111 protein-coding genes, 2 tRNA genes and 1 other RNA gene (2 of these 114 cut by a window edge) are annotated in these 112,421 nt (G+C 59.9%); 74 read left to right on the forward strand and 40 right to left on the reverse strand.

Annotation, left to right across the window (positions count from 1 at the left end; genetic code table 11):
- Together ENGE1_RS08235 and ENGE1_RS08240 are read left to right on the forward strand one after the other, a co-directional pair.
- Positions 1-1,366, forward strand: partial view of a type I secretion system permease/ATPase gene (locus ENGE1_RS08235; protein ID WP_043084656.1) — the 3' portion only. 815 nt of this gene lie to the left of the window's left edge; the window shows 1,366 of its 2,181 coding nt (coding positions 816-2,181); its start codon lies off the left edge, out of view; the stop codon is at positions 1,364-1,366.
- Positions 1,363-2,538: an HlyD family type I secretion periplasmic adaptor subunit gene (locus tag ENGE1_RS08240; protein ID WP_043084655.1), complete on the forward strand. Its 1,176-nt coding sequence runs from the start codon at positions 1,363-1,365 to the stop codon at positions 2,536-2,538. The genes ENGE1_RS08235 and ENGE1_RS08240 overlap by 4 nt, the downstream gene beginning before the upstream one ends.
- Before the next feature lie 33 nt (positions 2,539-2,571).
- On the opposite strand, the gene ENGE1_RS08245 is transcribed toward ENGE1_RS08240, so the two are convergent.
- Positions 2,572-3,429, reverse strand: coding sequence for a hypothetical protein (locus tag ENGE1_RS08245; protein ID WP_045290814.1), 858 nt, complete (start codon positions 3,427-3,429; stop codon positions 2,572-2,574).
- 443 nt (positions 3,430-3,872) lie between these two features.
- Between ENGE1_RS08245 and ENGE1_RS08250 the strand changes: the two genes are divergently transcribed.
- Positions 3,873-4,475, forward strand: coding sequence for a hypothetical protein (locus tag ENGE1_RS08250; protein WP_064360605.1), 603 nt, complete (start codon positions 3,873-3,875; stop codon positions 4,473-4,475).
- Between the two features lie 125 nt (positions 4,476-4,600).
- Here the strand turns inward: ENGE1_RS08250 and ENGE1_RS08255 are convergent, their stop codons facing one another.
- Together ENGE1_RS08255 and ENGE1_RS08260 are read right to left on the reverse strand one after the other, a co-directional pair.
- Positions 4,601-5,335 (reverse strand): MerR family transcriptional regulator, encoded by a 735-nt coding sequence (locus ENGE1_RS08255; RefSeq protein WP_045290812.1) that lies wholly within the window; start codon positions 5,333-5,335, stop codon positions 4,601-4,603.
- A 232-nt stretch (positions 5,336-5,567) separates the two neighbouring features.
- Positions 5,568-6,788 carry a diguanylate phosphodiesterase gene (locus ENGE1_RS08260; protein WP_045290811.1) on the reverse strand — a complete coding sequence of 407 codons (1,221 nt, stop codon included), beginning with the start codon at positions 6,786-6,788 and terminating at the stop codon, positions 5,568-5,570.
- A 317-nt stretch (positions 6,789-7,105) separates the two neighbouring features.
- Here ENGE1_RS08260 and ycgZ point away from each other — a divergent pair, with 317 nt between their 5' ends.
- From ycgZ to ENGE1_RS08275, 3 genes are all read left to right on the forward strand, one after another.
- Positions 7,106-7,345 carry a regulatory protein YcgZ gene (gene ycgZ / locus ENGE1_RS08265; RefSeq protein ID WP_043084649.1) on the forward strand — a complete coding sequence of 80 codons (240 nt, stop codon included), beginning with the start codon at positions 7,106-7,108 and terminating at the stop codon, positions 7,343-7,345.
- 100 nt (positions 7,346-7,445) lie between these two features.
- Entirely contained in the window at positions 7,446-7,781 is a 336-nt protein-coding gene (locus ENGE1_RS08270) for a hypothetical protein (protein ID WP_053075643.1), read from the forward strand.
- A gap of 36 nt (positions 7,782-7,817) precedes the next feature.
- Positions 7,818-8,096, forward strand: coding sequence for a biofilm development regulator YmgB/AriR family protein (locus ENGE1_RS08275; RefSeq protein ID WP_043084647.1), 279 nt, complete (start codon positions 7,818-7,820; stop codon positions 8,094-8,096).
- A 49-nt stretch (positions 8,097-8,145) separates the two neighbouring features.
- Here ENGE1_RS08275 and ENGE1_RS08280 read toward each other — a convergent pair whose 3' ends face one another.
- Positions 8,146-8,535, reverse strand: a complete 390-nt coding sequence (locus tag ENGE1_RS08280; RefSeq protein ID WP_043084646.1) for a VOC family protein — start codon at positions 8,533-8,535, stop codon at positions 8,146-8,148.
- 121 nt (positions 8,536-8,656) lie between these two features.
- Between ENGE1_RS08280 and agp the strand changes: the two genes are divergently transcribed.
- On the forward strand, positions 8,657-9,892 hold the full coding sequence (agp, locus tag ENGE1_RS08285) for a bifunctional glucose-1-phosphatase/inositol phosphatase (protein WP_043084645.1): 1,236 nt from the start codon (positions 8,657-8,659) through the stop codon (positions 9,890-9,892).
- Positions 9,893-9,928: 36 nt separating this feature from the next.
- Here the strand turns inward: agp and ENGE1_RS08290 are convergent, their stop codons facing one another.
- Entirely contained in the window at positions 9,929-10,156 is a 228-nt protein-coding gene (locus tag ENGE1_RS08290) for a YccJ family protein (protein ID WP_043084644.1), read from the reverse strand.
- A gap of 20 nt (positions 10,157-10,176) precedes the next feature.
- The gene (gene wrbA, locus ENGE1_RS08295; protein WP_045290805.1) at positions 10,177-10,782 is read right to left on the reverse strand and encodes an NAD(P)H:quinone oxidoreductase; all 606 of its coding nucleotides are present in this window, start codon (positions 10,780-10,782) and stop codon (positions 10,177-10,179) included.
- A gap of 397 nt (positions 10,783-11,179) precedes the next feature.
- Here wrbA and ENGE1_RS08305 point away from each other — a divergent pair, with 397 nt between their 5' ends.
- On the forward strand, positions 11,180-11,353 hold the full coding sequence (locus ENGE1_RS08305) for a con-10 family general stress protein (RefSeq protein WP_043084640.1): 174 nt from the start codon (positions 11,180-11,182) through the stop codon (positions 11,351-11,353).
- A gap of 107 nt (positions 11,354-11,460) precedes the next feature.
- The gene (locus ENGE1_RS08310) at positions 11,461-12,375 is read left to right on the forward strand and encodes a DMT family transporter (RefSeq protein WP_048252434.1); all 915 of its coding nucleotides are present in this window, start codon (positions 11,461-11,463) and stop codon (positions 12,373-12,375) included.
- 66 nt (positions 12,376-12,441) lie between these two features.
- Here the strand turns inward: ENGE1_RS08310 and rutG are convergent, their stop codons facing one another.
- Genes rutG through rutA form a run of 7 tightly spaced genes read right to left on the reverse strand, consistent with a single transcriptional unit; the run spans position 12,442 to position 17,851 of the window.
- Positions 12,442-13,761, reverse strand: coding sequence for a pyrimidine utilization transport protein G (rutG, locus tag ENGE1_RS08315; protein ID WP_048252435.1), 1,320 nt, complete (start codon positions 13,759-13,761; stop codon positions 12,442-12,444).
- A gap of 18 nt (positions 13,762-13,779) precedes the next feature.
- The gene (gene rutF / locus ENGE1_RS08320) at positions 13,780-14,274 is read right to left on the reverse strand and encodes an NADH-dependent FMN reductase RutF (RefSeq protein WP_043084635.1); all 495 of its coding nucleotides are present in this window, start codon (positions 14,272-14,274) and stop codon (positions 13,780-13,782) included.
- Between the two features lie 9 nt (positions 14,275-14,283).
- Positions 14,284-14,874, reverse strand: coding sequence for a malonic semialdehyde reductase (locus tag ENGE1_RS08325; protein WP_048252436.1), 591 nt, complete (start codon positions 14,872-14,874; stop codon positions 14,284-14,286).
- Positions 14,871-15,674 (reverse strand): pyrimidine utilization protein D, encoded by an 804-nt coding sequence (gene rutD / locus ENGE1_RS08330; protein ID WP_048252437.1) that lies wholly within the window; start codon positions 15,672-15,674, stop codon positions 14,871-14,873. Before rutD ends, ENGE1_RS08325 begins: the two co-directional genes overlap by 4 nt.
- Positions 15,671-16,063, reverse strand: coding sequence for a pyrimidine utilization protein C (gene rutC / locus ENGE1_RS08335; RefSeq protein WP_048252438.1), 393 nt, complete (start codon positions 16,061-16,063; stop codon positions 15,671-15,673). The genes rutD and rutC overlap by 4 nt, the downstream gene beginning before the upstream one ends.
- Positions 16,056-16,757, reverse strand: coding sequence for a pyrimidine utilization protein B (rutB, locus tag ENGE1_RS08340; protein WP_045290795.1), 702 nt, complete (start codon positions 16,755-16,757; stop codon positions 16,056-16,058). Before rutB ends, rutC begins: the two co-directional genes overlap by 8 nt.
- Positions 16,757-17,851: a pyrimidine utilization protein A gene (rutA, locus tag ENGE1_RS08345; RefSeq protein ID WP_043086655.1), complete on the reverse strand. Its 1,095-nt coding sequence runs from the start codon at positions 17,849-17,851 to the stop codon at positions 16,757-16,759. The genes rutB and rutA overlap by 1 nt, the downstream gene beginning before the upstream one ends.
- A gap of 277 nt (positions 17,852-18,128) precedes the next feature.
- On the opposite strand from rutA, the gene rutR reads away from it, so the two are divergent.
- A complete protein-coding gene (gene rutR, locus ENGE1_RS08350; RefSeq protein WP_048252439.1) occupies positions 18,129-18,767 on the forward strand; it encodes an HTH-type transcriptional regulator RutR in 639 nt (212 codons plus the stop codon).
- Here the strand turns inward: rutR and ENGE1_RS08355 are convergent.
- Entirely contained in the window at positions 18,764-19,156 is a 393-nt protein-coding gene (locus ENGE1_RS08355; RefSeq protein ID WP_043084624.1) for a lysozyme inhibitor LprI family protein, read from the reverse strand. The two genes, rutR and ENGE1_RS08355, sit on opposite strands and share 4 nt — an antisense overlap.
- Positions 19,157-19,368: 212 nt before the next feature.
- Positions 19,369-23,331, reverse strand: a complete 3,963-nt coding sequence (putA, locus tag ENGE1_RS08360; RefSeq protein ID WP_048252440.1) for a trifunctional transcriptional regulator/proline dehydrogenase/L-glutamate gamma-semialdehyde dehydrogenase — start codon at positions 23,329-23,331, stop codon at positions 19,369-19,371.
- 397 nt (positions 23,332-23,728) lie between these two features.
- Between putA and putP the strand changes: the two genes are divergently transcribed.
- The 5 genes from putP (at position 23,729) to phoH (ending at position 30,044) form a co-directional block, all read left to right on the forward strand.
- A complete protein-coding gene (putP, locus tag ENGE1_RS08365; RefSeq protein WP_071883404.1) occupies positions 23,729-25,237 on the forward strand; it encodes a sodium/proline symporter PutP in 1,509 nt (502 codons plus the stop codon).
- Positions 25,238-25,466: 229 nt separating this feature from the next.
- On the forward strand, positions 25,467-26,300 hold the full coding sequence (efeU, locus tag ENGE1_RS08370; protein ID WP_043084617.1) for an iron uptake transporter permease EfeU: 834 nt from the start codon (positions 25,467-25,469) through the stop codon (positions 26,298-26,300).
- Between the two features lie 40 nt (positions 26,301-26,340).
- Positions 26,341-27,468, forward strand: coding sequence for an iron uptake system protein EfeO (efeO, locus tag ENGE1_RS08375; protein WP_043086654.1), 1,128 nt, complete (start codon positions 26,341-26,343; stop codon positions 27,466-27,468).
- A gap of 4 nt (positions 27,469-27,472) precedes the next feature.
- Positions 27,473-28,756: an iron uptake transporter deferrochelatase/peroxidase subunit gene (gene efeB / locus ENGE1_RS08380; protein WP_048252441.1), complete on the forward strand. Its 1,284-nt coding sequence runs from the start codon at positions 27,473-27,475 to the stop codon at positions 28,754-28,756.
- A 499-nt stretch (positions 28,757-29,255) separates the two neighbouring features.
- Positions 29,256-30,044 (forward strand): phosphate starvation-inducible protein PhoH, encoded by a 789-nt coding sequence (gene phoH / locus ENGE1_RS08385; RefSeq protein WP_043084614.1) that lies wholly within the window; start codon positions 29,256-29,258, stop codon positions 30,042-30,044.
- Between the two features lie 61 nt (positions 30,045-30,105).
- Here phoH and ENGE1_RS08390 read toward each other — a convergent pair whose 3' ends face one another.
- Positions 30,106-31,206 carry an alkene reductase gene (locus ENGE1_RS08390; protein ID WP_048252442.1) on the reverse strand — a complete coding sequence of 367 codons (1,101 nt, stop codon included), beginning with the start codon at positions 31,204-31,206 and terminating at the stop codon, positions 30,106-30,108.
- A 415-nt stretch (positions 31,207-31,621) separates the two neighbouring features.
- Between ENGE1_RS08390 and ENGE1_RS26875 the strand changes: the two genes are divergently transcribed.
- Both ENGE1_RS26875 and ENGE1_RS08395 read left to right on the forward strand, forming a co-directional pair.
- The gene (locus tag ENGE1_RS26875; RefSeq protein WP_225823384.1) at positions 31,622-32,914 is read left to right on the forward strand and encodes a phospholipase; all 1,293 of its coding nucleotides are present in this window, start codon (positions 31,622-31,624) and stop codon (positions 32,912-32,914) included.
- A complete protein-coding gene (locus tag ENGE1_RS08395) occupies positions 32,911-33,660 on the forward strand; it encodes an ankyrin repeat domain-containing protein (protein ID WP_073971311.1) in 750 nt (249 codons plus the stop codon). The genes ENGE1_RS26875 and ENGE1_RS08395 overlap by 4 nt, the downstream gene beginning before the upstream one ends.
- 123 nt (positions 33,661-33,783) lie before the next feature.
- Here the strand turns inward: ENGE1_RS08395 and ENGE1_RS08400 are convergent.
- Positions 33,784-33,917: non-coding RNA, RtT sRNA (locus ENGE1_RS08400), on the reverse strand.
- A 47-nt stretch (positions 33,918-33,964) separates the two neighbouring features.
- Positions 33,965-34,052 (reverse strand) — tRNA-Ser (locus tag ENGE1_RS08405).
- Positions 34,053-34,257: 205 nt separating this feature from the next.
- On the opposite strand from ENGE1_RS08405, the gene ENGE1_RS08410 reads away from it, so the two are divergent.
- From ENGE1_RS08410 to ENGE1_RS08420, 3 genes are all read left to right on the forward strand, one after another.
- Positions 34,258-34,944, forward strand: coding sequence for a transporter substrate-binding domain-containing protein (locus ENGE1_RS08410; protein WP_045291271.1), 687 nt, complete (start codon positions 34,258-34,260; stop codon positions 34,942-34,944).
- A gap of 142 nt (positions 34,945-35,086) precedes the next feature.
- Positions 35,087-36,031: a hypothetical protein gene (locus ENGE1_RS08415; protein WP_048252445.1), complete on the forward strand. Its 945-nt coding sequence runs from the start codon at positions 35,087-35,089 to the stop codon at positions 36,029-36,031.
- Positions 36,028-36,309 carry a hypothetical protein gene (locus ENGE1_RS08420; RefSeq protein WP_045291268.1) on the forward strand — a complete coding sequence of 94 codons (282 nt, stop codon included), beginning with the start codon at positions 36,028-36,030 and terminating at the stop codon, positions 36,307-36,309. Before ENGE1_RS08415 ends, ENGE1_RS08420 begins: the two co-directional genes overlap by 4 nt.
- A 702-nt stretch (positions 36,310-37,011) precedes the next feature.
- Here the strand turns inward: ENGE1_RS08420 and ENGE1_RS08425 are convergent.
- Positions 37,012-37,099 (reverse strand) — tRNA-Ser (locus ENGE1_RS08425).
- 223 nt (positions 37,100-37,322) lie between these two features.
- Here ENGE1_RS08425 and ghrA point away from each other — a divergent pair.
- From ghrA to ENGE1_RS08450, 5 genes are all read left to right on the forward strand, one after another.
- Positions 37,323-38,261, forward strand: a complete 939-nt coding sequence (ghrA, locus tag ENGE1_RS08430; protein WP_045291266.1) for a glyoxylate/hydroxypyruvate reductase GhrA — start codon at positions 37,323-37,325, stop codon at positions 38,259-38,261.
- Positions 38,262-38,332: 71 nt separating this feature from the next.
- Positions 38,333-39,070 (forward strand): phosphatase, encoded by a 738-nt coding sequence (locus tag ENGE1_RS08435; protein ID WP_045291264.1) that lies wholly within the window; start codon positions 38,333-38,335, stop codon positions 39,068-39,070.
- 16 nt (positions 39,071-39,086) lie between these two features.
- Entirely contained in the window at positions 39,087-39,641 is a 555-nt protein-coding gene (locus ENGE1_RS08440; RefSeq protein ID WP_045291262.1) for a TorD/DmsD family molecular chaperone, read from the forward strand.
- Between the two features lie 101 nt (positions 39,642-39,742).
- Positions 39,743-40,231 carry a DUF1097 domain-containing protein gene (locus ENGE1_RS08445; RefSeq protein ID WP_122984335.1) on the forward strand — a complete coding sequence of 163 codons (489 nt, stop codon included), beginning with the start codon at positions 39,743-39,745 and terminating at the stop codon, positions 40,229-40,231.
- A gap of 206 nt (positions 40,232-40,437) precedes the next feature.
- The gene (locus ENGE1_RS08450) at positions 40,438-41,868 is read left to right on the forward strand and encodes a phospholipase D family protein (RefSeq protein WP_045291258.1); all 1,431 of its coding nucleotides are present in this window, start codon (positions 40,438-40,440) and stop codon (positions 41,866-41,868) included.
- Positions 41,869-41,891: 23 nt separating this feature from the next.
- Here the strand turns inward: ENGE1_RS08450 and mdoC are convergent, their stop codons facing one another.
- Positions 41,892-43,043, reverse strand: coding sequence for a glucans biosynthesis protein MdoC (gene mdoC, locus ENGE1_RS08455; RefSeq protein ID WP_048252447.1), 1,152 nt, complete (start codon positions 43,041-43,043; stop codon positions 41,892-41,894).
- A 269-nt stretch (positions 43,044-43,312) separates the two neighbouring features.
- On the opposite strand from mdoC, the gene mdoG reads away from it, so the two are divergent.
- The 3 genes from mdoG (at position 43,313) to ENGE1_RS08470 (ending at position 47,660) form a co-directional block, all read left to right on the forward strand.
- A complete protein-coding gene (mdoG, locus tag ENGE1_RS08460) occupies positions 43,313-44,848 on the forward strand; it encodes a glucans biosynthesis protein MdoG (RefSeq protein WP_043084599.1) in 1,536 nt (511 codons plus the stop codon).
- On the forward strand, positions 44,841-47,369 hold the full coding sequence (gene mdoH / locus ENGE1_RS08465) for a glucans biosynthesis glucosyltransferase MdoH (RefSeq protein WP_043084597.1): 2,529 nt from the start codon (positions 44,841-44,843) through the stop codon (positions 47,367-47,369). The genes mdoG and mdoH overlap by 8 nt, the downstream gene beginning before the upstream one ends.
- A gap of 63 nt (positions 47,370-47,432) precedes the next feature.
- Positions 47,433-47,660 (forward strand): YceK/YidQ family lipoprotein, encoded by a 228-nt coding sequence (locus tag ENGE1_RS08470; protein WP_043084596.1) that lies wholly within the window; start codon positions 47,433-47,435, stop codon positions 47,658-47,660.
- Here the strand turns inward: ENGE1_RS08470 and ENGE1_RS08475 are convergent, their stop codons facing one another.
- The 3 genes from ENGE1_RS08475 to ENGE1_RS08485 form a co-directional block, all read right to left on the reverse strand.
- Positions 47,661-48,035, reverse strand: a complete 375-nt coding sequence (locus ENGE1_RS08475; RefSeq protein WP_045291285.1) for a MysB family protein — start codon at positions 48,033-48,035, stop codon at positions 47,661-47,663.
- Between the two features lie 112 nt (positions 48,036-48,147).
- Positions 48,148-49,359, reverse strand: a complete 1,212-nt coding sequence (gene mdtG, locus ENGE1_RS08480) for a multidrug efflux MFS transporter MdtG (protein WP_048252449.1) — start codon at positions 49,357-49,359, stop codon at positions 48,148-48,150.
- Between the two features lie 134 nt (positions 49,360-49,493).
- A complete protein-coding gene (locus tag ENGE1_RS08485; RefSeq protein ID WP_043086648.1) occupies positions 49,494-50,417 on the reverse strand; it encodes a Kdo(2)-lipid IV(A) acyltransferase in 924 nt (307 codons plus the stop codon).
- A gap of 203 nt (positions 50,418-50,620) precedes the next feature.
- Here ENGE1_RS08485 and trhO point away from each other — a divergent pair, with 203 nt between their 5' ends.
- Positions 50,621-51,673, forward strand: coding sequence for an oxygen-dependent tRNA uridine(34) hydroxylase TrhO (gene trhO, locus ENGE1_RS08490; protein ID WP_048252450.1), 1,053 nt, complete (start codon positions 50,621-50,623; stop codon positions 51,671-51,673).
- A 59-nt stretch (positions 51,674-51,732) separates the two neighbouring features.
- Here trhO and solA read toward each other — a convergent pair whose 3' ends face one another.
- The 5 genes from solA to ENGE1_RS08515 all read right to left on the reverse strand — a co-directional run bounded on the left by solA (position 51,733) and on the right by ENGE1_RS08515 (position 55,590).
- A complete protein-coding gene (gene solA / locus ENGE1_RS08495) occupies positions 51,733-52,851 on the reverse strand; it encodes an N-methyl-L-tryptophan oxidase (protein WP_048252451.1) in 1,119 nt (372 codons plus the stop codon).
- A gap of 117 nt (positions 52,852-52,968) precedes the next feature.
- Positions 52,969-53,226 (reverse strand): biofilm formation regulator BssS, encoded by a 258-nt coding sequence (gene bssS, locus ENGE1_RS08500; RefSeq protein WP_045291249.1) that lies wholly within the window; start codon positions 53,224-53,226, stop codon positions 52,969-52,971.
- 305 nt (positions 53,227-53,531) lie between these two features.
- Positions 53,532-53,777: a DNA damage-inducible protein I gene (dinI, locus tag ENGE1_RS08505; protein ID WP_043084588.1), complete on the reverse strand. Its 246-nt coding sequence runs from the start codon at positions 53,775-53,777 to the stop codon at positions 53,532-53,534.
- Between the two features lie 75 nt (positions 53,778-53,852).
- The gene (gene pyrC / locus ENGE1_RS08510) at positions 53,853-54,899 is read right to left on the reverse strand and encodes a dihydroorotase (RefSeq protein WP_048252452.1); all 1,047 of its coding nucleotides are present in this window, start codon (positions 54,897-54,899) and stop codon (positions 53,853-53,855) included.
- A 130-nt stretch (positions 54,900-55,029) separates the two neighbouring features.
- Positions 55,030-55,590 (reverse strand): lipoprotein, encoded by a 561-nt coding sequence (locus ENGE1_RS08515; protein WP_043084585.1) that lies wholly within the window; start codon positions 55,588-55,590, stop codon positions 55,030-55,032.
- Between the two features lie 281 nt (positions 55,591-55,871).
- On the opposite strand from ENGE1_RS08515, the gene rimJ reads away from it, so the two are divergent.
- The 5 genes from rimJ (at position 55,872) to ENGE1_RS08545 (ending at position 60,215) form a co-directional block, all read left to right on the forward strand.
- Positions 55,872-56,456, forward strand: a complete 585-nt coding sequence (gene rimJ / locus ENGE1_RS08520) for a ribosomal protein S5-alanine N-acetyltransferase (RefSeq protein ID WP_043084583.1) — start codon at positions 55,872-55,874, stop codon at positions 56,454-56,456.
- A 10-nt stretch (positions 56,457-56,466) separates the two neighbouring features.
- A complete protein-coding gene (locus ENGE1_RS08525; RefSeq protein ID WP_043084582.1) occupies positions 56,467-57,117 on the forward strand; it encodes a YceH family protein in 651 nt (216 codons plus the stop codon).
- A gap of 1 nt (position 57,118) precedes the next feature.
- Positions 57,119-58,045 (forward strand): Gfo/Idh/MocA family protein, encoded by a 927-nt coding sequence (locus ENGE1_RS08530; protein ID WP_048252453.1) that lies wholly within the window; start codon positions 57,119-57,121, stop codon positions 58,043-58,045.
- A 101-nt stretch (positions 58,046-58,146) separates the two neighbouring features.
- Entirely contained in the window at positions 58,147-59,682 is a 1,536-nt protein-coding gene (gene murJ, locus ENGE1_RS08535) for a murein biosynthesis integral membrane protein MurJ (RefSeq protein ID WP_043084580.1), read from the forward strand.
- Positions 59,683-59,969: 287 nt separating this feature from the next.
- A complete protein-coding gene (locus ENGE1_RS08545; protein ID WP_043084578.1) occupies positions 59,970-60,215 on the forward strand; it encodes a DUF2543 family protein in 246 nt (81 codons plus the stop codon).
- On the opposite strand, the gene ENGE1_RS26885 is transcribed toward ENGE1_RS08545, so the two are convergent.
- From ENGE1_RS26885 to flgA, 4 genes are all read right to left on the reverse strand, one after another.
- Positions 60,216-60,386: a DUF2938 family protein gene (locus ENGE1_RS26885; protein WP_080964489.1), complete on the reverse strand. Its 171-nt coding sequence runs from the start codon at positions 60,384-60,386 to the stop codon at positions 60,216-60,218.
- A 120-nt stretch (positions 60,387-60,506) separates the two neighbouring features.
- Positions 60,507-60,920 carry a flagellar export chaperone FlgN gene (gene flgN / locus ENGE1_RS08550; protein WP_048252454.1) on the reverse strand — a complete coding sequence of 138 codons (414 nt, stop codon included), beginning with the start codon at positions 60,918-60,920 and terminating at the stop codon, positions 60,507-60,509.
- A 3-nt stretch (positions 60,921-60,923) separates the two neighbouring features.
- Entirely contained in the window at positions 60,924-61,217 is a 294-nt protein-coding gene (gene flgM / locus ENGE1_RS08555; protein WP_043084576.1) for a flagellar biosynthesis anti-sigma factor FlgM, read from the reverse strand.
- A 73-nt stretch (positions 61,218-61,290) separates the two neighbouring features.
- Positions 61,291-61,947, reverse strand: a complete 657-nt coding sequence (gene flgA / locus ENGE1_RS08560; RefSeq protein WP_043084575.1) for a flagellar basal body P-ring formation chaperone FlgA — start codon at positions 61,945-61,947, stop codon at positions 61,291-61,293.
- A 154-nt stretch (positions 61,948-62,101) separates the two neighbouring features.
- Here flgA and flgB point away from each other — a divergent pair, with 154 nt between their 5' ends.
- The 11 genes from flgB to flgL all read left to right on the forward strand — a co-directional run bounded on the left by flgB (position 62,102) and on the right by flgL (position 71,970).
- Positions 62,102-62,515, forward strand: a complete 414-nt coding sequence (gene flgB, locus ENGE1_RS08565; protein WP_043086647.1) for a flagellar basal body rod protein FlgB — start codon at positions 62,102-62,104, stop codon at positions 62,513-62,515.
- Between the two features lie 3 nt (positions 62,516-62,518).
- Entirely contained in the window at positions 62,519-62,923 is a 405-nt protein-coding gene (gene flgC, locus ENGE1_RS08570) for a flagellar basal body rod protein FlgC (protein WP_043084573.1), read from the forward strand.
- Positions 62,924-62,934: 11 nt separating this feature from the next.
- Positions 62,935-63,621 (forward strand): flagellar hook assembly protein FlgD, encoded by a 687-nt coding sequence (flgD, locus tag ENGE1_RS08575; RefSeq protein ID WP_048252455.1) that lies wholly within the window; start codon positions 62,935-62,937, stop codon positions 63,619-63,621.
- A gap of 14 nt (positions 63,622-63,635) precedes the next feature.
- On the forward strand, positions 63,636-64,886 hold the full coding sequence (gene flgE, locus ENGE1_RS08580) for a flagellar hook protein FlgE (protein ID WP_048252456.1): 1,251 nt from the start codon (positions 63,636-63,638) through the stop codon (positions 64,884-64,886).
- Between the two features lie 18 nt (positions 64,887-64,904).
- Positions 64,905-65,663: a flagellar basal body rod protein FlgF gene (locus ENGE1_RS08585; protein ID WP_043084568.1), complete on the forward strand. Its 759-nt coding sequence runs from the start codon at positions 64,905-64,907 to the stop codon at positions 65,661-65,663.
- 30 nt (positions 65,664-65,693) lie between these two features.
- A complete protein-coding gene (gene flgG / locus ENGE1_RS08590; protein ID WP_043084565.1) occupies positions 65,694-66,476 on the forward strand; it encodes a flagellar basal-body rod protein FlgG in 783 nt (260 codons plus the stop codon).
- 54 nt (positions 66,477-66,530) lie between these two features.
- Positions 66,531-67,229, forward strand: coding sequence for a flagellar basal body L-ring protein FlgH (locus ENGE1_RS08595; protein ID WP_043084562.1), 699 nt, complete (start codon positions 66,531-66,533; stop codon positions 67,227-67,229).
- A gap of 11 nt (positions 67,230-67,240) precedes the next feature.
- Positions 67,241-68,338: a flagellar basal body P-ring protein FlgI gene (locus ENGE1_RS08600; protein ID WP_043084561.1), complete on the forward strand. Its 1,098-nt coding sequence runs from the start codon at positions 67,241-67,243 to the stop codon at positions 68,336-68,338.
- Positions 68,338-69,291, forward strand: coding sequence for a flagellar assembly peptidoglycan hydrolase FlgJ (gene flgJ, locus ENGE1_RS08605; RefSeq protein ID WP_048252458.1), 954 nt, complete (start codon positions 68,338-68,340; stop codon positions 69,289-69,291). The genes ENGE1_RS08600 and flgJ overlap by 1 nt, the downstream gene beginning before the upstream one ends.
- A gap of 72 nt (positions 69,292-69,363) precedes the next feature.
- Positions 69,364-71,007, forward strand: coding sequence for a flagellar hook-associated protein FlgK (gene flgK, locus ENGE1_RS08610; protein WP_048252459.1), 1,644 nt, complete (start codon positions 69,364-69,366; stop codon positions 71,005-71,007).
- A 12-nt stretch (positions 71,008-71,019) separates the two neighbouring features.
- Positions 71,020-71,970 (forward strand): flagellar hook-associated protein FlgL, encoded by a 951-nt coding sequence (gene flgL / locus ENGE1_RS08615; RefSeq protein WP_043084556.1) that lies wholly within the window; start codon positions 71,020-71,022, stop codon positions 71,968-71,970.
- Between the two features lie 136 nt (positions 71,971-72,106).
- Here flgL and rne read toward each other — a convergent pair whose 3' ends face one another.
- Positions 72,107-75,412: a ribonuclease E gene (gene rne, locus ENGE1_RS08620; RefSeq protein ID WP_064360606.1), complete on the reverse strand. Its 3,306-nt coding sequence runs from the start codon at positions 75,410-75,412 to the stop codon at positions 72,107-72,109.
- Positions 75,413-76,102: 690 nt separating this feature from the next.
- Here rne and rluC point away from each other — a divergent pair.
- Complete coding sequence (gene rluC / locus ENGE1_RS08625; protein ID WP_048252462.1) at positions 76,103-77,056, forward strand: 23S rRNA pseudouridine(955/2504/2580) synthase RluC; 954 nt, start codon at positions 76,103-76,105, stop codon at positions 77,054-77,056.
- A 57-nt stretch (positions 77,057-77,113) separates the two neighbouring features.
- Here the strand turns inward: rluC and ENGE1_RS08630 are convergent, their stop codons facing one another.
- Positions 77,114-78,241: a porin gene (locus ENGE1_RS08630; RefSeq protein ID WP_162268887.1), complete on the reverse strand. Its 1,128-nt coding sequence runs from the start codon at positions 78,239-78,241 to the stop codon at positions 77,114-77,116.
- A gap of 440 nt (positions 78,242-78,681) precedes the next feature.
- On the reverse strand, positions 78,682-79,266 hold the full coding sequence (locus ENGE1_RS08635) for a Maf family protein (protein ID WP_043084551.1): 585 nt from the start codon (positions 79,264-79,266) through the stop codon (positions 78,682-78,684).
- 141 nt (positions 79,267-79,407) lie between these two features.
- Between ENGE1_RS08635 and yceD the strand changes: the two genes are divergently transcribed.
- The 22 genes from yceD to ENGE1_RS08740 all read left to right on the forward strand — a co-directional run bounded on the left by yceD (position 79,408) and on the right by ENGE1_RS08740 (position 98,164).
- Positions 79,408-79,929 carry a 23S rRNA accumulation protein YceD gene (yceD, locus tag ENGE1_RS08640; protein WP_045288390.1) on the forward strand — a complete coding sequence of 174 codons (522 nt, stop codon included), beginning with the start codon at positions 79,408-79,410 and terminating at the stop codon, positions 79,927-79,929.
- 16 nt (positions 79,930-79,945) lie between these two features.
- Positions 79,946-80,119, forward strand: coding sequence for a 50S ribosomal protein L32 (gene rpmF / locus ENGE1_RS26890; RefSeq protein ID WP_000290724.1), 174 nt, complete (start codon positions 79,946-79,948; stop codon positions 80,117-80,119).
- Between the two features lie 76 nt (positions 80,120-80,195).
- Positions 80,196-81,230, forward strand: coding sequence for a phosphate acyltransferase PlsX (gene plsX, locus ENGE1_RS08645; RefSeq protein WP_086497933.1), 1,035 nt, complete (start codon positions 80,196-80,198; stop codon positions 81,228-81,230).
- A 6-nt stretch (positions 81,231-81,236) separates the two neighbouring features.
- Positions 81,237-82,190, forward strand: coding sequence for a beta-ketoacyl-ACP synthase III (locus ENGE1_RS08650; RefSeq protein WP_043084549.1), 954 nt, complete (start codon positions 81,237-81,239; stop codon positions 82,188-82,190).
- 14 nt (positions 82,191-82,204) lie between these two features.
- Positions 82,205-83,134 carry an ACP S-malonyltransferase gene (gene fabD, locus ENGE1_RS08655; RefSeq protein WP_043084546.1) on the forward strand — a complete coding sequence of 310 codons (930 nt, stop codon included), beginning with the start codon at positions 82,205-82,207 and terminating at the stop codon, positions 83,132-83,134.
- A 19-nt stretch (positions 83,135-83,153) separates the two neighbouring features.
- On the forward strand, positions 83,154-83,888 hold the full coding sequence (gene fabG, locus ENGE1_RS08660) for a 3-oxoacyl-ACP reductase FabG (RefSeq protein WP_043084543.1): 735 nt from the start codon (positions 83,154-83,156) through the stop codon (positions 83,886-83,888).
- A gap of 210 nt (positions 83,889-84,098) precedes the next feature.
- Positions 84,099-84,335, forward strand: coding sequence for an acyl carrier protein (acpP, locus tag ENGE1_RS08665; RefSeq protein WP_000103754.1), 237 nt, complete (start codon positions 84,099-84,101; stop codon positions 84,333-84,335).
- A gap of 90 nt (positions 84,336-84,425) precedes the next feature.
- Entirely contained in the window at positions 84,426-85,667 is a 1,242-nt protein-coding gene (gene fabF / locus ENGE1_RS08670) for a beta-ketoacyl-ACP synthase II (RefSeq protein WP_045288393.1), read from the forward strand.
- 113 nt (positions 85,668-85,780) lie between these two features.
- Positions 85,781-86,596 (forward strand): aminodeoxychorismate lyase, encoded by an 816-nt coding sequence (pabC, locus tag ENGE1_RS08675; RefSeq protein WP_048252465.1) that lies wholly within the window; start codon positions 85,781-85,783, stop codon positions 86,594-86,596.
- On the forward strand, positions 86,593-87,615 hold the full coding sequence (gene yceG / locus ENGE1_RS08680) for a cell division protein YceG (protein WP_043084534.1): 1,023 nt from the start codon (positions 86,593-86,595) through the stop codon (positions 87,613-87,615). Before pabC ends, yceG begins: the two co-directional genes overlap by 4 nt.
- On the forward strand, positions 87,605-88,246 hold the full coding sequence (tmk, locus tag ENGE1_RS08685) for a dTMP kinase (protein ID WP_048252466.1): 642 nt from the start codon (positions 87,605-87,607) through the stop codon (positions 88,244-88,246). Before yceG ends, tmk begins: the two co-directional genes overlap by 11 nt.
- A complete protein-coding gene (gene holB, locus ENGE1_RS08690; RefSeq protein WP_048252467.1) occupies positions 88,243-89,247 on the forward strand; it encodes a DNA polymerase III subunit delta' in 1,005 nt (334 codons plus the stop codon). The genes tmk and holB overlap by 4 nt, the downstream gene beginning before the upstream one ends.
- Before the next feature lie 10 nt (positions 89,248-89,257).
- Positions 89,258-90,052, forward strand: a complete 795-nt coding sequence (locus ENGE1_RS08695) for a metal-dependent hydrolase (protein ID WP_048252470.1) — start codon at positions 89,258-89,260, stop codon at positions 90,050-90,052.
- Positions 90,053-90,352: 300 nt separating this feature from the next.
- Positions 90,353-91,786: a PTS glucose transporter subunit IIBC gene (gene ptsG, locus ENGE1_RS08700; RefSeq protein ID WP_043084526.1), complete on the forward strand. Its 1,434-nt coding sequence runs from the start codon at positions 90,353-90,355 to the stop codon at positions 91,784-91,786.
- A gap of 315 nt (positions 91,787-92,101) precedes the next feature.
- On the forward strand, positions 92,102-92,458 hold the full coding sequence (gene hinT / locus ENGE1_RS08705) for a purine nucleoside phosphoramidase (RefSeq protein WP_043084524.1): 357 nt from the start codon (positions 92,102-92,104) through the stop codon (positions 92,456-92,458).
- A 3-nt stretch (positions 92,459-92,461) separates the two neighbouring features.
- Positions 92,462-92,836 carry a YcfL family protein gene (locus tag ENGE1_RS08710; protein ID WP_043084522.1) on the forward strand — a complete coding sequence of 125 codons (375 nt, stop codon included), beginning with the start codon at positions 92,462-92,464 and terminating at the stop codon, positions 92,834-92,836.
- 22 nt (positions 92,837-92,858) lie between these two features.
- The gene (gene lpoB, locus ENGE1_RS08715; RefSeq protein WP_162268888.1) at positions 92,859-93,476 is read left to right on the forward strand and encodes a penicillin-binding protein activator LpoB; all 618 of its coding nucleotides are present in this window, start codon (positions 92,859-92,861) and stop codon (positions 93,474-93,476) included.
- Positions 93,457-94,281 (forward strand): thiamine kinase, encoded by an 825-nt coding sequence (thiK, locus tag ENGE1_RS08720; protein ID WP_048252474.1) that lies wholly within the window; start codon positions 93,457-93,459, stop codon positions 94,279-94,281. Before lpoB ends, thiK begins: the two co-directional genes overlap by 20 nt.
- A gap of 7 nt (positions 94,282-94,288) precedes the next feature.
- Positions 94,289-95,314, forward strand: a complete 1,026-nt coding sequence (gene nagZ, locus ENGE1_RS08725; RefSeq protein ID WP_043086644.1) for a beta-N-acetylhexosaminidase — start codon at positions 94,289-94,291, stop codon at positions 95,312-95,314.
- A 38-nt stretch (positions 95,315-95,352) separates the two neighbouring features.
- Positions 95,353-95,895, forward strand: coding sequence for an alpha/beta hydrolase YcfP (gene ycfP / locus ENGE1_RS08730; RefSeq protein WP_048252475.1), 543 nt, complete (start codon positions 95,353-95,355; stop codon positions 95,893-95,895).
- Positions 95,896-96,128: 233 nt separating this feature from the next.
- Positions 96,129-97,433, forward strand: coding sequence for an NAD(P)/FAD-dependent oxidoreductase (locus ENGE1_RS08735; protein WP_043084512.1), 1,305 nt, complete (start codon positions 96,129-96,131; stop codon positions 97,431-97,433).
- 194 nt (positions 97,434-97,627) lie between these two features.
- Positions 97,628-98,164 (forward strand): glycine zipper 2TM domain-containing protein, encoded by a 537-nt coding sequence (locus ENGE1_RS08740; protein WP_043084510.1) that lies wholly within the window; start codon positions 97,628-97,630, stop codon positions 98,162-98,164.
- Positions 98,165-98,202: 38 nt separating this feature from the next.
- Here ENGE1_RS08740 and ENGE1_RS08745 read toward each other — a convergent pair whose 3' ends face one another.
- Positions 98,203-100,101 (reverse strand): methyl-accepting chemotaxis protein, encoded by a 1,899-nt coding sequence (locus ENGE1_RS08745; protein ID WP_048252476.1) that lies wholly within the window; start codon positions 100,099-100,101, stop codon positions 98,203-98,205.
- 93 nt (positions 100,102-100,194) lie between these two features.
- Positions 100,195-100,830, reverse strand: coding sequence for a TetR/AcrR family transcriptional regulator (locus ENGE1_RS08750; protein WP_043084507.1), 636 nt, complete (start codon positions 100,828-100,830; stop codon positions 100,195-100,197).
- A 354-nt stretch (positions 100,831-101,184) separates the two neighbouring features.
- Between ENGE1_RS08750 and bhsA the strand changes: the two genes are divergently transcribed.
- Positions 101,185-101,442, forward strand: coding sequence for a multiple stress resistance protein BhsA (bhsA, locus tag ENGE1_RS08755; RefSeq protein WP_043084505.1), 258 nt, complete (start codon positions 101,185-101,187; stop codon positions 101,440-101,442).
- 87 nt (positions 101,443-101,529) lie between these two features.
- Here bhsA and ldtC read toward each other — a convergent pair whose 3' ends face one another.
- Complete coding sequence (gene ldtC, locus ENGE1_RS08760; protein WP_048252477.1) at positions 101,530-102,486, reverse strand: L,D-transpeptidase LdtC; 957 nt, start codon at positions 102,484-102,486, stop codon at positions 101,530-101,532.
- A 120-nt stretch (positions 102,487-102,606) separates the two neighbouring features.
- The gene (gene mfd, locus ENGE1_RS08765) at positions 102,607-106,053 is read right to left on the reverse strand and encodes a transcription-repair coupling factor (protein WP_045288407.1); all 3,447 of its coding nucleotides are present in this window, start codon (positions 106,051-106,053) and stop codon (positions 102,607-102,609) included.
- 191 nt (positions 106,054-106,244) lie between these two features.
- Here mfd and lolC point away from each other — a divergent pair, with 191 nt between their 5' ends.
- The 5 genes from lolC (at position 106,245) to cobB (ending at position 111,249) form a co-directional block, all read left to right on the forward strand.
- A complete protein-coding gene (gene lolC / locus ENGE1_RS08770) occupies positions 106,245-107,444 on the forward strand; it encodes a lipoprotein-releasing ABC transporter permease subunit LolC (protein WP_043084500.1) in 1,200 nt (399 codons plus the stop codon).
- Positions 107,437-108,138 (forward strand): lipoprotein-releasing ABC transporter ATP-binding protein LolD, encoded by a 702-nt coding sequence (gene lolD, locus ENGE1_RS08775; protein ID WP_045288409.1) that lies wholly within the window; start codon positions 107,437-107,439, stop codon positions 108,136-108,138. The genes lolC and lolD overlap by 8 nt, the downstream gene beginning before the upstream one ends.
- On the forward strand, positions 108,138-109,382 hold the full coding sequence (gene lolE, locus ENGE1_RS08780) for a lipoprotein-releasing ABC transporter permease subunit LolE (protein WP_043084497.1): 1,245 nt from the start codon (positions 108,138-108,140) through the stop codon (positions 109,380-109,382). The genes lolD and lolE overlap by 1 nt, the downstream gene beginning before the upstream one ends.
- Positions 109,383-109,501: 119 nt before the next feature.
- On the forward strand, positions 109,502-110,413 hold the full coding sequence (gene nagK, locus ENGE1_RS08785) for an N-acetylglucosamine kinase (RefSeq protein ID WP_048252478.1): 912 nt from the start codon (positions 109,502-109,504) through the stop codon (positions 110,411-110,413).
- A gap of 14 nt (positions 110,414-110,427) precedes the next feature.
- Complete coding sequence (cobB, locus tag ENGE1_RS08790) at positions 110,428-111,249, forward strand: Sir2 family NAD+-dependent deacetylase (RefSeq protein ID WP_048252479.1); 822 nt, start codon at positions 110,428-110,430, stop codon at positions 111,247-111,249.
- 59 nt (positions 111,250-111,308) lie between these two features.
- On the opposite strand, the gene ENGE1_RS08795 is transcribed toward cobB, so the two are convergent.
- Positions 111,309-112,421: the 3' portion of a hypothetical protein gene (locus ENGE1_RS08795; RefSeq protein ID WP_048252481.1), read on the reverse strand. 105 nt of this gene lie beyond the right edge of the window; only the last 1,113 of its 1,218 coding nucleotides appear in the window; its start codon lies beyond the right edge, outside the window; the stop codon is at positions 111,309-111,311.

Here is a 112,421-nt window from a genome sequence, read left to right on the forward strand (position 1 = left end):
TATCGCCGCGATTTCCGATCTGCCTTTCTTCCTGCTCTTTGTCTTTATCCTCTGGATGATCGGCGGCCCGCTGGTGCTGGTGGTGCTGCTGGCGGTGCCGCTGCTGCTGATCCCCGGCCTGCTGGTCCAGCGGCCGCTGGGGGAGCTCTCCAGCGAAGGGATGCGCGAGTCGGCTATCCGCAACGCGACGCTGGTGGAAGTGGTGCAGGGGCTTGAAGATATCAAGCTGATGCGCGCCGAGCAGCGCTTTCAGAACCAGTGGAATAACTGTAACGATGTGGCGGCGACCGTCGGCATGAAGCAGCGCTGGCTGACCGGCCTGCTGATGACCTGGACGCAGGAGGTGCAGTCGATAGTCTACGCCGTGGTGCTGCTGGTGGGCTGCTATCTGGTTATCGCCGGTGACCTGACCACCGGCGCGCTGGTCGGTACTTCTATTCTTGCGTCGCGTACCATTGCGCCGCTGTCGCAGATCTCCGGCGTGCTTTCCCGCTGGCAGTCGGCGAAAGTCGCCCGTAAAGGCCTCGACGACCTGATGCAGAAGCCTATCGACGATCCGCTGCACGGCAAGCGGGTGCACAAGGCGCAGCTGCGCGGTAATTACCACCTCGAAAACGTCAGTTTTTACTACGACGAAGAGGAGAAAATCAACGTACTGACGCTGCCGAAGCTAACTATTCGCGCCGGGGAGCGCATCGCCATTCTCGGGCGGAACGGTTCCGGGAAAAGTACGCTGCTGCAGCTGCTGGCGGGGATGCAGGATCCGCAGCAGGGGGCTATCCAGCTTGATGATATTACGCTGAGCCACCTTGACCCGGCGGATCTGCGGCGCGATATGCAGCTGCTCAGCCAGCAGGCGCGGCTGTTTTTTGGCTCCGTGCGCGACAACATCCTGATGGGCAATCCGCTCGCCAGCGATGAAGAGATCCAACAGGCGCTGACCATCAGCGGCGCGCTGGAGTTCGTGCGCAAGCAGAAAGTCGGACTTAACTATCTGATAACCGAGGGCGGGGCCGGGCTCTCCGGCGGGCAGCGCCAGTCTCTGCTGCTGGCCCGCGCGCTGCTGACCTCGCCCAATATCCTGCTGCTGGATGAGCCCACGGCGTGGCTTGATGAGGTCAGCGAGAAGCAGTTTATTCACCACCTTAATCAGTGGCTGGGCAAACAGAGAACGCTCATCGTGGCAACCCACCGGCTGCCAATTCTCGAACTCGTCGACAGAATCATCGTCCTGGAAGGCGGCAAGATCGTTATGGACGGCCCGAAAGAGAAGATCCTGGGCGAGCACGGCATGGCGCCGCCGCAGGTGGCGCAGCGCACGGTCAAAATGCAGCCGGCAACCAATAAGACGGTGGGAACAGTATGAGTGACTTTACGCGATTCAACAGCCGGCTGCGTGAGCCGGCGCTGCCGCCTTCTATGCTGGTTGCCTGGAGCCTCTCGGCGATGCTGGCAGCCTTTCTTATCTGGGCCAGCCTGTTTAGCCTCGATGAGGTGACGACCGGCAGCGGCAAGGTGATCCCTTCCTCCCACGAGCAGGTGATCCAGTCGCTGGAAGGGGGGATCATCTACAAACTGATGGTGCACGAAGGGGATATCGTCGAGCGCGGCCAGCAGCTGGCCCAGCTGGACAGAACCAAAACCGAGTCCGGCGTGCTGGAGAGCGCGTCCCGGCTGAATGCGGCCCTGGCGACCGCCGCAAGACTCAACGCCGAAGTGAACGGCGCTGAACTGCATTTTCCCGAAGAGCTGGACGACTCGCCGGAACTGGTGCGCCAGGAAACGGCGCTCTATAAGTCCCGCCGCGAGAGCCTGGAGAAAGGGCTGGCGGGCTTACGTCAGGGCGTGGCGCTGGTGCAAAGAGAGCTGTCGATGACGCTTCCGCTGGTCAAGCAGGGGGCGGCGAGTAATGTCGAAGTGCTCCGCCTGCAGCGGCAGAAGAATGAGCTGGAGAATAAAATCACTGAAATGCAGAACGACTACTACGTTCGCTCCCGCGAAGAGCTGTCGAAGGCCAATGCCGAAATCGAAGCCCAGCGCTCGGTGATGAGGGGCCGCGAAGACTCCCTGACCCGGCTAACCTTTGTCGCGCCCGTTCGCGGCATCGTCAAGGATATTGAAGTGACCACCGTCGGCGGCGTTATTCCGCCCAACGGCAAGCTGATGACCCTCGTCCCGCTGGACGATCAGATGCTGATCGAAGCCAAAATTTCGCCTCGCGACGTCGCCTTTATCCATCCGGGGCAAAAGGCGCTGGTCAAGATAACCGCCTACGACTACTCCATTTACGGCGGTCTTGAGGGCGAGGTCACGATGATCTCACCGGATACGCTGCAGGATGAGGTCAAGCGGGATGTTTACTACTATCGCGTTTACATTCGCACCAACAGTAACCACCTGGTCAATAAGCAGCACAAGGAGTTTCCCATTTTCCCCGGCATGATCGCCACCGTCGACATTAAAACCGGCAGTAAAACGGTGCTCGACTATCTGCTTAAGCCGCTCAATAAAGCCAAAGAGGCGCTGCGCGAGCGATAGGCTGAGGCCGGGCGACGCGCGTCGCCCGGCCTGCTATTTCGGACTGCGGGGATGGATATTGAGATAGTGGGTGGTATAGGCAAGATAAAGACCGACGTAGTTCTCTATCAGTTGCATAAACGCGGGGAAGATATCGAGCAGGCCGTCCTTTCGCTCCCTCAGATAACCCGCATTCTCCGCCGCCTTGATCATTCTGCTGACGTGGATGCGCGAAACAAAAAACTCTTTCGCCAGCGCGCTGGCGGAGTACTCAATGACCGCGCCCCGCGTACCGCGCTGGGCAACGGCCTGCAGATAGAGATGCAGGGCAATCATCCGACCGCCGTCTTTGTCAATAAACAGACTAATTTCGGGATATATTTTACTGAAGGTGACGCCGCGAAAAAGATACTCGGCGGCGCGGCGAAAAAAGCCGTGGCGCATATTTTCATTATCCAGCAGGTCTAAATTTATATTGTAGGCAGGATACAATATGCCAACGGGGCGAAAGGCCCCGGCCATATAGCGCTTCAGCTCATCCAGCCCTTTTTGCGTCGGCGCGATCAGCACTTTACGGCGGTCATCGCTGCTGCGCCAGGTGGTAATTCGACCGCTGGTTTTTAGCAGCGTTACCAGGGCAATCACGCTATTGGGGCTGGCTATTTTATAGCGGGCGCACAGGGTTTTTATTTCAGAAACGCACGATGCCTGGTTGCCAAACACGAAGCAGCATATTGACAGGACGATGTTAAATCGCGACTCCTGCAAAATGGTTTTATAAAACAGCGGCTGCTGCTTGTAGATCTTATCATTAATAGCGTAGTGCTCCTTAATGGCTTGTAAGAAGTTTTCATTACCTTTAATGATGTCCCTTCTGCGCAGCAGCGCTTCGGGCGAAATAGTGCTGTCCATAGTAAGCCTACGTAAAACGTATTGTGAGTTGTGATGGTGGTCACTTCTATGTCTCTCGGTGACTTCTGTAATTATACATCGTCCGGCAACGTCTGTGGTCGGTACAGGTAAGAAAAATCTTTAGCTATTATCGTATTAGCGTAGGTGAAGGTGTGCCGCCATAAACAGTGTAAATAATATTTTCGTGCTTAATTTATTTTAAGTGGAAATAAACTCAATATTGTACAGATGATAAAAGCCAGACCCTGAGGGTAAATAATCGCCGCAGGAAAATGTAAGATATTATTTTTTTTGAAATTGGGATATGGTGATACACCGCCGCCTTTGTTATTGTGAGCGCGCTCTTATCTGAGTCTTCATTTAATATGGCGGTGGTGCGTTAAATCTGACGCGTTAGCAATAACATGATCTTACACATAAATTAACCTATTACAGGAGGTGATATGGTCTGGGGCATGAAGGACGGCGGACGGCAGCATAAATATTATGCCATTATTTCCGCCTGCAGCTATACCTGGGTGGGTATGTCAAATTTATTGAGTCAGCGTGGAATATACCCAATTAGGGTTATGCATGCCACTGAAGAATTAAGTGGCGAGGAGCAGGAAATAATTGACGAGGGTGAGCAAACGCAGCTGATAGTATTTTTACAGGGCGACCTGTGCACTATCCTGCTGTCGCTAAAAAAGCTCATTTTGTGGCTCGAACATTCCTCCGCGCGCAGCGACGTGACTATTTTCAGCAGGCTACCGGCCTGCTGGTTATACGGGACCCTGCATTCACTGCTGAGGAACAAAAATAAGCTCCGCAATGTGCGGTTCGGCAGTTCGTCAGATCCCTGCCAGAGCCTGACGTACGGCCATTACCCCTTGATTGAGTTTGCCGCAAGAGAGGACGCCGGGCCGGGTTTTTGCTGCGCTAACGGTCTCTCCTTCAGGGAGCTGAATGCTGTCCTGCACTACTCCAGGGGCAGTCGGTTAAGTCGCAGTCTCTGCACACCGGCCTGGCGGGAAAAACGATCTACACCCATCGTCAGCACGGGCTAAAAAAGCTGCTGGGCGTGCAGCAGTGGCTCAATGATGCTGCGGTAACAAGAGAGATGAACCGCCGCAGACACGAATGCGGTCAGCACGCGGTGGCGGTGAGCGCCTCCCGATAGGGGAGGGCGCGCTCAACTATTGTGGAAGTTAATCGTATAACCCTGTTCCCGCCAGTGCTTTAGCTGCTCCTGCTGATGCGGGGTAGGGGTTTTGCCGGTCCATAGCATGATCTGCTGCCCGGGGAAAAACTCCGGGTGCGGGGCATCAAGAGGGTCCGCCAGTACGTCAATATGCCAGCCCTGGCGCGAAAGCCGCCATGCCTCAAGCCACAGGCGGGTGGGATCGTCTGTTTCCCAGCCGATCAGCAACGCCTCTTTGCCCGGCTCTCTGCGGGCGGCGGCGAGGCAGGTGGCGATAAACTCAATCAGCACGCCGTCGAGCAGGCTGCACATTGCCCGGGCGGTGTTCTGATCGAGGCTAAGCCGCTGGCGCACCGGGAGAAATACGTTGTCGATAAGCGCATCGGGCGTATTTTCCCGCGCCAGCGCTTTGATTTTGCTGCGCAGCCCCGCGGAGCGTACCTGCCGCAGTACGGTTAGCAGTGAATCCTGTATCGTCGACCAGCTCTGATCGAGGACCACGCTTTCGCTACCCTCGAGCAGCGCTTTTACCTTACCGACAGGTATACCGTTTTTAATCCAGCGCTTGATCTCTTCAATACGCTGAATATCCTCTTCATCAAACTGGCGGTGTCCCCCCTCGCTGCGCTGTGGCTTGAGCAGACCATAGCGCCGCTGCCACGCCCGAAGCGTAACCGGGTTAATGCCGCATCGCTCGGCGACATCACCAATACTGTAAAAGGCCATACTCCCTCTCTCTGAAGCCTGTACATCCGGATGTACGTTTATTGCGTTCCGTAATTTGTACAATACCTTTTTTATTGTACAAATGAATAGAGGTATGTCAAAGGTCGTTTATCGTATTGATAAACTCTGCTTTATTGCGGTTTAAAAAGTGAGAGGGGGATAATAAAGAGAAAATACTATACAAAAAGCGGAGATAGGGCCTGCGCGGGAGCGCGCAGGCCGGGTCTGGACGTTAAAAAATCGTCTTTTTCTCAGGCCAGAGGATTTCCGCCACCCCTTCCGGGCGCGGCGCGGCGAACAGATTGCCCTGGAAGGCGCTGATTCCCGCGGACTCAAGCCACATCCACTCTTCGGCCTTCTCGACGCCTACGGCCGTGACGGCGATTTCAAGCGATGTACAGCATTTGATAATCGCCAGAATGATGGCCTGCCGCGGCCCGCTTTTGTGGACATCCTGAATCAGGGCGCGGTTGATTTTGATCTTATCCGGCTGAAACTGCGACAGCAGCAGCAGCCCGGCAAAGCCGGCGCCGAAATGCTCGATGGCGACGCTTATCCCCGCCGCCTTGAGGTCACGGATGGCGCGCGTAAACTCCTCCAGCCTGGAGAGGACTTCGCTCTCGGTGAACTCGATGGTTACCTGCTCCGGCACCAGGCCGTTGCGCGCGATCTCCTCCAGCAGAAAGCTGACTGCGCCCGGGATCTTCACCAGCGTCATCGGCCGAAGATTGATCGCCAGCGTCTGCTCCTTCAGCCCGAGGCGTCCGGCCAGGGCAAAGGCGGCCTGTTTGCTGCGCAAATCGGCTTCATAGAGCGCATCGCCTGCAAGGGAAGCAAAATAGTCCAGCGGCGCGCTGCCGTCCTGCGTTCTCAGCAGGGCCTCAAGGGAAACCACCTGGCGCGCAAGGGGATCGACAATAGGCTGAAAAGCGAAGCTAAACTCGCCCGACGGCTTCTCAACCTGCAGCGGCGCGGGCTGAACTTCCTCGTCCGGGACAAAATCCCAGCTGTCGGCAGGCGGAATTTCAAAGTAATTCTCCTTTTCCCTTGCCTCGACAAAAGTGCGGAAGAACTGCAGCGCGCGGTCATCGTATTTTAGCTGGTAGCGGGTGGTTCCTTTATCAAGTACGGTCTGCAGAACGTGATCCTGTTCATATTCACGCAGATCGAAGAGTTCCATTCCTGTTTTCCCGAAGCGGCGGGCCGGCGCATAATCGCACAGCAGCTCTACGAGGTTGTAATGTCTTTCGTCCTGACAGATGTGGCGGTAAATCGTCTTGACGTTTTCCTCCGGTCCTTCAAGCAGCTGAAAGAAGTGTTTGCCGTTAAACAGCAGGATGCCGGTGACATCTGCTTCGCTGTTTTTGGCGCTGGCCATGGCAACCATCTCCTCGACAGCTTGTAAGGTTACGCCTTCGCAAATGTGGCTGCGATACAGGATGGTAGTAAGCATGATAAAACCTGGTTCGGTGAATGAGCGACAACAATAGCAGAATGCGTAAAAAAAACCTCTATAAAACAACAATTAATTCACATGTTGATTTCATTTCGACAGCTTTAAGACCTGCTTGTATCGACTCTGTGCATAAGTGTTTATTGTGATGTACAGTTTTTGATGCCTCACCGCTTTATTAAATTATTGTATCTCCGTTGTTAGCACTTTTTGATCAAATTAATATGAAAAACTTGTACACATTTTTGTGCAAGTGTTTTATGGTTGTATAACATTAGTTAAGGACACGGAAATTACTGTACATCCAGGAGATGATAATGCGGCAGAATGGTTACTTTCCCGATACAGCAGGCGCGATTGCCCTCTATTTTTCAGAGAAAGCCGTGCCTTCACAGCAGGAAACGCTGGGGCAGATTGTCGTTGAGATTTTGAGGGACGGCAAAACGCTGAACCGCAAGATGCTCTGCACCAAACTGCTGGGGCGTCTTGAGAAGGCGCACGATGCTGAACAAGAGAATCACTACCATCAGCTTCTCGGAATGCTTTTCGAGCGCTGATAGAACCAAGCTCTTCTGCCGGTAACGCCGGCGGAGCATCCTGAGGGAGGGCCACGCGGAGATCAGGGATGGAGCACGCCCTCAGGGCGAATGGCTCCGGATGATGAGCAATGCGGTAATCAGAGATGCACTTATGAATAAAAGTGAAAGAGAAAACCTGAATGATGAGCTTATTGGCGAGGCGGTGCTTTTTTTACTGAAATCAAAAGGTCCGATCACCACCCAAAGCTTGTTAACAGCACTCAGAGCGATGGAGAGCAGCGAGCGCGATCCGCTGCGCCGCCAGGCGCTGGCCAGCATCGTTGCTGAAATCAGCGACATTGCCGTAGGGAGCGGAGGCAATGCTGACAGAGACAGCCACTTCGGCAGCAGAAAAAATGGTTTTCCCCGGTTTGACGTCAGCGCGTCGCACGCCGGTGGAAAGAAAATGCACTGACACTGCGGTCAATAACCCTCTATACGGCGAATAATAATGATACAGATGACTCAACACCATCCCGATATCTACGCGTCACTGACTGATACCGTACTCGGCGAGCATTTCCGCACTGCGGGCGACAGGCTGGCCGAAGAATCCGCAATTCTTGCCGCGGCGATTGGCAGTATCATGGCCAGCGAAGGCCACATTACCAATAAAGGGCTCATTTTGTGGTTGATTAAAACGCTCGAAACCACCGATGATGCGACGACCGCCGACGCCATCCGCCGCACGCTGGAGATCGTCGTTGCCCACACCATGGACGATATCTGACGCGCGCATGTCAAAGATGAAAACGAGGCCCCGCTGTTGACGGGGTTTTTTATTTTGTACGATAGAGGCTTCCCTCTCCCCGCCTTGCACGCCCCCAAATCTCCTCATCGCTGAGCGTTGTTTCAATCAGCTCCACCGGCGCGCCGCTGTCGTTGATGACGGCGACGAAATAGCCGTCAATAGGTTCATACGGCCCGAGAATCACCTCTTCACCTTCAATGGCGGCCTTGAGATCGCTGACCTTGAGCGCCACGTGGGGCACCGTTTTCAGCAGCGGGTGCAGCGGCGAGTCCGGCGTGAAGCGGTGCCACTGGATACGAAACTTGCCCGGATTATCCTCCGTATACATCCCCGCCTTTTCGCTGTAGCTGCCCGTCGTTTTATCATCGTCGAGCGGAATGCCGATATGGTGAAAAGTGTACTCAATCCCGGGTTTCATTGCGTCTGCTCTCTGCTCATACTCACTGTGTGCGGCTCAGTTTATCATATTGCGCGATGGCGCCCGGTATATGACGCAGGATCTGTCACACTATCAGGACGAAAAACGATGAGGACAAAGGATGAAAAGAGCAGCGATAGCGGCGGTTATTTTGAGTGCACTGTGCGCGGGCGCCTCGGCGCAAACGGCCCCGGACGGCTATACCCTGGAACAGGTACTTATCATGAGCCGCCACAACCTGCGGGCGCCGCTGGCCAATAACGGCAGCGTTCTTGAACAGTCAACGCCCCGCGCCTGGCCGCAGTGGGATGTGCCGGGCGGACAGCTGACCACTAAAGGCGGCGTGCTGGAAGTCTATATGGGTCACTATATGCGCGAATGGCTGGCGCAGCAGGGGATGGTCACCACCGGCGAGTGTCCGCCGGCGGACAGCGTCTACGCCTACGCCAACAGCCTGCAGCGTACGGTTGCCACCGCTCAGTACTTTATTACCGGCGCCTTTCCGGGCTGCGATGTTCCGGTTCATCATCAGCCGGAGATGGGCACCATGGACCCGACCTTTAATCCGGTGGTGACCGATAACTCCGCCGCCTTCAGCCGGGCGGCGGTCAGCGCGATGGCCGCCGGGCGGGCGAAGCTGCATCTTGGCGACAGCTATCGTCTGCTGGAGGAGCTGGTTGACTACCGGGCCTCGCCGGCCTGCAAAGAGAAGAAAATCTGTTCCCTGAGCGAGGCAAAGGACAGCTTCAGCGCGGACTATCAGAAAGAGCCCGGCGTGTCCGGCCCGCTGAAGGTGGGCAACTCGCTGGTGGACGCATTTACCCTGCAATATTACGAAGGCTTCGCGCCTGACCAGGTTGCCTGGGGCGGCATTAAGACCGATCGGCAGTGGCGGGTGCTGTCCAAGCTGAAAAACGGCTATCAGGATAGCCTGTTCACCTCGCCGGAGGTGGCGCGCAACGTGGCCGCGCCGCTGGTGAAGTATATTGATAACGCGCTGGTCACCGAACAGGCGAAGGCGCCGAAAATTACCCTGCTGGTTGGGCACGACTCCAACATTGCCTCCCTGCTGATGGCGCTCGATTTCAAACCCTACCGGCTGCACGATCAGTATGAGCGCACGCCGATCGGCGGCAAAATTGTCTTCGAGCGCTGGCGGGACGGCGGCGGCAACCGCGATCTGATGAAGATCGAGTATGTCTACCAGAGCACGAAGCAGCTGCGCGACGCCGCGCCCCTGACGCTCGATGCGCCCCCGCAGCGGGTAACTCTGGAGCTTAAGGGCTGCCCGACCGACAGCAACGGCTTCTGCCCGATTGATAAGTTTAATGCGGTGATGAATACGGCGGCAAAATAGCGGGAAAACGCCCCCGCTGGCTGCGGGGGCGTGGTATCAGACGTTTTTACGCTCGATGGTTTGTTCACCCCAGAAGAGGGCGTCTTTATCGGTTTTGCTGAAGGCCAGGCTCAGCACTTCATCGCTGCCTTCTTCCCAAATCTGCTCGGCAAGTTTCTCGTCGAAGTCTGCCACTTCAAAAATGGCCTCGGCGATCTCCGGCGAGGTATTGCGCAGGCTTGCCCATTCGCCGACGCGATGGGCTTTGGATTCTTGTGTCGACATAACGCGCCTCCGGTAACGTATTAACCTTTAAGCTTAGCCGCAAGGCCTGCCACGTATTCGCCCTGATAGCGGGCAATGGAGAGCTCTTCCGGGCTCGGCTGGCGCGAGCCGTCGCCGCCGGCAATGGTGGTGGCGCCGTAAGGCGTACCGCCGCGGACCTGGGTGGTGTCAAACAGCTCCTGCGCCGCGTAGCCGATCGGCACGATGACCATCCCGTGGTGGGCGAGGGTGGTCCAGGTGGAGGTGATGGTCTGCTCCTGGCCGCCGCCGGTGCCGGTGGAGCTGAAGACGCTGGCTATTTTGCCGTACAGCGCGCCGGATGCCCACAGGCCGCCGGTCTGGTCGAGGAAGGTGCGCATCTGGCCGGCCATGTTACCGAAGCGGGTCGGCGTGCCGAAAATAATGGCGTCGTAGTTCGCCAGCTCCTGTGGGGTCGCGACTTCCGCATTTTGCGCCTTACCGCCGACTTCGGCGAAGCGCTCCGCGTTCATGGTTTCCGGCACGCGCTTGATGGTGACTTCGACGTTGTCCACTTTTTCGGCGCCTTCGGCAACCGCGCGGGCCATCGTCTCGATGTGTCCGTACATGGAATAATAAAGCACCAGGACTTTTGTTGTCGCACTCATAGTTCTGTCTCCTTTTAACACTATGTTTTAAAAACCGCTTCACACAGTGTTAGCCAGGACTCGGTGAAGGTCAACCGAACGGTGAAATAACGCCTGGCAAGCAGGGGTGCCGCCGCGAGACCCGCGTGCCGGAGCCGGAAGGGCACCTGACCCCTCCCTGCAGCGGCTAAGCGTTGCAAAATGACACACTTTATCACTGCTGTTTTCACATGCGATAAGAACGCCTTATGACCGGCAGGCAAACGCAGCGCCGCCGCGTGCCCCAACCCTGTTGCAGGATGTAACGCGCCGCCCGCCCCGGCGCCCGCAGCCGCTATTCTTAAAGTCTGCGCCTGCCGCCGCGCGGCGGCGCAGTTCACGTAATGCAGCATGATGTCCTGATAACGGGAGGTCCGTAATGGCAAACCATCGCGGCGGTACCGGCAATTTTGCCGAAGATCGCACAAGAGCATCAGAAGCAGGTCGTAAAGGCGGGAAGATGAGCGGAGGAAACTTTAAAAACGATCCTCAGCGCGCCTCAGAAGCGGGTAAAAAGGGCGGCAAGAACAGCCACGGCAGCCGCAGCGGCTAGCCGCCCCTCCGCAGCCCCGGCCGCCGGTTCTCCGGCGGCCTTCGTTTGCGCTTGTCAGCGCCGCGCTGAGCCTGCACACTTGTGGGCTTATTCACTCTGGCGGTGCTATGTCTTTATTTTCACGTTACTCCCTTGCCGTTAAGCCTCAGGAAGCGCTGCTGATCCTGATAACCCTGTTCTGGGGCGGCACTTTCCTCGCCGTACAGTATGCGGTCACCATGAGCGGCCCGCTGTTCTTCGTCGGGCTGCGCTTCGCCACCGCCACCCTGGCGCTCGGCCTGCTGTCGTGGCGAAAGATGGCCGGGCTGACCCTGGCGGAATTCAGGGCGGGCGTCGCGATAGGCGTCTCTATCGCACTGGGCTACAGTCTGCAGACCTGGGGACTGCAGTCTATCTCCAGCAGCAAATCGGCCTTTATCACCGCCATGTACGTGCCGCTGGTGCCGCTGCTGCAGTGGGTCTGTCTGCGGCGGCTGCCGGGGCTGATGTCGTGGATAGGCATTGCGCTGGCCTTTGGCGGCCTGATCCTGCTCGCCGGGCCGCAGGGCAATACGCTGACGCCCGGCACCGGCGAACTGCTGACCCTGGCGGCGGCGCTGGCCACGGCGGCGGAGATCATTCTGATCGGTGCCTGGGCCGGTAACGTGGACGTGCGTCGGGTGACGGTGGTGCAGCTTGGGACCGCCTCGCTGATTGCCTTTACGCTAATGGGGCCCGCGGGCGAAAGCGTTCCTGTCTTTACGCCGGGTCTGCTCACCGTTGCCGTTGGCCTGGGCGTCTTCAGCGCCATTATCCAGCTCACCATGAACTGGGCCCAGCGCAGCATCTCGCCGACCCGGGCGACGGTTATCTACACCGGGGAGCCGGTGTGGGCGGGCGTTTTTGGCCGCATCGCCGGCGAGCGGCTGCCGGGCCTGGCGCTGCTCGGCGCTATGCTTATCGTGGCGGGCGTGCTGGTGAGCGAGCTGAAGCTAAAGCGTAAAAAGGCGCCGCGCGCGGCGCCGTATGAACGATCTTCGTAGCCCCGCGCAGGCGAAGCGCCCGGCCTTTGCGTCACTCTCCGCCGGGTGGCGCTGCGCTTACCCGGCCTACGCGCCCGGCGGCGTCTGAACATCCGCCAGCGTAATCTCTGCGGTGCGCCGGTTAAGCAGCGCGTTGAGCAGGATCGCGCCGAAGGTCGCCGTGCCGATACCGCCGAGGGTGAAGCCGCCCAGGTGCAGGGCGAAATCACCGGCGCCCAGCACCAGCGTCACGGCGACCATAATCAGGTTGCCGTTGTGGCTGAGATCCACCCGGTGCTGCACCCACACTCTGGCGCCCGCCACCGCAATCAGCCCGAACACCACGATGGACGCCCCGCCGATAACCGGGCCGGGAATGGTGTGGATCAGCGCGCCGAACTTCGGTGAAAAGCCGAGCAGGATAGCTATCCCGGCGGCGGCGGCAAACACCAGCGTCGAATAGACTTTGGTCACCGCCATTACGCCGATATTCTCCGCGTAGGTCGTCACGCCGCTGCCGCCGACCGAGCCGGAAAGCATGGTCGCCAGCCCGTCGCCGACGAAGGCGCGGCCAATGTACGGATCCATGTTGCGCCCGGTCATCCCGGCGACGGCCTTCAGGTGACCGAGGTTTTCGGCGACCAGGATCACCGCCACCGGCGCGATCAGCATCACCGCCTGGCCGCTGAAGGTCGGCGAGGTCATCTGCGGCAGGCCGAACCACGCCGCCTGGTCGAGCAGGCTGAAATCAATCGGCTTGCCGAGCCCCAGTACGTTGGTCAGCACCGCGTAGAGCAGGCAGGCGGCGATCAGGCCCATCAGGATCAGCAGGCGCTGGATCATGCCGCGGGTAAATACCGCCACCAGGCCGATGCACAGCACGGTCAGCACCGCCATCCAGCCCTCGAACGGCGTCGCGGAGACGCTGCGAATAGCGATAGGCGCCAGATTCAGCCCGATGGCCATCACCACCGCGCCGGTGACCGCCGGCGGCATCAGCCGCTCTATCCAGCGGGTGCCGAGCTTCATCACCACCAGCCCTATCAGGGTGTAGACCAGGCCGCAGGCGATAATGCCGCCGAGGGCGACGCTGAGGTGCGGGTTCAGCCCCTGGCCGCCGAAGCCGGTCACGGCGATCACCACGCCGACAAACGCCGCGCTGGAGCCGAGATAGCTCGGCACCCGGCCGCCGGTCACCAGGAAGAACAGCAGGGTGCCGATGCCGGACATCAGCACCGACAGATTGGGATCGAGCCCCATCAGCAGCGGCATCAGCACCGTGGCGCCGAACATTGCCACCGCGTGCTGGATGCCCATCACCAGCGTCTGCCCGGCGGGCAGGCGCTCATCGGGCGCGACGATACTGCTGCGGGTCAACTGCCAGCGGGGAAAGTCAAAGCGGGCCATAGGCGACTCCTTACAAGGTTAACAGGCTGGACGCAGCAGGGCGTGATAGCGGCGATCGAACCACACCAGCCCCTGCGGCTCGGCCTGGCGGGCGATGGCCACCACTTCACAAAACAGAATGTCGTGGGTGCCGACGCTGACCACCTGGCTTATGCGGCAGTCGAAGCTGACCAGCGCCTCCTCCAGCCGCGGGCAGCCGGTGGCCCCGGTCTGCCAGCGGCCGACGGCGAAGCGGTCATCCATCGCCGTTTTGCCGCCGAACAGATTGGAGAGCGGTTCCTGCCCGGCGGCCAGGGTATTGACGCACAGGCTCTGGTGCTGGCTGAACACCGGCCAGACCGAGGCGCTGCGGTTAAGGCACACCAGCAGAGTCGGCGGCGCGTCGGTGACGCTGCACACCGCGCTGGCGGTAAAGCCCGCCCGTCCGGCGGGCCCGGCGGTGGTGACGACGCTGACCGCCGAACTGACGCAGGCCATGGCGTCGCGAAACTGCTGTTTATCCGCATGGGTCATCTGCGCTCCTTATGCCAGCCGGCAGGCGTCGTTGAGGTCGAGGCGGGGCAGGCGGGGATAGAGCGCCTGCGGGTCGCCGTAGCCGATATTGATAAGCAGGTTGCTGCGCCAGCCGCTGTCGGCAAAAAACGCCGCGTCCACCTGCTCCTGGTCGAAGCCGGACATTGGGCCGGTATCGAGCCCCAGCGAGCGGCAGGCGAAGATCAGGTACGCCGCCTGCAGGCTGCTGTTGCGAAAGGCGGTTTCCTGGGCGAGCTGCGAGCTGGAGGTGAACCAGCTGCGGGCGTCACCGTGGGGAAACAGCGTCGGCAGCCGATCGTAAAACTGCGGATCCCAGGCGACGATGGCGGTTACCGGCGCGGTCAGGGTCTTTTGCAGATTGCCGCTGGAGAGCGCCGGGCGCAGCCGCGCTTTACCCTCCGCCGAGCGGATAAAGACAAAGCGCGCCGGGCTGCAGTTGGCGGATGTCGGCCCCATCTTCAGCAGATCGTACAGCGCGCGCAGGGTTTCGTCGCTCACCGGCTTGTCCAGCCAGCCGCTGTGGGTTCTCGCGCCGGTAAAAAGGGTTTCCAATGCGGCAGCGGAAATCGCCTCACTCATACACTCTCCTTTTCAGCAAACAGATGCGCCGTCATGCCGTCCAGCAGCAGCGCGTTAAAGATGTCAGGTTCCGTAACGTTGCAGGCGTGGCCGCCGCTCGCCATCACCGCCAGCGTGCTGTCCGGCAGGGCGCGGTGAAGCGTGGTCGAGCAGGCGGAGGGCACCAGCAGGTCGTCGCGGGCGGCGATAACCAGCGCCGGACAGGCCAGCGCCTGCGCCCGCGTCGTAAAGTCCGCGCCCTTCAGCGCCGCCAGCCGGCGGCGCAGGTTATGCTCGCCCTGAAAGTGACTAAGGCCCAGCGCCTCTTCGGCCTCCAGGCGCGGCATCTGCTCCGCCATCCAGTCGGCGGGATAGAGAAACAGCGGCTGCGCTTCGACCCAGGCCTCGGCGCCGCCCGCCGCCAGCAGGCGCTCGCGCACCGCGAAGCAGCGGCGGGTGTGCGGGCTGAGGCTCAGCCAGCCGTTGACCAGTACCAGGCCGCTGACGGCTTCGGGAAAATCGAGGGCCATCTGCAGGCCGATCAGCGCCCCCAGCGCGTGGCCGATAATCGCGACGCGGCCGAAGCCCGCCTGCGCCAGGGCGTCGCGCAGCTCGCGGGCCATCATCGCCATGCTGTAGTCGTCCGCAAGCGTCGCCGGGTTGCTGCCGGTACCGCGCTGGTCCCAGAACAGCACCTGATAGCGCGTCTTAAGGACGGCCAGCTGCGGCAGCCAGTAGCCGCCGGTGCCGCCCAGGCCGGAAACCATCACCACGACCGGCGCCCCGGCATATGGCGCCGGGTGTTTTTGCAGCCCGCTCATGCCGGCTTACCGACGTGGGCCACGGTGGCTATCTCCACCAGCGCCTCGGGCTTTACCAGACCGCACTGGATGCAGAAGCGCGCGGGCTTATCGCCGGGAAAAAATTCGGCGTAGACCTCGTTAATCGCGGCGTAGTTTTTCCAGTCGGTGATAAAGATGCTGTTGAAAGTCACGTCCGCCATCGTGCCGCCCGCCGTTTCGATAACGCGCCGGATAGTCTCCAGCACGTGGCGGGTTTGCGCCTTTGGGTCGCCGGGATAAACCACGTTATTGTCGCTGTCGAAGGGCAGCGTACCGGAGACGTACACCACGCCGTCGGCCAGGGTACCGGGCACGAAAGGGGCAATAGGCGTTGACGTTCCCGCCGGAATAATCACCTGCTTAGGCATACTGTTTCTCCTGATGAGCGGCGGTCGCGCTAAGGGTCTGGCAGAAGGTATCAACGTCGCTGACCCAGCCAAAAAACGTTTCGATATTGAACAGCGCCGCCTGCTGGGCGAAGGCCGGGCCCGCCTGATGGGTGGCGTCCTCCAGCACGATGCCGAAGTATTCGAGGAAGAAGCCGTCCCGCAGGGTGGATTCGACGCAGACGTTGGTGGCAATGCCGGTAAACACCAGGTGGCGGATGCCGCGGCTGCGCAATATGCTGTCCAGCGGCGTATTGAAGAAGCCGCTGTAGCGCGGTTTCGGCAGCACGATATCGCCGGGCTGCGGCTTAAGCGCGTCCACCAGCTGATAATCCCAGCCGCCCTTCGCCAGCAGCGTGCCCGCAAGCTCCGGGCGCCTGCGCATGGTTTTCAGCGCGTTGGACTTGTGGTAGTTCGGCGAGCCGGGGCCGCCTGCCTCAACGTACTGCGGATCCCAGCCGTTCTGGAACCAGATAATGGTCATTCCGGCATCGCGGGCGGCCTTCACCGCGACGTTGATGCGCTCGATCACCGGGCGCGTGGCCGAGACGTCAAACCCGGCGAGATCGAGATAGCCCCCCTCGCTGGCATAGGCATTTTGCATATCAACGACGATTAGCGCGCTCTGCGCCGGGCTGAAGTCAATGGCTTCCGGTCGTGCGGGCAGGGTTAACATCAGGCGACCTCCTTCTCGGTCAGGGCGGGTAAATGGGCGCGGCAGCGCATCAGGGGCTGAATACGCTCGCCGAAGGTTTCGATCCCGGCGAGGAAATCGTCAAAGGTCAGCAGCACGCCTTCGGCGCCGGGGACGGCGGCCACCTCGTCGAGCATCTTCGCGACGCTGGCGTAAGACCCCACCAGGGTGCCCATATTGATATTCACCGCCGAGGTGGGGTCCGCCATCTGGCGTACGTTGGTGTCGCTGCCGGAGCGGGTATCCTTCTGGCTTTGCTCGGTGAGCCAGGCCAGCGCCTCATCGTCGGCGCCGGCCTTGTAGTGCTCCCATTTGGCGCGGGCCGCCTCGTCGGTCTCATCGGCGATGACCATAAACAGCACGTAGGAACCGACGTGACGGCCGGTTTTGTCCGCCGCCGCTTTCATCCGCGCAGCGGTGGGCGCAAAGGCGGCGGGGGTATTGACGCCTTTGCCAAAGCAGAAGTTGTAGTCGGCGTGCTGCGCCGAAAAGGCCATGCCAGCGTCGCTCTGCCCGGCGCAGATCACCTTCATCGGCCGCGAAGGCTGCGGGCTGACCCGGCAATCGTTCATGGTGAAGAAGTCGCCCTTGAAGTCGCTTTTGCCGGTGCCCCACAGATCGCGCAGCACCTGCACGTACTCGGTGAGGTAGTCATAGCGGCGGGAGAAGTAGTCGTCCCCCGGCCAGAGGCCCATCTGCTCGTACTCCGGCTTCTGCCAGCCGGTCACCAGATTGACGCCGAAGCGGCCGCCGGAGATGGAGTCAATTGTCGAAGCCATGCGCGCCACGATGGCGGGCGGCAGGGTCAGGGTGGCGGCGGTGGCGTAGATCTCAATTTTTGAGGTCACGGCGGCAAGGCCCGCCATCAGGGTGAAGGACTCCATATTGTGGTCCCAGAATTCGGTCTTGCCGCCGAAGCCGCGCAGTTTGATCATCGACAGCGCAAAGTCGAAGTGGTAGTGCTCCGCCTTCTGTACGATGGCCTTATTCAGTTCAAACGTTGGCATGTACTGCGGCGCGTGGGTGGAGATAAGCCAGCCGTTGTTGCCAATGGGCACGAATACACCAATTTTCATCATGAACACCTCTCTGAAGTCGGGAACCGGGCGCGGCGCTGCCTCCTGCATCTCCTCTCCGCCTCGCAGCAGGAGTTCAGCAAGATGAGTGCCAGTTTTAAAATTGCCAATGTTATTAAATGGTTAATTATGAGTTACGTAAAAAGCACCGAAAAAGTGGACTAAACGGTCAAATTGCGTGCACAAAAAACAGGCAGCGCTGTGCCAAAGCGGTGCGCGGGGTGTGAAGGCGGCGGGCTTTTGCTATGATTTGGACGATAAATGAAGGAGAGGTCGCATGGCACAGGCAGCCACGAGAAAAACCGGCAAGCGCACCCTGGCGGTCAACGCCAAGAAAGAGGCCATTCTGAATGCCGCGCTGAAGACGTTTTCGCAGTACGGCATTCACGGCAGCCGGATTGAGCAGGTCGCTGACCTGGCGGGCGTATCGAAAACCAATCTGCTGTACTACTATCCGTCGAAGGAGGCGCTCTACGTCGCGGTAATGCGCAATATCCTCGACATCTGGCTGACGCCGCTGCGCGCCTTTCGCGAAGACTTCGCCCCGCTGGTGGCGATCCGCGAATATATTCGCCTCAAGCTTGAGGTCTCCAGGGATCATCCCGAAGCTTCGCGGCTGTTCTGCCTGGAGATGCTGCAGGGCGCGCCGCTGCTGATGGCCGAACTGACCGGTGACTTAAAGCAGCTGGTGGCCGAGAAGTCGGCGATCATCACCGGCTGGGTCGAGGCGGGGCGGCTGGCGGAGGTTGACCCCCACCACCTGATCTTTATGATCTGGGCCGCCACCCAGCACTACGCCGACTTTGCCACCCAGGTGGAAGCGGTGACCGGCAAAACGCTGCAGGACGTGGCGTTCTTTCAGGAGACCGTCGATAACGTCCAGCGGATGATCATCGAAGGCATCCGCCTGCGTTAGCCGGCGGGCGGCAGAGGGCAGCTCAGGTCGCCCTCTTCGCAGTTGAGCAGCGACTCCAGCCAGGCGGTGCGCTCGACGGTTTTCTCCGTCAGGCACTGGCTGCGGATCATCGGCTGGACGCTGCCGCCTTCGGTGCCGGAGGCGACCAGGGCGCAGTCGGCGTCGCGCAGGGCAATCCACTTCTGCTGAGCGGTTTTCACCCGCGCTTTGGTCTCACCGGTCGCCCGCTGCAGCACGGTCGCGTAGGTGTCATTAAGCTTTTTATCGGCGGCCTGGTACTCTCCGGCGGCGCACTCGTTCATTGCCAACTGCGTGGCTGCATTCCCGCAATCCTCAGCCAGCGCGCCGGCGCTCAGCAGCAGACCGACCGTTAATATGATTCCTCTCATCACTCTTCTCCTTCGCGTTGCGGACATAAAAAAGGCTCCGTTTCCGGAGCCTTCTCACAGGTGCATTAACTGGCCAGGCGTCCGGTGGCGCTGCGCTTACCAGCCTACGGAGCAAATGCGTAGGCCGGTGCAAGCGAAGCGCCGCCCGGCAAAGGGCTGCACACAGGGCAAAAATTAAGGCTCCGTTTCCGGAGCCTTAATTAACCACAGCCTTAGCCGATTGTCATCAGGCTGGCGTTGCCGCCCGCCGCCGCGGTGTTCACGCTCAGCGAACGCTCGTGGTAGAGGCGCTCCAGCAGCAGATTGGTCTCGCCGCGGGCAAAGCCCTGCACTGAAACAATCGCTCCGTCGCGGGCCGCCACCTGCTGGCACAGTTCGCGCAGCTGGTCGGAGTCGCCGTGGTAGATAACCGCGTCGAACTGCGCGCCGACGATCTGCTCGCGTCCGGCGAAGCGAATGCGCTCGCTGACCGCCGTCGGCAGCTGTTTCGCCAGGCCGCGCTGCAGCCCGTCTTCCGGCCACAGCACCTCGCAGCCCGCGGCGGTCGACGCCGCCAGCTGGATCAGCGCGTCCTCTTCGTTATCGGCGAGGCACAGCACCCGCTCGCGCGGCACCAGCGTCCAGGTGTTGCGCTCCCCGGTCGGACCCGGCAGCACGCGCTGGGTGCCGGCCTGAGCCAGTTCGCCGTAGCGATCGCACAGCGCCTGCAGCGCAGGGCGCTTGATGGCCCAGGCGCGCAGGGCGGTCAGCGGCTGCTCCAGCACGCTCTTAAGCTGGCTGTCCACCGGATAGTGGGCATCCTGGCGATTGAGCGTGGTGAGCAGCGCGTCTTCCGGACGGCTGGCCAGCAGGCGGTAGAGGTACATCGGACCGCCCGCTTTCGGGCCGGTGCCGGAGAGGCCTTCGCCGCCGAACGGCTGCACGCCGACCACGGCGCCAACCATGTTGCGGTTAACGTACAGGTTGCCGACGTGGGCGCTGCCGGTGACCTGGGCGATGGTCTCATCGATGCGGGTGTGCACCCCAAGCGTCAGGCCGTAGCCGGAGGCGTTGATCTGCTCTACCAGCGCGCCCAGCTTGTTGCGGTTGTAGCGCACCACGTGCAGTACCGGACCAAACACCTCTTTCTCCAACTCGTCGAAGCTCTCAAGCTCGATCAGCGTCGGCGGCACGAAGGTGCCCTGGGCCCACTCGCGGCGATCCTCGCTGTTCTCGCGCACTGCCTGGAACACGCTGCGGCCTTTGCCGCGCAGGGCCTGAATGTGGCGCTCGATATTCTGCTTCGCCTCGGCGTCGATCACCGGGCCGATATCGGTAGTCATCCGGCCCGGGTTGCCCATCCGGCATTCGGCCATCGCCCCTTTGAGCATTTTTAGCGTATGGTCGGCAACGTCGTCCTGCAGGCAGAGCACGCGCAGGGCGGAGCAGCGCTGTCCGGCGCTGTCGAAGGCCGAGGCCACCACGTCAACCACCACCTGCTCGGTCAGCGCCGAGGAGTCGACGATCATCGCGTTCATGCCGCCGGTTTCGGCGATCAGCGGCGTCGGGCGGCCCTGCGGATCGAGGCGGCTGGCGATATTGCGCTGCAGCAGGCTGGCCACCTCGGTGGAGCCGGTGAACATCACGCCGCGCACCCGGTCGTCGCCGGTCAGCTGCGCGCCGACGGTTTCGCCGCGGCCCGGCAGGAGCTGAACCACGCCCGGCGGCACGCCCGCCTCCAGCAGGATGTTAATGCCCTGGGCGGCGATCAGCGGCGTCTGCTCGGCGGGCTTCGCCAGCACGCTGTTGCCGGCGGCAAGGGCGGCGGCAATCTGGCCGGTGAAGATCGCCAGCGGGAAGTTCCACGGGCTGATGCACACCACCGGGCCGAGCGGGCGGTGGGTTTCGTTATCGAAGTCGTCGCGCACCTGGCCGGCGTAGTAGTGGAGGAAGTCCACCGCCTCGCGCACCTCGGCGATGGCGTTGGCGAAGGTTTTCCCCGCCTCGCGCACCAGAATGCCCATCAGCTGCTGCATCTGATCTTCCATCAGCATCGCGGCGCGCTCAAGAATAGCGGCGCGCTCCTGCGGCGGGGTGGCGAACCAGATAGGCGCGCTGTTAACCGCGTTCTCCAGCGCCTGCTCTACTTCGTTCTCCGTCGCGTCGCGCACGTAGCCGACGATATCTTTCGGCTCCGCCGGGTTAACTACCGGCGCCATTTCACCGTCGTCCACCGGCTGCTCCAGCACCGGCTTCGCGCGCCACTGCTGCTGGGCGTTGGTCAGCAGGGAGGAGGAGAGGGAGGCCAGGCGGTGTTCGTTGGCCAGGTCCAGACCGGCGGAGTTGACGCGGCCGCTGCCGTACAGCTCGCGCGGCAGCGGGATCTTCGGATGCGGCAGGCCGGGCTGGCCCTCCTGGCGCGCCAGCTCTTCCACGGCGCACACCGGATCGGCCACCAGTTCGTCCAGCGGCAGGCTGGTGTCGGCGATGCGGTTAACGAAGGAGGTGTTGGCCCCGTTCTCCAGCAGGCGGCGCACCAGATAGGCGAGCAGGGTTTCGTGGGTGCCCACCGGGGCGTAGATACGGCAGGGGCGGTTGAGCTTGCCGTCGGAAACTTTGCCGACCACCTGGTCATACAGCGGTTCGCCCATGCCGTGCAGGCACTGGAACTCGTACTGGCCCGGATAGTAGTTCTGCCCGGCCAGCTGGTAAATCGCCGCCAGGGTGTGGGCGTTGTGGGTAGCGAACTGCGGATAAATCAGGTTCGGCGCCGCCAGCAGCTTTTTAGCGCAGGCGAGGTAGGAGACGTCGGTATAAACCTTGCGGGTGTAGACCGGATAGCCTTCCAGGCCATCCATCTGGGCGCGTTTGATTTCGCTGTCCCAGTAGGCGCCCTTCACCAGGCGGATCATCAGGCGGCGGCGGCTGCGGCCCGCCAGATCCACCAGATAGTCAATGACGAACGGGCAGCGCTTCTGGTAGGCCTGGATCACGAAGCCGATGCCGTTCCAGCCCGCCAGCTCCGGCTCGAAGCAGAGTTTTTCCAGCAGATCGAGGGAGATCTCCAGCCGGTCCGCCTCTTCGGCGTCAATATTGATGCCGATATCGTAGGAGCGGGCCAGCAGAGTGAGGGACTTCAGGCGCGGATAGAGCTCGTCCATCACCCGATCGTACTGGGCGCGGCTGTAGCGCGGGTGCAGGGCGGAGAGCTTAATCGAGATCCCCGGCCCTTCATAAATGCCGCGGCCGTTGGACGCTTTGCCGATGGCGTGGATCGCCTGCTGGTAGGAGACCATATAGGCCTGCGCGTCGGCGGCGGTCAGCGCCGCTTCGCCCAGCATATCGTAGGAGTAGCGGAAGCCTTTTTCCTCCAGCTTGCGGGCGTTAGCCAGCGCTTCGGCGATGGTTTCGCCGGTGACGAACTGCTCGCCCATCAGGCGCATCGCCATATCCACGCCTTTGCGGATCAGCGGCTCGCCGCTCTTGCCGATGATGCGGTTCAGGGAGCGCGAGAGATTAGCTTCATTATGGGTCGAGACCAGGCGGCCGGTGAACAGCAGGCCCCAGGTGGCGGCGTTAACGAACAGCGACGGGCTGCGGCCGATGTGCGACTGCCAGTTGCCGTTGCTGATCTTATCGCGGATCAGCGCATCGCGGGTGCCCTTATCGGGAATGCGTAGCAGCGCTTCCGCCAGGCACATCAGGGCCACGCCCTCCTGGGAGGAGAGGGAGAACTCCTGCAGCAGGCTCTGCACCATCCCGGCGCGGCCGGAGGCGTTCTTCTGGTTGCGCAGCTTTTCCGCCAGCTGGTAGGCCAGCTTGTGCGCTTGATCGGCCATCGGCTGCGGCAGGCGGGCCTGCTCCAGCAGCATCGGCACGGCGTCCGTTTCCGGACGGCGCCAGGCGGCGGTGATCGCCGAGCGGGTTACCGACTGCGGCAAAATCTGTTCGGCGAAGTCGAGGAACGGCTGGTGCGGCTCTTCCGTCGGCAGGGCGCCTTCTTCGCTCTCGTTGGCGGCACCCGCCAGCAGGGCCGGGATCTCCGGCAGCGTTTCGTCGTTTTCGAGCTTTTCAAGATAGTTAAAAATGGCCTGCTTGATCAGCCAGTGCGGCGTGCGGTCGATGCGCGTGGCGGCGCTCTTAATCCGTTCCCGGGTGGCGTCGTCAAGCTTAACGCCCATGGTGGTTGTCCCCATGTCTTGCTCCTGTTGTTCTGCTGTTGCTTATCTGGACGCTAAGGACTATCCGCTATGTTGCAACTTTGTGCAACCTTGTTAAGTGTGACCTCGCCAGCAATCATACAAAACGATTGCTTGTTAAAGAGCTTTAACAATAAAAGCGGTGCTGATATTTACCAAAGTTTCCAGTATTCATGCGCCATATAACACTTTTGGCAGGTGCAACCGGTAAAAATGTGAGCGAGTGCAACCTATAGGAAAATGCTCTGGTTTATGGGGTGTAATATGTGTGAATGAGGTGTTAAATCGTTTGTGAATAGATTTGGCATACGGCAGGATAGCTGTCCGCCGATACCAGGCACCTCATTACCCCGTTCCGGTAATGAACTAATAGAACGACTCTGGAGAGACTTTGATGGCCGTTAGCACACCGATGTTGGTGACCTTCTGCGTGTATATTTTTGCCATGCTACTGATAGGCTTTATCGCATGGCGCTCTACGCGCAACTTTGATGACTACATTCTGGGCGGGCGCAGCCTGGGCCCGTTCGTTACCGCACTCTCAGCGGGCGCTTCCGATATGAGCGGCTGGCTGCTGATGGGCCTGCCGGGCGCTATCTTTATTTCCGGGATCTCGGAAAGCTGGATCGCCATCGGCCTGACTCTCGGGGCGTGGATCAACTGGAAGCTGGTGGCCGGGCGCCTGCGCGTGCACACCGAGGCGAACAACAACGCCCTGACCCTGCCGGACTACTTCACCAGCCGCTTTGAAGATAAGAGCCGCATTCTGCGCATTATCTCGGCGGTGGTTATTCTGCTGTTCTTTACTATCTACTGCGCCTCCGGCATCGTGGCGGGCGCGCGCCTGTTTGAAAGCACCTTCGGCATGAGCTATGAAACGGCGCTGTGGGCCGGGGCTGCGGCAACCATTCTCTATACCTTCATCGGCGGCTTCCTCGCGGTGAGCTGGACCGACACCGTGCAGGCCAGCCTGATGATCTTCGCCCTGATCCTGACGCCGGTTATCGTTATCATTACCGTCGGCGGCTTCGGCGATTCGCTGGAAGTTATCAAGCAAAAGAGCATCGAGAACATTGATATGCTTAAGGGCCTGAACTTCGTCGCCATCATCTCCCTGATGGGCTGGGGCCTGGGCTACTTCGGCCAGCCGCATATCCTGGCGCGCTTTATGGCCGCTGATTCGCACCATAGCCTGACCCAGGCGCGCCGCATCAGTATTACGTGGATGATCCTCTGCCTCGCCGGCACCGTGGCGGTGGGCTTCTTCGGCATCGCCTACTTTCAGGAGAACCCGTCGCAGGCCGGGGCGGTTAACCAGAACGCCGAGCGCGTCTTTATTGAGCTGACGCAGATCCTGTTCAACCCGTGGATCGCCGGTATTCTGCTGTCGGCCATTCTGGCGGCGGTGATGTCCACACTGAGCTGCCAATTGCTGGTCTGCTCCAGCGCCATTACCGAAGACTTGTATAAAGCCTTCCTGCGTAAGAACGCCGGGCAGAAAGAGCTGGTGTGGGTCGGCCGCTTTATGGTGCTGCTGGTGGCGCTGATCGCCATTCTGATGGCCGCCAACCCGGAAAACCGCGTACTGGGCCTGGTGAGCTACGCCTGGGCCGGCTTCGGCGCGGCGTTTGGTCCGGTGGTCCTGTTCTCGGTCATGTGGTCGCGGATGACCCGCAACGGCGCCCTGGCCGGGATGGTCATCGGCGCGGTCACCGTGCTGGTGTGGAAACAGTTCGGCTGGCTGGGCCTGTACGAAATCATTCCGGGCTTTATCTTCGGCAGCATCGGTATCGTGGTCTTCAGCCTGCTGGATAAAGCCCCGTCTGCCTCTATGCAGAAGCGCTTTGCCGAGGCTGATGCCCACTATCATTCGGCGCCGCCGTCGCGCCTGCAGGCAGAGTAATCTCTTCGCCTGATGTACATGAAGCCCGCGCCAGCGGGCTTTTTTCTTTCCCGCAGCCATCGCCGCCGCGAACGGCGCCAGCGGTCAATGGCCGCACCTTATTGCGCTGCCGTTTATCATTAGCCACACATTTTACTTGTGTTTCTTTTTGCCGTAATGATAATCGCTATCAGTGCTATTTACATAACTTTGCGTCCGTTGACTGCAGAACACGCTGAAGGTGTCGGCTATGTTTGTTCCTTTTCTGATTATGCTCCGCGAGGGGCTTGAGGCGGCGCTGATCGTCAGCCTGATTGCCAGCTACCTGAAGCGCACCGGGCGCGGGCGCTGGCTTGGCGCGATGTGGATTGGCGTTTTCCTTGCCGCCGGTCTCTGCCTCGGCCTCGGCATTTTTATCAACGAAACCACCGGCGAATTTCCGCAGAAGCAGCAGGAGCTGTTCGAGGGCATCGTGGCGGTAATTGCGGTGATTATCCTCACCTGGATGGTGTTCTGGATGCGCAAAGTGTCGCGCAACGTCAGGCAGCAGCTGGAGGAGGCGGTCGAAGGGGCGCTGCAGAAAAGCGGCGGCCAGGGCTGGGCGCTGGTGCTGATGGTGTTCTTCGCGGTGGCCCGCGAGGGGCTGGAGTCGGTCTTCTTCCTGCTGGCGGCCTTCCAGCAGGATCTCGGCATCTGGCCGCCGCTGGGGGCGATGCTCGGGCTGGCGACGGCGGTGGTGCTCGGTTTCATGATCTACTGGGGCGGCGTAAAGCTCAATCTCGGCGCCTTCTTTAAGTGGACCAGCCTGTTCATTCTGCTGGTGGCCGCGGGCCTCGCCGCCGGGGCCATTCGCGCCTTCCACGAGGCCGGCCTGTGGAACGCCTTCCAGCAGGTGGCCTTTGACTTCAGCAATACGCTATCGACCCACACGCTGTTCGGCACGCTGCTGGAGGGGATCTTCGGCTATCAGGAGAGCCCGACGGTCAGCGAAGTGGCGGTGTGGCTGCTGTACCTTATTCCGGCGCTGGTGCTGTTCGCGCTGCCGCCGCGCGCCGGGGCGGCAGCGTCCCGCAGCGCGCCCTGATGCCTTTATAGTTACAACATACTTATACAAAGGATGCGTCATAATGATTAACTTCCACCGTAGTGCGCTTACGCTTAGCCTCGCCGCGCTGTTTGCTTCCGCCTCATACGCCCACGCCGCCGACGTTCCGCAGGTCAAGGTGACGGTGACCGACAAGCAGTGCGAACCGATGAACCTTACGGTCAACGCCGGTAAAACGCAGTTCATCATCCAGAACCACAGCCAGAAGGCGCTGGAGTGGGAGATCCTCAAGGGCGTGATGGTCGTGGAGGAGCGGGAAAACATCGCCCCCGGTTTTACCCAGAAGCTGACCGCCAACCTGCAGCCGGGCGAGTATGAGATGACCTGCGGCCTGCTGACCAACCCGAAAGGCAAGCTGACGGTGAAGGGCGAAGCCACGGCGGACGCCGCCAAAGCCGACGCCGTACTGGCGCTGGGGGAGGCGATTACTCAGTATAAGGCCTACGTGATGGCAGAAACCGCCGAGCTGGTGAAAGGCACTCAGGCCTTTACCGACGCGGTGAAGGCCGGCGACATTGAGAAAGCCAAAGCGCTGTACGCGCCGACCCGCCGGCACTACGAGCGCATCGAGCCGATTGCCGAGCTGTTCTCCGATCTCGACGGCAGTATCGACGCCCGCGAAGACGACTACGAGAAGAAAGCGGAAGATCCGAAATTCACCGGTTTCCACCGCCTGGAGAAGGCGCTGTTCGGCGACAATACCACCCAAGGGATGGATAAGTACGCCACCCGGCTGAACGCCGACGTGCAGGAGCTGCAGAAGCGCATCGGCGAGCTGGCCTTCCCGCCGTCAAAAGTGGTGGGCGGCGCCGCTGACCTGATTGAAGAAGTGGCCTCCAGCAAGATCAGCGGTGAAGAAGACCGCTACAGCCACACCGACCTGTGGGATTTCCAGGCCAACGTCGACGGCGCGCAGAAAATCGTCAATCTGCTGCGTCCGCAGCTGCAGAAGGACAACGCCGCCCTGCTGGCGAAAGTCGATGCCAACTTTAAGAAAGTCGATACCATCCTGGCTAAATACAAGACCAAAGAGGGTTACGAAACGTACGACAAGCTGACCGACGGCGATCGCAAGGCGCTGAAAGGGCCGATCACTACGCTGGCGGAAGATCTGGCCCAGCTGCGCGGGATCCTCGGACTGGACTAAGGCAATGGCAGAGAATAAAAGGCCCGAGGCGGCGGAACCCGCCCGCCGACGGCTGCTGAAAAGTATGGGCGCCCTCGGCGGCGCCCTGGCGCTCACCGGCGGCTGTCCGGTGGCCCACGGCGCACCGGCGCAGAGCGCGCCGGGAACCCTCTCTCCGGATGCGCGGATGGAGAAGCAGCCCTTTCACGGCCTCCATCAGGCCGGGGTACTGACGCCCCAGCAGGCGGCAATGATGATCGTGGCTTTCGACGTACTGGCCGCAGATAAAGCCGATCTTGAGCGGCTGTTTCGCCTGCTCACCGATCGCATCCGCTTTCTGACCAGCGGCGGTCCGATCCCCGACACGCCCAATCCGCGCCTGCCGCCGATTGACTCCGGCATTCTCGGCGAATTTATCGCCCCGGACAATCTGACGGTAACCGTTTCGCTCGGGCACTCGCTGTTTGACGCACGCTTTGGCCTGGCGGCGCAGATGCCGAAAAAGCTGCAGCGGATGACGCGCTTCCCCAACGACGCCCTGGACGCCGACCTGTGCCACGGCGATCTGCTGCTGCAGATCTGCGCCAACACCCAGGATACGGTGATCCACGCCCTGCGGGACATTATTAAGCACTCGCCCGATCTGCTCAGCGTGCGCTGGAAGCGGGAAGGGTTTATCTCCAACCACGCGGCCCGCAGCAGAGGCAAGGAGACGCCGATCAACCTGCTGGGCTTCAGGGACGGCACGGCGAACCCCGACAGCAGCAACGCGGCGCTGATGGACAAGATAATCTGGGTGACGAAAGAGCAGGGCGAACCGGCGTGGGCGGTTGGCGGCACCTATCAGGCCGCGCGCATCATTCAGTTCCGGGTGGAGTTCTGGGACCGCACGCCACTCAAGGAGCAGCAGACCATCTTTGGCCGCGAGAAGCTCTCCGGCGCGCCGCTGGGGATGCAGCATGAGCACGACGTGCCGGACTATACCCGCGATCCCGACGGCGAGGTGATTGCCCTCGACAGCCACATCCGGCTGGCGAACCCGCGCACGCCGGAAACCGAGGCCAACCTGATGATGCGCCGGGGCTACAGCTACTCGCTGGGGGTCAGCAACTCGGGCCAGCTCGATATGGGCCTGCTGTTTGTCTGCTATCAGCACGATCTGGAGAAGGGGTTTCTGACGGTGCAGAAGCGTCTCAACGGCGAGGCGCTGGAGGAGTACATCAAGCCCATCGGCGGCGGCTACTTCTTCGTGCTGCCCGGCGTGCCTGATGACAAGCACTATCTCGGGCAGCCGCTGCTGGAGGCCTGAGCAGCGCCCCGCCCGCACGGGCGGGGCGTCATTAATTTTTAATATTGGTAGTCTGTTGAAATCGTTATGTAATATTGGATGCGTAATCTGCCCCCGCACCATTCTTGCGGGAAAATATTATTCAAGTAAAAATAATGTTGCATTAATGATAATTTTTGATGTACTTAATACATGAGCGGCAGTTCCCGGCAGTGATAGCTCACTTAGGAGATCGCGGATGGTAGGGTCCTGTACTGGACAAAAACGTAAACACAACCGCACGACCCGGCGCGGAGGTCCCACCTCCGGCAGCGATATCCCCACCGCTCAATTTCCCCTTTCCATTTCCACAGCAGATGATTCTCTCTACGATGTGATACGCGTCGGGCATCGTCGCGTCTTCGCATCATTTCGACAGGCAAGCAATGGCTTACAAGGAAGCCAAACCTCAGGCGTTAGTGTTCATCAGCGTGCCGTGGCCGGCGCGCATCATGTTGACCAACAACTCAAGGTGCTATCAATGGGAAGACAGAAAGCAGTGATCAAAGCGCGTCGTGAAGCAAAACGTGTGCTGAGACGGGATTCGCGCAGCTATAAACAGCGCGAAGAAGAGTCGGTCACCTCGCTTGTGCAGATGAGCGGCGTGGAAGCCATTGGCATGGCGCGGGACAGCCGCGATACCTCGCCAATCGCAGCGCGCAATGAGGCTCAGGCGCACTACCTGAATGCTATCGAGAGTAAACAGCTGATTTTTGCCACGGGCGAAGCCGGGTGCGGTAAGACCTGGATTAGCGCGGCAAAAGCGGCTGAGGCGCTGATCCATAAGGATGTGGACAGAATCATCGTCACCCGTCCGGTCCTGCAGGCCGATGAAGATCTCGGCTTCCTGCCCGGCGACATCTCCGAAAAGTTCGCGCCCTATTTCAGACCGGTCTATGACGTGCTGGTCAGAAGGCTGGGGGCCTCTTTTATGCAGTACTGTCTGCGCCCGGAGATTGGGAAAGTCGAAATCGCGCCGTTCGCCTATATGCGCGGACGCACCTTTGAAAATGCGGTGGTGATTCTGGACGAGGCCCAGAACGTGACCGCAGCGCAAATGAAAATGTTCCTCACCCGCCTCGGGGAAAACGTGACGGTCATCGTTAACGGCGACATCACTCAGTGCGACCTGCCCCGCGGCGTACAGTCCGGGCTCAGCGATGCGCTCGCACGTTTTGAGGAGGATGAGATGGTCGGCATCGTGCGCTTTACCAGCGACGATTGCGTCCGCTCGGCCCTCTGTCAGCGAACCCTGCACGCCTACAATTAGCGCGGCAGCACCATCAATAAAAGGCCCGGATAGCGTATCCGGGCCTTTTCATTGTGGGGCGTCAGCCCTGCCAGGGCGCGTAGTCGGTATAACCTTTCGCATCGCCGCCGTAGAGCGTCAGACGGGCGTCGGGATCGAACGCCTGCAGCGGCCAGTCGTTGCGCAGGCGGGTGGCGAGATCGGGGTTGGTGATGTAGGGCGTGCCGAAGGCGAACAGGTCGGCATAGCCTTTATCCAGCATCGCCTGCGCCATTTCACAGGTCAGCTTACCGGCGACCATCACCGTATGCGGATAGATCTCGCGCACCCGGCGGCGGAAGCTCTCCGGCACCTCGACGTAGCGCGAAATACGCTCGGAGAAGTGCACGTAGGCCAGCTTCATTGGCGCGATGGCCGCCAGGGCCTTCAGCACCACCTCTTCGATTTCGGCATCTTCAGCGGCGAAGCCTTCCATAATGTGCGGCGACAGGCGCACCGCGACCCTGTCGCCGCCGATTTCATCGCTCACCGCCTGCAGAGTTTCGACCAGAAAGCGAATGCGGTTCTGCTGGCTGCCGCCGTACTGGTCGCTGCGCTGATTGCTGGCCGGGCGCAGGAAGCTGTCAAACAGATAGCCGTGGGCGGCGTGGATCTCCACGCCGTCGAATCCGGCCTCAACCGCGTTGCGCGCCGCCTGCACGAAGTCGGCGATGGTCTGGTCGATATCCGCCTGAGTCATTGCGCGCGGCGTCTCCGTTTCCACCATCCCGAAGCCGCCTTCCGGCAGGGGGCCGAAGACCTTATCCGGATCCTTACACGCCGAGGCCGACAGCGGCTGCTGGCCGCTGATGCTCGAATGGCTGCGGCGCCCGACGTGCCAGAGCTGAATAAAGATTTTGCTGCCGCCGGCGTGGACCGCCTGCGTGACTTTTTTCCAGCCCTCGATGTGCTCCGCCGTGTAGATACCCGGCGTCATCGAATAGCCGCGCGCAACCGCAGAAACCGGCGCGCCCTCGGTAATAATCAGCCCGGCATCGGCGCGCTGCTGATAGTAGGTAGCCATCATCGCATTCGGTACATCGCCCGGCTGCGAGGTGCGCGAGCGGGTCATCGGCGCCATGGCGATGCGGTTGCTCAACGGCGTTGAGCCTAAGGTAAAAGCGTCAAATAAGCTGTGGGACATTGCGGTTCTCCCGGTGTTTTGAATTGCGGTCAGGATAGCGGGCGGGATTGTTGGGATTAAGTAGGGGAATGGGGAAGGATTTTTGCGGGAATGGCAATAATTGGAACACTGAACTGAATAGACATCAGACAATCATACGTGGTAGCGAGCTACTATCTTTGCGGGTATGTTTATTGGATGTTAATGTTTATGTGGCGGTTAGCAGGCTCGAATCTTTCGTCAGGTAAGGGAATTGGGGCATGTTTTCTAATTTAAAACTACTACACATTTTCGGAGACAATCTATCTCCGGATGAATTTGCCAGCATTTTACGGCCATCGACGGCTATTCAGTCAGTCTCCCGACTCAGTAACAGCGAGTTACTCTCTCTTTTTCCGGGCTTAGCGGTAGTAGCAGAATCGTGCAGCAATCTGGTATGAATCATAATCAGACAGGATTTAACCTGCAGTGGCTCGTGCAGCGTGGATTAAGTTCAGGTGATATCGTTGCCATTGACACAACACCGGGAAAAATTCTGACAACGGGGTCCTTTTACGTAAATGAAGAGGGCCATCTCAGACCCCTGGGGCTTCAGGACACTGGCTTCCATTATGAAAGGATAATGGGACGTTATGAGGAGATGGTAAAATCTTATGGACGACGTGCTCGCCCAACTGTGTTTCCGGTTCAGGTTACAGGTTCTAAAAAATCATTAATGGCAGAACAATCCTCCCAAGGGCAACAGACCACAACCCGTAAAGTACAAAAACCTTTAACCAAGGCTGAACGCTGGCAGGAGCGTAAATATTTAATTGGTAGAGGTGAGCGAAGTGTCTATCCAGATGCGCAAACTGCTGCCAGACGGCTGTCTGAGAATAACGTGGCAGTGGAGAAAGCCAAGCTGGCGGAGAATGTTTATAAAACAAAAAATCCCTTGCTCGATACGCCGGAGGTACCGGAAGGATGGAGGGATATTAGTAATGATGAGGCAGCGCTGAGAAAGCTTCACCTTACTCCCAAACTATTAGCGGACAATGATACCGCTCCTGATTTCTTAGCGCGTGTGTACCAACCAGACTCATCTGTTTTTGGCAAGGATCTAAGTACAACCGTTGTGTTTCGAGGTTCAAGAGCGCCCGAGTTTAGCGAAGATATGATTACTACTGCAAAAAAAGTAGTTCTAAAAGGTGACCTATCTGGTATAAAAAATGTTAAGGATTGGAACAATAATGGTGCACAGGGATTAGGATTTAAATCTGATTATTACAAACGGGCTGTTGAAATCGGTAAAGCTTTAAAATATAGCTCAAACGTAGATATTTCAGGTCATTCTTTAGGCGGTGGAATGGCCTCCGCTGCGTCGATTGCCAGTGGAAAACCCGCCTGGACTTTTAATGCGGCTGGTTTAAGTTCAGGAACTGTAGAAAAATATGGTGGAAACATCATAGGTAGTGAGAGAGACATACATGCCTATAGAGTACAAGGCGAAATGTTAACTAAATTACAGGAAGTCCATTTCTGGGATGATCTTAAGAGTGTAAATTATTACGTTCCTGCTTTGTTTCCAAAGGAAGAAATATCATTGTTTTCTCCAGATGCAATAGGTACCAAATACACACTGCCCGGAGGAGTTGGCTCAATGCTAGACCGGAATGGAATTGATCAAGCCATATCGTGTATTGAGAATCAAAAGGATGATGATATTGCAACTATCAGGAGCAGGATGTGAAGAAATTAATCATACTATTCATTATGTTATTTTCTGCGTTACCAATGCAAGGGTGCGAAAAAAAGATGAATTATGAAGCTAAAAATTATTTCAAAGGAAAGAATTTAGAAGTGGCAAAAATTATAAGTGACGGAGATAGAAATCTTTTGAAAAAAGAGATTTCAGCGATGAGTAAGATGGAACTGAATCTTAAAGCTAAAGAAGATATGACACTTCTATTTTGGGCTATTTTAAACTCTATGGATGATAATGCGACACCTGAAAGACTTAATATCATTACCGATTTAGTTAAAGCAGGTGCAGATCCGCTTCAGCCTCGTGATAAAGGTAAATCAAGCCCTGCTGAATTTGTAATGAAAGCCAGTCGCGGCGTCTGGAACAGAGCAATGCTCGATGGTGGATTAAATCCCAACGCAAAAGATCGTACATACAATGAGCCGATTGTTTTTGAGAGTCGCTATGCGCCCAATAATGATTCGTTAAAAGTAATGCTTGACTATGGAGTAGACAAAAATATCAAAAATAGTCTTGGTCAGACACTTTTGATGAGTGCATTTTTGAGTTCATCATTTGAGCAAGTGAAATTATTATTGGAGAAGGGTGCTGAACCTAATCCTGTCGATGATAGTGGTCTCTCAATGATAACCATTGTTAATAGGGAGATAAAGGATAGTAAAGAAGGTAGTGAATATAATAGTGAGTGCAAGGTGATTTTAGCTTTGATGAAGGAGCATGGAGCTGGATGATTATTATTTTGATGGGGGGATATTCTTTGAAGTTGTCGAACTCCGGTCGGGGGTTCTCATCCCCCCCTGTGGGGCGCTACATACAAAAAAGAGTCCGCACGTGAATGCGAACTCTTCTAAAGATGGCGGTGAGGGGGGATTGACTCGCTGCGCTCGCCCTCCGGGCAGTCCGTTCGCAGGCTCAGGGTCTGTCCAACTGGCTGCGCCAGTTGTCGAACCCCGGTCGGGGGTTCTCATCCCCCCTGGCTGGGCGCTATATATAAAGAAAGAGCCTGCATGTTAATGCAGGCTCTTTCTTTGAAGATGGCGGTGAGGGGGGGATTCGAACCCCCGATACGTTGCCGTATACACACTTTCCAGGCGTGCTCCTTCAGCCACTCGGACACCTCACCATATTGTATTGCCAACCGACTCTCGCCGGTCAACGGGGCGCTACTATAGGGAGTTGGTTGAAAACGGTCAAGAATAATTTATCCATCGCTGATTGTTCGCTCACGCAGTGAGCACTCTGGCAATTTCAGCCTAAATCGCGTACAAATTTTTTATCATCCACTACATCGGCGCCCGCAGCGCCGGGTATATAAAGAGGAAATGCTCATGTCTGAAGCCCGCTGTTCCACCGCGCTGCGCTTTGCAATCAACCTCGGCAATCCCGTACTCGCTTTTATTTCCCCTTCCGGCGAGCCGGAGGGCATCTCCGTTGCCCTCGCCAGGCGTATTGCACAGGCGCTGGGAGCCGAAGCGCAGTTTACTACCTATCCCACGGCTGGGGCAGTGGTGGCCGCCGCGCAGGCGGGGGAGTGGGATATCGCCTTTCTGGCACGCGACCCCGAGCGGGCGCAGACCCTGCGCTTTACCGAAAGCTATATCACTATTCAGGGAACCATAATGGTGGCCGCCGGTGCCGGAGCTAAGTCGGTCACGCAGATGGATACGCAAGGGCTGACGATCAACGTTGGCAAGGGCGCAGCCTACGATCTGTGGCTGACGCGCAACTTTAGCCGCGCAGTGCTGCTGCGCCAGGCATCGTCCCAGGCGGCGATTGATGCTTTTCTCAACGGCGAGGGCGACGCGGTGGCGGGTATCCGCCAGCCGCTGGAGAAGGCCGCGCGGCAAAATGCCGGCTACCGGGTGCTGGAGGATAACTTCACGCAGATCGAGCAGGCGGTGTGCGTGCCGCTGGGGGATGAGCGGTATTTTGCGGAGATTGCCGGGTTGATAAACCAGCTGAAGGAGAGCGGTGAGGCTGAACGGATTATTAATGAAAATATGAACGATGGGTAGAGGTTAATGCTGAACTCGTCGGTAATCATGGGTATCACATGCTGGGCGTTCATATTTTTAAGACCAATCTCAGACGGCGGAGCATTTTTGCTACACACGGCAGAGTATATGATTAGGCTCTCACCACCGTGGATATTTGGCAATGAACGTAAATACGATGGATTTACAGGGAAAGCTGCAGGTCTCGATGACCAAAGCGGCTGCTTTGCTCCCGGCGAATGTAGGCCAACATCTACTGGCACTGATCACACCGCAGGCGTTAGCTACGATGGCAGGAATTGTTGTCATCTGGGCAGGCTCACATTTCTTTGGCATCGGTGAGATTGCGGATGTGATTTTGCTCATTGTAGGCTGGGTTGCCGTTGGTGGTGTTGCTGCTGAAGCAGGAAAGAAACTCTACGATTTTGCAATTAAAACACACAGTGCCAGAACGGAAGCTGACCTTGACGCGGCGGCGCATGACCTTGCTGATGCAATAACTCTTTTGGGTGTAGATACCGTTCTGGCGCTATTATTGCGTAAAAAACCCGGAGATACCTTTAAGACCCCATTTAAAGGTCGCGCTATGCCAAGGTATAGCAGCGACATTGCTGCAAGGATGAGTCTTCCGCGTAACGGTGGGTGGCGATATACGCCAAAGATAAAAATAACTAAACATCGGGATGTAGTTCAGGGTGGTACTAAACCTTGGGGAGATATTGAAGTTGGTCGTAATTATTACCCATCAGCAATGTCAAAAGAGGAAGCTTATACACAAATGCTCACCACTCTTTATCATGAGCAAGTACATATGACTATTGCCCCTAAATTTTATCTTCTCCGGGAGTTGAGGGTTTTCATACACCAGAGTGGATATAATAAGTCATTTATTCTACGTTACCTTGAGGAGTCTTTTGCTGAAACAATAGGATTATTAAGAGCCAAGGGAATGAGTCGAGATTATATCGTTGAAGGGTTTAAATTTCCATTAGGCAATACTTATGAAATCACTTTTACACTCTTGAGACATGAGGCGGCTGGAATCCTTTTAGGACCAGTTGTAGTAGGTGGTTTAATGTATAATGTCTGGGCAGGAGTTCAAAAGTGATTACGAGCGAAAAGGCTATTCAGATAGCGAAAGAGTATGCTGAAGAATATCAGCGGGGATGGGACCATGATCATCATGAGGCAACTAAAGTTAATTTGCAGGGTGAGCCTGTCTGGATGATCTCTACATCGGATATCAAGTATAACGAAGATTTACCGTGGTTAATGGAGCATTTTCCCAATCCTGTATATTACTATATTAGTATGGTTAGTGGCTTATGCATTGCTGTCGGGAATCGACGCAATGAAATATTTCCTGTGAAAAGGAAAGGTAGCTGATTAATTTCTCGATATGATTGTTGTTAATAATATTGCATTAACTCTCTTTCTTTATGATACATTGCCTTTTTTATATGTGGCTTATTATTAACGCCTATATTAAATGTCACTCATTGTGGTTTTAATTCTTATATTTAATTAATGGAGGAAGTTCATTTTAAAATAACTCTGGTATTTTGTATGGACAGCCCGCCTTCAAACCTGTGGCCTGTCCAACTGGCTGCGCCAGTTGTCGAACCCCGGTCGGGGGTTCTCATCCCGCCAGGTGGGACGCTACATGTTAACTCAGCATTGAAGGTAGCACCGGGGGGGATTGACTCGCTGCGCTCGCCGTTACTCGGCCCATCCCTGGGCCTCGCCCCTTCGGGGCCAACGCAAGCGTTGTTCAAAAATGCTCCGGGCATTTTTGTGCGGGCAGCCCGGCCTGCGGCCGGTCTGTCCAACTGGCTGCGCCAGTTGTCGAACCCCGGTCGGGGGTTCTCATCCCGCCAGGTGGGGCGCTACATGTTAACTCACCATTGAAGGAGGCACCGGGGGGGATTGACTCGCTGCGCTCGCCCTGCGGGCAGCCCGGCCTGCGGCCGGTCTGTCCAACTGGCTGCGCCAGTTGTCGAACCCCTGTCGGGGGTTCTCATCCCCCCCAGGTAGGGCGCTACATGCGAAAAAAAAGCCCGCATATAAATGCGAGCTTCTCTTCGAAGATGGCGGTGAGGGGGGGATTCGAACCCCCGATACGTTGCCGTATACACACTTTCCAGGCGTGCTCCTTCAGCCACTCGGACACCTCACCATATTGTCTTTCCGGTTGTTACCGGAACGGGCGCTAATGTAGGGAAAACCCGGACTGGCGTCAATCAACTTTTTGCCAAAATCGCGCGTTTAGCCAAACTTCCGCCAAACTGCGCTGGCAATAACCACTATTCGCTTTTTTTATCATCAGCTTATCCCCGCCGGCCCGATGAAATTTGCTATGCTGACAAACCGCACAACAACGAAAAAGACACGGAGCAATGATGGATATTCTCTTTTATCACCCGACCTTCGATAACGCCGCCTGGATCCGCGGGCTTGAAAAACAGATCCCCGGCGCCCGCGTGCGCGCGTGGACGCGCGGAGATGACCGGCCCGCTGACTATGCTCTGGTCTGGCATCCGCCGGTTGAGATGCTGCAGGGCAGGACGCTGAAGGCGGTCTTTGCCCTCGGCGCGGGCGTGGATTCCATCCTCAGCCGGCTGCAGGCGCATCCTGAAATGCTGGCAGAGAGCATTCCGCTGTTCCGCCTCGAAGATACCGGCATGGGCGAACAGATGCAGGAGTATGCGGTCAGCCAGGTGCTGCACTGGTTCCGCCGCTTTGATGATTATCAGGCGCAGAAGCTTGAGAAACGCTGGCAGCCGCTGGATGACTATACCCGCGAGGCGTTCACCGTTGGCATCATGGGGGCCGGAGTGCTCGGTAGTCAGGTCGCACAGAGCCTGCTGGCGTGGAGATTTCCGGTGCGGGTCTGGAGCCGCAGCCGCAAGGCGTGGCCGGGCGTGGACAGTTTTGCCGGGCAGGCGGAGCTGGGCGAGTTTCTCTCGCAGACCCGGGTGCTGATAAACCTGCTCCCCAATACGCCGGAAACCGCAGGCATTATTAACCGCGAGCTGCTGAGCCAGCTGCAGGAAAACGCCTACCTGCTTAACCTCGCCCGCGGCGTGCATGTTAATGAGGACGATCTTATCGCGGCGCTGGACGACGGCCAGCTGAAAGCCGCCATGCTCGATGTTTTCAGCCGCGAGCCGCTGCCGGAAACCAGCCCGCTGTGGCAGCATCCGCGGGTGTCCATAACGCCCCACGTCGCCGCCGTGACCCGGCCGCAGGAGGCGATTCGCTATATCGCCGACACCATTGGCAGGCTGGAGCGCGGCGAAGCCGCCGGCGGGCGCGTCGATCGCCGGCGCGGATACTGAGCCGCGCCGGGTGCTAATAAAGTCGCTGCAATTTTGCTATGCTGGCTCCTGATCAGAGAGAGGAGAAACCGATGTATCCCGTTGACCTGCATATGCATACCGTGGCGAGCACCCACGCCTACAGCACGCTGCACGACTATATTGCCGAAGCAAAGCGCAAAGGCATTAAGCTGTTTGCCATTACCGACCACGGTCCGGACATGGCCGACGCGCCGCACTACTGGCACTTCGTCAATATGCGCATCTGGCCGCGAATGGTTGACGGCGTCGGTATCCTGCGCGGCATCGAGGCCAACATCAAAAACACCCTCGGCGAGATAGACTGCACCGGGCCGATGCTGACCAGTCTGGACTTTATCATCGGCGGCTTTCACGAGCCGGTTTTCCCGCCGCAGGATGAGGCCACCCATACCGAAGCGATGATCGCCACGATTGCCAGCGGCAGCGTGCACATGATCTCCCACCCCGGAAATCCTAAATTTCCCATTAATATTGAGGCCGTCGCCCGCGCCGCCGCGCGGCACGACGTAGCCCTGGAGATCAATAACTCCTCTTTCGTCTCTTCAAGGCCCGGCAGCGAGGCCAACTGCACCGCTATTGCCGCCGCCGTCAAGGCGGCGGGGGGCTGGCTGGCGCTGGGGTCGGATTCCCACACCGCATTTACCCTTGGCGAATTCGGCGAATGCCGTAAAATCCTCGACGCGGTGGATTTCCCGGAAGAGAGAATACTCAACGTCACCCCGCGACGCTTTCTCAGCTTCCTGGAGTCGCGCGGGGCTGCGCCTATCGCCGAATTTGCTGAACTTTAACCCTGGATAACAATCAATGAACGAGTTTTCAATCCTCTGCCGCGTGCTGGGATCGCTTTACTACCGTCAGCCGCAGGATCCGCTGCTGGAACCGCTGTTTACCCTGATCCGCGAAGGCAAGCTGGCGGCCAGCTGGCCGCTGGAGCAGGATGAGCTGCTGGCCCGCCTGCAGAAGAGCTGCGACATGCAGGCGCTGGCGGCGGACTACAACGCCCTGTTCGTCGGTGAGGATGCCAGCGTGCCGCCGTACCGCAGCGCCTGGCAGGAGGATGCCGCAGAAGCCGAGGTGCGCAGCTTCCTGTCGTCGCGCGGCATGCCCCTCAGCGATACCCCCGCCGACCATATCGGCACGCTGCTGCTGGCCGCTTCCTGGCTTGAGGACAACGCGGGCGAAGGTGAAAGCGAAGCGCTGGAGACCCTGTTTGCCGACTATCTGCTGCCCTGGTGCGGTGCCTTCCTCGGCAAGGTCGAGGCCCACGCCACCAGCGCCTTCTGGCGCACAATGGCGCCCCTGACCCGCGACGCGCTTGCCGCGATGTGGGAAGAACTGCAGGAAGATACGGAAGAGTGATGTGATTTAAGTCACTAATAAAATGTAATAGGATTCCATATATTGCATTTAATGTGTCGGCGATCGCATTACCCCACCGCGCATCTGCTAAGATGCGCGGCATGAACACACTCCTTTCTCTCGCGCTGACTACCGGCCTTCTCTCCGCCATCTGGGGATGGGTTGCCGTGTCGCTTGGCCTGCTCAGTTGGGCCGGATTCCTCGGCTGCACCGCCTATTTTGCCTGCCCGCAGGGCGGCCTGCGGGGGCTTTCCGTCTCCGCTGCCACCGTAATGAGCGGCGTGGCCTGGGCGCTTATCATTATTCACGGCAGCGGCCTGGTTCCGCACCTTGAGATTGCCGGCTATGCGATAACCGGCGTTGTGGCCTTTTTGATGTGCCTCCAGGCGCAGCGCCAGCTGCTCGCCTTCGTGCCCGGCACCTTTATCGGCGCCTGCGCCACTTTCGCAGGGCAGGGCGACTGGGCGCTGGTAGTGCCCTCCCTGGCGCTGGGATTGCTATTTGGTTATGCCATGAAAAGCAGCGGCCTGCGGCTGGCGGCCCGCCGCGGCCGGCGGCACGTGAATATTGCGGCAAAAGAGCAGGGGTAAACTGTCCGAATTACCCTCTAACTCTTGCGGTGCTCTGCGTCACCGGTAAAGAGTCCTGGTTTCTTCCTTCGCGCGCTATTTAACCCTGAAAGTTAAACGGTTGAGGGACAGTTTTGGCTAAACTAAAAGCCGATGCTGATTTATATTTGCCCACCGGCCGTGCGCCAGCACAGGGGGCCATACGGAAAAGGAAACCGCGCAACGCTATGCACAATAATAATGACACCACGCTCGGCCGCGTTCTGGCGGGTGAGTGTGCCGCTCACCCGGACGAGTGTGGCCTCTTTACCCTTGAAGAGGGGCTTGATGCCTTTGCCGCCCGCTACCAGCTGGCGGAGATCGCCGAACGTACCCTCGACGTACAGTACTACATCTGGCAGAACGACATGTCCGGCAGGCGGCTGTTTAAGGCGCTGCTCGATGCCGCCAACCGCGGCGTGCGGGTGCGCCTGCTGCTCGACGACAACAACACCTCGGGTCTCGACGAGATCCTCCAGCTGCTCGACGCCCACCCGCGTATTGAGGTACGGCTGTTCAACCCCTTCTCCTTTCGTACGCTGCGGATGCTGGGCTACCTGACCGATTTTGCCCGCCTCAATCGCCGGATGCACAACAAAAGCTTCACCGTTGACGGTCAGGTGACCATTATCGGCGGCCGCAACGTCGGCGATGCCTACTTCGGCGTTGGCGATGAACCGCTGTTTGCCGATCTTGACGTGCTGGTGGCCGGGCCGGTGGTGCACGACGTCACCGCCGACTTTGAGCGCTACTGGAGCAGCCGCAGCGTCTCGACACTGAAGCACGTTCTCGACGGCGGCCTGACCGACGCCGACGCGGCGCTGTGCCCCGAGCCGGAGGATGACCCGGCGGTTCGTCGCTATCTCGACAAGCTGGCGACCACGACCGTGGGCGAGAGGCTGTCTGGCGGCAGGCTGCCGTTTATCTGGGCGAAGGTGAAGCTGCTCAGCGACGATCCCCGTAAGGGGCAGGGCGACGTCCCGCGTAAAACGCTATTGGCGGAGCGCCTCAATAAGGTGATGGGATCCCCGGAGCGGCAGATAGATATCATCTCCGCCTACTTCGTGCCCGGCCGCGCCGGGGTGGCGCAGATCCTGCAGATGGTCAGGCGCGGCGTTAAGGTGGCTATCCTGACCAATTCGCTGGCGGCTAATGATGTGGCGGTGGTGCACTCCGGCTACGCCCGCTGGCGTAAAAAGCTGCTGCGCCACGGCGTCGAGCTCTATGAGCTTAAGCCGGTTCAGCATCCGCGCCCGGGCCTGCACGACAGGGGCCTGACCGGTAATTCCGGCTCCAGCCTGCACGCCAAGACCTTCAGCGTCGACGGCGAAAAGGTGTTCATCGGCTCATTCAACTTCGACCAGCGTTCGGCGATGCTCAACACCGAAATGGGGCTGGTGATCGACAGCCAGCCTCTGGCGCAGCGCATTCACCGCCGCTTTCTGCTAAGCCAGCGTCAGGCGGCCTGGCAGCTGCGCCTCACGCAAAGCGGGAAAATTCAGTGGCTGGACGTCGAAGACGGCCATGAGCGGGTGCTGGATAAGGAGCCGGAGGCCCGCTGGTGGCAGCGGGCGCTGGTGCTGATGGCGTATCTGCTGCCGGTGGAGTGGCTGCTGTAGCGTCGGCGGGCCAGGCCCGCGGATCAGGCCTGCACGGCCGCAGCTTTGCGCTGCGGCTTGCCCGAGAACAGGAAGCGCAGCAGCGGGATGCGCAGGTGGATCTCATACAGCACGATTGCAATCCCCACCACGAACACCAGCCCGGCGGTAAAGCCCAGCAGGTTTGAGTGGATCTGCGGCGCTATCCACGCCCCGTACAGCAGGGTCAGCGGATGGTGCACCAGGTAGATAAACAGCGAGGCGTTAACAAAGTACGTCACCCGCGGCGAGTGGCTGTTCAGCAGGCGATGGCCGAGCGAGAACACCACGTTGACCATCCACAGCCCCAGCAGCATGGTAATCACCGATTCGATTTCATACATCCAGCCGTCGCCGGAGCCGTACTGCTGGTTCAGGCGGTAGGCGATAAAGCCGAGCAGCGAGGCGGCGAAGCACCACGGCGATGGCGTGGTGAACAGCGCCTTCAGCCGCGGATTGATAAACGCCCTGGCGCCGAGAATAAAGAACGGCAGATAGAACAGGGTCTGCATCACCACAAAGTTAAACAGGCCGTCGCTGAGGATCGGCGGGTAGAGCACCAGCAGCGCCCGGCGCAGGGCCGCGTAGGAGACGCCCAGCAGCAGAAAAATCGCGCTCAGCTTTGCCATGCTGATATCGGCAAAGATGGCATCGGTGGCGATGCGCGAATGGCGCCGTAGGGTGGCAAACAGGCCCAGCCCCAGCGTCGTGAGCACGACCAGCACCAGCAGGAACCAGAGGTGCGAGATGAGCTCCCAGCTCAGGGTATTGTACTTCTCATACCACGACAGATCGTGCCAGCTTTCGCCTTTGCCGGTGGCGTGCTGCAGCATCAGAAACTGCGGCAGGGTCAGCAGCGGTATGGCGGTCAGCATCGGGATCCCTACGCGCTCAACGCGCACTTTCCACCACTTCTTCAGCGGATAGCGCAGAAACAGCATATAGGAAAAGTAGCCGGATATGACGAAGAACACCTGCATACGAAACGAGTGGATAAAGTCGTTAAACAGCGTCAGCCACCACGAGGGCTCGACGCTGTTCACGTGCCAGGTATGGCTCGAGTAGATCAGCGAAATGTGAAACGGGATGCCGAGCAGCATCAGCCACGCGCGGATCGAGTCGAGGAAATATTCACGTTGTGCCGGTACTTTACTCATAAATTCAACGTATTCTCAGACTATTCGCCTTATCTCAGGGCGCAGTAAAGACTAAATTGGGGTAACCCTACACCAGCACCGGGTAATCTGTCTCCAGGACAAATGCGCAAAACGTAAATAAGGATATTGATTGTTTACTCTCTAAGCCTTCAGGCCGAACAAAAAGGGGATTATGTTGTCGGATTGCCTGAGTTTCCATTAAAATGGATCGGATCGATTTAAGCACACAAAGGGGGAAGTGCTTACAAATTATGAACAAGAAACCACAGATGATGAAACTGCGTTGGTTAGGCGCAGCCATAACGTTGTCCCTGTGTACTTCATCTGCATGGGCATTCAGCATCAATGATGTTGCGAAGGAAGCGCAGTCTCTGGCTAAAAAGGGCTACGAGGCGCCAAAAAGCAACTTACCCTCCGTTTTTCGCGATATGAAATACGCGGATTACCAGCAAATTCAGTTCAATCACGACAAAGCCTACTGGAACAATATCAAGACGCCTTTCAAGCTTGAGTTCTACCACCAGGGCATGTATTTCGAAACGCCGGTCACCGTTAATGAAGTGACTGCCACGACCGTTAAAAAGATCAAATATAGCCCGGATTACTTTAATTTCGGCAACGTCCAGCATGACAAAGACACCGTTAAGGATCTGGGCTTCGCCGGCTTCAAAGTGCTTTACCCGCTTAACAGCAAAAATAAAAACGATGAAATCGTCAGCATGCTCGGCGCCAGCTACTTTCGCGTCCTCGGTCAGGGGCAGGTTTATGGCCTCTCCGCGCGCGGACTGGCGATTGACACCGCGCTGCCGTCCGGGGAAGAGTTCCCGCGCTTTCGTGAGTTCTGGATCGAGCGTCCGAAGCCGACGGATAAGCGCCTGACCATTTACGCGCTGCTCGATTCGCCGCGCGCCACCGGGGCGTACCGCTTCGTTATCATTCCGGGCCGCGATACCACCGTTGACGTGCAGTCTAAAGTCTATCTGCGCGATAAAGTCGGCAAACTGGGCGTGGCGCCGCTGACCAGCATGTTCCTGTTCGGCTCCAACCAGCCGTCGCCGACCGTCAACTACCGTCCTGAGCTGCACGACTCCAACGGCCTGTCGATTCACGCGGGCAACGGCGAGTGGATCTGGCGCCCGCTGAACAATCCGAAACACCTCGCCGTCAGCAGCTATGCTACCGAAAACCCAACCGGTTTTGGCCTGCTGCAGCGCGGCCGCCAGTTCTCCCGCTATGAAGATCTCGATGACCGCTACGACCTGCGTCCGAGCGCCTGGGTCACGCCGAAGGGCGACTGGGGCAAAGGTAAAGTTGAGCTGGTTGAGATCCCGACTAACGATGAAACCAATGACAACATCGTAGCCTACTGGACGCCGGATCAACTGCCGGATCCGGGCAAAGAGATGAACTTCTCTTACAGTATTACCTTCACCCGCGATGAAGATAAACTGCACGCCGCCGACAGCGCCTACGTGATGCAGACCCGCCGCTCGGTGGGTGACGTCAGGCAGTCGAACCTGATCCGCCAGCCGGACGGCACCACCGCATTCGTGGTTGATTTTGTCGGCAGCGACATGAAAAAGCTGCCGCAGGACACCCCGGTTACCGCACAAACCAGCATCGGCGATAACGGTCAGATTGTGGACAGCAACGTCCGTTACAACCCCGTTACCAAAGGCTGGCGTCTGACGATGCGCCTCAAGGTCAAGGATCCGAAGAAAACGACCGATATGCGCGCCGCCCTGGTCAACGGTGACCAGACGCTGAGTGAAACCTGGAGTTATCAGCTACCTGCCAATGAATAAGATACCTGAGTATATCGACGATATGCCGCTCTCCGATACGGAGAAAGCGGCGCTGCCGACCGCTGACTTTGCCTCTTTGCACCAGGCGCTGGACGACGAGCACAAGGCCTGGCCGCGCGAAGATGACTCGCCGCTGGGCTCAGTGAAGGCGCGCCTGGAGCAGGCGTGGCCGGATTCACTGGCGGAAGGCCAACTGGTCAAAGACGACGAAGGGCGTACCCAGCTTGCGGCGATGCCGAAAGCCACGCGCTCCTCGATGTTCCCCGATCCGTGGCGCACCAACCCGATAGGGCGCTGGTGGGACCGGATGCTGGGCCGCGATGTGACCCCGCGCTATCTCTCCCGGCTGAGTAAAGAGGAGCAGAAACACGAAGAGAAATGGCGTACCGTTGGATCCATTCGCCGCTATATTCTTTTGCTGCTGACTCTCGCCCAGACCGTGGTGGCGACCTGGTATATGAAGACCATTCTGCCTTACCAGGGCTGGGCAATGATCAATCCGATGGATATGCGCGATCAGGATCTGTGGGTCTCCTTTATGCAGCTGCTGCCCTACGTGCTGCAGACCGGGATCCTTATTCTCTTCACCGTACTGTTCTGCTGGATTTCTGCCGGCTTCTGGACGGCGCTGATGGGCTTCCTGCAGCTGCTGATCGGCAAGGATAAATACAGCATTTCGGCGTCAACTACCGGCAACGAGCCGCTCAATCCCGAGCACCGCACGGCGCTGATCATGCCTATCTGCAACGAGGACGTGGATCGCGTATTCGCGGGCCTGCGCGCCACCTGGGAGTCGGTGAAGGCTTCCGGCAATCACCAGCATTTTGACGTCTATGTGCTGAGCGACAGCTACAATCCCGATATCTGCATGCAGGAGCAAAAGGCGTGGATGGAGCTGGTGGCCGAGGTGCAGGGCGAAGGGCAGATCTTCTACCGCCGCCGCCGCCGCCGCGTGAAGCGTAAAAGCGGCAACATCGACGACTTCTGCCGCCGCTGGGGCAACCAGTACAGCTACATGGTGGTGCTGGACGCCGACTCGGTGATGTCCGGCGAGTGCCTGAGCGGGCTGGTCCGCCTGATGGAGGCGAACCCGAACGCCGGGATTATCCAGTCGTCGCCGCGCGCGTCCGGCATGGACACGCTGTACGCCCGCTGTCAGCAGTTCGCCACCCGCGTCTACGGCCCGCTGTTTACCGCCGGTCTGCACTTCTGGCAGCTGGGTGAGTCCCACTACTGGGGCCACAACGCCATCATTCGCGTCAAGCCGTTCATTGAGCACTGCGCGCTGGCGCCGCTGCCGGGCGAGGGCAACTTTGCCGGCTCCATCCTCTCCCACGACTTCGTGGAAGCCGCGCTGATGCGCCGCGCAGGGTGGGGCGTGTGGATTGCCTACGATCTGCCGGGCTCTTATGAAGAGCTGCCGCCAAACCTGCTGGATGAGCTTAAGCGCGACCGCCGCTGGTGCCAGGGCAACCTGATGAACTTCCGCCTGTTCCTCGTGAAGGGGATGCACCCGGTGCACCGCGCGGTGTTCCTGACCGGCGTAATGTCCTACCTCTCGGCGCCGCTGTGGTTTATGTTCCTTGCGCTGTCTACGGCCCTGCAGGTGGTGCACGCCCTCACCGAGCCGCAGTACTTCCTGCAGCCGCGGCAGCTGTTCCCGGTGTGGCCGCAGTGGCGGCCTGAGCTGGCAATCGCGCTGTTTGCCTCGACGATGGTGCTGCTGTTCCTGCCCAAGCTGCTGAGTATTATTCTGGTCTGGTGCAAGGGGCCGAAAGAGTACGGCGGCTTCTGCAGAGTGACGCTGTCGCTGCTGCTTGAAGTGCTGTTCTCGGTGCTGCTGGCGCCGGTGCGCATGCTGTTCCACACCGTCTTCGTGGTCAGCGCCTTCCTCGGCTGGGAAGTGGTCTGGAACTCGCCGCAGCGCGATGATGACTCAACGCCGTGGGCCGAGGCCTTCCGCCGCCACGGCTCCCAGCTGCTGCTGGGCGTGGTGTGGGCAGTGGGCATGGCGTGGCTGGATCTGCGCTTCCTGTTCTGGCTGGCGCCTATCGTCTTCTCGCTGATCCTCTCGCCGTTCGTGTCGGCTATTTCCAGCCGCGCCACCGTCGGGCTGCGCAGCAAGCGGGCGAAGCTGTTCCTGATCCCGGAAGAGTACAATACGCCGAAGGTGCTGAAGGATACCGATGATTACGTCGTTCTCAACCGCGCCCGCACGCTGGAAGACGGCTTTATGCACGCGGTATTCAACCCGTCGTTCAACGCGCTGGCGACCGCGATGGCGACCGCCCGCCACCGCGAGAGCAAGGTGCTGGAGATCGCCCGCGACCGCCACGTGGAGCAGGCGCTCAACGATACGCCGGACAAGCTCAACCGCGACCGCCGGCTGGTGCTGCTGAGCGATCCGGTCACCCTGTCGCGGCTGCACTATCGCGTCTGGTCCGCGCCGGAGAAATATTCGTCGTGGGTCAATCACTATGAAACGCTGACGCTTAACCCGCAGGCTCTGAAGGCAAAATAAGCCCGCGCAACGCGTAAACAATACCGGTCTGATGGCCGGTATTTTTTTGACGAGAGGTGGTGAGTGAGAATAGCGGCAGTGGTGTTAATCGCGATCCTGCTGAGCGGCTGTGGATCGGTTATCAGCCGCACCGTGCCCGGACAGGGGCACGGCAATCAGTATTTTCCCGGCGTGAAGTGGGACGTGCGCGACGGCGCGTGGCGCTGGCTGACTATCCTCGACCTGCCGTTTTCGCTGGTCTTTGATACCCTGCTGCTGCCGATTGACGCCCACCACGGCCCCTGGGAGTAATCAGCGCTCGTCCCATTCGTCGGCCGCCGTCTGCCCCTCTTCGGTATCGAGCGGTGGCTCAAGCTGGAATTCGCCCTCGTCCCACTCGTGGAGGGTGTTCTCCTCAAGCCACTCCTGGGTCAGCTCAATCTCGTCGAAATCGCCGTCGAACACCGCCTGTGCCGCCTCGCCGCTGAGCAGCGGCAGGCATTCCCCCTCTTCGCCCTCATCGGCAAAGAATTCGGCCTGCCACATAATGTCCCCGTCCTGAAGGATATATTTTTGAAGGTTCAGCTGGTTAACGGCCGGGCCCTCATCACCGTCGCCCGGATGGTCGGCGGCATACTCTTCGCGGGCGGCATCAATCGCTTCTTCAAGCGTCGCGTACATAGTCATCTCTTTCTCCCTGCAGTTTGACGTGGTTTTCAGGAAAGAATAGACGAAGTTTGCCGAAAGCAAGGCGCCGGCGTCAAAAATCATGCGGATAGCGTAACCGTCCTGCTTCGTTTCACCGGCCCCTGCGCGCCCGGCGCATGCTGATGCCGGTATATATCGCGTTAAACAGCACCACCCCCGCGGTGACGAAAAAGACGCTGCGGAAGCCGTAGCTGGCGGAGACGGCGGCGCCGATCAGCGGGCCGGTGACGTTGCCGATATCGCGAAACGACTGGTTATAGCTGAAGATTCGCCCGGCCACCTGGTTGCTGGCGTTGTAGATAAGCAGCGTCTGCACCGCCGGGAGCAGGGCGCCGTCGGCGGCGCCGAGCAGAAAGCGCAGCACCCCGAGCTGCCACGGGGCCTGAACGAAGGCCATCGGCACCAGCAGCAGCACCGAGACCACCAGCGAGGCGATCAGGATCTTCTCCGGGCCGATGCGGTCGCCGAGCTTGCCGAGCCTCGGGGCGCTGAGCAGCGCCGCAACGCCGGGCACCGAGGCAATCATGCCGCTGATAAAAGCAATATTGCTGACGTTGCCCGCCAGTTCGCGCACATAGAGCGTAAGAATGGGGGCGATAGAGCCGGTGGCCACCTGGATTATCAGCGTGGTGACAAACAGACTCAGCACCAGCCGCGGGCTCTTGAGGGAGGCGAAGACCGCCCGGGCGCGCAGCATCTCTTTCTTATTGACCGGCACGAACTGCTCGCGAATAAAAAACAGCGTCAGCAGGAAGCAGAGAAACAGCACGCTGGCGGTGATCAGAAACACCGGCCGCAGGCCGTACCGATCGGCAAGCCAGCCGCCCGCCAGCGGCCCGAGCAGCGCGCCGCTCACCGTCCCGGTCGACAGCGTGCCCAGCGCCCAGCCGCTTTTGTGGCGCGGGATCTGGGTTGCCAGCAGCGCGTTGGCGTTGGGCACATAGCCGCCCAGCAGGCCGAGCAGCGCGCGCAGGATCAAAAATTGCCAGATATTCTGCGCTACGCCCATCAGCACCATCACGATAGACATCCCCAGCGCCGAGCGCAGGAGCATGATTTTTCGCCCCTTGCGGTCGGCCAGCCCGCCCCAGAAAGGAGAAGCAATCGCCGAAAAGAGGAAGGTAATGCTGAAGACCAGACCTGACCACATGTTCAGCGCGCCGTGGCCGGTAACGCCGAGCTGCTCAACGTACAGCGGCAGGAACGGCATGACGAGGCTAAAGCCAGCGCCGGTGAGGAAGCAGCCAACCCAGGCGATGGCAAGGTTCTGCTTCCAGTTAATCGGAGTATCAGAGGCGTGCATCAGGATCCGCGTTTTGCGCTGGTTAGAATAGGGTCGTAAGCATGCTAATTATGGACCGCTGAAACCATGACGGCAATCAAGTGAAGGTAAATGAAGGATAAAGGCCCCGCGGGGCCTCAGCTATCGGCGGGCGATCAGTAGCGCGAAGGCACGCCTTCCGGGCGGGTTTTAAAGCGGCGGTGCAGCCACATATACTGCTCCGGGGCCATCAGGATGCACTTCTCCACCACCTTATTCATCCAGGCGGCGGTGCTTTCGGCATCCTCCAGCGGCGGCGAGCATTCGGCGTCGAGGATCGCCAGCTCGTAGCCCTTGCCGTCCGGCAGGCGGCGCGGCACAAACGGCACGATGCAGGCCCCGGACATCCGCGCCAGGGTATAGGTGCCGGAGGTGGTGGCCGCCTGGGCGACGTTAAACAGCGGCACGAACACGCTGCCCTTGCGGCCGTAGTCGTGATCCGGGGCGTACCAGATAACCTCGCCATTTTTCAGCGTGCGGATCATTCCCTTCAGGTCTTTACGATCGAGCATATCTTTATTAGAGCGCATCCGCCCCCGGGTCTGCACCAGATCGATAACCGGGTTATCGTTAGGACGATAAACGCCGATGCCCGGTGATGCGTGCATGCCGAACATTCGCGCGCCCATTTCGAGGGTCAGAAAGTGGATACCGATCAGCAGTACGCCGCGTTTTTGCGCCTGCACGAGACGCACCTGATCGACACCTGAAGCGCGGGTCCAGCGCGCGATGCGCCTGTCGGGCCAGAACCACGCCATGCCGGTCTCTATCAGCCCCATGCCGACGGATTCAAAATTTTTCACCACCAGGGCGTGGCGCTCCGCGTCGCTCATCTCCGGGAAGCAGAGTTCCAGATTGCGCCAGGCGATGCGCGCCCGCCGCTTCATAAAGCGCAGGGCGAGCCTGCCGGTGCCGCAGCCCAGGCGATAGAGCAGCGGATAGGGTAGCTGGACAATCAGCCACAGCAGGCCCACGCCGAGCCACGACAGCCAGTAGCGGGGATGCAGCAGGGCAGAAGTAAAGCGGGGAAGTTGTGTCATGACAAACCTGTCTTTTTTAATAATGATCTGCATTGTCGCATCTTTTTGTGCCGTTACCCAAACGGCGGCATCTGAATGCTGTTGTTTTCAGCGGATGTTGAGGCGGGCGAATAAATGTTGCGTAAAATGTGTGGATGTAAAAAGGCGCGCTTTGCTATATCATGCCGCCCGAATTTTCTCATTGATGTTGCAGGAACCACACCATGCCAGTGTTGCATAACCGCATCTCGAATGAGCAGTTGAAGGCGCAGCTGATGGCTGAAACCGAGCCGCGCACGACGATCTCATTCTATAAATACTTCACCATTACCGATCCGAAAGCCACCCGCGACGCGCTATATCAGGCGTTCAGCCGCCTGCGCGTGTTTGGCCGGGTCTATCTTGCCCGGGAAGGGATTAACGCCCAGATAAGCGTTCCGGCAAGCAACGTCGATGCGTTTCGCGAAACCCTGTACGCTTTCGATCCGGCGCTGGACAACCTGCGGCTCAACGTCGCCCTCGACGACGACGGCAAATCCTTCTGGGTGCTGCGCATGAAGGTGCGCGAGCGCATCGTTGCCGACGGCATCGACGACCCGACCTTTGACGCCAGCGACGTTGGCGAATACCTTAAGGCGGCGGAAGTCAACGCCATGCTCGACGATCCCGACGCGGTATTTATCGACATGCGCAACCACTACGAATATGAAGTGGGCCACTTCGAAAACGCGATGGAGATCCCCGCCGACACCTTCCGCGACCAGCTGCCGATGGCGGTGGAGATGATGGAGCAGCACCGCGATAAAAAAATCGTCATGTACTGCACCGGCGGCATTCGCTGCGAAAAGGCCAGCGCGTATATGAAGCATAAAGGCTTCAATAAGGTGTGGCATATCGAAGGCGGTATCATTGAGTACGCCCGCCGCGCCCGCGAGCAGGGCCTGCCGGTGCGCTTTATCGGCAAAAACTTCGTCTTTGACGAGCGCATGGGCGAACGCATCTCCGACGACGTGATCGCCCACTGCCACCAGTGCGGCGCGCCGTGCGATACCCACGTTAACTGCAAGAACGACGGCTGCCACCTGCTGTTTATCCAGTGCCCCGCCTGCGCTGAGAAGTTCAGCGGCTGCTGCAGCGTCCAGTGTCAGGAGGAGAGCCGGCTGCCGGAAGAGGAGCAGCGCCGCCTGCGCGCCGGGCGCGAGAACGGCAATAAGATCTTCAATAAGTCGCGCGGCAGGCTGAACACCCAACTGGGTATTCCCGATCCGCAGGAGTAAGGCCGCCCGGCAAAGGGCGGGTCGCCATCACCATCAGGCCGCCCGGTGCGGCCTTTTTGTTAGCGCTGAAAACGCGACAGGCGAAACGGCGAGAGATCGAACGCATAGGCTTTGCCCTGGGCGAATTCGGCGGCGATCTCCCCTAGCGCGGAGGCGAACTTAAAGCCGTGGCCGCTGAGGCCGGTGATCACCAGCGTATCGTCGTGGCCGGGCAAAGTATCGATGATAAAGTCTTCGTCCGGCGAGTTGTCGTAGGTGCAGGCCGCGCCGTACAGGCAGCCGCCGATGCCGGGCAGCACCTGGCGCAGGAAGCTGAACGCCTCGGAACCGTCGGTCGCTACGCTGCCGAAGGGCGTACGCGCTTCCGGCGAGCTAATCGGCTGGCCGCCGTTGTGCTTGCCGATTTTCAATTCGTTCTCCTCGGCCGGAAAACCGTAGTACTGATCGCCGTCCGGCAGCTCGCCGGTAAAGGCCGGGAAGTTATTCTTCCGGCTGTAGCGGCCGTCCGCCTGGAACCAGGCGAAGACTTTGCGCACCGGCGCGATGGGCAGTTCCGGCAGCAGCTTTGTCACCCAGGTGCCGGCGCTGACCAGCAGCCGCCTGGCGCTATAGCTGCCGTCGGCGGTATCTACGGTCACGCCTTCAGCGTGGTGGTGAACGGCGCTGACCGGGCAGTTAAACAGCTGGGCGCAGCCGGCTTCGCGGCTGAGGTCAATCCAGGCTTTCACCGCCAGTTCGCTTTTGAGCACCCCGGAGTTCGGCTCAAACAGGCCGATACCGCCCTCGGGAACGCGGATCTCCGGCCAGCGTGCGGAAACTTCGGCGGCGGTCATTTTTTCCAGCTCAAGGTTAAACTGCCGCGCGCTCTGTTCGACGTTTGCCAGAAACGGCGAGTCGACGGGGCCGAGGTTAACGACGCCGGTGCGCTCGAAGATCGCTTCGCCGCTGAGGGCGGCAAGCTCTTCCCACAGCGCCTGGGCGCGCAGCACCAGCGGCACGTACTTCTCGCCCTCGCCGTAGGCGTGGCGAATCAGCCGGGTGCTGCCGTGGTGGCTGCCTTCGGCGTGGGGCGGCAGGTGGGCGTCAATCATCAGCACCGACAGTCCGGCGCGGGTGGCGTAGAAGCCGGCGGCGGCCCCGACGGAGCCGCTGCCGATAATAATCAGATCGTAGGTCATAAAGATCTCTTAGCTTTTTTTTATCAATTAGCAGGGTAAATAATCTGAATGCCGCTGACAAGACGCAAATAAATAAGGCACCCGAAGGTGCCTTTACATCAGCAATGTGTCGCAGGGCTAATGCCTGCGGTACTCGTTTTGTTCTACGTCGCCTGATTCAATTTTGGCGATACCCGCTTCCAGAATAGAAATAAACTGGCGGGCAACGTCGGTCGTTAACCATAACGTCTGACCGATCTCGGCTTCGCTGTTGGCGCTTGCAAGGTTGGGGTTCTGGTAATGCAGACGCAGCATGAGTGCGTCATAGCTGTCGACGGTGCTGATATCCCATCCAACCAGAGGATGGGTCTGAATGACTTCATTATTCTTTTCCATCATGACCCCTTATTTGTGTATTTAAGACAACGGTTCGAGGTTCAATGCGCGTTTTCTGAAGCAAAATAATTATATCAACAACTCTCAAAATATTCGACCTTTTAAATAATATGCAACATATTTTCCTGTCAGCCGCGATTTTTCGCGCAATAAAACGCCATTTTGTTCGTTATTTCTTAATTGATTAAGGGCGCAATGAGATAATGGATGAAAATGCAGCAAAAAAAGCCGGGGCGACCCGGCAAAGAAGAAACACAATGATGGAGCAGAGAATCAGCGTTTGAGAGGGAGGCGCTTAGAGGCGCTTAGTCGGTGATGAACCAGTCGTCGGCGCTCTCCCAGGTCTCCTGGAGAATGTCGGTGATACGCGCTTTGTCGTCTTTTGCGCCGCCAAAGACGGTGAGGTTGTTGGCCGCGGCGTAGCGCACCGTGACCTGACCCTGCTGGTCGGGAAACTGGCTATCAATCCGGCGGGAGAGTTCGTTCGCCAGCGCGTCGAGCGCGCCTGCGGGTAAGACGGTTGTTCTGGCAATGGTCACTTCGATACGCATGGACAGCCCCCTGTTGATGTTACTGTGTATTTATACAGTATATAGCAACAGCTGACAACAGGGGGCGGGGCTTTTTTAGCGCTTCAGCGTCCAGGCGACGGTTTCCCCGGCGAGGAAAGGGATCAGCGTGTCGTCAGGCAGAGCGATGCTGGTCTCGACCCGACTCTCCTTGCGCTCAAGCGTAATGAAATCGTCGTTCAGCGGCAGACCGTAGAAGCGCGGGCCGTTCAGGGAGCAGAAGCCCTCAAAGTGTTCCAGGGCATTCATCTGCTCAAACACGGTTGCGTAGCTGGCGAGCGCGGTCGGCGCATTGAAGCAGCCGGCGCAGCCGCAGCTGGACTCTTTGGCGTGGCGCACGTGCGGCGCGGAGTCGGTGCCGAGGAAGGCGCGTTCGAAACCGCTGGCCACCAGCTCGCGCAGCGCCTGCTGGTGGATATTGCGCTTGAGGATCGGCAGGCAGTAAAGGTGCGGACGAATGCCGCCCACCAGCATATGGTTGCGGTTGAACATCAGATGCTGCGGGGTAATGGTGGCCGCCAGATTTTCATTGCCGTCGCGCACGTACTCGGCGGCGTCTTTGGTGGTGATGTGCTCCATCACGACCTTCAGCCCCGGCAGACGCTGGCGCAGCGGGATCAGCACCGTTTCAATAAAGCGCGCTTCGCGGTCAAAAATGTCGATATCGGCGTGGGTCACTTCGCCGTGGACCAGCAGCGGCATGCCGATTTTCTCCATCCGTTCCAGCACCGGCATAATCGCCTCCGTGCTGGTCACGCCGTGGCTGGAGTTGGTGGTGGCATTCGCCGGATAGAGCTTGGCGGCGGTAAACACGCCCTCCTGAAAGCCGCGCTGCAGTTCATCAGCATCAAGCGTGTCGGTCAGGTAGCAGGTCATCAGCGGCGTAAAGCGGTGACCCGCCGGTACGGCCGCCATAATGCGCTCACGATAGGCCACGGCGGCAGCGACGGTGGTGACGGGCGGCACCAGGTTCGGCATCACGATCGCGCGGCCGTACACTTCGCTGGTGTAGGGGACGACGGTCTTCAGCATATCGCCATCGCGCAGATGGATATGCCAGTCGTCGGGGCGGCGGATTTTCAGTACCTGGGGTTGTGCTGTCATGGAAAGGCTCCGGCTGGTGTGTGAAGGGCTAATTTTGCCGGGCACTAAGAATAAGCGGAAACGTTTTCCTTTGCACTCTATTTGCGGAGATTTGCCCTAAAAAATCGGGCGCCTGGGCGCCCGATTTTGGTCAGTCGGTGAAGGGAATGACAATTTCCCCCGGCTTAACCTCAATCCCTTTGGCATATTTTCTCGCCAGGGCTTCGCCCTGGCTTGCGTCTTCGCGCAGCACGTAGGCCGGCTGCTGGGTGAAGTAGCTGCGCAGGGACTGGTTGAGATAGGGCAGCATGGTCTGCACGACGGACTGCATTTTCTGCGGCTGTACCGTGGCATCCACGACCTCCATCTCCTGCAGGTAGATGGCGCCTTTCTCTTTATTAAATACCGGCAGCGCCTTCAGCTTCAGGTCAATGGTCGCTTTCTGGCTGCCGAACAGCGAGTTCATATCCAGCTTCGCCACGCCGCTGAGGGTGATTTTGTTGGGTTCCTCGCGGCCAATGGCGCTGGAGAGGTTGTTCAGGACGATATGGGCATCCGCCAGGCCGGGTACGCCAATATCTTTCGAGAAGTTGTTGCGCTTCTCCAGGGCCTGGTTTATTTCCTGCTCGCTGACGGTGTACTGCGTCAGCTTATTACATCCGGTCAACACGCCGCTAATGAGCAGGGCGGCGACAAACAGCATTTTCTTCATGGGCGTCCTCGACATAATCTCTTGCTCCATCCTGACACAAAGCAGCATGACCTGTCAGCATATAGTGCACCAGCAGAATTGGCTGAAAAGGCTCAGAGCGGGGGACTTACCGCCGTTAACCGTCCGGGAACGCTAAAAAAATGCGCACCCGTTAGCGTTTCTGTGTTGAAAATCAGCGCTTGCGCAGAAAAATCCGAGCGGTTGTTTACACTCAGCGGGGGGAGGCAGGTATAGTGACGTCTCACCGCGAACCGTAGCCCGGCGTATACAGGAGAGGGAAGATGTTTGGCTATCGCAGTAACGTGCCGAAAGTACGCTTAACCACAGATCGGCTGGTGGTGCGCCTTGTCCACGACCGGGACGCATGGCGGCTGGCCGACTATTACGCGGAAAATAAGCAGTTTTTGAAGCCCTGGGAGCCGATTCGCGACGACAGCCACTGCTATCCGTCCGGCTGGCAGGCGCGCCTGTCGATGATTAGCGAGTTTCATAAGCAGGGAAGCGCCTTCTACTTTGCGCTGCTCGATCCCGAAGAGAAAGAGATCATCGGCGTCGCCAACTTCTCCAACGTGGTGCGCGGCTCGTTTCACGCCTGCTACCTCGGCTACTCGATTGGCGAGAAGTGGCAGGGGCAGGGGCTGATGTTTGAGGCCCTGACGGCGGCAATTCGCTATATGCAGCGCAGCCAGCACATTCACCGCATCATGGCCAACTACATGCCGCACAACCAGCGCAGCGGCGGCCTGCTGGCGCGGTTGGGGTTTGAAAAAGAGGGTTACGCCAAAGACTATCTGCTGATTGACGGGCAGTGGCGGGATCACGTATTGACTGCGCTGACCACCCGCGAATGGTCGGCGGGGCGATAAGGAGCACGACATGAAATATCAGTTAACCGCGCCCGAAGCGCGGGTCATCGGCTGCCTGCTGGAGAAGCAGGTGACGACCCCGGAACAGTATCCGCTGTCGGTCAACGCCATTACGCTCGCCTGCAACCAGAAAACCAACCGTGAGCCGGTGATGGCGATGGGCGAGGGCGAGGTGCAGGACCTGCTCGACGAGCTGGTGAAGCGCCACTATCTGCGCACCGTCAGCGGTTTCGGCAATCGGGTCACTAAATACGAGCAGCGCTTCTGCAATTCCGAGTTCGGCGATCTGAAGCTGACCGCCGCCGAGGTGGCGCTGGTCACCACGCTGCTGCTGCGCGGCCCGCAGACGCCGGGCGAACTGCGCAGCCGCGGCCAGCGGATGCACGAGTTCCGCGATATGGCGGAAGTGGAGGCCGCCCTTGAGCACCTCGCCACCCGCGAAGACGGTCCCTTCGTCGCCCGCCTGCCGCGCGAGCCGGGCAAGCGCGAGCAGCGCTATATGCACCTGTTCAGCGGCAACGTCGAGTCCCTCATTACTGCGGTCGAAGCCATTGCCCCGGCGGCGCCGGACGACCTCGGCGAGCGCGTGGCCGCGCTCGAAGACGAAGTGGCGGCCCTGAAGCAGCGGCTTGAGTCGCTGCTGGCGCACCTGGGAGAGTAGCGTGAGCGGAAAACTGCGAATTGGCGTGGTGGGCCTCGGCGCCATCGCGCAGAAGGCGTGGCTGCCGGTGCTGGCCGCTGCCGAAGGCTGGACGCTGCAGGCGGCCTGGTCGCCGGGGCGCGAGAAGGCGCAGCGCATCTGTACGGCGTACCGCCTGCCGCTGGCGGACTCCCTGCCGCATCTGGCGCAGCAGTGCGACGCGGTCTTCGTCCACTGCGCTACCTCCGCGCACTATGCGGTGGTCAGCGAACTGCTGAATCTCGGGGTTCACGTTCTGGTCGACAAGCCGCTGGCGGACCGGCTCGACGACGCCCTGCGGCTGGTGGTGCAGGCGGAGAAGAAAAAGCTGACGCTGATGGTCGGCTTCAACCGCCGCTTCGCGCCGCTTTACCTGGCGCTGAAGCGTGAGGCTGAAAGCCTGGCTTCCCTGCGGATGGACAAGCACCGCACCGACAGCGTCGGCCCGCAGGATCTGCGCTTTACCCTGCTCGACGACTACCTGCACGTGGTCGATACCGCCCTGTGGCTGGCAGGAGGCCGCGCGGCGCTTTCCGGCGGCCTGCTGCAGACCACCGATCAGGGCGAAATGCTCTACGCCGAACACCAGTTCAGGGCCGGACAGACTCAGGTCACCACCAGTATGCACCGCCGGGCGGGCAGCCAGCGCGAGCGGGTGCAGGCGGTGGCGGATGGCGCGCTGATTGACGTCACCGATATGCGCGACTGGCGCGAAGAGCGGGGTGCGGGCGTGCTGATTCGCCCGGTGCCCGGCTGGCAGAGCACTCTTGAACAGCGCGGCTTTGCCGGCTGCGCCCGCCACTTCATCGACTGCGTGCAAAACCAGACGATTCCGTTAACCGCCGGCGAGCAGGCGGTGGCCGCCCAGCAAATTGTTGAAAAGCTGTGGCACGAGGCGATGCGCGAGTAGCCCGCCGGTGGCAATTATTGAAGAACCCGGTAGACTATCGCCACTTTCCAGCCGCCTGCTCCGCAGGCGCTTTTGTTCCAGGGTTGTGGAATTTCACGTTAATGAATCTATTAAAATCGCTGGCCGCCGTCAGCTCGATGACCATGTTTTCCCGCGTGCTCGGCTTTGCGCGCGACGCCATTGTGGCGCGGATCTTCGGCGCCGGGATGGCCACCGACGCCTTCTTCGTTGCCTTCAAGCTGCCGAACCTGCTGCGCCGCATCTTTGCCGAGGGCGCTTTCTCCCAGGCCTTCGTGCCGATCCTCGCCGAATATAAAAGCAAGCAGGGCGAAGACGCCACGCGGGTGTTCGTCTCCTACGTCAGCGGCCTGCTGACCCTCGCCCTGGCGCTGGTCACCGTCGCCGGCATCGCCGCCGCCCCCTGGGTGATCGCCGTCACTGCGCCGGGTTTTGCCGATACTGCCGACAAATTCACCCTCACCACCCAGCTGCTGCGGATCACCTTTCCGTACATCCTGCTGATCTCGCTGGCCTCGCTGGCGGGGGCGATACTCAACACCTGGAACCGCTTCTCGGTGCCGGCCTTCGCGCCGACGCTGCTCAACATCAGTATGATCGGCTTCGCGCTGTTCGCCGCGCCGTACTTCCATCCGCCGATCCTCGCCCTGGCATGGGCGGTGACCGTCGGCGGCATCCTGCAGCTTTTTTACCAGCTTCCGCACCTGAAGAAGATAGGTATGCTGGTGCTGCCGCGCGTCAACTTTAAAGACGCGGGCGCCATGCGGGTGGTGAAGCAGATGGGCCCGGCGATCCTCGGGGTCTCCGTCAGCCAGATCTCGCTGATTATCAACACCATCTTCGCTTCCTTCCTCGTTTCCGGCTCCGTCTCCTGGATGTACTACGCCGACCGCCTGATGGAGTTTCCCTCCGGCGTGCTGGGCGTGGCGCTCGGCACCATCCTGCTGCCGTCGCTGTCGAAAAGCTTTGCCAGCGGCAACCACGACGAGTATCAGCGCCTGATGGACTGGGGCCTGCGCCTGTGCTTCCTGCTGGCGCTGCCGAGCGCGGTCGCGCTCGGCATCCTCGCCAAACCGCTGACCGTGGCGCTGTTCCAGTACGGCAAATTCAGCGCTTTCGACGCCGCCATGACCCAGCGGGCGCTGGTGGCCTACTCGGTGGGCCTGATGGGCCTGATCGTCGTCAAGGTGCTGGCGCCGGGCTTCTACTCCCGCCAGGACATCAAGACGCCGGTGAAAATCGCCATCGTCACCCTGATCATGACCCAGGTGATGAACCTTGCCTTTATCGGCCCGCTCAAGCACGCCGGGCTGTCGCTCTCCATCGGCCTTGCCGCCTGCCTCAACGCCGGGCTGCTCTACTGGCAGCTGCGCAAGCAGAAAATCTTCACTCCCGCGCCGGGCTGGGGCTCCTTCCTCGCCCGCCTGATCGCCGCCGTAGTAGTGATGGCCGCCGTACTGCTGGGGATGATGCACATCATGCCGGAGTGGTCCCAGGGCAATATGCCGATGCGCCTGCTGCGCCTGATGGCGGTGGTGGTTGCCGGTATCGCAGCGTACTTTGCTACGCTGATGGTGCTGGGATTCAGAATTAAAGAGTTTGCGCGCCGGACGGCGTAATGGTCAGTTCAGCCGTTCGTCCGGTTAAAATCGTCATGGAGAAGGTCTATGCGAAGCGAGAAATCCCGGATGGTGCGGCTGGTCAGAAGGATCGTGCGTAGCTTCACAGAGGCCGCCGGGGCGTTAGTCGGCGGACTGCTGTTTTTTCTGTGCTGCTATTGGTTCTTCCATTATGAGACATGGCACGAGCGCTTAATCGCGACAGGATTAACGGCGTTGGTAGTATATCTGTTAGCTAAGCTGCTACCAGAAAGACCTGAACAATAGATAACCTTTTGGGGCCGTATATGAACAATGAAACACCGCTGAAGTTTTACGATATCGTCGACGAGTATCAGACCGAAGCCGCTAAGCCGGTCGCTGAATCAGAGCGCGACGCGCTGGCGCGCTACTTCCAGCTGCTGATCGAACGCCTGACGGCTGGCGAGGAAATTAGCGAAGAGGCTCAGGCCGAGATGGCCGTTGAGGCGGGAATCGATCCGCTGCGCATTGACGACATTGCCGAATTTTTGAATCGCTGGGGGAATGAGTAGCTAGCCGCCCGCCTGCATCAGCATACTCGCCATCACAAAGAGCCCCGCACTGTACATCAGATGAGCCAGCAGGCTCATCAGTCTGGCTTTACCGGGGCGGGGCGTTTTCGCCGCTGCAATACTAAAACCGAAAGCGGGTTGCATCACGCCAAGCGGCAGCAGCTTTAACATAACGGATGATATTCTTTCCCGACGGTCTGATATTGCGTCATTCCCGCGCAAAAGCGCGTCGCGCTGGCGGCAGGGCTACTTCAGGCGTTAATGGTCTCATGGCTTAACGCCAGTCGCCGCTCACACCGAAAACCGCACCCCGCCATCAACCCGGTTCGCCGCCAGCCCATCTTTCCCATACAGCCCCGCCTCCTGGTGCGGTTTCAGCAACGCCAGCGCCTGCTGGTTAAAGGCCATCTGCTGCTCCAGCAGCCAGCCGTTGTGCTGGTTCATTTCGCGCAGTGTCTGGGTTTGCGCCAGAATCGTCTGCCACTGCGCCTGCGCCGCGCTGTCCGCAGCGCTCCACGCCAGCAGCCGCTGCTGCTCAAGCCAGCCGAGGGTCGCCAGCAGGGAGCTTTTCTCTTCGGTGACCCGCTGCAGGTGGCTGCCGCTGAGGCTGCCTTCGCACAGCAGCAGCCTCTCGCTCTCCATCACCGCCCGCAGGGCGTTAAGGCCGTCGGCGATCTGCACCAGAAGTTTGCTCAGCGAGGCCACGGCTTACTCTCCCTGCAGCCAGCTGCGGGTGTCGGCGATCAGCGCATCGGCGATTTTGCCGGTGTCCATCTTCAGCTCGCCGCTGCGGATAGCGGCCTTGAGGGCCTCGACGCGATCGGTGTTGATGTCGCTTTCCTGCGGCTGCATCAGGCGGGTCTGGGACTCGCTCAGGGTGACGCTGGTGCTGTTAGGGGCGGCAGCCTTGTCCTGGCGTACTTTCGGTGCCTGGGTGTCGGCGGCGTCGCGCGTCTGGACCGGGTTCAGCGGCTGCAGCGGCGATGTACGATCGATGCTCATGGTCCTCTCCTCGTGGAGGTGGTGTTACGTTGTAATAGTGCTATCGGCAGGCGCGCAGAATTCTTTACCGCCATTATAAATTAATCAGAATATTCCCGTCCTCGCTGACGGTGCCGCTGACCACCTGGCCAGAACCCATCCTGACTCTGGCGCTCTGCGCGACGGCGGCGTTGTTCAGCGCCTGGCCCTCGCCGCTGGCGCTGAAGCCGTCGCCGCTGGCGATCACCATCACTTTCTGGCCCGCCTTCACCCGCCACGACTGGCGCAGCATCGACAGCTGGATCGGCTGGCCCGGCGCCACGTCGCGCAGGCTGACCGCATCCCGCGCCTGATTAATGTCCAGCAGCGCGCGCGGCGGCAGCTGGTCCAGCCGCCCGCGCCTGAGGGTCACGCTCTCGGTCGTCACGGCGCTGCCGCGGGCGATAGGCCGGGCGGCTACCACGTAGTTGCCGGTCGCGGCGACGCTAACCTGCAGATAGCGCCGCTCGGCGCCGCACTGCGCCTGCACGCTGAGGTTGCCCCACAGCCGCGCGCTGCCCGGCACGCTCAGCGCCGGCTGGTCGCAGCCGGGAAGAGCGCCGCCGGGGTTGCGCAGGGTGACGTCCACGCTATCGGCGACGCCCGCCAGCCGCTGGCTGAAAAAGGCGTTCAGCGTCTGCTGCAGGTCCTGGGCGACGGCGGCCTGGCTCAGCAGCATCAGGGCGGCGAACCCGGCGGTCAGGCGGTTCATGGCGGATCCTCCTCGGGGAATATGGGCAGATTTTACCTGCCAGGCAACGCCATCAACGCAATAAATAGCGCCGCATTTTGCGCTTATTCCGGCGATGGGGCGCGGGGAATCAGATTACTCTGACGATGCCCTTTTTATCATCTGCGGAGAAGACATGCTGGACAGACTCGACGCCGCGCTACGCTTTCAGCAGGAAGCGCTGAATCTGCGCGCCCAGCGCCAGGAGATCCTGGCCTCAAACATCGCCAATGCCGATACCCCCGGGTATCAGGCCCGGGACATCAGCTTTGCCGACGAGCTGAAAAAAGTGATGGCGCAAGGGCGGACGCAGGAGAGCCGCGTCGGTCTGACCCTGACCTCAAGCCGCCACATACCGGCCCAGGCGCTCAGCGGACCGCCGGTGGATTTGCTCTACCGCATTCCCGACCAGCCGTCGCTCGACGGCAATACCGTCGATATGGACCGCGAGCGAACCCAGTTCGCCGATAACAGCCTGCAGTACCAGACCGATCTTACGGTCCTGGGCGGGCAGATCAAAAGCATGCTCAGCGTACTGCAGGGGAACTAACGTATGGCGCTACTGAATATTTTTGAGGTGACCGGCTCCGCGCTGGCGGCCCAGTCCCAGCGGCTCAACGTCGCCGCCAGCAACATGGCGAACGCCGACAGCGCCACCGGGCCAGACGGTCAGCCCTATCGCGCGAAGCAGGTGGTGTTTCAGCTCAATGCCGCCCCCGGTGCCGCCACGGGCGGCGTGAAGGTCGCTGAAGTGACCGAAAGCGACGCGCCGTTTAAGACGGTCTATCAGCCGGGCAACCCGCTGGCGGATGCCAAAGGTTACGTCAAGATGCCCAACGTCGACGTGGTGGGCGAGATGGTCAACACCCTCTCGGCCTCCCGCAGCTATCAGGCCAACGTTGAGGTGCTCAACACCGTCAAGAGCATGATGCTCAAAACCCTGACTCTCGGTCAGTAACGGAGAAAACCATGTCGATTGCCGTTAACGTCAATGACCCGACCAATACCGGCGTCAATACCGCCAGCGGGAGCCTGACCACCAGCAATGCCGCCGATCTGCAGAGCAGCTTTCTGACGCTGCTGGTGGCGCAGTTGAAAAATCAGGATCCCACCAACCCGATGGACAACAGCCAGCTCACCTCCCAGCTGGCGCAGATCAGCACCGTCAGCGGGATTGAAAAGCTCAATACCTCGCTCGGCTCCATTTCCGGCCAGATCGACAGCAGCCAGTCGCTGCAGGCCAGCTCGCTGATTGGCCACGGGGTGATGATCCCCGGCGGCAGCGTGCTGGCGGGCAAAGGTAGCGACGGCGCGGCCAGCACAACGCCGTTCGGCGTTGAGCTGACCCAGGCCGCCGATAAGGCCACGGCTACCATCACCGACAGCACCGGTAAAGTGGTGCGCACACTGGATCTCGGCAACCTGAGCGCGGGCGTGCATTCATTTACCTGGGACGGCGCGGCGGCAGACGGCGCGGCGGTACCGGACGGCGCCTACAGCGTGTCGATTAACGCTACCGGCGCCGGCGCGCAGCTGGTGGCCCAGCCGCTGCAGTTCGCGCTGGTGCAGGGCGTGACCCGGGGCAGCAGCGGCAATCTGCTGGATCTCGGTACTTACGGTACGACCACCCTCGACAACGTTCGTCAAATTATCTAACCAGGAGTACTGCGATGGCCTTTTCTCAAGCGGTCAGCGGCCTGAACGCCGCCGCCACCAACCTCGACGTCATTGGTAACAACATTGCCAACACCGCCACCTACGGCTTCAAGGCGGGTACCGCCTCGTTTGCCGATATGTTCGCCGGCTCGAAAGTGGGCATGGGCGTTAAAGTGGCCGGCATTACCCAGGACTTTACCGACGGCACCACCACCAATACCGGACGGGCGCTGGACGTCGCCATCAGCCAGAACGGCTTTTTCCGCCTGACCGACGGTAACGGCAGCGTTTACTACAGCCGCAACGGTCAGTTCAAGCTCGATGAAAACCGCAATCTGGTGAACATGCAGGGCATGCAGCTGACCGGCTATCCGGCGACGGGCACGCCGCCGACCATCCAGCAGGGCGCGAACCCGGTCGGGCTGAGCATTCCCAATACCCTGATGGCGGCAAAGGCCACCACCACGGCGTCGATGCAGATTAACCTTAACTCCACCGACGCGGCGCCCGCCCGCTCGCCGTTTGATATGACCAACGCCGATACCTACAACAAAAAAGGCGCCATCACCGTTTACGACAGCCTGGGCAACGCCCACGACGTTAACGTCTACTACGTGAAGGGCGCCGCCAACACCTGGGACGTCTATACCCAGGACGCCAGCGTGGCGGGCGCGGCGCAGAAGGCGGCGCAAATGCGCTTTAACGATAACGGCACCCTGGAGGGCGTGTATAACTACGACGCCGCCGGTGCGCTTTCGGCGACGGCGAACCCGACGCCGGACATTCAGATTGGCCTCGCCTCCCTCAACGGATCGGCGGCCAGCGACTTCTCGCTCAGCTTCTTCAACTCCATGCAGCAGAACACCGGCTCCAACGATATCGTTGCCAGCAGCCAGAACGGCTACAAGCCGGGCAATCTGGTGGGCTATCAGATTAACGACGACGGCTCGGTGGTGGGCAACTACTCCAACGAACAGTCGCAGCTGATGGGGCAGATCGTGATGGCCAACTTCGCCAACAACGAAGGCCTGCAGTCGGAAGGCGATAACGTCTGGTCCGCGACCCGCGCCTCCGGCGTGGCGCTGCTCGGCACCGCGGGCACAGGCGGCTTCGGCACCCTGACCAACGGCGCGCTGGAGGCCTCCAACGTCGATATGAGCAAAGAGCTGGTCAATATGATCGTCGCCCAGCGCAACTATCAGTCGAACGCCCAGACCATCAAGACCCAGGACCAGATCCTCAATACCCTGGTTAACCTGCGCTAACGCTGACGGGACGACGCAATGGATCACGCAATCTATACCGCGATGGGCGCGGCCAGCCAGACGCTGGAGATGCAGTCGGTAACGGCGAGCAACCTTGCCAACGCTTCCACGCCGGGCTTTCGCGCCCAGCTTACCGCCCTGCGCGCGGTGCCGGTCAACGGCGACAGCCTCGAGACCCGCACTCTGGTCACCGGCTCGACGCCGGGGGCCGATATGACGCCGGGCCAGCTCAACTACACCGGACGTCCGCAGGATGTTGCCGTACAGCAGGACGGCTGGCTGGTGGTGCAGGGCGCCGACGGCACGGAAGGCTACACCCGCAACGGCAACATCCAGATAACTGCCGCCGGGCAGTTGACCATCCAGGGACATCCGGTGGTCGGCGACGGCGGCGGTCCGCTGATGGTGCCGGAAGGCGCGCAGATTACCATCGCCGCCGACGGCACCATCTCGGCCCTCAACCAGGGCGATCCGGTCAATACCGTCTCGCCGGTGGGCCGTCTGAAGATGATCAAAGCCGAAGGCCGGGAGCTGACGCGCGGCGATGACGGTATGTTCCGCCTGACTGCGCAGGCGCAGGCCGAGCGCGGGGCGGTGCTGCCGTCAGATCCCAGCCTGACCCTGCAATCCGGGGTGCTGGAGGGCAGCAACGTGACGCCGGTGGTGGCGATGGCCGACATGATCGACAGCGCGCGCCGTTTTGAGATGCAGATGAAGGTCATCAGCAGCGTGAATGAAAACGAGCAGAAAGCGAACCAGCTTCTGTCACTGAGTTAACAACGGGACTCTTCTCACAACAGGACAATTATGATCAGTTCACTGTGGATCGCCAAAACTGGCCTTGACGCCCAGCAGACCAACATGGACGTTATCGCCAACAACCTGGCAAACGTCAGCACCAACGGCTTCAAGCGCCAGCGGGCGGTATTCGAGGATCTGCTCTATCAGACCATGCGTCAGCCGGGCGCCCAGGCCTCGGAGCAGAACACGCTGCCCTCCGGCCTGCAGATCGGTACCGGCGTGCGCCCGGTGGCCACCGAGCGCCTGCACAGCCAGGGCAATCTCTCCCAGACCAACAACAGCAAAGACGTGGCGATCAAGGGCCAGGGCTTTTTTCAGGTGCAGATGCCGGACGGCACCAACGCCTACACCCGCGACGGCTCCTTTCAGGTGGATCAGAACGGCCAGCTGGTGACGGCGGGCGGTTTCCAGGTGCAGCCGGCCATTACCATTCCGGCTAACACCCTGAGCATTACCATTGCCCGCGACGGCGTGGTCAGCGTTACCCTGCAGGGGCAGACCAACCCGGTGCAGGTGGGGCAGCTTAACCTGACGACCTTCATGAACGACGCCGGCCTGGAGAGTACGGGCGAGAACCTCTACGTGGAGACCCAGGCTTCCGGCGCGCCCAACGAAACCACGCCGGGACTCAACGGCGCCGGGCTGCTCTATCAGGGCTACGTCGAGACCTCCAACGTTAACGTCGCCGAGGAGCTGGTCAACATGATCCAGGTCCAGCGCGCCTACGAGATCAACAGCAAGGCGGTATCAACCACCGACCAGATGCTGCAGAAGCTCACCCAGCTGTAAGCCCTGACCGGCGCGACCCCGCGCCGGATATTTGACGCAGAAGACAGAACCGCAATGTACAGACACGCCGCGTTACGCTATTCGCAGCTCGCCCTTCTGGCCATGACCCTGGCCGGATGCGCGTGGATCCCCTCTAAGCCGCTGGTGCAGGGGGCGACCTCCGCGCAGCCGGTGCCCGGCCCGGTGCCGGTAGCCAACGGCTCGATTTTCCAGAGCGCCCAGCCCATCAACTACGGCTATCAGCCGCTGTTTGAGGACCGGCGTCCGCGCAACGTCGGCGACACGCTGACCATCGTCCTGCAGGAGAACGTCAGCGCGTCGAAAAGCTCCTCGGCGAACGCCAGCCGCGATGGCAAAACCGGCTTCGGCTTCGATACCGTACCGCGCTATCTGCAGGGGCTGTTCGGTAACGCCCGCGCCGATGCCGATGTTTCCGGTAGCAACGCGTTCAACGGCAAGGGCGGGGCCAATGCCAGCAACACCTTCAGCGGTACGCTTACCGTCACCGCCGACCAGGTGCTGGCCAACGGCAACCTGCACGTCGTCGGCGAGAAGCAGATTGCCATCAACCAGGGCACCGAGTTTATCCGCTTCTCCGGCGTGGTGAACCCGCGCACCATCAGCGCCAGCAACACCGTCTCCTCGACCCAGGTGGCGGACGCGCGCATTGAGTACGTCGGCAACGGCTACATTAACGAAGCGCAGAATATGGGCTGGCTGCAGCGCTTCTTCCTCAACCTGTCTCCGATGTAACGAGGTGGACAATGTTTAAGTTCCTGACGGTTATCGCGTTTGCGCTGATGGCCACCGCGGCGCAGGCGGACCGCATCCGCGATCTCACCAGCGTGCAGGGCGTGCGCCAGAACTCGCTTATCGGCTACGGTCTGGTGGTGGGGCTGGACGGCACCGGCGACCAGACCACCCAGACGCCGTTTACCATCCAGAGCCTCAACAACATGCTCTCCCAGCTCGGGATCACCGTCCCGGCGGGCACCAACATGCAGCTGAAGAACGTGGCGGCGGTGATGGTTACCGCCCAACTGCCGGCCTTTGCCCGCCAGGGGCAGACCGTCGACGTGGTGGTCTCTTCGCTGGGCAACGCCAAGAGCCTGCGCGGCGGTACGCTGCTGATGACCCCGCTTAAGGGCGTGGACAGCCAGGTCTATGCCCTGGCGCAGGGCAATATTCTGGTCGGCGGCGCGGGCGCCGCCGCCGGAGGCAGCAGCGTGCAGGTTAACCAGCTCAACGGCGGACGCATTACCGGCGGGGCCACTATCGAGCGCGAGCTGCCGAGCCAGTTCGGGCAGGGCAACACCATCAACCTGCAGCTGAATGAGGAAGATTTCGGCATGGCGCAGCAGATAGCCGATACCATCAACCGCCGGGGCAGCTATGGCCTGGCGACGGCCCTCGACGCGCGCACCGTGCAGATCCGCGGCGCCAGCGGCAGCACGAATCAGGTGCGGATGCTGGCGGACATTCAGAACATGGAGGTGAACGTCACCCCGCAGGACGCGAAGGTGATAGTCAACTCGCGCACCGGCTCGGTGGTGATGAACCGGGAAGTCAGTCTCGACACCTGCGCGGTGGCTCAGGGCAATCTGTCGGTGACCGTCAACCGCAATTACCAGGTTAACCAGCCGGATACACCGTTCGGCGGCGGCAATACCGTCGTCACGCCGCAGACCCAGATAGATTTACGCCAGAGCGGCGGTTCGCTGCAGAGCGTGCGCGCCAGCGCCAGCCTCAACAACGTGGTGCGCGCCCTCAACGCGCTGGGCGCCACGCCGATGGAGCTGATGTCGATTCTGCAGGCGATGCAGAGCGCGGGCTGCCTGCGGGCGAAGCTGGAAATTATCTGATGATCGGCGACAGCAAGCTGATGGCCAGCGCCGCCTGGGATGCCGAATCGCTCAACGAGCTGAAAATGAAGGCCGGGCAGGATCCGCAGGGCAACCTGCGATCCGTCGCCCGCCAGGTGGAAGGGCTGTTCGTGCAGATGATGCTCAAGAGCATGCGCGAGGCGCTGCCGAAGGACGGCATCTTCAGCAGCGACCAGACCCGGCTCTATACCAGCATGTACGATCAGCAGATAGCCCAGCAGATGACCGACGGCAAGGGGCTTGGGCTGGCGGAGGCGATGGTTAAGCAGATGACCGCCGCCCAACCGCAGGCCGACGCTGCGGGCGACAGCGTGCCGCTCAGGTTTGACCCGACGACCGTCGTGAGCTATCAGAACAGTACTCTGACCCAGATGGTGCGCAAGGCGCTGCCGAAAGCCCCTGAGCCTGGCGAGGCCGCGCCCCTTTCCGGGGACAGCAAAGACTTCCTCGCGCGGCTGGCGCTCCCGGCGAAAATCGCCAGCGAGCAGAGCGGCATTCCCCACCACCTGATCCTCGCCCAGGCGGCGCTGGAGTCCGGCTGGGGACAGCGGCAGATCCGCCGCGAGAACGGCGAGCCGAGCTATAACCTCTTCGGCGTGAAGGCGTCCGCCGACTGGAAGGGCAAGGTGACCGAAATCACCACCACCGAATTTGAAAACGGCGCGGCGAAGAAGGTGAAGGCGCGCTTTCGCGTCTACGACTCCTACCTTGACGCGCTGGCGGACTACGTGTCGCTGCTGACCCGCAATCCCCGCTACGCGGCGGTTACCTCGGCGGCTACCGCCGAGCAGGGGGCGCAGGCGCTGCAGCGCGCCGGTTATGCCACCGACCCGGAGTACGCCCGCAAGCTGACCAGCATGATCCAGCAGCTGAAATCGCTGAGCGATAAGGTGAGCAAAGCCTATGGCCAGCAGCTCGACGCCCTGTTCTGAAAAGGCTCAAGTTCGGCCTCCGCCTGCCGATAACCCTCGTCAGGACTCGAATCTGAAAATAAAGGAAATCCAATGTCCAGCCTGATGAATAATGCCATGAGCGGGCTCAACGCTGCCCAGGCGGCGCTTAACACCACCAGCAACAACATGGCCAACTACAATATTCCCGGCTACAGCCGGCAGACCACGGTGCTGGGGGCCTCCAACAGCACCCTGACCGGCGGCGGCTGGGTCGGCAACGGCGTGACGGTCACCGGCGTGCAGCGGGAGTACAGTACCTTCATCAGCAACCAGCTGAACGCCGCGCAGAACCAGAGCAGCGGCCTGACCTCCCGCTACCAGCAGATGTCAAAAATCAACGACCTGCTCTCGGATACCACTAACTCGCTGGCGGTCAACCTGCAGGACTTTTTCTCCAGCCTGCAGACGCTGGTGAGCAACGCCGAAGATCCGGCGGCGCGCCAGGCGGTGCTGGGCAAATCCCAGGGTCTGGTCAATCAGTTTAAAAGCAGCGACCAGTACCTGCGCGACCAGGACAAGCAGGTTAACGGCAGCATCACCAGCAGCGTCGCGCAGATTAACGGCTATACCGGCCAGATAGCGGCCCTGAATGATAAAATTGCCCGCCTCAAGGGCGCGGGGGAGGGTATCGCTCCGAATGACCTGCTCGATCAGCGGGATCAGCTGGTGAGCCAGCTCAACCAGATTGTCGGCGTCGAGGTCAGCGTTCAGGACAGCGGCACCTATAACGTCTCAATGGCCAACGGCTACAGCCTGGTGCAGGGCAGCCGCGCCCACTCGCTGGCGGCGGTGCCCGACAGCGCCGATCCGTCGCGCACCACCGTGGCTTACGTGGACGATGCGGCGGGCAACATCCCCATTCCGGAAAAGCTGATTACTTCCGGCAGCCTCGGCGGCCTGCTGACCTTCCGTTCCCAGGATCTCGATCAGGCCCGCAACGATCTCAACCAGATGGCCCAGGCCCTGGCCCACGCCTTCAACGACCAGAACGCGCAGGGCCTTGACGGTAACGGCGACGAGGGCGGGGCGTTCTTCACCATCGGCGGCCCGACGACCCTGAGTAATACCCGCAATACGGGCAGCGCCAGCCTGACGGCGGCAGTCACCGACAGCACTAAGGTGCAGGCCAGCGATTATAAAATCAGCTTCGACGGCGGCAGCTGGCAGGTGACCCGCCTGGCCGACAATACGCCGGTGAAGGCCACCGCCGGCGACGACGGCAGCCTCAGCTTTGACGGGCTGAAGGTCAGCATCAGCGGCGCGGCGGCGAAGGACGACAGCTTTACGCTTAAGCCGGTGGCTAACGCCATCGTGAATATGAGCGTGGCGCTCGCCGACGGCAGCAAAATAGCGATGGGCAGCAACGACGATAAGACCGGCGAGAGCGATAACCGCAACGGGCAGAAGCTGCTTGATCTGCAGACCAGCAGGCTGGTGGGCGGCAATAAGAGCCTCAACGACGCCTATGCCGCGCTGGTGAGCGACGTGGGCAATAAAACCGCCACCCTTGAAACCAGCAGCACCACGCAGAATAACGTGGTCACGCAGCTTACGAAACAGCAGCAGTCCGTTTCCGGCGTGAACCTCGATGAGGAGTACGGCAATCTGCAGCTGTTCCAGCAGTATTACCTGGCCAATGCTCAGGTGATGCGCACTGCCTCGACGATTTTTGATTCACTGCTCAACATCCGCTAACGGGAGAAGCCGATGCGCGTCAGCACACTCATGATGTATCAGCAGACAATGGGCGGCATTACCCGCTCCCAGTCCCAGTGGCTCGGCTACGGTGAGCAGATGTCCACCGGCCTGCGGGTCAACCGTCCGTCGGACGATCCGATCGCGGCCTCGCAGGCGGTGGTGCTCTCCCAGGCCCAGGCGCAGACCAGCCAGTACGCCTCTGCGCGCACCTTTGCCAGCCAGCGCATCTCCCAGGAGGAGAACACGCTCTCGCAGGTAACTTCCGCTATCCAGTCGGCGCAGGAGAAAATCGTCTACGCCGGCAACGGTACGCTGAGCGACGACGACAGGGCGTCGCTGGCGACCGATCTGCAGGGCATTCGCGATCAGATCCTCAACCTGGCCAATAGCCAGGACGGCAATGGCCGCTATATGTTCGGCGGCTATAATACCGATAAAGCCCCCTTTACCGCCGACGGAAAATACGTTGGCGGCAGTGCGAACGTTGAACAGCAGGTGGACAGCGCCCGTTCGATGGTGATTGGCCACACCGGCAGCAGCATCTTTGATTCCGTCACCAGTAATGCGGTGAAGGAGCCGGACGGCTCGGCGCCGGAAACCAATCTCTTTGCCATGCTCGATAGCGCCATCGCCGCGCTAAAGACCCCGGTTGCCGGTGACGAGGCGGCGCAGGCAACCGCCGGGGCCGCCGTGGATAAAACTAACCGCGGCCTGCGCAACGCGCTCAACAACGTGCTGACCGTGCGCTCTGAGATAGGCACCCAGCTCAGCGAGCTCGACCGGCTCGACGCGCTGGGCAGCAGCCGGGCGCTGAGCCAGGAGCAGCAGATGAGCACGCTGGTGAACGTGGACTGGAATTCGACTATCTCCAACTACTATATGCAGCAGGCGGCGCTGAAGGCGTCCTACAAAGCCTTCAGCGATATGCAGGGAATGTCGCTTTTTGAGCTGAATAAATAAGTTAATCTCAACACAGTATTGCCTCTTACCGCGACGTAGCCCTGCTCCGCCGCGGTTTTTTTATGTTCAGCGCGCTGAACATAAAAAAACCGCCTTCCGGAGAAGGCGGCTTTTGCGCTGGCTGACAGAGCGTAAATTACTCGGTCGGCTGCGGACGGGTCGGACCGGCGGTGGCGACGCGGGTCGCGCTGTGGCCGCCTGCGGTGCCTTTACCGTCGAAGGCAAAGTCCGGGCGCACCCAGTCGCTGTGGCGCGGGGCTTCCGGCACGTACTCCGGCGCCGGAGCGCGGGTCATCGGCGCATCGGCGTAGCCGCCGGCAGCCGGCGCGGCGGTTTTGACCGGCGCGGCAGGGGCTTCTACTTTCGCTGCTGGCTGAACTTCGGCGGCTGGCGCAGCTTCCGCGACCGGCTCGACGTGCTGCAGCGGAGCAGGCTCGGCGGCAGGCGCGGTGTCGACGGCAGGCTCTGCCACTGGCTCGGCAGTCGCTTCGGCAGCGGTCTCGGCTGGCGCCTCTGCGTCAGCCTGCGCCTCAGCTTCAGCCGGGGCTGCGGCAACCGCTTCTTCTGCGGTCGCTTCGGCAACGGCCTCGTCTTCGCGGGCAATGACCTGCGGAACTTCATCTACCGGCGCGGCGATGGCTTCCGGATGCGCGGTTTCCACAACCGGAGCGGCCTCAACGACTGCAGGCGCTACTGCGGCGGCCTCGGTGACGACAGGCTCGGTCACGGGTGCGGCAGTTTCGGCAGCGGTCGGCAGAATAGCGGCGTCTTCAGCGGCCGGCTGGGCGGCTTCTGGCTTGCGGACCTCTTCTGCGGCCATCTCCTCCTGGCTACGGGCAACCGGATAGCTGATCCACACTTTACCGGACGCCATTTCCGGCGATGCGCAGGCAAACTCAACCGGCATCGGCGACTGGCTCGGATAGCGTTCGTCGCGGTAGCGGCGGCGGCGCTGACCGCTGACGCGCAGGTGGCGCGGCGAGCGGCGGGAGCGGCGCGGCATGCCGGCAGACTCGCGGCCATCGGCGCTATCGTCCTGCTCCGCCGGCGCATCCACTACCGCTGGCAGGTCAACCTTCGCCAGCTCGGTGCGCTGCGCCGGAGCCTGTGCTGCCTGTGCAGCTTCAGCGGCCTGCGCGGCTTCTGCGGCGTGGGCGGCTTCGGCTATCTCGGCGACAGACAGAATGCGAACTTTCTGATCCAGCTGACGCGGCTTGCGGCGCGGCATGGTCTGAACGCGCTCTTCGCGATCGCTTTCCTGGACCGCCTGGGCGACCAGCTGCTCGTCGCGGGTTTGTGCTTTGACTTCCGGAGAGGCCTGGCGCTTATCGTCGCCGGTGCGGCGGCGGCGCTCGCGGCGCGGCGGCTGCTCGTCGCGGCTCTTCGCGCTGTCGGTATCGTCAGCCGGCGTCTGCTGGCGCGACTCGCGCACCTCCGCATTCTGCTGCTGGCGGTCGCGGCGGTTGCGGCGGTTCTCTTCGCGGCCTTCGCTGCTGTCGCGACGCTCGCTGCGGTCGTTACGCTCGCTGCGGTCATTGCGCTCGCCGCGATCGTTGCGCTCGCTACGGTCGTTGCGGTCGCCGCGTTCATTGCGGTCGCGGCGGCCGTTCTGACGTGGACGACGGCGCTCCTGCGGCTGCGGACGCTCCGCTTTCTCTTCTTTCTTCTCCGGCTGCGGCTCGGCGACGGCTTCTTCGCTGCCGCCGAAGATCTTCTTCAGGGCGGCGCAGATGCGCGACAGCAGGCCAGGCGCAGCGGCAGCGGCTGCCGGAGCAGCGGCCTTCGGCGCGGCGGCCGGGGCAACTGGCGCCTCAGAAACCGGCGCAGGCGGCGCGTCAGGCATCACGAAGGCGGCCAGGGCAGGCTGCTCCGGGCGCTTGCGCTCCGCAGGCTCATCTTCAGACGGCAGGGCCATCTCCTCTTCGTGCAGCTTCGGCAGCAGATAGCTCAGGGTTGAGGTCTCTTCGCCCTTACGTACGCGCAGCACGGAGTAGTGCGGGGTTTCCATCTGGTCGTTCGGCACCACGATGCAGCGCACGCCGCCCTGACGGGTTTCGATGGCGCTGATGGCCGCACGCTTTTCGTTAAGCAGGTAGGAGGCAACCTGCACCGGCACGATGGCGTGAACCTCTTTGGTGTTCTCCTTCAGCGCTTCTTCTTCGATCAGGCGCAGAATAGAGAGCGCCAGCGATTCATTGTCGCGGATGGTGCCGGTACCGCTGCAGCGCGGGCAGACGTGGTGGCTGGACTCGCCGAGCGACGGGCTCAGGCGCTGGCGGGACATCTCCAGCAGGCCGAAGCGCGAAATGTGGCTGATCTGAATGCGGGCGCGGTCCTGACGGACGGCTTCGCGCAGGCGGTTTTCCACCGCGCGCTGGTGGCGCACCGGCGTCATGTCGATAAAGTCGATAACGATCAGGCCGCCGAGGTCGCGCAGGCGCAGCTGGCGGGCGATTTCATCCGCCGCTTCCAGGTTAGTGTTGTAGGCCGTCTCTTCAATGTCGCCGCCGCGGGTGGCGCGGGCGGAGTTGATGTCGATGGCGGTCAGCGCCTCGGTGCTGTCGATGACGATGGAGCCGCCGGACGGCAGGCGCACTTCGCGCTGGAAGGCGGACTCAATCTGCGATTCGATCTGGTAGTGGCTGAACAGCGGGATTTCACCGGTGTAGAGCTTGATTTTGCTGCTGAAATCCGGACGACCCAGCGCGGCAATGTGCTGGCGGGCCAGCTCAAGCACTTTCGGGTTATCGATAAGGATTTCGCCGATATCCTGGCGCAGATAGTCGCGGAAGGCGCGAACAATCACATTACTTTCCTGATGGATCAGGAACGGCGCAGGGCGGCTTTCGGCGGCTTTCTGAATCGCTTCCCAGTGCTTCATGCGGAAGCTCAGATCCCACTGCAGGGCTTCGGCGGATTTTCCGACGCCGGCGGTGCGGACAATCAGGCCCATGCCGTCAGGCAGCTGCAGGCTGGAGAGCGCTTCTTTCAGTTCGGTGCGATCGTCGCCTTCGATACGGCGAGAGATACCGCCCGCGCGCGGGTTGTTCGGCATCAGCACCAGGTAGCTACCCGCCAGGCTAATAAAGGTGGTCAGCGCCGCGCCTTTGTTGCCGCGCTCTTCTTTATCAATCTGGACGATAACTTCCTGACCTTCGCGCAGCACGTCTTTGATGTTGGGACGGCCGTGCGCGCTGTAGTTAGCGGGGAAGTATTCGCGGGCGATTTCTTTGAGAGGGAGAAAGCCGTGGCGCTCGGCACCGTAGTCTACGAATGCGGCCTCCAGGCTGGGTTCAATGCGGGTAATTTTGCCTTTGTAGATGTTCGCTTTTTTCTGCTCGTGGCCCGGACTTTCGATATCCAGGTCGTACAGACGCTGCCCATCCACCAGGGCGACACGCAACTCCTCTTGCTGAGTTGCGTTGATTAACATTCTTTTCATCGTAACTTACTCATTATTCTTACATTGACGACTAAGCTACGGGCAGAGTTTTCCTTGCCGGGGGGAAACCGATGGCCTCGTGACTATTCACGTCGCCAACCTCACGGTTGTCGCTCGCTTAAGAGGCGCAGAGTGTCGGTAGCCTGCGTTTCAAACGGAAACACAGCGCAATTATTCAGGGGGAACAGCCTGGGATACAGTCTCCAGAGAAGGTTCCATCCGTACTCATCTCTTTTCAAGTCGCAGGTGCGTTTCACCTGCTGACTCCAGTCACATACTGGAGTAGCGCCTGGAGAACCAGGTTCGCCGCCCGTCTGCGGCTTGAAGTTCAGAGTATTAGCCGGTAAGGACTGCAACCCGCAGCCCGCTAACTGTCTGAAAGATAAAAATGTCTTACGCCATTGCTGCATAAATAATCGTTCAGACAAAACTGGTCATTCCGCTACAGGCTTGTTCATACAAGTTATAATACGGAAAACCGCATCATTATTCCCTGCGAACCCGCTGATAGCAAGATGACTTTTACCATTTATCACCCGGTTACTCACAGTTTCTTCACTTTGGTGAACCGATTGCTTTAATAAGCAGCAGTTAACTCTGAGACAGTGAAAAAGGAGTACCGTCTAAGAAGATAGTATAAGCACAGAAATGAGTGGCGCGAATCTTCACGCCTCTTTAGAATCGCCACCCATGAAAACTGAGACACCCACCGTAAAAATGGTTGCCATCGCCGATGACGAGGCGGGGCAGCGTATCGATAACTTTTTGCGCACCCAGCTTAAGGGCGTGCCGAAGAGCATGATTTACCGCATCCTGCGCAAGGGCGAAGTGCGAGTCAATAAGAAGCGCGTCAAGCCCGAGTACAAGCTGGAGGCGGGTGACGAAGTGCGCATCCCGCCGGTGCGCGTCGCCGAACGTGAAGAAGAGGCCGTGTCGCCGCACCTCAACAAGGTGGCGGCGCTGAGCGAGGTTATCCTTTATGAGGATGACCATATTCTGGTGCTCAACAAGCCGTCCGGCACCGCCGTTCACGGCGGCAGCGGCCTCAGCTTTGGGGTCATTGAAGGCCTGCGGGCGCTGCGCCCGGAAGCCCGCTTCCTGGAGCTGGTGCACCGCCTTGACCGCGATACTTCCGGCGTGCTGCTGGTGGCGAAGAAGCGTTCGGCCCTGCGCTCGCTGCACGAGCAGCTGCGCGAGAAGGGGATGCAGAAGGATTATCTGGCCCTGGTGCGCGGCCAGTGGCAGTCGCACACCAAAGTGGTGCAGGCGCCGCTGCTGAAGAACATTCTGCAAAGCGGCGAGCGCATTGTGCGGGTCAGCCAGGAAGGCAAGCCGTCGGAGACGCGCTTTAAGGTTGAGGAGCGTTTCGAATTCGCCACCCTGGTGCGCTGCAGCCCGGTCACCGGCCGCACCCACCAGATCCGCGTCCACACCCTGCACGCCGGGCATCCCATCGCCTTTGACGACCGCTACGGCGATCGCGAGTTCGATAAGCAGCTGGCGGGTACCGGCCTGAATCGCCTGTTCCTGCACGCTGCGGCGCTGAAGTTCACCCATCCCGGCACCGGCGAGACGCTGCGCATTGAAGCGCCGATGGATAATGGTCTGAAAAATTGCCTGAAGGTGCTGCGCAGCAAGAAGTAGGGCGGAAAGCGGCAGGACTGCCTGCCGCATTATCGTTTTCAACCGGTGCGAGGGAAATCAGAAGTCGTAAACGACGCGCACCAGGTTGGCATCGCCCTGATGATCGGTGCTGGACGTAAAGACGTGTTCATACTGCACGGAGAACCCGTAGTCCAGCTTCAGGTTAACGCCGATGCCGTTATCGATGCGCTTATAGTTCCGCCCGTTGAGATACTCCAGACGGTCGCCCATGAAGTAGGGCTGAATGGCCTGTACCGCATACTGCCCGATAGGGAAACTGTAGCCGGCATAGTATTCAATACCCCAGGCATCGTCCGCGAAATACTTATCAATATTGCGATCGCCGCGCATATTCTGCAGGAAGTTTTGATACCAGCCGCCGCCGACGGAGAATGTCCAGTTATCGGGCGTCCAGCTCAGCGACGTACCGACGATGTTCTGATCGTAGGTTTTGTCTTTGCTGCTGTTATTTACCCGCATGTCAGCCCGGGTGTAGTTCCAGGCCGCGCCCCAGGTAAAATCTTTCGTGAAGTGGTAGTCGATACCTAATGAACCGCCGCCCCGGCGCTTATAGTGCAGCCCGTTGTTGAGGTTAAGGTTATCGTTGAACAGATAGGCCGCATAAATATCGGCGTCACCGATGCTCTTTTTGTATTTGAGCATGTTACGTGACATGTAAGATCCGTCGTAGTCGCCGTTGATACCGTTTCCCGGCGCCTGGCCTAACATATCGTAATCCCAGATGTCGGTTTTAACGCCAACGATGTCATAGTACACGCTGTTCTGTTTACCGAAGGTCAGGGTGCCCCAGGTATCGCTTTTCAAACCGGTGAACAGCATACGGCGCGTGGTGTGGGTCGTGCCTTTTTGATAGTGGTTATCCCATTTGAACACTCTCGGGAAATCAACGCCCAGCTCATAGTAGCTAATCCAGCTGATATCGTCGAAAAGGTAATAATCACTGGTAAAGCGGAAACGCGTTCCTCCATCGTAGCCGTTGCGTTTATAGGACCCCTTATCACCTTTACTGAGGTTAAGCACCTGAGGTCGAATACTGCCGCCCACGGTGAAGTTCAGCCGGCTGAGCGGATCGCCCGCTTCTGGAGCCTGTTTAATCAGGGTGATTTCAGCAAAAGCCCCGTGGCTGGAACATCCCAGAAAGACGGCGGCTGCTGTATATTTTATTAATGTTTTTAATGTGTTATTCACGGTTTTTCCTTACCTGCGCAATTGTTAGCGTGGTAACAATACGTTTTTTTGTATGTCAGAAATGAGATCTGAATAATATTTTTTAACGCGAACTAAGTGCCTGGCAAGGTGAATTGTAACCGCAGATTACAGGCAGTAAAAAAGTGAAATTGCGGATTATTGCTGAGATAGCAGCCTGGACTGGGCGTTGTTTGGACGTTTTATGGCGACGTTATCTGTCGGTTGCCGATTTTTTGGACCGGAGGATGTGGCGTCATGGTGTGATATTTAATGGTGATAATTAACATTTTCCTCTGCGTTGGGCGACGCGGATTAACATCAGGGAAAGAGCGCACGCGCGGCCCGGCATCATCCAGGTTGATGCCGGGAAGGCAGCGCGCGGTTATAGAAAAGAAGGCGCGGTAGAGAGAAAACGCTCAGTTGAGCAGCGGATCCTGCCGCTCGTGGCGCAGCATTTTACACAGCGCGATAAGCGGCAGTCCCACCAGCGTATTGGGATCGCGGCCGTCAAGGCGCTCGAACAGCGTAATGCCGAGCCCCTCACTCATAAAGCTGCCGGCGCAGTTTAACGGCTGCTCTTTCTCTATATAGCGGGCAATTTCAACGTCGCTCAGCTGGCGAAAGTGAACGTCAAACGGTTCGCACTCGGTCTGCAGATGGCCGCTGGCGCTGTTGTAGAGCGCAAGGCCGGTATAGAAGGTGACCACATGGCCGCTGGCGGCGCGCAGCTGTCGGCGGGCGTTCTCTTCGCTGTGGGGCTTGCCGGTTATTTTGCCATCAAGTACGCACACCTGGTCGGCGCCGATAATCAGATGGTTGGGATAGTCCGCGGCCAGCGCCTGCGCTTTGGCCTGCGCCAGTCGCAGCACCAGCTGGCGCGGCGATTCGCCGGGGAGCGGCAGTTCATCCACCTGCGGGGCGACGCATTTAAAGGGCATTTCCAGCTTTTTAAGCAGTTCGCGGCGGTAGCGGGAAGTGGACGCAAGAATAAGTGGCAGCATAATTTTTTTACCGGGCTCTGGTGATTCGAATCGGCTCATCTTAAACTACTGGCCGCAATGTGTGCGAATAAATGGCAAAAGGCGCCTGCGGGTGCCTTTTTCTTTGACTCTATGACGTTACAAAGTTAATATGCGCGCCCTATGCAAAAGGTAAAATTACCCCTGACTCTCGATCCGGTTCGTACCGCTCAAAAACGCCTCGATTATCAAGGTGTCTACACCTGCGATCAGGTGGAGCGCGTGGCTGGGTCAGTCGTCAGCGTGGACAGTGATGTGGAATGCGATATGACATTCGCTATCGACAACCAGCGTCTCGCCGTCATTAAAGGCGATGCAAAGGTTGACGTGACGCTCGAATGTCAGCGCTGCGGGAAACCGTTCCCGTTATCTGTTCACACAACGTATTGTTTCAGCCCGGTCAAAAATGATGAGCAGGCTGAAGCACTCCCGGAAGCGTATGAGCCGATTGAGGTTAACGATTTCGGTGAAATCGATCTGCTGGCAATGGTCGAGGATGAAATCATCCTCTCCCTGCCGGTAGTTCCGGTGCATGATTCTGAACACTGTGAAGTGTCCGACGCGGACATGGTCTTTGGTGAGCTGCCTGAAGAGGCGCAGAAGCCAAACCCATTTGCCGTATTAGCCAGCTTAAAGCGTAAGTAATTGAGGAGTAAGGTCCATGGCCGTACAACAGAATAAACCAACCCGTTCCAAACGTGGCATGCGTCGTTCTCACGATGCCCTGACTGCAGTTACCAGCCTGTCTGTAGACAAGACTTCTGGTGAGAAACACCTGCGTCACCACATCACTGCCGACGGTTTCTACCGCGGTCGTAAGGTTATCGCTAAGTAATCACGCGCAAGCGTGAGGCTTAGTGAGGCTATCCCCGCCTGCGCGGGGATATACCGAACCAGGCGGCGACGAAACCTTGACGCGTCTGACCATAGCGTTAGATGTCATGGGGGGCGATTCAGGCCCTTCCGTGACGGTGCCTGCAGCTTTGCAGGCACTGCGTTCTAATCCACAACTCTCGCTTCTCTTAGTCGGCAATCCCGACGACATTACGCCTTTACTTGCCAGAGCTGACTTCGAACAACGTTCACGTCTGCAGGTTATCCCTGCCCAGTCAGTTATTGCCAGTGACGCGCGTCCGGCTCTCGCGGTACGCCAGAGCCGGGGCAGCTCCATGCGCATTGCGCTGGAAGCGGTGAAAGAAGGGCGCGCCGACGCCTGCGTCAGCGCCGGTAATACCGGCGCGCTGATGGGGCTGGCTAAACTCCTGCTCAAGCCATTGGACGGTATTGAGCGCCCGGCGCTGATGACGGTGCTGCCGAATAAAGAGCAGGGCAAAACGGTGGTGCTTGACCTCGGCGCCAACGTCGACTGCGACGCTATCATGCTGGTGCAGTTCGCCATTATGGGGGCGGTCATGGCCGAAGAGGTGGTGGGCATTGCGTCGCCCCGGGTGGCGCTGCTGAACATTGGCGAAGAAGAGACCAAAGGCCCGGAAAGTATCCGGGATGCGGCATTGATGCTGAAAAAACTCTCATCTCTCAACTATATCGGCTATCTTGAGGCTAACGAACTCCTCACCGGCAAGACGGACGTGCTGGTTTGTGACGGATTTACGGGCAACGTCACATTAAAAACCATGGAGGGTGTTGTCAGAATGTTCCTTTCCCTGCTGAAATCGCAGGGCGAAGGCCAAAAGCGGTCCTGGTGGCTGAAAATTGTTAAACGATGGCTGCAAAATAGCCTGATGCGGCGATTCGGTCACCTCAACCCCGACCAGTATAATGGCGCCTGTCTGTTAGGATTGCGCGGCACGGTGATCAAGAGTCATGGTGCAGCCAATCAGCGCGCGTTCAGCGTCGCGATTGAACAGGCAGTGCAGGCAGTGCAGCGTGAGGTCCCTCAGCGGATCGCCGCTCGCCTCGAATCTGTATTACCACCAAAAGACTGAGCGTACATGTATACGAAGATTATAGGTACCGGCAGCTATCTGCCTGAACAAGTGCGTACCAACGCCGACCTTGAAAAAATGGTAGACACCTCTGACGAATGGATTGTCACGCGCACAGGTATCCGTGAACGCCGTATTGCTGGCCCGGAGGACTCTGTCTCTACCATGGGCTGTGAAGCCGCGAAGCGCGCGCTGGAGATGGCCGGTATCGGCGCCGACCAGATTGGGCTGATTATTGTCGCTACCACGTCGGCAACGCACGCCTTTCCCAGCGCGGCCTGCCAGATTCAGTCGATGCTGGACATCAAAGGCTGTCCGGCGTTTGATGTGGCCGCCGCCTGCGCGGGCTTTACCTATGCGCTGAGCATTGCCGATCAGTACGTGAAGTCCGGCGCCGTGAAGCACGCGCTGGTGATCGGCTCCGACGTGCTGGCCCGCACCTGCGATCCGAACGATCGCGGGACTATCATTATCTTTGGCGACGGCGCGGGCGCCGTGGTACTGGGCGCGTCTGAAGAGCCGGGGATCATCTCCACCCACCTGCACGCCGACGGTAACTACGGCGCGCTCTTAACGCTGCCGAACGCCGATCGCGTACATCCGGAAAATCCGATTTATCTGACGATGGCCGGCAACGAAGTCTTCAAAGTGGCGGTGAAGGAGCTGGCGAACATCGTTGAAGAGACCCTGGAAGCCAACAACCTCGACCGCAGCCAGCTCGACTGGCTGGTCCCCCATCAGGCGAATTTGCGCATCATCAGCGCCACGGCGAAAAAGCTGGGGATGCCGATGGAGAATGTGGTGGTCACCCTTGACCGCCATGGCAACACTTCTGCGGCCTCTGTGCCCTGCGCGCTGGATGAAGCGGTGCGCGATGGCCGCATTCAGCGCGGTCAACTGGTGCTGCTTGAAGCCTTTGGCGGCGGTTTCACCTGGGGCTCCGCGCTGGTTCGTTTTTAATTAAGGATAACAACATGACGCAATTTGCTTTTGTTTTCCCGGGGCAGGGCTCCCAGACCGTGGGTATGCTGGCTGAGATGGCCGCACAGTATCCGGTTATCGAAGAGACCTTCGGCGAAGCCTCTGCGGCATTAGGCTATGACCTGTGGGCGCTGACCCAGCAGGGCCCGGCGGAAGAGCTGAACAAAACCTGGCAGACGCAGCCTGCGCTGCTGACCGCCTCCGTGGCGCTGTACCGCGTCTGGCAGCAGCAGGGCGGCAAAGCGCCAGCGCTGATGGCCGGCCACAGCCTCGGCGAGTACTCCGCGCTGGTCTGCGCCGGCGTGATTGCTTTCGCTGACGCCGTTCGCCTGGTCGAGCTGCGCGGCAAGTTCATGCAGGAAGCCGTGCCGGAAGGCACCGGCGGCATGTCGGCGATTATTGGCCTCGACGACGCCTCCATTGCCAAAGCCTGCGAAGAGTCTGCACAAGGGCAGGTGGTTTCGCCGGTGAACTTCAACTCCCCGGGCCAGGTGGTCATCGCTGGTCACAAAGAGGCCGTTGAGCGCGCCGGTGCCGCCTGTAAAGCCGCTGGCGCCAAGCGCGCGCTGCCGCTGCCGGTCAGCGTGCCGTCGCACTGTGCGCTGATGAAGCCCGCAGCGGAGAAACTGGCCGCGGAGCTTGCGAAGATTACCTTTAACGCACCGCAGATAGCCGTCATCAACAACGTTGACGTTAAGTGTGAAACTGCCGCTGACGCCATCCGCGACGCGCTGGTGCGCCAGCTCTACAGCCCGGTACAGTGGACCAGAACCGTTGAGTTTATGGCTTCCCAGGGCGTGGAGCATCTGTATGAAGTGGGGCCGGGCAAAGTCCTTACCGGCCTGACAAAACGTATTGTTGACACCCTGACCGCATCGGCGCTTAACGAGCCGGCTGCGATGTCAGCGGCGCTTGAACAATAATAAGAGGAAAAACAAAACCATGAGTTTTGAAGGAAAAATTGCGCTGGTTACCGGTGCAAGCCGCGGCATTGGTCGCGCTATCGCTGAAACGCTGGCTGCACGCGGCGCGAAGGTGATTGGCACCGCGACCAGTGAAAGCGGCGCGCAGGCTATCAGCGATTATTTAGGTGCGAACGGGAAAGGTCTGATGCTGAATGTGACCGATCCTGCATCTATTGAATCTGTTCTCGGAAATATTCGCGCAGAGTTTGGCGAAGTGGATATTCTGGTCAATAATGCCGGGATTACGCGTGATAACCTGCTGATGCGCATGAAAGACGACGAGTGGAACGATATTCTCGAAACCAATCTGTCATCAGTATTCCGTCTGTCAAAAGCGGTAATGCGCGCTATGATGAAAAAGCGCCATGGACGCATTATCACTATCGGTTCTGTGGTTGGTACCATGGGAAATGCGGGTCAGGCCAACTACGCTGCGGCGAAAGCGGGTCTGATTGGCTTCAGTAAATCCCTGGCACGCGAAGTTGCGTCCCGCGGTATTACTGTAAACGTTGTTGCTCCGGGCTTTATTGAAACGGACATGACGCGTGCGCTGACCGATGAGCAGCGTGCGGGTACACTGGCGGCGGTTCCGGCGGGGCGCCTGGGCTCCCCAAATGAAATCGCCAGTGCGGTTGCATTTTTAGCCTCTGACGAAGCAGGTTACATCACCGGTGAAACGCTGCACGTTAACGGCGGAATGTATATGGTCTGATCGTAGTTTGTGCAAAATGCTCAGGAACCGCGCACTCCGTGCTATTCCATGCGTTATTTTGCACAAAATGATTTGCGTTATTAGGGCTAATGCCCGCAAAATAGCGTAAAATCGTGGTCAGATATGCCGGGATTTAGTTGCAAATTTTTCAACATTTTATACACTACGAAAACCATCGCGAAAGCGAGTTTTGATAGGAAATTTAAGAGTATGAGCACTATCGAAGAACGCGTTAAGAAAATTATCGGCGAACAGCTGGGCGTTAAGCAGGAAGAAGTTACCAACAATGCTTCCTTCGTTGAGGACCTGGGCGCTGATTCTCTTGACACTGTTGAGCTGGTAATGGCTCTGGAAGAAGAGTTTGATACTGAGATTCCGGACGAAGAAGCTGAGAAAATCACCACCGTTCAGGCTGCCATTGATTACATCAACGGTCACCAGGCGTAAGTGAACATCTCCAGGCGGTCACTCGACCGCCTGAGTTTTTTCTTTTTTTAGTCCCACTTTCTCTTTTTTATCCCTCCCTGGAGGACAAACGTGTCTAAGCGTCGTGTAGTTGTGACCGGACTGGGCATGTTGTCTCCTGTCGGCAATACCGTAGAGTCTACCTGGAAAGCTCTCCTTGCCGGTCAGAGTGGCATCAGCCTGATCGACCATTTCGATACTAGCGCCCACGCAACGAAATTTGCTGGCTTAGTAAAGGATTTTAACTGTGAGGACATCATCTCGCGTAAAGAACAGCGCAAGATGGATGCCTTTATTCAATATGGAATTGTCGCTGGCGTACAGGCCATGCAGGATTCTGGCCTTGAAGTGACGGAAGAGAACGCCACGCGTATTGGTGCCGCTATCGGCTCCGGTATCGGCGGTCTTGGCCTCATCGAAGAGAACCACAGCTCGCTGGTTCACGGCGGTCCGCGTAAGATCAGCCCCTTCTTCGTTCCGTCCACAATCGTTAACATGGTGGCAGGTCACCTGACCATCATGTATGGGCTGCGCGGTCCGAGCATCTGCGTGGCAACCGCCTGTACTTCAGGCGTGCACAATATTGGCCACGCGGCGCGCATGATTTCCTACGGCGACGCCGACGCGATGCTGGCAGGCGGTGCCGAAAAGGCCAGTACGCCGCTCGGCGTTGGCGGCTTTGGCGCGGCGCGTGCGCTCTCCACCCGCAACGATAACCCGCAGGGCGCGAGCCGTCCGTGGGATAAAGATCGCGATGGCTTCGTGCTGGGCGACGGCGCCGGTATTCTGGTGCTGGAAGAGTACGAGCACGCGAAAAAGCGTGGGGCAAAAATCTATGCGGAAATCGTCGGCTTTGGCATGAGCAGCGACGCCTACCACATGACCTCGCCGCCGGAAGACGGCCGCGGCGCCGCGCTGGCGATGGACAACGCCATCCGCGATGCCGGCATTGCGCCGGGACAGATTGGCTACGTCAACGCCCACGGCACCTCGACCCCTGCGGGCGATAAGGCCGAAGCGCAGGCCGTGAAGTCTATTTTTGGCGATGCCGCCAGCCGCGTGCTGGTCAGCTCCACCAAATCGATGACCGGCCATCTGCTGGGCGCGGCGGGCGCGGTAGAGTCTATCTACTCGATTCTGGCCCTGCGCGACCAGGCCGTTCCGCCGACCATCAACCTGGATAATCCGGATGAGGGCTGCGACCTTGACTTCGTTCCGCACGAAGCGCGTCAGGTCAGCGGCATGGAGTATACCCTGTGTAACTCCTTCGGCTTCGGCGGCACCAACGGATCGATCATCTTCAAAAAAGTGTGATAATTCCGCGTCGATGAAAAAGGCCTGCACTGCAGGCCTTTTCTTTAAGTATTCTCCGCTTGAACTGCATGGGCTCGCCTGCCAGACTCACAGGCCTTAAATAAGGAGCTTTTATGTTCTTAATCAACGGCACAGAGCAGAGCACGCTGGCGGCGGGCGACCGCGGTTTGCAGTTTGGCGACGGCTGCTTTACCACGGCCCGGGTGCGTAAGGGCCAGGTCGAACAGCGGGATAAGCACCTGGCGCGGCTGCAGCACACCTGCGAAGCGCTGCTGATCCCTTTCAGCACGTGGCGCGCACTCGACGACGAAATGGTTCGCCTCGCGGCCGCGCAGCAGGAGGGCGTGCTGAAGGTTATCCTGACGCGCGGCAGCGGCGGGCGGGGCTACAGCGCGGCCGCCTGCGGCACGCCGACCCGCATACTCTCCACCTCGCCGTTTCCTGACCACTTTTCCCGCTGGCGCCAGCAGGGCGTAACCCTGTCCCTGAGCCCGGTACGCCTGGGCCGCAATCCGGCGCTCGCCGGGCTGAAGCATCTCAACCGGCTGGAGCAGGTGCTGATCCGCGCGCATCTTGAGCAGACGGGCGCCGACGAGGCGCTGGTTCTTGACAGCGAAGGGTGGGTTACGGAATGCTGTGCGGCTAATTTATTCTGGCGGGCCGGAGAGACGGTATTCACGCCGCGCGTCGATCAGGCCGGGGTGAACGGCATAATGCGCCAGCACTGCCTGCGGCTGCTGGCGCAAAGCCGCTACCGCGTTGTCGAAGTCAGCGCCCAGGCAGATGCCGTGCGCCAGGCGGATGAAGTGATTATCTGCAACGCGCTGCTGCCGGTGGCGGCGGTCAGCGCTTTTGATGAAGTGCGCTACCTGTCGCGTGAACTGTTTGAATATCTGGCCCCACTCTGTGAGCAGTCGATGACGTCATGAAGAAAATGTTTCGCTTTATTCTGCTGCTGCTGGCGGCGTTTGTGATTGCCGCCGGCGTCGGCGCGTGGAAAGTGCGCCAGCTGGCGGGCAGTCAGATCTTAATTCACGATGAGGCCATTTTCAGCCTCAAAGCCGGCACCGGGCGCCTGGCGCTGGGCGACCAGCTGTACGCTGAAAAAATCATCAACCGGCCGCGGGTGTTTCAGTGGCTGCTCAGGCTTGAGCCGCAGCTCGCCCATTTTAAGGCCGGGACCTATCGCCTGACGCCCGGCATGACGGTGCGCGAGATGATGCAGCTCCTCGCCAGCGGCAAAGAGGCCCAGTTTCCGCTGCGCTTCGTCGAAGGCATGCGGGTCAGCGACTATCTTAAGCAGCTGCGCGATGCCCCCTACGTGAAGCACACCCTGAAAGACGATAGCTATGCCACCCTTGCCGGGGCGCTGAAGTTCGAACATCCTGATGAGGTCGAGGGCTGGTTCTGGCCGGATACCTGGATGTATACCGCCAATACCAGCGACGTGGCGATCCTCAGGCGCTCCCATGAGAAGATGGTCAAAGCGGTTGACGCCGCCTGGGAAGGGCGAATGAAGGATCTGCCTTATGCCGATAAGAACGCGCTGGTGACGATGGCCTCCATCGTGGAGAAAGAGACCGCGGTGCCCGAGGAGCGCGACCGCGTGGCGTCGGTATTTATTAACCGGCTGCGCATCGGTATGCGCCTGCAAACGGATCCGACGGTTATCTACGGCATGGGCGATAGCTATGCCGGTAAACTCACGCGTAAAGACCTGGAGACGCCGACGCCGTATAATACTTACGTTATCGCCGGGCTGCCGCCGGGTCCTATCGCCACGCCGAGCCAGGCGTCCCTGAACGCCGCCGCCCATCCGGCGAAGACGCCGTATCTCTACTTTGTGGCCGACGGCAAGGGCGGGCATACGTTCAATACCAATCTTGCGAGCCACAACCGCGCGGTGCAGGATTACCTGAAAGTACTGAAGGAAAAAAATGCGCAGTAAATATATCGTCATTGAGGGCCTTGAGGGCGCCGGTAAAACCACCGCCCGCGACGCCGTGGTTGAGACGCTTGAGCAGCTTGGCGTGCGTTCGCCGCTGTTCACCCGCGAACCCGGCGGCACTGCGCTGGCGGAAAAGCTCCGCAGCCTGGTGCTGGATATCCGCTCCGTTGGCGATGAGGTGATTACCGACAAGGCCGAGGTGCTGATGTTCTACGCGGCCCGGGTACAGCTGGTTGAAACGGTGATCAAGCCGGCGCTGGCGGCGGGGCAGTGGGTCATCGGCGATCGCCACGATCTCTCTACCCAGGCCTACCAGGGCGGCGGACGCGGCATTGACCAGCGGATGCTCGCCTCGCTGCGCGACGCCGTGCTGGGCGATTTTCGCCCGGATCTGACGCTGTATCTCGACGTCACGCCCGAGGTCGGGCTGAAGCGCGCCCGTGCCCGCGGCGAGCTGGACCGCATCGAACAGGAGTCGCTTAACTTCTTTAACCGCACCCGCGCCCGCTATCTGGAGCTGGCGGCGGCCGATCCGAGCATCCGCACGATCGATGCCACTCAGCCGCTGGACGCGGTGCTGCAGGATATCCGCCGCACGGTGACCGCCTGGGTCGGGGAGCAGGGTGCATGAAGTGGTACCCGTGGCTGAGGCCGCCGTTTGAACAGCTGGTTGCCAGCTATCAGGCCGGGCGAGGGCACCACGCGCTGCTGGTACAGGCACTGCCCGGCATGGGTGAAGATGCGCTGGTTTATGCCCTCAGCCGCTATCTGATGTGCCACGCGCCGGAAGGCAGCAAAAGCTGCGGCCGCTGCCACAGCTGCCAGCTGATGCAGGCGGGCACCCATCCGGACTACTACGCCATGGAGCCGGAGAAGGGCAAGAGTACGCTCGGCGTCGATGCCGTGCGCGCCGTTGCCGAGAAACTCTATGAACGCGCGCGCCTCGGCAGCGCGAAGGTGGTGCTGATAAGCGACGCCGCCCGGCTCACCGAGGCGGCGGCCAACGCGCTGCTGAAAACCCTTGAGGAGCCGCCGGAGAATACCTGGTTTTTCCTCGTCTCCCGCGATCCCTCCCGCCTGCTGGCCACGCTGCGCAGCCGCTGCCGCCATTTTCACCTTGCCCCGCCGGCGGAAAACTACGGCCTGGCCTGGCTTAATCGTGAAGTGACCGTGTCACAGGAAGCGGCGCTCACCGCGCTGCGCCTGAGCGGCGGCGTGCCCCCGGCCGCGCTGGCGCGGCTCGATGAGGCGCAACTGGCCGCCCGGCGCCAGCTGTTCGAGGGCCTTGATGCGGCGCTGACCCACGGCGACTGGCTGGCGCTGTTGCCGGTATTCAACACCGACGCGGTTGCCGGGCGCCTGCATGAGCTGGCGTCGCTGCTGCTGGATGCGCTCAAGATACAGCAGGGCATTAGCCTGCTGGCCAATGTCGACGCCGCGCCGCTGACGCAGCGCCTGGCCAGGGCGCTTTCCGCTACTCGCCTGCGGGCGATCGCGGTCGATGCCTGCGAGTGCCGCGAGCGCCTGCTCGACGTCACCGGGCTCAATCGCGAGCTGATGCTCAACAACTGTTTACTCCGCTGGGAGCACTGGCTGACGCCGGGCGCTGCGCTTCCGGCCCAACACATCTGAGAGAGACCCCATGTTTATCGTCGACTCGCACTGCCATCTCGATGGCCTGGACTATGACTCCCTGCACAAGGACGTTGACGACGTGCTGGCCAAGGCCGCCGCCCGCGACGTGAAGTTCTGCCTGGCGGTCGCCACCACGCTGCCCGGCTACCGCGCCATGCGCGAGCTGGTGGGCGAACGCGAAAATGTCGTGTTCTCCTGCGGCGTGCATCCGCTTAATCAGGATGAAGCCTATGACCCGCAGGATCTGCGGCAGCTGGCGGCAGAAGAGGGCGTGGTGGCGATGGGCGAAACCGGCCTTGATTACTACTACACGCCGGAAACGAAAGCGCAGCAGCAGGCCTCATTCGCGCACCATATCCGCATCGGCCGCGAGCTGAACAAGCCGGTTATTGTCCACACCCGCGACGCGCGGGAAGATACGCTGGCAATTTTGCGCGATGAAAAAGTGACGGATTGCGGTGGCGTACTACACTGTTTCACGGAAGATACGGAAACGGCCGGCAAGCTGCTCGATCTTGGATTCTATATTTCTTTCTCCGGTATTCTGACCTTCCGCAATGCAGAGCAGCTGCGCGAGGCCGCACGCTACGTGCCGCTGGAGCGGATGCTGGTGGAGACCGACTCGCCGTACCTGGCGCCGGTTCCGCACCGGGGAAAAGAGAATCAGCCCGCAATGACCCGCGACGTCGCTGAATACATGGCCGTGCTGAAGGGCGTTTCCCTCGCGCAGCTTGCGCAGCAGACGACGGAAAACTTTGCTGAGCTGTTCCACATTGACCCCGCCCGGCTGCGCAGCGCCTGATTAGCTGGATTATTTTTCAGCTCGAAATTAATAGCCAAACCAGGAATAATTCACCGCCGGTAAATCGGCGGTGTGGCGGCTCTTTGGCCCTTAATCAGGCATAGTGGTGGATGTAAGTGCTGGATTTGTGGTGAGCAGGTGCTGAAACGTGACAACCATCAAACAATCGAAATCTTATTTATTTTACTCTGTGTAATTAATAAAAGGACGCTCAGATGTCCTGTTAACGGTGAGGTTCTCCCCCCTTACCAGCGCGCGTAAGCGTATAAAAAGCATATATACTCAGGAGCACTCTCAATTATGTTCAAGAACGCATTTGCTAACCTGCAAAAGGTCGGTAAATCGCTGATGCTGCCAGTCTCCGTACTGCCTATCGCAGGTATCCTGCTGGGCGTCGGATCGGCAAACTTCAGCTGGCTGCCCGCCGTCGTCTCCCACGTTATGGCGGAAGCCGGTGGGTCCGTCTTTGCCAATATGCCGATGATTTTCGCTATCGGCGTGGCGCTGGGCTTTACCAATAACGATGGCGTTTCCGCGCTGGCGGCAGTCGTGGCCTACGGCATTATGGTGAAAACCATGGCCGTGGTGGCCCCGCTGGTGCTGCACTTACCTGCCGATGAGATAGCGGCTAAGCACCTTGCCGATACCGGTGTTCTGGGCGGTATTATCTCCGGTGCGATTGCGGCCTACATGTTCAACCGCTTCTATCGCATCAAGCTGCCTGAGTATCTCGGCTTCTTCGCCGGCAAGCGCTTTGTGCCGATTATTTCCGGCCTCACCGCCATTATCACCGGCGTGATCCTCTCCTTCGTCTGGCCGCCGATTGGCTCTGCTATCCAGGAGTTCTCCCAGTGGGCGGCGTACCAGAATCCGGTGGTGGCATTCGGCATCTACGGCTTCATCGAGCGCTGCCTGGTACCGTTTGGTCTGCACCATATCTGGAACGTACCTTTCCAGATGCAGATCGGTGAATACACCAATGCCGCAGGCCAGGTGTTCCACGGCGACATCCCGCGCTACATGGCGGGTGACCCGACCGCAGGTAAACTCTCCGGCGGCTTCCTGTTCAAAATGTACGGCCTGCCGGCAGCGGCTATTGCCATCTGGCACTCCGCGAAGCCGGAAAACCGCGCCAAAGTGGGCGGGATCATGATCTCCGCGGCGCTGACCGCGTTCCTGACCGGGATCACCGAGCCTATCGAATTCTCCTTCATGTTCGTCGCGCCGGTCCTCTATATCATCCACGCCATTCTGGCTGGTCTGGCCTTCCCGATCTGTATTCTGCTCGGTATGCGCGACGGCACCTCGTTCTCGCACGGCCTGATCGACTTTATCGTGCTGTCCGGCAACAGCAGCAAGCTGTGGCTGTTCCCGATCGTCGGCCTCGGCTACGCGATTGTCTACTACATCCTTTTCCGCGTGGTGATTAAGGCGATGAACCTGAAAACCCCGGGCCGTGAAGACGCAACCGAAGAGAACAAAGCGGCCGCGACCGGTGAAATGGCCCCGGCTCTGGTGGCGGCGTTCGGCGGTAAAGAGAACATCACCAACCTCGATGCCTGCATCACCCGCCTGCGCGTTAGCGTCGCCGACGTGGCGAAAGTGGATCAGCCCGGGCTCAAAAAGCTCGGCGCGGCTGGCGTCGTGGTTGCTGGTTCCGGCGTTCAGGCGATTTTCGGCACCAAGTCCGATAACCTGAAAACCGAAATGGATGAGTACATCCGCAATAGCTAAGTAATAGCGTTTGGGGAGACTAAGGCAGCCGCGAGGCTGCCTTTTTTACTTCAGGTCGCGATAAAACCCACGCGCGCGACGTACTGCCAGTGACGCTGGCCGCCGCGCCGATGACGCGTAAGTAAACGTAACCATAAGTCTTAATATTTTTCACTCATGGATGGCTGATGTGGTTAACTAAGCATCATCCGAGCGCATTTCGCCGGAAGAAAATGAGCAATCAGGTTGAAAGTGTGGGAGTAAGTCGCTCATACTCATACGCTCTTATCAGACGCGCTGATTGCCCGGCGATAATGGTTACTAAGGAAAAATGTCATGGCAGAAGAAACGATTTTCAGCAAAATTATCCGTCGCGAAATCCCGTCGGATATCGTGTATCAGGACGATTTAGTCACCGCATTTCGTGATATCTCGCCGCAGGCGCCGACCCATATTCTGATTATCCCCAATGTACTCATTCCGACGGTTAACGACGTGACCGCCGCGCATGAGCAGGCGCTGGGCCGGATGATGACCGTGGCGGCGAAGCTCGCCAAAGAAGAGGGCATCGCCGATGACGGCTACCGGCTGGTGGTGAACTGTAACCGCCACGGCGGGCAGGAGGTTTATCATATCCACATGCACCTGCTGGGCGGTCGCCCGCTCGGGCCGCTGCTTTCCCGTCAGGGCTAAACCATGAAGCGCACGCTGATGCTTGCCGCTGCGGCGGCGATGCTGCTGGCGGGTTGCCGCTCGCATCCGGAGATCCCGGTGGGCGATAGCCAGACGCTGGTGATGGAAGCTAACGTGCTGGCGGCCGGGATCAGCGCGGAAAATCCGGATCTCAAAACATCTGAAATTCAGTCCACCGCTTCCTCGCGTCTCTATAATGAACGCACCACCCCGGTGACCGTCCACTATCGCTTCTACTGGTACGACACCCGGGGACTTGAGATGCATCCGCTGGAAAAAACGCGCTCGGTGACGATCCCGGGGCAGTCGGCGGTGACGCTGTACGGCAGCGCCAATAGCCTGGGAGCACGCAAGGTCAGGCTTTATCTTTATCTTTAAGAGGTGATGAGCAATGAACACACTGAGCCGCTATGCGCTGATGACAGCCGTGGCGCTGATCCTCGCCGGCTGCGTGACGAAACGCGATGAGCCGGCGCCGGTTGAGCAGGCTAAGCCGCCGGTAGAGCAGCCGCCAACGACGGTCCCGACCGTGCCGCCCGTGCCGAAACAGCCGGGTCCTATTGAGAGCAATACCGGCACGGCGCAGCCCGCGCCGCGCGTGCGTCACTACGACTGGAACGGCGCCGCGCAGCCGCTGATGGGCAAGATGGCGCAGGCTGACGGTGTGCCCGCAGGCAGTATTCTGCTGATTGACAGCGTCAACAACCGCACCAACGGATCGCTGAATACCTCAGAGGCGACCGCAGCGCTGGGCGCGGCCCTGAAGGGCAACGGCAAATTTACCGTGGTATCGCCGCAGCAGGTGGCGGTGGCCAAGCAGCAGCTGGGGCTTTCGCCGCAGGACAGCCTCGGTTCGCGCAGTAAGGCGATGGGTCTGGCCCGCAGCGTGGGGGCGCAGTACGTGCTGTACTCAAATGCCACCGGCAACGTCAACGCGCCGACGCTGCAGTCGCAGCTGATGCTGGTGCAGTCCGGCGAGATTATCTGGTCAGGTAAAGGTGCCGTCTCCCAGCAGTAAGCTTTCGCGCGGCGCGCTGCTGTCGCGCTATTTCCCGCATTACCATGTCACCGCTCCCCCTGCCAGCGCAGGGCTGAGCGGCGGCAGCTGCATTATTGCGCGCGGCGGCGATCGCCTGGTGCTGCGCCAGCACCACGACGCCGCGGCGCCAGAGAGCCATTTCCGCAGACAGTATCGGGCCTTGCGCTCGCTCCCCGAGAGCCTCGCGCCGCGCGCGCTGGGCTATTATCCGGGCTGGATGGCGGTCGAGTATCTGCCGGGAGAGATCCCGGACGCCCTGCCGGCGGCCCGTGAGCTGACGGCTCTCCTTCTCCATCTGCACCGCCGGCCGCGCTTCGGCTGGCGCATCGCGCTGCTGCCGCTGCTGGAGCACTACTGGCAGTACAGCTCGCCCGCGCGCCGCTTTCCGCGCTGGCTGCGGATGCTTAAGCGGCTGCGCCGCCGGGGCGAGCCGCAGCCGCTGCGCCTGGCGCCGCTGCATATGGATGTCCATGCGGGCAATATCGTGCGCGGCGCGCAGGGGCTGCGCCTGATTGACTGGGAGTACGCCGGGGATGGCGATATCGCTCTTGAACTGGCGTCGGTATGGACGCAAAACGAGCAGCAGCGCCGGGCGCTGCTGGCCGAGTATACCCGCCAGGCATCGCTTGAGCAGGGGACGCTTGCGCGCCAGGTGGGCCGCTGGCGGCCCTGGGTGCTGATGCTGATGGCGGGATGGTATGAATATCGCTGGGCGCAGACCGGCGATAGGCAGTTTATTGCGCTGGCCGATGACGGCTGGCGGCAGCTAACGTTGAAAAAGTGAGGTGTATGTGGGTCCGGTAATGTTGGATGTCGAAGGCTACGAACTTGATGCCGAAGAGAGGGAGATTCTGGCCCATCCGCTGGTGGGCGGGCTTATCCTGTTTACCCGCAACTATCACGATCCCGCGCAGCTGCGCGAGCTGGTGCGCCAGATCCGCAGCGCGTCGAAAAATCATCTGGTGGTGGCGGTAGACCAGGAGGGCGGCCGCGTGCAGCGCTTTCACGACGGTTTTACCCGCCTGCCGGCGGCGCAGTCCTTTGCCGCGCTGCTCGGTCAGGAGGAGGGCGGCCAGCTGGCGGAAGAGGCGGGCTGGCTGATGGCCAGCGAAATGATCGCCATGGATATTGATATCAGCTTTGCGCCGGTGCTCGACGTCGGCCACATCAGCGCCGCCATCGGCGAGCGTTCGTACCACGCCGATCCGCAGGTGGCCCTGGCAATGGCGCGACGCGTTATCGACGGCATGCACGCCGCCGGCATGAAAACCACCGGCAAACATTTTCCCGGCCACGGGGCGGTAACGGCGGATTCGCACAAAGAGACGCCGCACGATCCGCGCGCGCAGGCAGAGATTCGCGCGAAAGACATGGCGGTGTTCAGCGCCCTGATAAGCGAGAACCGCCTTGACGCCATTATGCCGGCGCACGTCATCTATGACGACGTCGACCCGCGCCCGGCCAGCGGCTCTGCGCACTGGCTGAAGACGGTGCTGCGCGGCGAGCTGGGCTTCAACGGCGTGATTTTTTCTGACGATCTGTCGATGGAAGGGGCGGCGGTGATGGGCAGCTACGCCGAGCGCGGGCAGGCATCGCTGGACGCGGGTTGCGATATGATCCTCGTCTGCAATAATCGTAAAGGCGCCGTCAGCGTGCTGGATAACCTGTCACCGATCAAAGCCGAGCGTGTTACTAAATTGTATCATAAGGGTGAATTCACGCGTCAGGCGCTGCGGGACGCTCCCCGCTGGCAGCGCGTCAGCGCGCAGCTTGAAGTGCTGCACGAGCGCTGGCAGGCGTACAAAGAGACTCATTAATTCTCCCTTATCGGGACAGGCAGTATTGTGAGGATGTGATGATTATTTATTTGCACGGTTTCGACTCCAACAGTCCGGGAAACCACGAGAAAGTACTGCAGCTGCAGTTCATCGACCCGGATGTTCGTCTTATCAGCTACAGCACGCGCCATCCAAAACACGATATGCAGCATCTGCTTAAAGAGGTGAATAAGTTACTGCAATCGGCAGACGATGACCGGCCGCTTATCTGCGGCGTGGGGCTCGGCGGCTACTGGGCCGAGCGTATTGGCTTTCTGTGCGATATTCGCCAGGCGATTTTCAATCCCAACCTTTTCCCGCATGAAAACATGGAGGGTAAGATTGACCGGCCGGAAGAGTACGCCGATATCGCCACCAAGTGCGTGAATAACTACCGGGAAAAGAACCGCGACCGCTGCCTCGTTATTCTCTCCCGCCAGGACGAGGCGCTGGACAGTCAGCGCACTGCCGGGCTGCTGGATCCGTACTATGAAATTATCTGGGACGAAACCCAGACCCATAAATTCAAAAATATCTCCCCGCACCTGCAGCGCCTCAAGGCCTTCAAAACGCTCGGATAATCACCTCCCTCCGGCAGCATCAGGCTGCCGGAGCGGCGAAATGCGCCACGAACTGCTAAACTCGCTCAACTTTTCGGCGCCAAAATTGATTTACATCAATTTTGGTATGACCAATGCACCTGCCGTGTTATTCTCAATCCGCTGAATGGTTTCATGTCAATAACCTGTTGTTAATTAAGGGTTAAATAAATAACCTTTAGTTAACAATTGGTTGATATCTTTAGGGGGTCACGTTGACTGCACCATTAAAAAAAATTGTCATTGTCGGAGGTGGCGCCGGTGGACTGGAGCTGGCGACGCAGTTAGGCAAAAAGCTGGGACGCGGTAAAAAGGCGAAAATTACGCTGGTTGACCGCAATCACAGCCACCTGTGGAAGCCGCTGCTGCATGAAGTGGCTGCGGGATCGCTCGACGAGGGCGTGGATGCCCTGAGCTACCTTGCCCACGCCCGCAACCACCACTTCCAGTTTCAGCTGGGGTCGGTGACCGACATCTGCCGCGAGGCCAAAACCATCACGCTTGCCGAACTGCGCGACGAGAAGGGCGATCTGCTGGTGCCCGAGCGTAAGCTCCCCTACGACACGCTGGTGATGGCGCTCGGCAGCACCTCGAACGATTTCAACACGCCGGGGGTTCAGGAACACTGCATTTTCCTCGATAACCCGCACCAGGCGCGGCGCTTTCACCATGAAATGCTGAACCTGTTCCTCAAGCACTCCGGCAACCTCGGCCTGAGCGGCAAGGTCAATATCGCCATTGTCGGCGGCGGCGCCACCGGCGTTGAGCTGTCGGCCGAACTGCACAACGCGGTGAAGGAGCTGCACAGCTACGGCGTGAAAGGCCTGACCAACGAAGCGCTGAACGTCACGCTGGTGGAGGCGGGCGAGCGCATTCTGCCCGCGCTGCCGCCGCGCATTTCCAGCGCCGCTAATGAGGAGCTGAGCAAGCTCGGGGTGCGCGTCATGACCCAGACCCGCGTCACCAGCGCCGATGCCGGCGGCCTCAACACTCAGGAAGGCGAGCACATCAACGCCGACCTGATGGTGTGGGCGGCGGGCATCAAGGCGCCGGACTTTCTCAAGGACATTGGCGGACTTGAAACCAACCGCATCAACCAGCTGGTGGTCAATCCGACGCTGCAGACGACCCGCGATCCGGATATCTTCGCCATCGGCGACTGCGCCTCCTGCGCCCGTCCGGAGGGCGGATTTGTGCCGCCCCGCGCCCAGTCGGCGCACCAGATGGCGACCTGCGTGCTGAACAACATTCTGGCGCAGATGAAAGGTAAGCCGCTTAAAGAGTATGTCTATAAAGACTACGGTTCGCTGGTGTCGCTCTCCAACTATTCGACCGTGGGTAGCCTGATGGGCAACCTGATGCGCGGTTCAATGATGGTCGAGGGGCGGATAGCGCGGGTGATGTACATCTCGCTGTACCGGATGCACCAGATTGCGCTGCACGGCTATTTTAAGACCGGACTGATGATGATCGTCGGCAGGATCAACCGGGTTATCCGTCCTCACCTTAAGCTGCACTAAACCTCACGCCGGGGCCCGCGTTCGCCGGGCCCGTTTTAGGTTAATTCACTGTCGGCGTCCCTGAAAGGGTTAGGACTCCTCTGAATAGACCCGCCGCTGCGCTATTTACCGCATTTTTCATCCACTGTCTGATTTGCAGGTCAAGTCCCTTAGTTGCAAAATTGTTACCAACAGCAACATAAGGAGGAAGCCCCGTGAATAAATCTATGTTGGCGGGTATTGGTATTGGCGTCGCGGCTGCGCTGGGCGTTGCGGCAGTAGCCAGTCTTAACGTTTTCAGCAGCGGACCTAAATATGCCCAGGTCATTTCAGCAACGCCTATCAAAGAGACGGTGAAAACGCCGCGTCGCGAATGCCGGAATGTGGCCGTTACCCATCGTCGGCCGGTGCAGGACGAAAACCGCATCACCGGTTCACTGCTGGGCGCGGTGGCGGGCGGCGTGATTGGTCATCAATTTGGCGGCGGGCACGGTAAAGATATCGCCACCGTTGCCGGCGCGCTGGGCGGCGGCTACGCCGGAAACCAGATTCAGGGATCGATGCAGAACAATGATACCTACACCACCACGCAGCAGCGCTGCAAAACGGTGTATGACAAGTCGGAGAAGATGCTGGGATATGACGTCACCTACAAGATTGGCGACCAGCAGGGAAAAATCCGCATGGACAGGGATCCGGGAACCCAGATCCCTCTCGACAATAATGGTCAGCTGGTACTGAATAAAGCCTGATCTGACCTCGCGCCGGCATCTGACGGGGGCGCTCCCCGTCAGAGCCGGAAGCTGCCAATCACCTTCTCAAGCTCTCTTGCCTGTCTTTCCATCGAATGCGCCGCGGCGGCAACCTCTTCTACCAGAGCCGCATTCTGCTGCGTGGTGCTATCCAGCTGATTAATGGCAATATTCACCTGATCGATACCGCGGCGCTGCTCATCGCCCGAAGTACTTATCTCGGTAATCAGCACGCTGACGTTATCCACTTTTTCCCGCAGGACGGTCATCGTGGCGCCGGCCCGTCTGACCTGCTCGCTGCCCTGGCCTACGCTGCTGGCCGATTCATCGATCAGCTTTTTGATCTCCTGCGCCGACTGCGCGCAGCGCTGCGCCAGGGAGCGCACCTCGCCGGCGACCACCGCAAATCCGCGGCCGTGCTCGCCCGCTCTGGCCGCTTCGACGGCGGCATTCAGCGCCAGAATATTGGTCTGGAAGGCGATGCCGTCGATAACGCTGATAATCTCCGCCACGCGCGCGGAGGCGCCGGTTATGGCCTCCATGGTGGACATTACCTCACCGACCACCTGATTGCTCTGCAGCGCCGCCTCAGAGGCTTCTCCGGCCAGCAGGGTGGCCTGCCGGGCATTATCGGCATTTTGCCGCACCGTGCTGGTTATCTCTTCCATCGACGCGGCGGTCTCCACAATGGAGGCGGCCTGCGATTCCGTGCGCGAAGAGAGGTCGTTATTGCCGCTGGCGATTTGCCCCGAAGCGGCGGCAATTTGCGTGGCGCTGCTGCCCACCTGCGTCATCAGCGACTGCAGGAAAGCGATAAAGGTATTGAAATTGTTGATGATGGCGTTAAATTCCGGATTTTTGCTGGCCGCCAGCCGCTGGGTCAGGTCGGCGCCGCCGCCGGAAAGGGCGGCAATATTGCGATTTAGCAGCGCGACGTTTCTGAAGATATTTCTGACTATCGCAATGACGATCAGCATGATAAGCAGACCGAGTATCGCCTGCGCCACGATGAGCTTGGTCAGAATCGCATTCGACTGGCGGGCCAGCAGCGCATCGGGAATATCGACCGCCAGATACCACGGGCTGCCCGCGATAGCGTGGACAAACAGCGAGTGGCTGCCGTCCTGGCCGTCGTAGTGCCCGGCGTAGTCGCGCCGCTCTCCGGTTTGCAGCAGCGCCAGCAGCGGCGCGGCGGCGGGCAGATTGAAGCGGCTCAGGTTTGTCAGCGGCGCTTCTTCCTGCACCCGGGAGCCGTTGCCGATAATTTTCCCGTCCTTTTCAACGATCATCACTGTGCCTTCCACGGCCTTGCTCATCTCACGCGCCAGCTGATTGAAAAAGCCGAGGGTGACGTCGATTGTCGCTACGCCCCAGGGCTTGCCATCTTTGATTATCGGCATCGCGCAGTTGGTGCGGGGCTGAGGGCTGGCGGCATCCTGATAGGCCTGTGCCCAGGCGCACTGGCCCGCGCCGGCGCTCATTCCCGCTTTATACCAGGGTTGTTCCCAGTATTTCAGGGAATCGGGCTGATTCCACACGGTATTGAGCTGGAGATCGCCGGCGGCATTCCGGGCATAGAAGGTACTGAATCTCTCCCGCTGCGGGTCCCGCTGGCCGGGCAGCGGCCAGATGCCGCCGCCAAAGACGTTAAGATCTTTATACTGGTTTACCAGCAGCGGAAGCTGGGCGTCGATGGCATCACTTTGCAGGGCGGGAACCAGCTCGGTAATGGCCCGTTGCTGGGCAATGACCCGGTTCATTTGATCGGTGATGCTGCCGCTCTCAAGGCGCACCGTGGTCTGAATGTTTTTTAGCTCGGTGGCAGTGATCTGCGGAGCAATGAATAGCCGGATGACAATAAATGTCACCACCATAAGCAGCACGACAAAGCCCGCGAGTAGCAGGCTGATACGCGCCTGGGACGATCTCAATAGCATGATAATTTTCTCTTCCAGGTAGGGTACAGATAATTTCGGCCCGGAAGGAAAATACTTTAGGTGTACTCTGCAGCGCGCTGGCGGCGACAGCGGTCAGACTTTGAGGATCTGGGGCCAGAGCTTCATGGTGGTTTCGGTGATCTGCAGCAGCTTCTCATAGCTTGCCCCTTCACGGGCGCTCACCGACATGCCCTGTAAAATACAGTTCAAAAACTCGGCCAACTGGCCGACGGGCTTGTCCGCCGGAATTTCACCGCGCGCCTGGCGCTGGATCAGAAAGTCGCACAGCGTCTTCTCCTGCATGGCGTGCCGCGATTTAATGGTTTCGGCGATCTCTTTTGAGGACGCGGCGAGGGCGCTTGAGGTGTTGATCATAAAGCAGCCCGCCGGCGTATCCTTGCTGGTGTAGCAGGTGGCGACGGCGGAAAAATAGTCCCGCAGCGCCTGCTCAACGCTTTTCTCTTCGCAGAACAGATGCGCTTCGTGGCGGGCGGCAAAGCGTTCGATATAGCGATCCAGTACGGCGCGAAACAGCCCTTCTTTATTGACGAACTCGGCATAAAGGGTAGGTGCTTTTGCGCCCGTCGCTTCCACCAGATCGGCTAGAGAGGTGGCTTCGTATCCGTATTGCCAGAAGAGAGTCATGGCTTTATCCAGCGCGACTTCTCTGTCGAACATCTTGGGGCGACCCCGGCATTTTTTCGCGCAACCTGTGGCGTCAGCTGTCATGAGCCGTTGTACCTCCGTAATCATAGTGAACGATCATTATAAAAATAAACGGCGCTTACCACCAGCGCTGTCCGGCCTTATAAGAAAATCATAGAGATAAAATACAAATAGTGCTTTGCCTGGCGCGGGGAGGGCAGGTGCAGCGGTGGAGACGGGCGGGTAGCGTGAAAATGGATGAGAATTAATTTCTTAAAAATCAATACGAAAACGGTTGTTTTTGGCAATTTGTAGCATTTAAATAATGATCATTATAAAAACGTATTGACGAGTGATGGCGATCACACTATCATTTGTTTATCGATCGTTAACTTAAAGAAAACGACCACCTCGAATCATCTGCAAAGGTATAACATTATGAAAACAATTAACGCTCTGGCCATCGCTGCAGTACTCAGTTCTCTCTCATTCGCAGGTTTCGCTGCGACTGAGGTACAGTCCACGCCTGCGGGCCAGCAGAAAATGGGCATTATCTCCGCTAATGCCGGTCCTAACCTGGAGTCGCTGGAAAACGCGCTCGCTGAAAAGGCGGATGCCATGGGCGCGACTTCATTCCGAATTACCTCTGCTACCGGGCCGAACAACCTGCACGGTACGGCTGTAATCTATAAATAAGGCCCTCCTTATTTATTAACCCTAAGGCAATGCCACTGCCGACAAACAAAGCCCGCAACCCCGGTTGCGGGCTTTTCTGTCTTCGGCTTATAGCGCCTGAGGGGCATCGTGCCGGGTGACGTCTACCGGCATGCCGGCGCGGACCTCAAATACCCGCTCCATCAGCGCGGCGTCGGTGGCGGGCTGTTCGCGGAAGCTTTTCATCGCCGGAGTGAGCATGATGGGCATCAGCTGCGGATCATCGTCAATGTGCTTTGACAGCGGCTGGTGGACTTCAACCAGCCTTGCGCCGCCGGGCTCGGTAGAAACCTTAACGGGCGTATTGATGATGTTAACTTTGGTGCCCGGCGTGACTTTACGAAACAGCGTCTCGATGTCGGCATCGCGCAGGCGGATGCAGCCGGAGCTGACGCGCATGCCGATGCCGAAGTCGGCGTTAGTGCCGTGCAGCAGGTAAACGCCGCCGTAGGCCGCGAGGCGAATCGCGTGGTGGCCCATCGGATTGTCCGGCCCGGCGGGTACCACCGCCGGCAGATCGATACCGTTGGCCTTATAGCGGGCGCGGATATTGGCGGTGGGCGTCCAGGTGGGATTGGCGCGCTTGTCGGAGACCGTGGTCACCATCGTCGGCGTCAGCGTATCGCCGCCCAACTGGCCGATGCCGATAGGGTAAACGGTGACGCGGCCCTGGCCGGGCGGATAGTAGTAGAGCCGCAGTTCGGCGAGGTTTATCACGATACCTTCCCGCGGGGCGTCCGGCAGCAGAGTCTGTAAAGGGATGGTCAGTACGCTGCCCGCCCGGGGCAGATACGGATCGACGCCCGGATTGGCCTGCATCAGCGCCAGAAAGCCGACGTTATATTTTTTGGCGATCGCCTCCAGCGAGCCGCCGTCGTTCTCAACCACGTGATAGCGGTTTTCGCCCACCAGCCGGCTGCCTGCGGCGGGCAGCGGCCAGGTGTTGGCCCATGAAGGAAGCGCCAGCAGCAGGGCGGTGGTCGCCAGCGCCAGCCGGCGTTTGCAGGATGCGGAAAATGCGGACATAAGCGATGTGCTCAGCAGTCTAAGTGAAACGCGTATTATGGCTGCCGCGGGCGTGAGGATATTTCAGGATATTGCAAAGAGTCTGTAAATCCGGACCGGCGGGCGCCGGTCCGGTATTCATCAGGCGATAGCGTTCTCTGCCAGCTGCTGCATAAAGTCGCGCACCCACGCCATGCGGATTTTACGATCGCCAAGTTCGGCAAAGAACTTGAGCCGGGTCGGGCCGTCCAGGCGGTAGTGCTGCGGCTGCTTCTGCAGCAGGCCGATAAGCCATGCCGGGTTGACGTGGTTCTTCTCGTTAAACTCGATTACGCCGCCTTTCTCATTGCCTTCCAGCTTGCGGATGCCGAGCTTCTGCGCCTGCTGGCGCAGGCGGGCGATATCCAGCAGCGTGCGCGCCGCGTCCGGCAGCAGGCCGAAGCGGTCAATCAGCTCGACCTTCAGTTCGTCCAGCTCGGGCTCGCTTTTGGCGCTGGCAATGCGCTTGTAAAATGACAGCCGGGTGTTGACGTCGGGAATAAAGTCGTCCGGCAGCAGGGAAGGCATCCGCAGCTCAACCTCCGTCTGCTGGCTGGTCAGGTCCTCAAGCGACGGCTCGCGGCCCGCCTTCATGGCGTCCACCGCGTTCTCCAGCAGCTCCATATAGAGCGAAAAGCCGATGGTCTCCATCGATCCGCTCTGGCCCTCGCCGAGCAGCTCCCCGGCGCCGCGGATCTCCAGATCGTGGGTGGCCAGCGCGAAGCCGGCGCCCAAATCTTCCAGCGTGGCAATCGCCTCCAGCCGCTTCTGGGCATCGGCGGTCATCGCCTTCGGATGCGGGGTCAGCAGCCAGGCGTAGGCCTGGTGATGGGAGCGCCCGACGCGGCCCCGCAGCTGGTGCAGCTGGGCAAGGCCAAAATGGTCCGCCCGCTCGATGATGATGGTGTTGGCCGTCGGAATGTCGATCCCGGTTTCGATGATGGTGGTGCACACCAGCACGTTGAAGCGCTGGTGGTGGAAGTCGTTCATCACCCGCTCCAGTTCGCGCTCGCGCATCTGCCCGTGGCCGATAGCGACCCGCGCCTCCGGCACCAGCGCCGCCAGCCGGTCGGCGGCTTTCTGGATGTTTTCGACATCGTTATACAGGTAGTAGACCTGGCCGCCGCGCAGCACCTCGCGCAGAATGGCCTCGCGCACCACCAGGCTGTCGTACTCGCGCACGAAAGTTTTTACCGCCAGGCGGCGGGCCGGCGGCGTGGCGATAATCGACAGATCGCGCATTCCGCTCATTGCCATGTTCAGCGTGCGCGGGATAGGCGTCGCGGTCAGGGTCAGGATATCGACGTCGGCGCGCATCGCCTTGATGCGCTCCTTGTGGCGCACGCCGAAGCGGTGCTCCTCATCGACGATCAGCAGACCGAGATCTTTCCACTTCACGTCGCTCTGCAGCAGCTTGTGGGTGCCGATCAGGATATCGATCTTGCCTTCGGCGGCCTGCTCCAGCACCTGGGCCTGCTCTTTGGTGCTGCGAAAGCGCGACAGCATCTCAATGCGCACCGGCCAGTTGGCGAAGCGGTCGCGGAAGTTATCGAAGTGCTGCTGGGCCAGCAGGGTAGTGGGCACCAGCACCGCCACCTGTTTGTGGTTCTCAACCGCCAGGAACGCGGCGCGCATCGCCACCTCAGTTTTGCCGAAGCCGACGTCGCCGCACACCAGCCGGTCCATCGCCAGCGGCTGGCACATATCGGCGAGCACGGCGTTGATCGCCTGCGCCTGGTCCGGCGTGGTCTCAAACGGGAAGCTGTCGCAGAACAGCTGGTACTGCTCGCGGTCGTGCTTAAAGGCAAAGCCCGCTTTCGCCGCGCGCTGGGCGTAGATGTCCAGCAGCTCCGCCGCCACGTCGCGCACTTTTTCGGCGGCCTTCTGCCGCGCTCTCGCCCAGGCGTCGCCGCCGAGCTTGTGCAGCGGCGCGTTCTCTTCGGCGCCGCCGGCGTAGCGGCTGATCAGGTGCAGAGAGGAGACCGGCACGTAGAGCTTGGCGTCGTTGGCGTACATCAGCATCAGGTACTCGCCCTTGATGCCGCCCGCTTCGAGAGTGGTCATCCCCGCGTAGCGCCCGACGCCGTGCTCCAGGTGCACCACCGGCTGGCCTTCGTGCAGTTCGGCGAGGTTGCGGATCAGCGTATCCGGGTTGATGGCGCGGCGGGTGTCCTGGCGGCGGCGGGCAACCCGCTCGCCGAGGAGATCGCTTTCGCAGATCAGCGCCCGGTTGCGCCGGGCGTCGATATAGCCGTGCTCCGCGGAGCCTATCATCAGGTAGCGGCCCGCGCCGCTGGCGTCGTCGAGGCGCAGAATGCGCTTCGGCGACAGCTTGATGCGCGCCAGCAGCTCGCCGAGCGCCTCGCGGCGGCCCTCGCTCTCCACCGAGAAGATCACCGGGCCGTCGAAGCCCTCGAGAAAGCGGCGCAGATTGTCCAGCGGCGCCTTCTGCTGGGCCTGCACCGCCAGATCCGGCAGCGGGCGATAGTCGAGATTAACGTTGGCGGCTTTGTCGGCCAGCGCGTCGGTCCGAAGCTGCACCCGCGGCCACTTTTTCAGCTCGCCGAACAGCGCATCGGTACGCAGCCACAGCGCTTCCGGCGGCAGCAGCGGGCGCATCGGATCGACGCCGCGGTTCTCAAAGCGCGCCCGGGTGTCGGCCTCGAAGCGGTCGGCGCTGGCCTCAAGATCGCCGGTGCTGACCAGCAGCGTGTTTTTGGGAAAATAGCTGAACAGCGGCGGCAGCGGCTCGCTGAAGAACAGCGGCTGCCAGTATTCGATCCCGGCGGGCAGGGTGCCTTTGCTCACCTGCTGATAGACATGCTCCGCGTCGCGCTTAACCTCAAAGGTGTCGCGCCACTGGGTGCGGAACAGCTCAATGGCCGCTTTATCGGTTGGAAACTCGTGGGCGGGCAGCAGGTTTATCGCCTCTACTTCTTCCAGCGTGCGCTGGGTGTCGGCGTCGAATAGCCGCAGGCTGTCGATTTCGTCATCGAAAAAATCGAGGCGATAGGGCTGCTGGCTGCCCATCGGAAAGAGGTCCAGCAGCGCGCCGCGGGTGGCGTACTCACCGTGTTCCATCACCTGATCGACGTGGCGGTAGCCGGCGCTGTCGAGCTGGGCGCGCAGCGCATCGCGGGAGAGGCGCTGGCCTTTTTTCATCACCAGCGCGTGGCCGTGCAGATAGCTGTGCGGGCAGACCCGCTGCATCAGGGTGCTGACCGGGACAATCAGCACGCCGCGCTGCATGGCGGGAAGCTGATAGAGCGTCGACAGGCGTGAGGAAATTATCTCCTGGTGCGGCGAGAAGCTGTCGTAGGGCAGCGTCTCCCAGTCGGCCAGATTCATCACCAGCTGATCGGTAAACTGTCTGATTTCATCGTGCAGCCGCAGGGCGTTTTGCATATCCGGGGCAATGAGCACCACCGGCCCGGCGTGGCGCTCGGCGATTTCCGCCACTTCGGTGGCGCAGGCGGCGCCGGTCAGTTCGCCCAGCAGGCGCTGCTCGCCGGCGCTGGCGGGCAGGGTATAGCGTAGTTCTTCAGGCATAGTGCGTCTTGGGATCCGTAAAGGTTTGCTCCGGTTATGGGGGCAAACGTCCTGTCTTCAATGCAGATTATTATCCGCGATCCCCCGGGTTTAGCAAATCTGCTCGGCGTAAGCCGTTGACATCACGCATTTACGCTCCGCCCATTCGCTTATATACTCGGGCATCTGCTACCAGCAACCAGACGGATTACATGTACCAACCTGTCTCTCTCTTTATTGGCCTGCGCTACATGCGCGGGCGGGCAACGGATCGCTTTGGTCGCTTTGTCTCCTGGCTCTCGACAATCGGCATTACGCTTGGCGTAATGGCGCTGGTCACCGTCCTGTCGGTGATGAACGGCTTCGAGCGCGAACTGCAAAACAATATTCTGGGGCTGATGCCGCAGGCTATCCTCAGCGCCGACGGTAGCTCGACCAATCCGCAGCAGCTGCCGGAGAGCGCCGCGAAGCTCAGCGGCGTGACGCGAGTGGCGCCGCTGACCACCGGCGATGTGGTGATCCAGAGCGCGCGCAGCGTCGCCGTTGGCGTGATGCTCGGCATCGATCCTGCGCAGAACGATCCGCTGACGCCATACCTCACCAACATCAAACAGACCGCGCTGGCCGCCGGCCAGTACAACGTCATTCTCGGCGAACAGCTTGCCGAACAGCTTGGGGTCAACCGCGGCGACCAGATCCGCATAATGGTGCCCTCGGCCAGCCAGTTCACGCCGATGGGCCGTCTGCCCAGCCAGCGCCTGTTCAACGTCATCGGCACCTTTTCCGCCAACAGTGAAGTAGACGGCTATCAGATGCTGGTCAACATTCAGGACGCCTCGCGCCTGATGCGCTATCCGCAGGGCAACATTACCGGCTGGCGCCTGTGGCTTGATAAGCCGCTGGAGGTCGATACTCTCAGCCAGCAGAAACTGCCGCCGCACAGCAAATGGCAGGACTGGCGCGAGCGCAAGGGCGAGCTGTTCCAGGCCGTGCGGATGGAGAAAAACATGATGGGCCTGCTGCTGAGCCTGATCGTCGCCGTAGCCGCCTTTAACATCATCACCTCGCTGGGGCTGATGGTGATGGAGAAACAGGGCGAGGTCGCTATTCTGCAGACCCAGGGGCTGACGCCGCGGCAGATCATGGCGGTGTTTATGGTGCAGGGGGCCAGCGCGGGCGTGATCGGCGCGCTGCTCGGTACCGGCCTCGGCGTGCTGCTCGCCAGCCAGCTCAATAACCTGATGCCGATTATCGGCGCCTTCCTCGACGGCGGCGCGCTGCCGGTGGCCATTGAGCCGCTGCAGGTAATTATCATCGCGCTGGTGGCGATGCTGCTGGCGCTGCTGTCAACGCTTTATCCTTCCTGGCGCGCGGCCGCCACTCAACCCGCTGAGGCTTTACGTTATGAATAAGATCCTGCTGCAGTGCGACAGCCTGTGCAAACGCTATCAGGAAGGCACCGTGCAGACCGACGTGCTGCACAACGTCAGCTTCAGCATCGGCGAGGGCGAAATGATGGCGATTGTCGGCAGCTCCGGCTCCGGCAAGAGTACCCTGCTGCACCTGCTGGGCGGCCTGGATACGCCGACCTCCGGCGATGTTATTTTCGGCGACCGGCCGCTCTCTAAGATGTCTTTGGCAGCGAAGGCCGAGCTGCGCAACCGCGAGCTGGGCTTTATCTACCAGTTTCACCACCTGCTGCCGGACTTTACCGCTCAGGAAAACGTGGCGATGCCGCTGCTGATCGGCAAAAAGAAACCCGCTGAAATCGCCGAGCGCGCGAGGGCGATGCTGGACGCCGTCGGCCTCGATCACCGCCGCAATCACCGCCCGTCGGAGCTCTCCGGCGGCGAGCGCCAGCGCGTGGCGATCGCCCGCGCGCTGGTCAATGAACCGCGGCTGGTAATGGCCGATGAGCCGACCGGTAACCTCGACGCCCGCAACGCCGACAGCATCTTTAAACTGCTGGGTGAGCTGAATCAGAAGCAGGGTACCGCGTTTCTGGTGGTGACCCACGATCTGCTGCTGGCCAGGCGCATGGGCCGCCAGCTGGAGATGCGCGACGGCCACCTGAGCGCCGAACTGACCCTGACGGGAGCCGAGTAATGGCTTCTTCGCTCTCTCTGCTTATTGGCCTGCGCTTCCGCCGCGGGCGCCGGCGCAGCGGCATGGTGTCGCTGATCTCCGTTATCTCGACCGTCGGCATCGCGCTCGGCGTGGCGGTGCTGATCGTCGGCCTCAGCGCGATGAACGGCTTCGAGCGCGAACTTAACAACCGCATTCTGGCCGTGGTTCCCCACGGCGAAATTGAGCCGGTCAACCAGCCGTGGAACAACTGGCAGGAGGCCCTGGCCAACGTCCAGAAGGTGAAGGGTATCGTTGCGGCCGCGCCGTACATTCGCTTTACCGGCCTTGTTGAGAGCGGCAGCAATCTGCGCGCGATTCAGATTAAAGGCGTCGATCCGCAGCAGGAAACCCGCCTCAGCGCGCTGCCGACGTACGTGCAGAACAACGCCTGGGCGGGCTTTAAGGCGGGCGATCAGCAGATTATCCTCGGCAAGGGCGTGGCCGATGCCCTTAAGGTGAAGCAGGGCGACTGGGTCTCCATCATGATCCCCAACTCCGACAAAGAGCACCAGCTGATGCAGCCCAAGCGCGTGCGCCTGCACGTTACCGGTATTCTGCAGCTCAGCGGCCAGCTCGACCACAGCTTTGCCATGATCCCGATCGACGATGCCCGCCAGTATCTCGATATGGGCAGCAGCGTGACCGGCATCGCCCTGAAGGTGAACGACGTCTTCAGCGCTAACAAGCTGGTACGCGACGCCGGCGAGGTGACCAACAGCTACGTGTATATCAAGAGCTGGATCGGCACTTACGGCTATATGTACCGCGATATTCAGATGATCCGCGCCATCATGTATCTGGCGATGATCCTCGTTATCGGCGTGGCCTGCTTTAACATCGTCTCGACGCTGGTGATGGCGGTGAAAGATAAAAGTAGCGATATTGCGGTGCTGCGCACGCTTGGCGCGAAAGACGGGCTGATTCGCGCAATCTTCGTGTGGTATGGTTTGCTGGCCGGGGTGATGGGCAGCGTCAGCGGGGCGGTTATCGGCGTGCTCTGCGCCCTGAACCTGACCGCGATCATTAAGGGGATTGAAACCCTGATCGGGCATCAGTTCCTCTCCGGCGATATCTATTTTATTGACTTCCTGCCGTCTGAACTGCACTGGCTGGACGTCTTTTATGTCCTGATCACCGCCCTGGTGCTGAGCCTGCTGGCAAGCTGGTATCCTGCCCGCCGCGCCAGCCGCATCGATCCCGCCAGGGTGTTAAGTGGTCAGTAGTTCGGCGTCGTGCCAGCGACGACATCCGTAGGCCCGCGCAAGCGAAGCGCCGCCGGGCAACGCGCGGCACAACGTCATTTACGTCCTTGCCCTGTCGGGCAAGTTAAAGAGGAATGACCATGTACTACGGATTCGATATCGGCGGCAGCAAAATTGCCCTCGGGGTCTTCGACGGGCAGCGCAGGCAGCAGTGGGAAACGCGGATACCGACGCCGCACAGCGGCTACGACGCTTTTCTTGACGCCGTCTGCGGCCTGGTGGCGCAGGCCGATAGCCGCTTTGGCGTGAAGGGCAGCGTCGGCATCGGTATTCCCGGGATGCCGGAAACCGCCGACGGCACGCTTTACGCGGCTAACGTCCCGGCCGCCAGCGGCAGGCCGCTGCGCGCCGACCTCAGCGCGCGCCTCGGACGCGACGTGCGCCTCGATAACGACGCCAACTGCTTTGCGCTCTCCGAGGCGTGGGACGATGAATTTACCGCCTACCCGCTGGTGATGGGGCTGATCCTCGGCACCGGCGTCGGCGGTGGCCTGGTGCTCAACGGCAAATCGATAACCGGCCACAGCTACATTACCGGCGAGTTTGGCCACATCCGCCTGCCGGTGGATGCGCTGGAAGTAGTGGGGCGCGAATTTCCGCTCACCCGCTGCGGCTGCGGCCAGCTCGGCTGCATCGAGAACTATCTTTCCGGGCGCGGCTTTGCCTGGCTTTATCAGCACTACTATCAGCAGCCGCTGAGCGGGCCGGAAATCGTCGAACGCTGGCAGCAGGGCGACAAGCGGGCCCGTGAGCACGTTGAGCGCTATCTTGACCTGCTGGCGGTGTGCCTGGGTAACATACTGACTATCGTCGATCCCGATTTACTGGTGATCGGCGGCGGATTATCTAACTTTAGTGCCATTGCGGATGGCCTGGCCGCCCGCCTGCCGCGCCACCTGCTGCCGGTAGCCCGCGTTCCGCGCATCGAGCAGGCGCGCCACGGCGACGCCGGCGGCATGCGCGGGGCGGCATTTCTGCACCTTACGGATTAAACTCAGGAGCCCACATGCAGTCGCGCCGACTACCCCGACTTGTCCGCTTTCGTCGCAACAAACGTCGCCAGCGCCAGCGCCTGCGCCAGCGGCTATTTTTTAGAGATACAGCGGTACCCGATATGATGGAAAAACCAAGAGTCGTCGTACTGACCGGGGCAGGGATCTCGGCCGAATCAGGAATTCAGACCTTCCGCGCGGCGGACGGACTGTGGGAAGAGCACCGCGTTGAAGACGTCGCCACGCCGGAGGGCTTCGCCCGCGATCCGGCGCTGGTGCAGGCGTTCTACAACGCGCGCCGCCGACAGCTGCAGCAGCCGGCCATCGCGCCCAATGCCGCGCACCTGGCGCTGGCGAAGCTGGAGGCCGAACTCGGCGACCGCTTTCTGCTGGTAACCCAGAATATCGACAACCTGCACGAGCGGGCGGGCAGCCAGCGCGTTATCCATATGCACGGCGAGCTGCTGAAGGTGCGCTGCGCCTGGAGCGGACAGGTGCTGGAGTGGACCGGCGACGTGAATCCCGGCGACAAGTGCCACTGCTGCCAGTTTCCGCAGCCGCTGCGCCCGCACGTGGTGTGGTTCGGCGAAATGCCGCTCGGCATGGACGAGATCTACAGCGCCCTGGCCGCCGCCGATATCTTTATCGCTATCGGCACCTCCGGCCACGTCTATCCGGCGGCGGGCTTTGTCCACGAAGCGAAGCTGCAGGGGGCGCATACCGTCGAGCTGAACCTTGAACCGAGCCAGGTGGGCAGCGAGTTCGAGGAGAAGCATTACGGGATGGCGAGTGAGGTGGTGGTCACGTTTGTGGACGAGCTGTTGAAAGATCTGTAACGTGTCTGGCAGTACAATGTCTCCTCCGTTGGGACATTGTACTGCGCTCTCCGGGTCGGCTATAAAGTTAATTTGTCGAGCAGTACCATCCAGCCCATCGGTTCGCTGATAATGCTCTCCGCGTGATATTTATGAATTATCCTGCTCAGGCCGCGCTGGCTGAGGATCTCACTGATGATTTCCGTCGCTTTGCCATTGGTGGTTGTCTCTACGCGATCAAATAGCGCGCCGTTGCGATACCCGTCTCTTATTCTGTCGGTCTGATATTTCTTTCGAAATTGCTCTTTGTAAGCCAGGAAGTGTATTTGCTGACATATTTCTTCCAGCGCATCATTGTCAAGTTTAATGACGCTGTCGAAAATTTTTTTTGTTTGATTGAGATTGTCGGCGCCTGCTTTACCGGAGTTTTGCGACGGTGGCATTTGTTTATTGATCGCGAAATTAGTAATAAGTTTTTGAGTAAGATCAAGCGCGGGCGACACCGGTGCGACATAACTCATATCAGGGATCACGCCGCTACCGGGTAGCGATGAGAAGACGGCCGAAACGGTCTTTCTGGCGGTCTTCGCAGATTTAAGTTTGATAATAATGCCAAGGCCCTGTTTTAGCGTTGCGCTGTCAGCACCGATGGTGCCGGATGAGCCAATCTCTTTATTAATATTTATCAGCTTACACAGGTGAGCAATTGAATTCTTGCTTGAATCAATCGCCGTGCCTAAGTTGATAACGTTAATGCCGGCGGTGTGCGCCAGCGCCGGCGTGAAACCTACGGACGCGGATTTCCTGAACAGATTCTTTGCTTTCCGGTGGTGCAGATAGCTAAGGGTATTATTGTTAGCCTCTGGCCGGGTGAAACTCAGTAGGTTGTCAGCGGCTCTTTTCTCTTCCTGCGCCAGGGTTAACTGGTGGCCGCCGCGAGAAGCGGTGGCGCTATTTAACTGTGAAGTATTATAGTGGTATGAGGTCTGCGCATCGGGGTCCTGAGAGGGATCAACGTGAATGACTCTGGATTTTTCAAGGAGGTCGTAGAGAAAGTTTTTGATCAGCGGGTTCACACATTTATTAGGATCGTTTTTTATTTCACGTATTTTCTCTCCCCAGTCGATAACGCTGAGGATAACTTCAACGCCGCCCAGGCTATAACCCGAATAGTTATTATAGGTCATGCTGGC

Origin of the sequence: Pluralibacter gergoviae ATCC 33028 = NBRC 105706, assembly GCF_001598855.1 — a bacterium.
Lineage (GTDB): Bacteria > Pseudomonadota > Gammaproteobacteria > Enterobacterales > Enterobacteriaceae > Pluralibacter > Pluralibacter gergoviae.

What these genes read in the sequence shown, in the direction of transcription:
- ENGE1_RS08240 (WP_043084655.1), top strand. Translation starts at nt 1,363, where the DNA reads ATGAGTGACTTTACGCGATTCAACAGCCGGCTGCGTGAGCCGGCGCTG.
- ENGE1_RS08245 (WP_045290814.1), bottom strand. Translation starts at nt 3,429, where the DNA reads ATGGACAGCACTATTTCGCCCGAAGCGCTGCTGCGCAGAAGGGACATC.
- ENGE1_RS08250 (WP_064360605.1), top strand. Translation starts at nt 3,873, where the DNA reads ATGGTCTGGGGCATGAAGGACGGCGGACGGCAGCATAAATATTATGCC.
- ENGE1_RS08255 (WP_045290812.1), bottom strand. Translation starts at nt 5,335, where the DNA reads ATGGCCTTTTACAGTATTGGTGATGTCGCCGAGCGATGCGGCATTAAC.
- ENGE1_RS08260 (WP_045290811.1), bottom strand. Translation starts at nt 6,788, where the DNA reads ATGCTTACTACCATCCTGTATCGCAGCCACATTTGCGAAGGCGTAACC.
- ycgZ (WP_043084649.1), top strand. Translation starts at nt 7,106, where the DNA reads ATGCGGCAGAATGGTTACTTTCCCGATACAGCAGGCGCGATTGCCCTC.
- ENGE1_RS08270 (WP_053075643.1), top strand. Translation starts at nt 7,446, where the DNA reads ATGATGAGCAATGCGGTAATCAGAGATGCACTTATGAATAAAAGTGAA.
- ENGE1_RS08275 (WP_043084647.1), top strand. Translation starts at nt 7,818, where the DNA reads ATGATACAGATGACTCAACACCATCCCGATATCTACGCGTCACTGACT.
- ENGE1_RS08280 (WP_043084646.1), bottom strand. Translation starts at nt 8,535, where the DNA reads ATGAAACCCGGGATTGAGTACACTTTTCACCATATCGGCATTCCGCTC.
- agp (WP_043084645.1), top strand. Translation starts at nt 8,657, where the DNA reads ATGAAAAGAGCAGCGATAGCGGCGGTTATTTTGAGTGCACTGTGCGCG.
- ENGE1_RS08290 (WP_043084644.1), bottom strand. Translation starts at nt 10,156, where the DNA reads ATGTCGACACAAGAATCCAAAGCCCATCGCGTCGGCGAATGGGCAAGC.
- wrbA (WP_045290805.1), bottom strand. Translation starts at nt 10,782, where the DNA reads ATGAGTGCGACAACAAAAGTCCTGGTGCTTTATTATTCCATGTACGGA.
- ENGE1_RS08305 (WP_043084640.1), top strand. Translation starts at nt 11,180, where the DNA reads ATGGCAAACCATCGCGGCGGTACCGGCAATTTTGCCGAAGATCGCACA.
- ENGE1_RS08310 (WP_048252434.1), top strand. Translation starts at nt 11,461, where the DNA reads ATGTCTTTATTTTCACGTTACTCCCTTGCCGTTAAGCCTCAGGAAGCG.
- rutG (WP_048252435.1), bottom strand. Translation starts at nt 13,761, where the DNA reads ATGGCCCGCTTTGACTTTCCCCGCTGGCAGTTGACCCGCAGCAGTATC.
- rutF (WP_043084635.1), bottom strand. Translation starts at nt 14,274, where the DNA reads ATGACCCATGCGGATAAACAGCAGTTTCGCGACGCCATGGCCTGCGTC.
- ENGE1_RS08325 (WP_048252436.1), bottom strand. Translation starts at nt 14,874, where the DNA reads ATGAGTGAGGCGATTTCCGCTGCCGCATTGGAAACCCTTTTTACCGGC.
- rutD (WP_048252437.1), bottom strand. Translation starts at nt 15,674, where the DNA reads ATGAGCGGGCTGCAAAAACACCCGGCGCCATATGCCGGGGCGCCGGTC.
- rutC (WP_048252438.1), bottom strand. Translation starts at nt 16,063, where the DNA reads ATGCCTAAGCAGGTGATTATTCCGGCGGGAACGTCAACGCCTATTGCC.
- rutB (WP_045290795.1), bottom strand. Translation starts at nt 16,757, where the DNA reads ATGTTAACCCTGCCCGCACGACCGGAAGCCATTGACTTCAGCCCGGCG.
- rutA (WP_043086655.1), bottom strand. Translation starts at nt 17,851, where the DNA reads ATGAAAATTGGTGTATTCGTGCCCATTGGCAACAACGGCTGGCTTATC.
- rutR (WP_048252439.1), top strand. Translation starts at nt 18,129, where the DNA reads ATGGCACAGGCAGCCACGAGAAAAACCGGCAAGCGCACCCTGGCGGTC.
- ENGE1_RS08355 (WP_043084624.1), bottom strand. Translation starts at nt 19,156, where the DNA reads ATGAGAGGAATCATATTAACGGTCGGTCTGCTGCTGAGCGCCGGCGCG.
- putA (WP_048252440.1), bottom strand. Translation starts at nt 23,331, where the DNA reads ATGGGGACAACCACCATGGGCGTTAAGCTTGACGACGCCACCCGGGAA.
- putP (WP_071883404.1), top strand. Translation starts at nt 23,729, where the DNA reads ATGGCCGTTAGCACACCGATGTTGGTGACCTTCTGCGTGTATATTTTT.
- efeU (WP_043084617.1), top strand. Translation starts at nt 25,467, where the DNA reads ATGTTTGTTCCTTTTCTGATTATGCTCCGCGAGGGGCTTGAGGCGGCG.
- efeB (WP_048252441.1), top strand. Translation starts at nt 27,473, where the DNA reads ATGGCAGAGAATAAAAGGCCCGAGGCGGCGGAACCCGCCCGCCGACGG.
- phoH (WP_043084614.1), top strand. Translation starts at nt 29,256, where the DNA reads ATGGGAAGACAGAAAGCAGTGATCAAAGCGCGTCGTGAAGCAAAACGT.
- ENGE1_RS08390 (WP_048252442.1), bottom strand. Translation starts at nt 31,206, where the DNA reads ATGTCCCACAGCTTATTTGACGCTTTTACCTTAGGCTCAACGCCGTTG.
- ENGE1_RS26875 (WP_225823384.1), top strand. Translation starts at nt 31,622, where the DNA reads ATGAATCATAATCAGACAGGATTTAACCTGCAGTGGCTCGTGCAGCGT.
- ENGE1_RS08410 (WP_045291271.1), top strand. Translation starts at nt 34,258, where the DNA reads ATGTCTGAAGCCCGCTGTTCCACCGCGCTGCGCTTTGCAATCAACCTC.
- ENGE1_RS08415 (WP_048252445.1), top strand. Translation starts at nt 35,087, where the DNA reads ATGAACGTAAATACGATGGATTTACAGGGAAAGCTGCAGGTCTCGATG.
- ghrA (WP_045291266.1), top strand. Translation starts at nt 37,323, where the DNA reads ATGGATATTCTCTTTTATCACCCGACCTTCGATAACGCCGCCTGGATC.
- ENGE1_RS08435 (WP_045291264.1), top strand. Translation starts at nt 38,333, where the DNA reads ATGTATCCCGTTGACCTGCATATGCATACCGTGGCGAGCACCCACGCC.
- ENGE1_RS08440 (WP_045291262.1), top strand. Translation starts at nt 39,087, where the DNA reads ATGAACGAGTTTTCAATCCTCTGCCGCGTGCTGGGATCGCTTTACTAC.
- ENGE1_RS08445 (WP_122984335.1), top strand. Translation starts at nt 39,743, where the DNA reads ATGAACACACTCCTTTCTCTCGCGCTGACTACCGGCCTTCTCTCCGCC.
- ENGE1_RS08450 (WP_045291258.1), top strand. Translation starts at nt 40,438, where the DNA reads ATGCACAATAATAATGACACCACGCTCGGCCGCGTTCTGGCGGGTGAG.
- mdoC (WP_048252447.1), bottom strand. Translation starts at nt 43,043, where the DNA reads ATGAGTAAAGTACCGGCACAACGTGAATATTTCCTCGACTCGATCCGC.
- mdoG (WP_043084599.1), top strand. Translation starts at nt 43,313, where the DNA reads ATGATGAAACTGCGTTGGTTAGGCGCAGCCATAACGTTGTCCCTGTGT.
- mdoH (WP_043084597.1), top strand. Translation starts at nt 44,841, where the DNA reads ATGAATAAGATACCTGAGTATATCGACGATATGCCGCTCTCCGATACG.
- ENGE1_RS08475 (WP_045291285.1), bottom strand. Translation starts at nt 48,035, where the DNA reads ATGACTATGTACGCGACGCTTGAAGAAGCGATTGATGCCGCCCGCGAA.
- mdtG (WP_048252449.1), bottom strand. Translation starts at nt 49,359, where the DNA reads ATGCACGCCTCTGATACTCCGATTAACTGGAAGCAGAACCTTGCCATC.
- ENGE1_RS08485 (WP_043086648.1), bottom strand. Translation starts at nt 50,417, where the DNA reads ATGACACAACTTCCCCGCTTTACTTCTGCCCTGCTGCATCCCCGCTAC.
- trhO (WP_048252450.1), top strand. Translation starts at nt 50,621, where the DNA reads ATGCCAGTGTTGCATAACCGCATCTCGAATGAGCAGTTGAAGGCGCAG.
- solA (WP_048252451.1), bottom strand. Translation starts at nt 52,851, where the DNA reads ATGACCTACGATCTGATTATTATCGGCAGCGGCTCCGTCGGGGCCGCC.
- bssS (WP_045291249.1), bottom strand. Translation starts at nt 53,226, where the DNA reads ATGGAAAAGAATAATGAAGTCATTCAGACCCATCCTCTGGTTGGATGG.
- dinI (WP_043084588.1), bottom strand. Translation starts at nt 53,777, where the DNA reads ATGCGTATCGAAGTGACCATTGCCAGAACAACCGTCTTACCCGCAGGC.
- pyrC (WP_048252452.1), bottom strand. Translation starts at nt 54,899, where the DNA reads ATGACAGCACAACCCCAGGTACTGAAAATCCGCCGCCCCGACGACTGG.
- ENGE1_RS08515 (WP_043084585.1), bottom strand. Translation starts at nt 55,590, where the DNA reads ATGAAGAAAATGCTGTTTGTCGCCGCCCTGCTCATTAGCGGCGTGTTG.
- rimJ (WP_043084583.1), top strand. Translation starts at nt 55,872, where the DNA reads ATGTTTGGCTATCGCAGTAACGTGCCGAAAGTACGCTTAACCACAGAT.
- ENGE1_RS08525 (WP_043084582.1), top strand. Translation starts at nt 56,467, where the DNA reads ATGAAATATCAGTTAACCGCGCCCGAAGCGCGGGTCATCGGCTGCCTG.
- murJ (WP_043084580.1), top strand. Translation starts at nt 58,147, where the DNA reads ATGAATCTATTAAAATCGCTGGCCGCCGTCAGCTCGATGACCATGTTT.
- ENGE1_RS08545 (WP_043084578.1), top strand. Translation starts at nt 59,970, where the DNA reads ATGAACAATGAAACACCGCTGAAGTTTTACGATATCGTCGACGAGTAT.
- ENGE1_RS26885 (WP_080964489.1), bottom strand. Translation starts at nt 60,386, where the DNA reads ATGTTAAAGCTGCTGCCGCTTGGCGTGATGCAACCCGCTTTCGGTTTT.
- flgM (WP_043084576.1), bottom strand. Translation starts at nt 61,217, where the DNA reads ATGAGCATCGATCGTACATCGCCGCTGCAGCCGCTGAACCCGGTCCAG.
- flgA (WP_043084575.1), bottom strand. Translation starts at nt 61,947, where the DNA reads ATGAACCGCCTGACCGCCGGGTTCGCCGCCCTGATGCTGCTGAGCCAG.
- flgB (WP_043086647.1), top strand. Translation starts at nt 62,102, where the DNA reads ATGCTGGACAGACTCGACGCCGCGCTACGCTTTCAGCAGGAAGCGCTG.
- flgC (WP_043084573.1), top strand. Translation starts at nt 62,519, where the DNA reads ATGGCGCTACTGAATATTTTTGAGGTGACCGGCTCCGCGCTGGCGGCC.
- flgD (WP_048252455.1), top strand. Translation starts at nt 62,935, where the DNA reads ATGTCGATTGCCGTTAACGTCAATGACCCGACCAATACCGGCGTCAAT.
- flgE (WP_048252456.1), top strand. Translation starts at nt 63,636, where the DNA reads ATGGCCTTTTCTCAAGCGGTCAGCGGCCTGAACGCCGCCGCCACCAAC.
- ENGE1_RS08585 (WP_043084568.1), top strand. Translation starts at nt 64,905, where the DNA reads ATGGATCACGCAATCTATACCGCGATGGGCGCGGCCAGCCAGACGCTG.
- flgG (WP_043084565.1), top strand. Translation starts at nt 65,694, where the DNA reads ATGATCAGTTCACTGTGGATCGCCAAAACTGGCCTTGACGCCCAGCAG.
- ENGE1_RS08595 (WP_043084562.1), top strand. Translation starts at nt 66,531, where the DNA reads ATGTACAGACACGCCGCGTTACGCTATTCGCAGCTCGCCCTTCTGGCC.
- ENGE1_RS08600 (WP_043084561.1), top strand. Translation starts at nt 67,241, where the DNA reads ATGTTTAAGTTCCTGACGGTTATCGCGTTTGCGCTGATGGCCACCGCG.
- flgJ (WP_048252458.1), top strand. Translation starts at nt 68,338, where the DNA reads ATGATCGGCGACAGCAAGCTGATGGCCAGCGCCGCCTGGGATGCCGAA.
- flgK (WP_048252459.1), top strand. Translation starts at nt 69,364, where the DNA reads ATGTCCAGCCTGATGAATAATGCCATGAGCGGGCTCAACGCTGCCCAG.
- flgL (WP_043084556.1), top strand. Translation starts at nt 71,020, where the DNA reads ATGCGCGTCAGCACACTCATGATGTATCAGCAGACAATGGGCGGCATT.
- rne (WP_064360606.1), bottom strand. Translation starts at nt 75,412, where the DNA reads ATGAAAAGAATGTTAATCAACGCAACTCAGCAAGAGGAGTTGCGTGTC.
- rluC (WP_048252462.1), top strand. Translation starts at nt 76,103, where the DNA reads ATGAAAACTGAGACACCCACCGTAAAAATGGTTGCCATCGCCGATGAC.
- ENGE1_RS08635 (WP_043084551.1), bottom strand. Translation starts at nt 79,266, where the DNA reads ATGCTGCCACTTATTCTTGCGTCCACTTCCCGCTACCGCCGCGAACTG.
- yceD (WP_045288390.1), top strand. Translation starts at nt 79,408, where the DNA reads ATGCAAAAGGTAAAATTACCCCTGACTCTCGATCCGGTTCGTACCGCT.
- rpmF (WP_000290724.1), top strand. Translation starts at nt 79,946, where the DNA reads ATGGCCGTACAACAGAATAAACCAACCCGTTCCAAACGTGGCATGCGT.
- ENGE1_RS08650 (WP_043084549.1), top strand. Translation starts at nt 81,237, where the DNA reads ATGTATACGAAGATTATAGGTACCGGCAGCTATCTGCCTGAACAAGTG.
- fabD (WP_043084546.1), top strand. Translation starts at nt 82,205, where the DNA reads ATGACGCAATTTGCTTTTGTTTTCCCGGGGCAGGGCTCCCAGACCGTG.
- fabG (WP_043084543.1), top strand. Translation starts at nt 83,154, where the DNA reads ATGAGTTTTGAAGGAAAAATTGCGCTGGTTACCGGTGCAAGCCGCGGC.
- acpP (WP_000103754.1), top strand. Translation starts at nt 84,099, where the DNA reads ATGAGCACTATCGAAGAACGCGTTAAGAAAATTATCGGCGAACAGCTG.
- pabC (WP_048252465.1), top strand. Translation starts at nt 85,781, where the DNA reads ATGTTCTTAATCAACGGCACAGAGCAGAGCACGCTGGCGGCGGGCGAC.
- yceG (WP_043084534.1), top strand. Translation starts at nt 86,593, where the DNA reads ATGAAGAAAATGTTTCGCTTTATTCTGCTGCTGCTGGCGGCGTTTGTG.
- tmk (WP_048252466.1), top strand. Translation starts at nt 87,605, where the DNA reads ATGCGCAGTAAATATATCGTCATTGAGGGCCTTGAGGGCGCCGGTAAA.
- holB (WP_048252467.1), top strand. Translation starts at nt 88,243, where the DNA reads ATGAAGTGGTACCCGTGGCTGAGGCCGCCGTTTGAACAGCTGGTTGCC.
- ENGE1_RS08695 (WP_048252470.1), top strand. Translation starts at nt 89,258, where the DNA reads ATGTTTATCGTCGACTCGCACTGCCATCTCGATGGCCTGGACTATGAC.
- ptsG (WP_043084526.1), top strand. Translation starts at nt 90,353, where the DNA reads ATGTTCAAGAACGCATTTGCTAACCTGCAAAAGGTCGGTAAATCGCTG.
- hinT (WP_043084524.1), top strand. Translation starts at nt 92,102, where the DNA reads ATGGCAGAAGAAACGATTTTCAGCAAAATTATCCGTCGCGAAATCCCG.
- ENGE1_RS08710 (WP_043084522.1), top strand. Translation starts at nt 92,462, where the DNA reads ATGAAGCGCACGCTGATGCTTGCCGCTGCGGCGGCGATGCTGCTGGCG.
- ycfP (WP_048252475.1), top strand. Translation starts at nt 95,353, where the DNA reads ATGATTATTTATTTGCACGGTTTCGACTCCAACAGTCCGGGAAACCAC.
- ENGE1_RS08745 (WP_048252476.1), bottom strand. Translation starts at nt 100,101, where the DNA reads ATGCTATTGAGATCGTCCCAGGCGCGTATCAGCCTGCTACTCGCGGGC.
- ENGE1_RS08750 (WP_043084507.1), bottom strand. Translation starts at nt 100,830, where the DNA reads ATGACAGCTGACGCCACAGGTTGCGCGAAAAAATGCCGGGGTCGCCCC.
- bhsA (WP_043084505.1), top strand. Translation starts at nt 101,185, where the DNA reads ATGAAAACAATTAACGCTCTGGCCATCGCTGCAGTACTCAGTTCTCTC.
- ldtC (WP_048252477.1), bottom strand. Translation starts at nt 102,486, where the DNA reads ATGTCCGCATTTTCCGCATCCTGCAAACGCCGGCTGGCGCTGGCGACC.
- mfd (WP_045288407.1), bottom strand. Translation starts at nt 106,053, where the DNA reads ATGCCTGAAGAACTACGCTATACCCTGCCCGCCAGCGCCGGCGAGCAG.
- lolC (WP_043084500.1), top strand. Translation starts at nt 106,245, where the DNA reads ATGTACCAACCTGTCTCTCTCTTTATTGGCCTGCGCTACATGCGCGGG.
- lolD (WP_045288409.1), top strand. Translation starts at nt 107,437, where the DNA reads ATGAATAAGATCCTGCTGCAGTGCGACAGCCTGTGCAAACGCTATCAG.
- lolE (WP_043084497.1), top strand. Translation starts at nt 108,138, where the DNA reads ATGGCTTCTTCGCTCTCTCTGCTTATTGGCCTGCGCTTCCGCCGCGGG.
- nagK (WP_048252478.1), top strand. Translation starts at nt 109,502, where the DNA reads ATGTACTACGGATTCGATATCGGCGGCAGCAAAATTGCCCTCGGGGTC.
- cobB (WP_048252479.1), top strand. Translation starts at nt 110,428, where the DNA reads ATGCAGTCGCGCCGACTACCCCGACTTGTCCGCTTTCGTCGCAACAAA.